A 114111-nucleotide genomic window follows, 5' to 3' on the forward strand; every position below is an offset into this window, starting at 1 on the left:
TGCCGAACGACAGCTTCCTTGACCGTGCCGGCCGGCCATGGGATTTGGTACTCGGGGAAGCTCGAGGAGTCGAGACATCATCGAGGTCGAGGCCACCAGCCCGAAAAGCACTGACCCACACAGCAATACCGCCAGATCGGCAGCGTAGTCACCGCCGACGGCAACCGAGCCGACCTGTTCCGCACCTGTGAGCGTGACGCCACGGCGTGGCTGGTTGATTCTCGGCCCGACGACCTCGCGACGCTGCGAGATTGCCGGGCCGAAGTCGAGGATCGCGCCCTTGCATCGAGGGCCGGGTTATCGATGATCAGTATGCGGAGTTGACGTTGTCCATGGAGCCGTAGCGTGCGGCGGCGTAGTTGCAGGCGGCGGTGATGTTGGCTACGGGATCGTAGATGTCCCAGGAGGTTCCGGCGACATGGTAGGCCTGGAAGGTGGGGTCGATGACCTGGAGCAGGCCTTTGGACGGGGTGCCGTTGGCTGCGTTGGAGTCGTAGAGGTTGATTGCCCCGGGGTCTCCGCCGGATTCGCGCATGATGTTGCGGTGGATCGCGTCATAGCTGCCCGGAATGCCTTGTGCGGCCATAATATCCAGTGCCTGACGAATCCAACCATCGAGATTGGAACTGACGGCGGAGTCCGCCAAGACCTTTGTGCCGGTAGTGCTCATGGCTGCTGGAGTGGTCCGTGCCGGCGATTCGGGGACGAGTGCCGAGGCCTCGGCGGTTGCTGCGATCGACAATGATGCGGCTGCCAGGGCATAAACGGCGAGACGGCGGGCGGTCCGGGGACGGCGTCCGGTGGCCATTGAGTTCCTCCTCAGGAATTTCGTTGCCGAGCACATGTCGCTTCGTTGCGACCTGCGGGGCGAAAGCGAGCCCTGGCGGCGTTTCGGGTGAATCGGCGCGTCGGCAGTGAAGACAGCATCGGTTGCGGGTCTGCTTCGGCACGACGGCCGATCTCCCGGAGATATACCTATTTCCGGTACCCACCCTTTTCCGGCTCTTGCCTCGATCGGCGGGGCCGCAGAGCGCGGTCACGGCCGGTCGCGAGCATTTTTCGTGATGGTCCGACCACTCGCGCAGGGATATTCTGGCTGGTGTCCGCTGCTGGCGATTTACGAGTTACCGATGGCTGAAAATGTTCCATTCGAAACGCAGCGTGATGCCGGTCCCGACGTCGTCACGGAGTTGAGCGCTGCCGGGTTCGATGATGCCCACGAGATCGGGCGGGGCGGTCTCGGGGCTGTCTACAGGTGTACGCAGGTTGCCGCTGACCGCACCGTGGCGGTGAAGGTCCTGACCGGTGAACTGGAGGAGGACCGGGAGCGGTTCTTTCGCGAGCAGCGGGCGATGGGTCGCCTGACCGGGCATCCGAATATCGTCAGCATGTTCGAGGTCGGGCAAACGGGCAGCGGTCGGCCCTATCTGGTCATGTCGTACTTTCCCCGGGGCTCGCTGGCTGAACGCATCCGGGACGCCGGTCCGCTGTCTCTCGCGGAGGCGCTTCATATCGGAGTGCGGATCGCGGGGGCGCTGGAATCCGCCCATCGAGCGGGAGTTCTGCACCGCGATATCAGGCCGGCGAACATTCTGCTCACCGATTACGACGAGCCGGCGTTGACCGACTTCGGTCTCGCCCACGTCTCCGACGAGTTCGAGGCGGATGCCGACATCATCACCAGCTCGCCGGCCCTCACCGCGCCCGAGGTGCTCGGTGGACAGGCACCCAGCCGTGGTTCGGACGTCTACGGGCTGGGAGCCACATTGCTCGGTGCTCTCACCGGCGGCCACGTCGGGTTCGAACGCCGCCGCGGTGAGCCGGCGGCGACCCAGTTCGTGCGGATCTCCGCCCCCTCGAATCCCGACCGCTGTGAAATTGGTATCCCCTGGGACGTACGCGCAGTGATCGAGGCGGCGATGTCACGCGACCCGCACGACCGGCCTACCGCAGCGCAATTGGGCGAGCAACTGCGCCGAGTACAGCGAGAGCACGGTTTCGCGGTCGACGAGATGGCGGTTCGCGACGAACCGGGCTCCGAATCCGAATCGATGGTGAGTCCGGAACCGTCAGGGCCGCAAGGAGTTCCGCGTATCCGCAGCGACGGATTGCACGAGGGGACGGGAAATCTGCCGCTCGAGCTGACCAGCTTCGTCGATCGGCGGACCCAGTTGTCCGAGATCGGCAATCTGCTGCCCGGGTCGCGCCTGGTGACCCTGACCGGGATCGGCGGGGTCGGAAAGTCAAGGCTCGCACAGCGAGTCGCTCACAAGGTCCGGCAGAAGTTCGCGAACGGGGCGTGGCTGGTCGAGTTGGCGGAGCTGCGCGATGACGCTCTGCTGCCCGATGCGGCGGCCGCTGTCTTCGGAATACGAAGCCAGGGCGTCATATCCGTGCTCGACACGCTGGTGGAGGCGCTGGAACCGTATGACTTGCTGCTGGTGCTGGACAACTGTGAGCACGTGGTCGACGCGGCCGCGAAGCTGTCGGAGGCGCTGCTGCGGGCGTGCCCGAATGTGCGAATCCTGGCCACCAGCCGGGAGGCGCTGGGGATCGGCGGGGAAACCGTGTATCCGGTGCAGCCGCTCGGGATTCCCGAGTCGACCAGTGAGCGGGCGCTGGCGCACTCCCACGCGGTGGCGCTGTTCGTCGAACGCGCCGCCGCGGCGGTGCCGGGATTCGAGATGACCGAAGCGAATCAGCGTGCCATTGCCCAGATCTGCACCAGGCTGGACGGATTGCCGTTGGCGATCGAGCTGGCCGCGGCGCGCCTGCGCACGATGTCGGTCGAGCAGATCCAGACCCGGCTGACGGACCGATACGCCCTGTTGACCCGGGGTGGCCGGGGAACGCCGAAGCGGCAGCAGACGCTGTGGTACTGCGTCAATTGGAGCTATGACCTGTGTATACCCGATGAGAAGCGGCTGTGGGCTTGCCTGTCGGTGTTCACCGGCGGCTTCGAACTCGACGCCGTCGAGCAGGTGTGCGCCGATGACATGACCGACTCCCAGGTGCTCGATACCTTGTCCGCGCTGGTGGACAAATCGATCCTGGTCCGGCAGGAAGCCGATGGGGCGGTGCGCTTCCGGATGCTCGAGACGGTGCAGGAATTCGGCCGGGAGAAGGCCGAGGAGTCCGGTCGGTTCCCGGACCTGCACCGGCGGCATCGGGACTGGTGTGAACGACTGGTACGCGAGGCGGACGCCAATTTCATCGGCCCGCATCAACTGGATTGGGTTGCCCGGCTCGAGCGGGAACTGCCGAATCTTCGAGAGGCATTGGAGTTCAGCCTGTCCGAGTCCGACGAAGGCGGGCTCGGAATGATCACGAACCTGTACCTGTTCTGGGGCTCGCGCGGCCGGCTCCATGAGGGTCGTCGCTGGTACGAGCGCGTGCTCGGCCATTCGCTCGACGGCCGGACCGCGGATCGTGCCAGGGCACTCTTCGCCGCCGGCACGATCGCGGGTTTGAACGGTGACCTGCAGACCGCGAACGACCGTTTCACGGAGCTGCGCGTACTCGCCGAGCAGACGGTGGAACCGCTGGTCGGAGCCTTGGTCAACCACGCCGAGGCAAATCAGGCGCTCGCCCGCGGCAATGTCGGTGAGTCCGACGCGGTTGCCCTGCTGACCGATGTGGTCCGCGGTTACGAGGCGTGTGGTGAGCTTGGCATGCAGTTGGACGCTCAACTCTCTCTCGGCTGGGCCTACGCCCTGGGCGGTGATGCTGCCCGGGCCGTCGCCTGCCACGAGAAGACGCTCGCCATGACAGCAGCCTGCGGCGAAACGATCTATCGCTCATGGGCGTTGTTCGCGGCGGGCTTCGCCGTCTGGCGCCGCGGTGACGTCGAACGCGCCAAGCGACTGCTGGAGGAAGGCGTTCGGCTGTCCGCGCTGACTTCCGATCCGCTCGTCGCCGCGGGTTGTCTGGAGACGCTGGCCTGGATTGCGGCCGATCGGAACGAACCTCGCCGTGCGGCGGTCCTGATGGGCGCGGCGGACAAGTTGGGCGGCCTTGCCGGCACCGATACGCTCATGGTCCGTGATCTGCTCGAGTACCGTGCCGAGTGCATGCGGAACAGCCGCCGAGCGCTCGGCGTACGAGCCTTCGACCGGGCCCGCCAGGAAGGTTCCGCGATGAGTCTCGACACGGCGGTACGGCTCGCGCTCGGCGAACCGTCCCCGGCGCCGGAGAGTTCGCCGCAGCAGTTGACGAAACGTGAACGGCAGGTCGCCGACCTCGTCGCGGAAGGTCTGACGAACAGAGCGATCGCGTCACGTCTGGTGATCTCGCAACGCACCGCACAGGGGCACGTCGAACACATCCTGGCCAAATTGGGATTCACCTCGCGCGCGCAGATAGCGGCGTGGGCTGCGGAAAATTCCGGCGGCAGTCCAGGATGACCGGTCGGCGTCTCGCTGTGGTGTCGGCCGCGCCGAATTGCTCCCCGTGCCGGTGCGGCAACGCATAATTCGGCTGTGACACAAGGCGGTGAGGCTCATCCGGACGACGCGCATATCCTCGAACGGGTAATGGGCGCGGGTCGCCCACAGAGCGTCGGTAGCTTTCGCTTCTTTTTCGGTGACCAGCGGTGGGAGTGGTCCGATGAGGTGGCGGTGATGCACGGCTACCGGCCGGGCACGGTGTCGCCGACCACTGATCTGCTGCTCTCGCACAAGCATCCCGAGGATCGTGCCCAGGTCGCGAGCATGATCGCGCGTTCGGTGAACGATGCGCTGCCGTTCTCGAGCCGCCACCGCATCATCGACACCGGCGGGAACGTGCACGACGTGATCGTGGTGGGTGATCAGATGGTCGACGGCCAGGATCGGGTTGTCGGATCGGCCGGCTTCTACATCGACGTGACCGATGCGCTCGCTGAGCACCGTCAGGAGGCTCTCGACGACAGCCTGCCCGAGCTGTATGCCGCGCGTGCGGTGATCGAGCAGGCCAAGGGCGCGATCATGCTGGTCTACGGTGTCAGCGCCGAGGCGGCGTTCCGGGTGCTCGCCTGGCGATCGCAGGAGACCAACACCAAGCTGCGTGCCCTGGCCGCGCAATTGATGGAGGACCTGCAAGCTCTGACGGACGCGGCGAAGCCGGTTCGCACCCACTTCGACCATCTGCTGTTGACCGCCCACGAGCGAGTACCCGAGCAATGACCCCTGGCGGTTTCCGGGCCACATCCCGCGGTACGCGAACAATCGGTTGCAGCACCGGCGAGCACGGGTTTACCGTCAGAGGGTTCGGTGTGCGTCGATTGGCGGATCGTGGCATCAACAACGCAGCAGCGCAGGCCCTTTCGCTCGTTGCCGAAGCCCCTGGCGCTGACCCGGCAGGAATCGCTGCACATGGTGGCGATGGCCGGGGTGATCGTCGGCCTGCATGTGCTGGGCTGGTTCACGCTGGTCGCGCTCGTCGCCCCGCAGCATCTCAGCGTCGATGACCGCACTCTCGGCATCGGAGTCGGCCTGACCGCTTACACCCTGGGTATGCGGCACGCGTTCGACGCCGACCACATCGCCGCCATCGACAACACCACCCGCAAGCTCATGCACGACGGGCAACGTCCGCTGTCGGTGGGATTCTTCTTCTCTCTCGGACATTCCACGGTCGTCTTCGTGCTGGCGCTGCTGCTCTCGCTGGGCGTGCGGGTCGTCGCCGGGCCGATCGAGAACGACTCCTCGGCCCTGCGCCACTACACCGGACTGATCGGCACGACGGTATCCGGGACGTTCCTCTACCTCATCGCGATCCTGAATCTCGTTGTGCTGGTGGGTATTCTGCGGGTCTTCGGGCGCATGCGCGGCGGCGGCCACGACGAGGCCGAGCTGGAGCGGCAGCTGGCCCAGCGCGGCCTGGTGAATCGGCTGCTCGGGCCGGTGACGAGGTCGGTGATCAAGCCCTGGCAGATGTATCCGATCGGGCTGCTGTTCGGTCTCGGTTTCGACACCGCCACCGAGGTCGCGCTGCTGGTATTGGCCGGCACCAGCGCGGCGGTGGGCCTGCCGTGGTACGCGATTCTGTGTCTGCCGATTCTGTTCGCCGCCGGCATGAGCCTGCTCGACACCATCGACGGCGGCTTCATGAACTTCGCCTACGGGTGGGCCTTCGCCAAACCGGTGCGCAGGGTCTACTACAACATCACCGTCACGGCGCTGTCCGTCGCGGTCGCCCTGATCATCGGCACCATCGAGCTGCTCGGCCTGCTCGCCGGCCAATTGGGCTGGACCGGCGGAATCTGGGATTGGGTCGGCGGACTCGACCTCAACGTGGTCGGTTTCCTCGTGGCCGGCCTGTTCGTCCTCACCTGGGCCATTGCCCTGCTGACCTGGCACTACGGTGGCCTCGAGGAAAAGTGGACCACCGCGCGGCCACCTGGCGCCGGGGAATGACCGGCAGGGGTGAGGTGGTGTGCGGGGAACGGCTCGGGAGTAGCTTGAGAGGGGTCCTTCTCGGTAGGGGTTCTTCTCGACGAGACGAGTCGTTGTGCACGAGATGGCGATTACCCAGAGTGTTATCGATGCCGTCGGCGAACACGCGGCCGGCCGCACCGTCCATAGCGTGACGCTCGAGATCGGCGCACTCTGTGCCGTCGTCCCCGACGCTCTGCGATTCTGCTTCGATCTGGCCGCCGAGGGAACCGTGGCGGCCGGCGCACGTCTGGACATCCATCTCATTCCCGGCATGGCCCGGTGCCGGGCCTGCGGCCGGGACTTCGTCCTGCCCGACCCTGTGCTGCTGTGCCGTTGCGGCAGTGCGGATGTCGAGGTGACCGCCGGGCGGGAGCTGCGAATTCGATCCATGGAGGTGAGCGACCCATGTGTGCTACCTGCGGATGCGGTGGCGAGACGGGCGGACTGATCACGGTCCCCCACCCGCACGACCCGGGCGAAGACCATGACCATCACGGCCACGTCCATGACGACCACGCCCATCACGACCATGGACACCCGGGGCGTGACCATGCCGGCCACAAACACGGCGGTGACCACGTGCACCTGCCGATCACCGAGACCGTGACGCTGGAACAGCAGGTCCTGGCCAAGAACGACCGGCTGGCACAGGAGAACCGCGCCTGGCTCGCCGAACGCGACATTCTCGCGCTCAATATGACGAGCTCTCCGGGCGCGGGAAAGACCACGCTGCTGGTGCGCACCATTCGTGAACTCGGTGGAGCACCCATTGCGGTCATCGAGGGGGATCAGGAGACCCTACTCGACGCCGAGCGGATCATGGCCACGGGATGCAAGGTGGCACAGATCAATACCGGTGCCGGCTGTCATCTGGACGCGGCCATGACCCGGCGCGCCCTCGATATGCTCGCGCCGGAGTCCGGCAGCCTGCTGTTCATCGAGAACGTCGGAAACCTGGTGTGCCCGGCGCTGTTCGACCTGGGCGAGAGCGGCAAGGTCGTGGTGATCTCGGTGACCGAGGGCACCGACAAGCCGCTGAAGTATCCGCATATGTTCTCGGTGGCGACCCTGGTGCTGATCAACAAGATCGACCTGTTGCCCTACGTCGACTTCGACCCGGACCGCTTCGGCGAGCTTGCGCGATCGGTGAATCCCGGAGTCCGAATCCTGGAGATCTCGGCGACCACCGGGGCTGGTCTGGCGCAGTGGTACCAGTGGCTGTCCGCACAGCGCGTGCCGGCTTAGCGACCCTTGAGGCGGTCTCGGGCCGCGCCTAAACTTACGTGATCAGGCTCACATACCGGCCGGTCGTTTTCGAGAAAACGGCGACGCCCGACCCCTGGCATTTCGCTTCGAAGGGTGGCACTTTTCATGCCGACTAAAGAAGCAGTCAATGCGGAGCAGACGCTGATCCACGTTCTCTGGATCAACGCGGGACTCAGTTGTGATGGCGACTCGGTGGCCCTGACTGCCGCCACCCAGCCCAGTGTCGAGGAGATAGCTCTCGGATCCCTGCCTGGCCTGCCCAAGATCGCCGTACATTGGCCACTCATCGATTACGAATGTGGCCCGACCGGGGGAGCCGACGACTTCCTCGAGTGGTTCTTCAAGGCCGATCGTGGCGAGCTCGAACCCTTCGTCCTGGTCGTCGAGGGGTCGATCCCGAATGAGCGTTTGCACGTCGAGGGCTACTGGTGCGGGTTCGGCAACAATCCCGAGACCAACCAGCCCATGACCACCAGCGAATGGGTCGATCGGCTGGCCCCGAAGGCGACCGCGGTGGTCGCGGCCGGCACCTGCGCGACCTACGGCGGCATCCACGCCATGGCCGGCAATCCGACCGGCGCCATGGGTGTCCCCGACTACCTGGGCTGGGAGTGGAAGAGCAAGGCCGGCATCCCCATCGTGTGCGTGCCGGGTTGCCCGATCCAGCCCGACAATCTCTCCGAGACCCTGACCTACCTGCTCTACATGGCCACCGGCCAGGCCCCGATGATCCCGCTCGACGAGGCATTGCGCCCCAAATGGCTTTTCGGTGCGACGGTGCACGAGGGGTGCGATCGCGCGGGCTATTACGAGCAAGGGGATTTCGCCACCGAATACGGCTCGCCGAAATGCATCGTGAAATTGGGGTGCTGGGGCCCGGTCGTGAAATGCAATGTGCCCAAACGCGGTTGGATAAACGGCGTCGGCGGTTGCCCGAATGTCGGTGGTATCTGTATCGGTTGCACCATGCCCGGATTCCCGGACAAGTTCATGCCCTTCATGGACCCGCCGCCGGGCGGCAAATTCTCCTCCACCGCGTCGGGTTTGTACGGCTCGGTGATTCGCAGTCTGCGGCACATCACCGGCCGCACCGTGGACAAGGAGCCGAGCTGGCGGCACAAGGGAGACAAACTGGATTCCGGCGCGGTCCGGACCTGGTAGGGAAGGCAATCCGATGACCGAGATCATTCCCGAGCCCTCGCACCGCACGATCCAACCGGATGCCCTCGTCGAGATGGCCTGGGATCCGATCACCCGCATCGTCGGAAGTCTGGGCATCTACACCAAGATCGATTTCGAGAATCGGGAGGTGGTCGAGTGCCACAGCACCTCCTCGATCTTTCGCGGTTACTCGATCTTCATGCGCGGCAAGGATCCGCGTGACGCGCACTTCATCACCAGCCGCATCTGCGGCATCTGCGGCGACAACCACGCCACCTGTTCGTGCTACTGCCAGAACATGGCCTACGGGGTGAAGCCGCCGAATCTGGGCGAGTGGATCGTCAATCTGGGTGAGGCCGCCGAGTACATGTTCGACCACAACATCTTCCAGGAGAACCTGGTCGGCGTGGACTTCTGCGAGAAGATGGTCTCCGAGACCAACCCGGGCGTGCTGGCCCTGGCCGAGAAGACCGAGGCGCCGCACGCGCAGGCGCACGGCTACCGCACCGTCGCCGACATCATGCGGGCGCTCAACCCCTTCACCGGCGAGTTCTATCGCGAGGCGCTGCAGGTCAGCCGCTACACCCGAGAGATGTTCTGCCTCATGGAGGGTCGGCACGTGCACCCGTCGACGCTGTACCCCGGCGGGGTCGGCACGGTCGCCACCATCCAGTTGATGACCGACTACATGACCCGGCTCATGCGCTACGTCGAGTTCATGAAGAAGGTCGTCCCCATGCACGACGACCTGTTCGACTTCTTCTACGCGGCGCTGCCGGGATACAACCGGGTCGGCCTGCGGCGCACGCTGCTGGGCTGCTGGGGCTCGTTCCAGGATCCGGAGGTGTGCAACTTCGCCTACAAGGACATGGAGAACTGGGGCAACGCGATGTTCGTGACCCCCGGCGTCGTGGTGGACGGGAAACTGATCACCCACTCACTGCTGGACATCAATCTCGGTCTCCGAATCCTCTTGGGCAGTTCGTATTACGAGGACTGGACCGACCAGGAGATGTTCGTCAAGAACGATCCGCTGGGCAATCCGGTGGACCGCCGCCACCCCTGGAATCAGCACACCAATCCCAGCCCGCAGAAGCGCGACCTGGAGGACAAGTACAGCTGGGTGATGTCGCCACGCTGGTTCGACGGCAAGGATCATCTCGCGCTCGACACCGGCGGCGGACCGCTGGCGCGACTGTGGTCCACCGCCCTGGCGGGGCTGGTCGACATCGGCTATGTGAAGTCCACCGGCCACAGCGTGCAGATCAATCTGCCCAAGACGGCGCTGAAGGGTCCGGTCGAATTGGAGTGGACGATACCGGCTTTCGGCAGCAATACCATCGAGCGCAACCGCGCCCGCACCTACTTCCAGGCCTACGCCGCGGCGTGCGCGCTGCACTTCGCGGAGAAGGCGCTCGAAGAGATCCGGGCCGGGCGGACCAAGACCTGGGAGCATTTCGAGGTGCCGGACGAGAGCATCGGCTGCGGTTTCACCGAGGCCGTGCGCGGTGTGCTGTCGCACCACATGGTGATCCGGGACGGCAAGATCGCCAACTACCATCCGTATCCGCCCACACCCTGGAACGCCAGCCCGCGCGACAGTTTCGGAACTCCGGGACCGTACGAGGACGCGGTGCAGGGACAGCCGATCTTCGAGGAGAACGATCGGGAGCACTTCAAGGGCATCGACATCATGCGCACCGTCCGCAGTTTCGATCCCTGCCTGCCCTGCGGTGTGCACATGTACCTGGGTGGCGGCAAGTCCTTGGACCTGCTCCACTCACCCACCCAGGCGCTGACCGCTGAGTAGCGGTCGAGCCGGTACCGGGAGGCGAGCGCGGTGAACGACCGATCCGAGGACCACCGCGCTCAGGCCGCGGACACCGATCGCTGGCGCGAGGCCGGCGAGCGGATCGACACCCTGCTGGGTGCCATTTCCGCCGCCGGGCCCGTGGCGCGGGAGCGCGCCGAGGAACTGGTCGGTGAGATCGTCGGCCTGTACGGTGCGGGACTCGAGCGGACCATCCGGCTGCTCGATCCCGAGACCGTCGAACGGCTGGTGGCCGACGACCTGATCGCCAGCCTGCTGCTGGTACACGGACTGCACCCGCACGACACGCTGACCCGCGTGCGTGCGGCGTTGGACGACGTGCGCCCGTACCTGGGCTCGCACGGTGGCGACGTGGCGGTGGTGGCGGTGACCGACGGCGTGCTGCGGCTGGCCTTCACCGGCAGCTGCCGCAGTTGCCCGTCCTCCGGGGTGACCCTGGAGCTGGCGGTGGAGGACGCGGTGCGTGCCGCCGCGCCGGAGATCGAGACCATCGAAGTGGTTGCGTCCGAACCGGATTCGAATGCCGGGGTGATCCCGGCGGAGTCGCTGCTGGCCCGCGTTCACGCCGACGGTGAGCACGGCGGAACCTGGATCGGGGTGCCCGAGCTGGCACAGCTCGGCGCGGGTGAGGTGGGTGGCTTCGCGCTGGCCGGCGCGGCCGTGGTGGCCTGCCGGGTCGGCGACGAGCTGTTCGTCTACCGCGATCACTGTCCGTCGTGCGGGAATTCGATGGCGGGAGCGGCGCTGCATCGCCGGGCCGGGTTCGGGGCCGGTGCGGCCGTGCTGCGCTGCCCGGTCTGCCGGGCCCATTTCGACGTCGTACACGCGGGCGCGCGCCTGGACGGCGACGGTCATCTGGAACCGCTGCCGGTCCTGATCCGTTCGGGCACACCGCAGGTGGCGGTACCGATGGAGGCGGCCGGATGAATCCCGCCTTCGGCGTGCTGCGCAGGCTTGCGACGTCCCGGCCCGCCCCGGCGCCGGCCGGGGAGCGGTGTGAGATGTGCGGTGAAGCCATCGCCGACACGCACAGCCATGTCGTGAATATCGAAGGCAGACAACTCATGTGCGTCTGCCGGGCCTGCTATCTGCTGTTCACCGACCGCACCGCGAACCTGCGGTATCGCGCGGTCCCGGATCGCTGCCTCGCCTTCCCCGGGGTCAGCATCGGCCCGGGGGAGTGGGATACCCTCCAAATTCCGGTCGGCCTGGCCTTCTTCTTCCGCAACTCCACGCTCGGCCGGACGGTGGCGTTCTATCCCGGTCCGGCCGGTGCCACCGAATCCGAACTGCCGATGGACCAGTGGAGCGCGATCCTGGACCGGCATCCCGAGCTCGCACAGGCCGACGACGATGTCGAGGCGGTACTGATCCACCTGCCCGAGCGCGGCGGCACCCCGACCTGCCTGCTGCTGCCGATCGACGCCTGCTACGAATTCGTCGGGCGCATGCGGTTGCTGTGGCGCGGATTCGACGGCGGGCAGGAAGCCCGCCGCTACATCGAGGAATTCCTCGCCGCCATGACCGCGCGGGCCCGCGTGGTGGGAGGCACGCCGTGAGCCCGGCCTACTCGATCACCTTCGCGGTCCTGGGCATCCGGCCCGAACCGTATGCCGTGACGCCGACCCTGTCGGCGCGGATCGGCATCGCGGCGCTGTCCGAGGAGCCCGTGCACGCCATCGCCCTGCGCGCACAGGTGCGTATCGACCCGAACCGCCGCTCCTACACCGACGAGGAGGCCGCGGGCCTGACCGATCTGTTCGGTCCCCGGGAGCGCTGGTCGGACACCCAACGCTCCTTCCTGTGGATGCATTGCGCGACAATGGTTCCCGGCTTCGCCAGCGGTGGCACCGAGGTGGATCTGCCGATGCTGTGCACCTACGACCTCGAGGTCGCGGGCTCGAAGTACCTGCACGCGCTGCGCGACGGCACGGTACCGCTGTCGTTCCTGTTCAGTGGCACCGTGTTCATCAGGGGCGAAACCGGTTTCGCGGTGCAGCAGGTGCCGTGGGACCGCGACGACCGGTTCAACATGCCGGTGTCGGTGTGGCGGGATCTGATGGCCGCGCACTTCCCGGACACGGGCTGGGTGCGGTTGTCGCGCGAGACACTGGATGAGCTGTCCGCCTTCAAATCCGGTCGCGGCCTGCTCGGCTACGACCAGGCGGTGCGCGAGTTGCTCGCCGCGGGGGGTGCGTGATGAGCGCCGATGTCGCGGCCCGGGCGGCGGCGCGCGCGGTGGCCGACGCGGTGCTCTACGAGGGGTATCTGCTGTACCCGTACCGGGCGAGCGCCCGGAAGAACGTGTGCCGCTGGCAGTTCGGCGTGCTCGGACCCGAGCGGGCGGCCGCCGACGGGCTGGGCGAGGATTCCGAGCTCGCGACGCAGTTCCCGGTCACGGCCGGCGAGCCGGCGCGGATCAGCGTCGCGGTGCGGTTCCTGCACCGGCAGCGGCGCACGGTCCGGAGCCCGGACGGCACCGCCGTCGCGGAACTCCATGCGGCCGGTCGGTCGTGGCTGAGCTGGGACGAGGCCGTCGAGTGCGAGCACGACATCGGCCCGATACCGTTGGCGCACGGCGTTTTTCCGTTCACGGTCCCCGGCGCCGAGGAGAGTGCGGCGATCACTGACGACACCGGCGGCGTGGTCGGCACATTGCTGCGCACCCGGGAACCGCTGCGCGGCGAGCTCGAACTGTCGGTGGACGACGCTGGCGGATACCGCCGAGTGAGCATCGTCCTGCGCAACACCGGCGCGCCCGCCACCGACCCCGATGACGCGCTGGCCCGCTCGCTGCTGGGCGCGCACCTGATCGTCGAGCTCGACGGCGGGCGGTTCCATTCGCTCACCGATCCGCCCCCCGACGCCGAGGATGTCGTCGAAAGCTATTGCCACCACCGCTGTTTCCCGGTGCTGGCGGGCCCGCCCGGCCAGGACGAGCTGCTGCTGGTCTCCCCGATCATCCTCTACGACCATCCCGAGATCGCCCCGCAGAGCCAGGGCCCGCTGTTCGACTCCACCGAGATCGACGAGATCCTGGCGCTGCGCGTGCTGACCATGACCGACGAGGAGAAGCGTGAGGCGCGCGCCACCGATCCGCTCGCCGCCGAGATCATCGATCGCTGCGAGCGCCTCGACGCCGAGCGACAGGAATCCCTGCACGGAGTGCTGCGGGAGGACCCGTCCCCACGGGTGCTGCCCACGCTGGCCGACGGTGTCGACTGGTGGGATCCGTTGGCCGACAGTGCCGTTGCGCCCGACACCGACGCGGTGGCGGTGGCCGGGGTGCTGGTGCGCAAGGGCAGCCGGGTGCGGCTGCATCCCGGGCGCCGCGCCGACGCGCAGGACCTGTTCTACGCCGGCCGCACCGCCAGGGTGGTCACGGTGCACGAGGACGTGGACGGCGGGGTGCACGTCGGCGTGGTCGCCGAGGACGACCCCGCGGCCGAATTGCACGAATGGTACGGGCGCTACCTGTATTTCGCCCCCGATGAGATCGAGCCGCTGGACGGCTCGCCCGAGTGAAAGGAAGGGCCGGAGATGGCAACGGTAGGAGTGGTCGCGATAGTGATCGTCGCCCTGGCCGCGTTGTTCGCGCTCGTTGTGGGCCTTGTGTCCATCCCCGATATCCGCAGGTACTTCCGGATACGGCACATGTGAGCGGGTGATCGCACGACACGGGTACTGGTCGCCGGGATCGGCAATATGTTCCTCGGCGACGACGGATTCGGATCCGAGGTGGTCCGGCGGCTGCCGCCGGACCACGACGCCGGCGTGCGCGTCACCGACTACGGCATCCGGGGCCTGCACCTGGCCTACGACCTGCTCGACGGATGGGACGCGCTGGTGCTGGTGGACGCGATCCCCGATCGCGGCGAACCGGGACGCGTGGAGGTCTTCCGTGCCGAATCCGGCGGCGGTGCTGCCGGATTCGATGGGCACGCCATGCACCCGGAGGCCGTCTTCGAGACCGTTCGCGCACTCGGCGGCGCGGTGCCGCCGACGGTCGTGGTGGGCTGCCAGGTGTGCTCGGTCGACGAGCGTATGGGACTGACCGACGTGGTCGCCGCCGCCGTGCCCGCTGCGGTCGCGGCGGTCCGCGACGTGCTGGCCGAACTACTCGCCCGGCAGGAGGTATGAGCCGTGTGCCTCGGAATTCCTGGCCTGGTCGTGGAGATTCTCGACGGCTATCATGACCAGATCGCGCTCGTCGACGTTTCCGGTGAGCAGCGGAAGGTGAATGTCGGCCTGCTGGACCAGGATCCGGTCCGGCCCGGTGACTGGGTGATCATTCACATGGGTCTGGCGGTGGAGAAGACCGATGCGGCCGGTGCGGCCGCGGCCCTGGACGGGCTGCGGCTGCTGCGCCAGGGAGATGCGCCATGAGCGCCGGGCGCGGCCGCCGCCGCGTGGTGGTGCGCGGCGTGGTTCAGGGCGTCGGCTTCCGGCCGTTCGTGTACACCACCGCCGCCGAACTCTCGCTGGCCGGATCGGTGTCCAACGACAGCTGCGGCGTGATCATCGAAATCGAGGGCGCGACAGCAGATCTGGCGGAGTTCGTGCGGCGGATGCGGTTGGATGCGCCGCCGCTGGCGGTCGTCGAATCCGTCGAGTGCCTCGAGATTCCGGTGCGCGGCGGCACCGGCTTCCATATCGCCGCGACCAGCCGGGACGGGACCGGGCGCACACTGGCCTCACCCGATGTGGCGATCTGCGCCGAGTGTGTCGCCGATCTGTGCGATCCGGGCAACCGGCGCTACCGGCACCCCTTCGTGAACTGCACCAACTGCGGTCCCCGGTTCACCATCATCGCGAGCCTGCCCTACGACCGCGATCGCACCAGCATGGCCGGCTTCCCGATGTGCGCGCGGTGCGCCGGCGAGTACGCCGATCCCGCCGACCGGCGCTTCCACGCACAGCCCATCGCCTGCCCCGACTGTGGTCCCCGGTTGTCCTACACCGGCCCGGGCGCCGGTGAACCGGTCGCCGCCGCGCGAGAGCTGTTGCGCGACGGCGGAATTCTCGCCGTCAAGGGCATCGGCGGGTATCACCTGGCCTGCGACGCCGGGAACGAGACGGCAGTGGCCGAGCTGCGCCGGCGGAAACGCCGCGGGGACAAGCCGTTCGCCGTCATGACGGCGGATCTGGATACGGCGCGGCATATCACCGAGATCGACGAGACGGCCGCCCGACTGCTGACCGGGCCCGCCCGGCCCATCGTGCTGCTGCCACGCGCGAGCCGCGCCGCTGGTACCGAAACCGGCGGGCGCGCTCCGGAATTCGCCATCGCGCCGTCGGTCGCCCCGCGCAACCCCGACCTCGGTGTGATGCTCGCCTACACGCCGCTGCATCTGCTGCTCTTCGGCCTGCCCGGCGACCCGCCCGGCCCCCGGGTGCTCGTGATGACCTCGGCGAACCTCGGCGGTGAACCCATCTGCTACGACGACACCGACGCCCGGACCCGGCTGGCGGGTCTGGCGGACGCCTGGCTCGCGCACGACCGTCCCATCCTGGTGCCCTGCGACGATTCGGTACTGCGGGTGGTCGACGGCATGGAACTGCCGTTGCGTCGTTCCCGCGGCTTCGCCCCGCTGCCCCTGGCCCTGCCGCTGCCGGTCCAGCCCACGCTCGCGGTGGGTGCGGATCTCAAGAACACCTGTGCCGTCGGCGACGGGCGCTATGCCTGGCTCAGCCAGCACATCGGCGATATGGACGATCTGGCGACGCTGCGCGCCTTCACCGACGCCGAACACCATCTCGAGGAACTGACCGGCGTGCGACCGGTCGTCCTGGCCGCCGACGCTCATCCGCGCTACCGCTCGACCGCATGGGCCCGGGAACAGGCGGGCGAGCGGCCGGTGCGCACCGTGCAGCACCATCACGCGCACATCGCGGCGGTCATGGGTGAACACGGACTCGATCCGGCGGCCGCCGTCCTCGGAATCGCCTTCGACGGCACCGGGTTCGGGCCCGACGGCGCGATCTGGGGCGGCGAGGTGCTGGCGGCCGGATACAAGGGCTACCGGCGGCTGGCGCACCTGCGCTACGTACCGCTGGCCGGTGGCGACGTGAGCGTGCGCCGCCCCTACCGCATGGCGCTGGCGCACCTGCGGGCCGCCGGAATCGCATGGGCCGAGGATCTTCCCGCGGTGGCTGCGTGCCCGCCCGCCGAGCGGGCTGTGCTCGCCCACCAGTTGGACACCGGATTGGGCTGCGCGCCGACGTCGAGTATGGGCCGGCTGTTCGACGCCGTCGCGGCACTGGCCGGGGTCCGGTTCGAGGTCGATTACGAAGCGCAGGCCGCGATCGAACTGGAATGGCATGCGCGCGGGGTGGACCCGGAGTCCGGGAATTACCGGTTCGCGAGGCCGGATCGGGCCGGAGACGGGGACGGTCCGTCGGTGTTCGACGCCGCCCCGGTGATCGGCGCCGTGATCGGCGATGTGCGGGCGGGCGTCCCGGTGGGGATCATCGCGGCGCGTTTCCACGACGCGGTCGCGCGGCTGGTCCTCGGCCTCGCGGCCGACTACGCCACCCCGGCCACCCCGGTCGTCCTGACCGGCGGCGTGTTCCAGAACGCGCTGCTGCTGTCGGCCGCGCGTGAACTGCTGGTGGACAACGGTTTTCGAGTCTTGACCGCTCATCGGTTGCCGCCCAACGACGGCGGCCTGGCATTCGGGCAACTACTCGCCGCCGAGGCGGGTTGAGCGAAGGGAGCAGCAAATGTGCCTGGCAGTCCCGGGAAGGGTTCTCAGCCTGCAAGAACGCAATGGCACCCTGATGTCGATCGTGGACTTCGGCGGCGTGCAGAAGGACGTATGCCTGCAATACATCCCCGACGCCGCGGTCGGCGACTACGTCGTGGTCCACGTCGGTTTCGCCATTCAGCGCCTCGACGAGGAATCCGCCCTGCGGACACTCGCCGAGTTCGAGCATCTGGGTGTTCTGAAGGAGGAGTTCGGGAACGGATTCGAGATCGCGGCCGCGCAGGCGGGCCTGGCGAATCCCGAAGCAGCGCAGGAGTCGACAGGACAGGAGTCGGATGAACCGGAGGTGGGGTCGTGAAGTACCTCGATGAATTCAGCAACCCGCAGCTCGCCGGGGTTCTCCTCGAGCGCATCCGGGAAGGCGCAACGCGCCGCTGGGCGATCATGGAAGTGTGTGGCGGGCAGACGCATTCGATCATCCGCCACGGCATCGACCAACTGCTGCCCGAGACGATCGAAATGATCCACGGGCCCGGCTGCCCGGTGTGCGTGACCCCGCTCGGCATGATCGACAAGGCTCTCGACATCGCCGCGCAGCCCGGCGTGATCTTCTGCTCGTTCGGCGACATGCTGCGGGTACCGGGCAGCTCCAAGGACCTGTTCCGGGTCAAGAGCGAAGGCGGGGATGTCCGGGTGGTGTACTCGCCGCTCGACGCGCTCGAGCTGGCGCAGGCCAACCCCGATCGGCAGGTGGTGTTCTTCGGCATCGGCTTCGAGACCACCGCGCCCGCCAACGCGATGACCGTCTATCAGGCGAAACGGCTTGGCATACGGAACTTCTCGCTGCTCGTCTCGCACGTGCTGGTGCCGCCCGCCATCGCCGCGATCATGGAGTCACCGTCGTGCCGGGTGCAGGCGTTCCTGGCCGCCGGGCATGTCTGCACGGTGATGGGTACCCGCGAATACCCGCCGCTCGCCGAGAACTACCGGGTGCCGATCGTGGTCACCGGGTTCGAGCCGCTCGACATCCTCGAAGGCATCCGGCGCACCGTCATCCAGCTCGAATCCGGACGCCACGAGGTGGAGAACGCCTACCCGCGAGCCGTCGCCGAGGCGGGCAACCCGGTCGCGAAGGCGATGCTCGAAGACGTCTTCGAGGTCACCGACCGAGCCTGGCGCGGGATCGGCGTGATACCGCGCAGTGGATGGCGGCTCTCGGACCGGTATCGCGAGTTCGACGCCGAACAGCGGTTCGCCGTCGGCGACCTGCACACCGCCGAGTCCTCGATCTGCCGTTCCGGTGAAGTGCTGCAAGGGCTGATCAAGCCGCACGAGTGCGCGGCGTTCGGCAAGCAGTGCACGCCACGCAACCCCCTCGGAGCCACGATGGTCTCCTCCGAGGGCGCGTGCGCCGCCTACTACCTGTACCGGCGCCTGGACCTGCCCGCGGAGGTGGCACATGCGTGAGGAGATCTCGGCGCCCGTCGACCTGGCGAACTGGGTGTGTCCCATGCCATTACGGGATTCACCCACCATCGTCATGGGGCATGGTGGTGGCGGCGCGATGTCGGGGGAACTGGTCGAGCATCTGTTCCTGCCCGCCTTCGGCGCGGCCGCCGAGGCCGGGATGGGGGACTCGGCGGTGCTCACCGTCGGGGAGTCCAGGCTCGCCTTCAGCACCGACTCGTTCGTGGTCAAACCGATGGTGTTCCCGGGCGGATCGATCGGCGAGCTCGCTGTCAACGGCACGGTCAACGACCTGGCCATGGCCGGTGCGCGACCGCTGGCGCTGTCGACGGCGTTCATCCTCGAAGAGGGCACCCCGCTGGCCGAGATCGCGCAGATCGCCGGGGCGATGGGTACCGCCGCGCTCGGCGCGGGCGTCACCCTGGTCACCGGCGACACCAAGGTGGTCGACGCCGGGCACGGCGACCGGGTGTACATCAACACCACGGGTATCGGCGTGATCGACGAGGGCGTGGACATCCGTCCTCAGCGCGCGAGTGTCGGGGACGTGGTGATAGTCAGCGGCGATATCGGCCTGCACGGCGTCGCGGTGCTGAGCTGTCGCGAGGGACTGGAGTTCGGTACCACGGTGTGCAGCGATACCGCACCACTGCACGGCCTGGTGGCTGCCATGCTCGCCACCGGCGCCGACGTGCACGTGCTGCGCGACCCCACGCGCGGCGGTCTGGCCGCATCGCTCAACGAGATCGCCCATACCGCGAAAGTCGGTGTGGCACTGGAGGAGAACAACATTCCCATCCCGGCCGAGATCCGCGACGCCTGCGGACTGCTCGGTCTCGACCCGATGTACGTGGCCAATGAGGGCAAGCTGGTCGCCTTCGTCGCGGCCGAGGACGCGGATCGGGTGCTGGCCGCCATGCACGCCCATCCGCTCGGGACACGGGCCGCCGCGATCGGCGTCTGTGTGTCCGAGCATCCGGGCATGGTGGTGGCCAGGACCGCCCTCGGCGGTACCCGGGTGGTGGATCTGCCGGCTGGTGAACAGTTACCCAGAATCTGCTGAGGCGGAAGGGAATTCGCCCATGGACCCGGTCCACGTCGACGGGACCGAGATGTTCGCGCGCTACGCCTACGCGCCGAACGCGCTCGGCTACTGCGGGCCGCCCGACTCCGCCGGGCTGCGTGGCGGGTCGAGCGCGGCGGTGCGGGCGACCGCACCGCTGTTCTCCGGAGCGTGGCCGTATCTGTGCGTGATGTCCGCGCTCACCGGGATCGAGGATCCCCTCGACGCCCGGCTCGTCGAATCCTATTGGCTCGGTGGCGGAGTCGGCGCCGCGCTGGATCCGGCCGAGTTCGGCGCGGCCCTGCTCGCGCGCATCGGGCCGGTCGCCGGACAGTATTGGGCGCACCTGAGTGCCCGCCTGGCCGTGGAGGCCGCGCCCAACCACAGCTTCCACGTGCTCGGCGTCTACCCCTGGTCCCGGCTGCTCGATGCGGCGGGTGAAGGCCCGGCCCTGCGGATTCTCGACGACTGCCGGATCACCTGGGCGCGAGTGATCGATCGGAGCGACTCGCAGGTTCTGGTCCGCTCCCGCCGGTTGAGCTGGAATGGCCACAGTCTGGGCCTGTCCCGGCCCGAGGACCGGAGCCTGGACGTCTGGCACGACGGGTACGCCGCCGTGCCGGACGTCGAGGTCGGCGACATCCTCGCGGTGCACTGGAATCACCTGTGCGGGCGGCTGTCACCCGCGCAGGCTGCCGCGCTCGCTACCACGACCGTGCGCCAGATCAGGGTGACCAACGAGCGGCTGGCGTTCGACCGAAATTCGATGAGTGCCAGCGCATCCGGGACCTGATCAGGACCGGCCGAGGCGCTCCGCCAGGATCGTGGCCCGGGCCAGTTGGACCTTGCGGGCCTGGCCGGAGGCGAAGGCCATCAGTCCGAGCGGGGTGCGCAGCCGGAGTTCGTCCTCGATGCGCGTGCCTTCCGGGCCGTCGGCGAACTCGAAGCGGTAGGCCATGCGAACGCCGCCGGGGCTCTTGACCTCACCCCATACCGCCTTACCGGGTGTCCCCTCGAGTGATACCCGGATGCGGTTGTCGTATTTCAGCCCGAGGAGCCGGAACCGTTCGACGGCAACGTACGAGCCCTCCTGGACATCCTCGACCGCCACGACGAGCGGCGACAAGCCGATGTAGTTCTCGGGCCGGGTCAGATGCTCGTAGGCCGCTTCCATCGGAGCAGGGACGGTGAACGTGTTACGGAGAATCTTTTCCGGCATTCCCGAACTCTAGCGGTCACGCTGGTATCGGCTCTGCACGACGGGTGACCCATCATCTGGTGTTCCGGAAACCGGCGTAGCACTCCGACCCGATCAGGCCGGCGTGTGGATTTCGGTGACGATGGTGTACAGCTCGATGATGGTGCCGTCCTGGGTGCGGGCGATGTCCATGCCGACGACCTGAAGACCTGCTACCTCGGTGCATCAGCGCCGGGGGTGTGCTGGAACTTCAGGCCATCGGGGACGAGTCCGAGGACTGTTCGGGGTTCTACCTGGAATTTCTCGAGTTCAACGAGGGTGTCGGCGAGTGCGAGTTATCGCTGGAAAGGTCAGACATGCGTTACAAGCCAACGTGTTTGGGCTACCTTCGGACTGACGTGTCCGGGGTGGCGCAGCTGTGGGACCAGAGCCAAATCCGCAAGCTCGCAACACGTCTGGGCTACGACTTCGCCGACACGGTGATCTATGACCCGAAGTTCGGGAGGCCCCCGTTCGCTCGCCTGAAGGCGCAAGCGATCCGTTTGGATGCCGAAGCGGTCATTGTGCTAGCCCTGAGCACACCGAGAATGTCCGACATCAGGAACGCTCGTCCGCGATGGACCCGCATCGGAATGAGCTTCGCGATTGGGGCCGCAGCCCTGGTTATGCTGCCCTGACGGTAGGGCTGCCGGGGAGGGCGGTGTTGGTCTCGAACGCAGGCTACGATTGACCAAGCAATTGCTTGGTAGAGGGAGAAGTAGTGAGCGATGACTTCCGGGGACGTGATGGTGCCGCACTGGTCGTCGGTGGCACTGGAGGGATAGGTGCCGCGGTGGTCCGCCTGCTGGCGCAGCGGGGCAGCGATATCGGACTCACCTATCGCGCGAATCGAGACGCGGCCGAACTGCTGACGAAGGACGTCGAGCGGGTCGGACGCTCATGCCGCGCCTGGGCGCTGGATCTCACCGATCCGAGTGCGGTCGCGGATGTCGTCGGGCAGTTCGAACAGCGATTCGGCGGTCTGCACACCGTGGTCTACGCCGCCGGGCCCCACGTCCCGATGGTTCATCTGAGCAGCGTGTCGCCGGAGCAGTACCGGGAGCAGTTGACTGCCGACGCCGCGGCGTTCTTCAACCTGATGCACGCCACCCTGCCGCTACTGCGCCGGTCGCAAGGCACAGTTGTCGCGGTGACCACCGCGGCAACCCGACGCTATCCGGTCCGGGATGGCCTTTCCGCCGGGACCAAGGGTGCCGTGGAAGCCGTCGCCCGAGGCCTGGCGGCCGAAGAGGGTCGCTATGGCATTCGCGTCAACTGCGTCGGTCCGGGTATGCTGACCGACGGCATGGCCGAACGCCTGATCAATTCCGGAGATCTCGATCGAACCGCGCTCGAGGTCGCCCGCCGCAATATCCCGCTGCGCCGCTTCGGGAACGCGGACGACATCGCGGAAGCCGTCGCATTCCTCGCATCGGACCGAGCGGACTTCATCTCCGGCCAAACACTGGACGTCGACGGCGGATACACGGTTTGACGGGCCTCACCGACCGACCGCTGGTTCGCTGACTGTGACGACTATCGGCCCGATTGCAGTCGACCCGGCTGTGCGTTCATTCACCCGTTGGGATGCGACCATCCGTTGGGATGCCGAGGCGGGCGAGTTCGGTCCGGACGGTGGCGATGACGTCGGGGAGTGCGGCGGCGACCGGGGTGGAGAGGCCGACGCCGAGGTCGAGGCGGAGAGCTTCGACGGCGATGACGACAAGTTCGGCGGGGACGCGGCCGAGGGCGCGGCCCAGGGGGAGGGCGTCGGGAATGCCCATGGCGTGGGAGCTGGCGGCGTGGGTGAGGCCGCGCAGGGCATCGACGGTGGTGCGCCAGACCCGGCCCGGGGTGGAAGGTTCACAGAGGACGGCATCGACCACGATCGCCAGCTCCGCGTCGGCCCAGAGATCCAGCAGACCCGTCGGCTCGCCGTCGCTCAGTGCCACGAGAACGCCGGGCAGGCCCAGCCTTTCGAGTTCCGTGGCCACGGCGGGGCCGATGCCGTCGTCGTGCCGGTACTCGTTGCCGACGCCGATGACGACGGCTCGTGGACCGCTCATCGGCGCACCACGTCGAGCTCGAGGAAGTGGGCCGAGCATGAGATGCACGGATCGTAGTTGCGGATGGTGCGTTCGCACAGGGTGGTCAGCGCCGCATCGTCCAGGTCGAGATGCTCGGACACCACCTGGCGAAGATCGTCCTCGATGGCAGCCTGGTTCTGGGAGGTCGGCGGAATGATGGTGGCCGCCCGGATGGAACCCGCGTCGTCGATTTCGTAACGGTGATAGAGCAATCCGCGTGGGGCCTCGCTGATGCCGTGGCCGACGCCCGGCCGTGGCGCGCAGGGCGCCGCGGGGTGCGCGGGCGGCTCGTAGCCGGCAATGAGGCGTAGCGCTTCATCGATGGCGTACACCACCTCGACGGCGCGAACAACGATGCTGCGGAACGGATTACGGCACTGCGGGCCGAGCCCGGCCGCGGCGGCTACCTCGCGGGCGACTGGGGAGAGACGCCGGGAGTTGAGGCTGTATCGGGCCAGGGGACCGGTCAGATAGCTTCGCCCGTCCAATCGCGCGTGGAGCGCGGTGGAATGCGGAACCTGTTCCTCGACCACATGCTCGCCGAATTCACTTGCGGGGAAGTCGAGTCCGGTGCTGGTCGACACGGTGCCGTCCTCGATGGCGTAGCGGTCCGGCGCGGTGGCCGCGAGGAGATCGTGGTCGAGCTCCAGATCCGGGAATTCGAATTGTGCCACCCGGCTGGCGGTTTCGATCGCGTAGTCCTGGGCCCGGCGCAGCTGTTCGGCGACCGGCGCCAGATCGGCGCGCCCGGGCACCGAGTAGAAACCGCCGACCCGGACATTGACCGGGTGGATGGCACGGCCACCGAGCAGTTCGAGCAGCGTATTGCCCGCCTTCTTGACGGCCAGCCCGTGCTCGACCAGTTCGCGATGGTCGGCGGCCAGGGCGATGGCGTCCGGGTAGCCGAGGAAGTCGGGCAGGTGCAGCAGGTGAATGTGCAGGGTATGACTCGAGATCCACTCGCCGCAGTAGAGCAGCCGGCGCAGCGCGGTCAGCGGCGGATCCAGTGTGACGCCGCATACCTGTTCGAGCGCGTTGCAGGCGCTGGTCTGATAAGCCACCGGGCAGATGCCGCAGATCCGGGCGGTGATATCGGGTGGCTCGGTGTACGCCCGGCCGCGCAGGAAGGCCTCGAAGAAGCGCGGCGGTTCGTAGATATTGAGCTCTGCCCGCTCCACCCGGCCGTCCTCGACGACAACCCGCAGCGCGCCCTCGCCCTCCACACGCGCCAGCGAGCTGACCCGCAATTGCCTACTGCGATGGCTCATCCCGGTTCCTCTCGGCGAAGTCCGGCGCGGCCACCGCGACCGTGCTGAACACTCGGTCGATATCGACGGTATCCATGCCGTTGATCCGCAGGATCGGCAGCAGCGCACCGATATTGGGCCGTTCCATCGGGCCGAAGCAGCCGTAGCAGCCGCGATGATAGGACGGGCACAGGGCGCCGCATCCCGCCTGGGTGACCGGGCCGAGACAGGGAATGCCGTCGGCGACCATTACACAGGTATTGCCGCGGCGCTTGCATTCGGTGCAGACGCTGGTGTTCGGCAGGTCGGGTTCGCGCCCGGCCAGCAGCGCGCACAGGGTTTCCAGCAGTTGGCGGCGGTCGATCGGGCAGCCGCGCAGCTCGTAGTCGACCGGCACATGCGCTGCGATCGGCGTCGCGGTGTCCAGCGTCGAAATATATTGCGGGCTGGCGTATACCACCGACGCGAATTCGGTGATGTCGGCGAAGTTGCGCAGCGCCTGGATGCCGCCGTGACTGGCGCAGGCGCCGATCGTCACGAGAATCCGTGACTGCGCGCGGATCTCGAGGATGCGGCGCTGCTCGTCGGGCGTGCTGACCGAACCCTCGACCAGCGACACGTCATAGGGCCCGGGCTCGACCGCGCTGCTCGCCTCGATGAAATGAGCGATGCGGACCCGGCCCGCCAGCGCGAGCAGTTCGTCCTCGCAATCCAGCAGAGTGAGCTGGCAGCCGTCGCAGGAAGTGAACTTCCAGACCGCGAGAGTGGGTGTCGTCATCAGAGCTCCCGTACCGAAAGCAGGGGTTCGGCCACCGCGTAGTCCACGACCGGGCCGTCGCGGCACAGCAGCAGCGGACCGAGCTGGCAATGGCCACAGCGGGCGACACCGCATTGCATATTGCGTTCCAGGGTGACCCGGATATCGGTGGGCGGGACGCCCTTGCGCAGCAGGGCGTTCGCGCAGAACCGCATCATCGGTTCGGGACCGCAGAGGAATGCCGTGGTGTTGCCCGGATCGACGACCAGTTTCGCGAGCGGTTCGGTGACGAAGCCGATCGGTCCCGTCCAGGCGGGACCCGGATGGTCGACGGTCTGATGCAGTTCGAGCAGGCCGTCGCCGGCCCAGACCTGCTGGTCGTCCCGGAAGAGGATGTCATCGGGTGTGCGAGCACCGGTGATCAGGACGATCCTCCGAAACTCGGTGCGCCGCGCCAGCGCCTCCAGCACGACCGGCCGCAGCGGCGCCAGCCCGACTCCGCCGCCGACGATCACCAGATCGCGCCCGGCGGCGGAGCCGAGATCCCAACCGGTCCCGAACGGTCCGCGCACTCCGATCATCGCGCCGACCGGAGCGTCATGCAGGGCCGCGCTCACCGCCCCGACCGAGCGGATGGTGTGCTCCAGGAAATCGACTGCGACACAGGGATTTCCACTGACCGAGATGGCGACCTCACCCACGCCGAAACGGTAGAGCATCATGAACTGCCCGGCCCGGAACCGTTGCGCGGCAGCGTCGACCGGGGCGAGAACCAGGGTTGCGGTATCGCTGGTCTGCAGGATACGGCGTGCCACCCGATACGGGAGCATGGTGTCCGCGGACGCGCCGGCGCGGGCCTCGGCGATCATCGGCCGTCACCTGACGTGCCCAGGCGTATCGGTGTGGCGGTACAGGTTTCGGTGGGATTGCGGTAGAGATCCAGCAACCGGGCGCGGGTGGCCTGCAATCGTTCGAGGAGCGCCTCGAACAGCAGCAGCGTCAGCGCATGGCCGAAACTCGGGTCGGCGCCGGCGAATTCGGTCAGCCGAGTCGAATCGAATTCGATCGCTCGCACGGGTTCGGCGGTGATCGCGCCGAAATGCCATCGGTACGGCGGAACCAGCCACGACCAGCCGAGGAGATCGCCCGGACCGAGTGTCTGCACCACGACATCGCCACGCCCCGGCACCCCGGCGTCCAGCACCACCCGTCCTTCGCTGATGAGCCAGCAGCGGTCGGCCCGTTGGCCTTCCACGATCAGGCGCTGCCCGGCCGGATAGTGCACCGCATGCCCGGCTCGGGCCAGCGTTTCCAGCTTCGCGCGGTCGAGTGCTGCCAGCGAGGCGAACGCGGACAGGTCCTCAGCGGTGACCATCGTCGGCCTCCTCGCGCAGTTCGACGAGCCGGCCCATCTCAGCGGTCAGATCGATACCGGCCGGGCACCATGCGATGCAGCGTCCGCAGCCCACACAGCCGGAGCTGCCGAACTGGTCGTACCACGTGCCGAGTTTGTGGCTGAGCCACTGCCGATACCGGCTCTCGCCCGACTGCCGGACGCTGCCGCCGTGCACATGGGAGAAATCCAATTCGAAGCACGACGCCCAACGCTCCCAGCGTTCGGCATGGTCGCCGGTGAGATCGGTGACGTCCTCGGTAGTGGTGCAGAAGCAGGTGGGGCACACCATGGTGCAGTTGCCGCAGGTCAGGCAGCGGCTCGCGACGTCCTCCCACTGCGGTGATTCGCGGGATTCGCGAATCACCGCGCGCAGGTCCGCATCCGGCATGCTGCGGCCCATGCGACCCGCTGCGGCCGCCACCTCGGCGCGGGCGTCCGCGATCTCGGCCTGGGTCGCCGGGTGTGAGCGGAGCTCGGCGAGTATGCGCTCGCCCGCCGCACTGCCCACCTCGACCAGGAACCGATGCCCGCTCTCGTCGATGCGTTCGGTGAGCGCGAGATCGTATCCGGCCGAGACGCCCGGCCCGGTGCCCATCGACGCGCAGAAACACACCCCGCCCGGCTCGGTGCAGTTCACGCCGACGATGAACAGACCGGCGCAGCGGGCCGCGAAAGCCGAGTCCGGGTACGCATCTCCACCGAGCACCCGCGCCAGAATGCGGATGGCGGCCATATCGCAGCCGCGCACACCGAGGAATGCGGCGGGGCGATCCGGTTGCGGTGGCTGCGACGGCGGCTCGGTCGCCGGTGTCGGCGTCGGACCGTCTCCGGCCGCTACGAGATTCAGGTCGGCGTCCAGGCGTGCGATCAGGCGGTGCGGTGGATGCAGGAACTGCTTCCACGATCCCGGCCCGGCCGAATGCGCGAAGACCGCCTGGTCGGTGCGGCGATACACGCGATACCGGCCCGGCTCGGTGTGCACGCCCCACCCGGCGGGCAGTGCGGCCGGCGTGTCGAGTTCGTCGAGGATGATCGCGTTGTCGCGCATCGTCGGGCCGATGACCCGATATCCGTTCTCCTGTAACACCACGACGAGCCGGTCCAGCCCGTCGCGGTCGATGGTCACGGTGTCGCCGATGGTCACGGAAGCCTCCGTTCTGCGCGTCGTTCGATTCCAGTCTGGTCGGCGCGGCGCGGCGCGAACAGCGTCGAAGGTCCTCGGTATGGCGCCGGAGTGCCCAGGTCGGAAAGGCAGTGGCGAGATCGGTCAGCCCCGGCTGTCCGCATCGGAGTGAGGAGCGGGTACATGCTGCATCGACGAGTACCGTGCCGCTGCGATCTCCTCCTGGGCGCGCAGTTCCGCGCTGGTCCGCACATACGCGTCGGGGCCTGGAAAGGTCAAGGCCCGATGCCCGGTGTCGGTCCAGTGCACGAGGTACGGCGGTGCGCCGTCCGTACCGTGCACCTCTTCGATGAGACCGCGACGGACCACGCCCCCGACCGCGCGTCCTTCGACGATCAGCCAGTCGCCTGGTTGTGCTCGCATCGAGCGACCTCCTTACCCGTCGGCCGGAAACTGGTGTTGTCTCGAATCTCTATCGTGGTAAGGCCGTGCGATCCCGGGGTAGGGCCGGAAGTCCCCGCGCAGGACCTGGCCGCCCGCATGATGAACCACGCGACCAGGAATAGGCCGGTAGCGCACCCGTGCTCATCCGAACCTATACCCGGCCTCCGGGGCTCACGCCGCCCCCTCCGGCTCGGCTGTCGTAGTGGGCAACCGGGTGACGAACCAGTGCCGCGCGAGCTCGGCGGCCTTACGCAAGGTGCCGGGTTCCTCGAACAGATGGGTCGCGCCGGGCACCTCGGCCAGCACGGTCTCACATTGCCATGGCCGCCTGGCGATTCAGATCCATGACCAGGTAGTCGCGACCGCCCAGCAGCGGCGGATCCGCGACCGGCCCTGGTTGTGGCCGCGGATCCGGGGCGGCAGCGCGAGCCGACGGACGGCCCGCCTCGGCGCGATCCTCGAAGCCCATCGAAACCTCCTCGAGGCAGGTACTTCCAGCCTCACAGCCACCGGCCGCCACCGGGAGATCCGGTTGTCGCCGGTCGGGAGAGCCGTTGGTCCCACAACGACATCCGAGACATTGGATTGCTGATAACGGGGTCGGTTCCGGCACACCGTCCGTGCCGCCGTGCTGCGACTCTCCGGAGCACCCGACGCGCCGACTACGCCAACCCAAGGCATGGCGTCAGCCCTCGGTATCGGTGACTTTCGGCCGTCACCAACGGCCACCCATCGCGACATGCTGAACAGTACGAAGCTGCGAATCCCGAGGAAGGAATGGCGATGTCGAGTACGCATCCCGATACCGACACCATCCGCGCGGCACTGGCCCTGGCCGTGCGCGCCCCGTCTGTGCACAACACGCAACCCTGGCAGTGGCGTATCGGGGAGAGCACCCTGCATCTGTACGCCGACGACACCCGCTGGCTGAAGCACACCGACCCCGACCGCCGCGAACTGGTGCTCAGCTGCGGCGCGGCTCTGCATCACCTGCGAGTGGCGATCGGCGCGGTCGGGTGGGAGACGATCGTGCATCGGCTCCCGAATCGCGCGGATCCGCGACATCTGGCCGCGATCGAATTTCGGTCCGGGGCCACCGATCCCACGACGGTGCAGTTGGCGCAGGCCATCGCTCGACGTCGCAGCGACCGGCGGCATTTCACCTCCTGGGAGGTGCCCGCCGTGCACGCGGACAAGGTCATCGACGCCGCTCGTGTCGTGGGGGTGGAAATTCGCGACGTCGACGCCCTGGAGGCGCGTGGGGCACTGGCGCAGGCCTTCGAACAAGCATCGGCGAGCCACGCCCAAGACCCGGACTACATCGCGGAATTGCATGCCTGGAGCGGCCACCATGCCGACGCATCCGGTGTCCCCGCCCGCAACGCGGTCGTCCCCACGGACCCGACGGTCCGTCCGTTCTCCGACCCTCGGCTCCCCGAAGCGGTGGTCCGCGACACCGACGAATTCTCGCGAATGCTGTTGCTCAGCACCGGGTCCGACGATCCCCTGGCGTGGCTGCGCGCCGGCGAATCCACCAGCGCCGCCCTGCTGACCGCGACCGTCCGCGGCCTGGCCACCTGCGCTCTCACCGAACCTCTGGAACTGCCGGCCATCCGGGAACAAATCCGCACGAACATCCTCGGCGGCTTCGGCCACCCGCAAGTGATCATCCGGATGGGCTGGGCGGCAACCAGCGCAGACCCGGTCCCGCCCAGCCCCCGCCTCGCGCTGGACGACGTGGTACACCCGCTGCAACCGGCCGACTCGGCTCGCCAATCGCACTGACCACGCCGGGATGGCTGCCACCAGCCGCATTACCGCGAAGGTGTGCCGGAGGTCGTGCAACCCGCACGCCGCGGCGACGTGGCAGCACGCCGACTTCGACTGTGGCCGTTTCTCATTCACCGAGCAATGCCGGGCACGATGCCGGCCGTGGCCGACTTGCTCTCCCGCAACCCGCCCACAGATTCGGCCGCCAGCGCCCAGTACACCGTGGCCGACGCGTAGTCCGTCGTCGCACCGGGCCGCGACCCCTCCGATGCCCGCCAGACGCGTTTCGCGAGTACCGATTTCGTGTCCGCGCCCGGGACTATCCTGCCCTTCGACCGAGTTCCGCCACCGACCGGCCGCAACCCCAAGGGGGTCACCGAGTACGCCGAAGATGCCGGATTCACCATCACCGGAGTCGGGAAACTGGGACCGCACTACGCCACCACACTGCAGAACTGGGCCACCGCGCTGCACGAGCACCGCGACCGGGCGATCGAACTCGCCGGGCGCGACACCTACAACGCCTACATCAGCCATATGACCGGGTTCGCCGACTACTTCCGTCACGGCCACCTCGATGTCATGCAGTTCACCTGCATCAAGAACGGGTTGTGAGGGCGAGTAACGGCCCGCCGTGCCGCCGAGGACTGGTTCTTCGAAACCGAACCCGGGCAACATGTTCGCCTCTGCAGCCCCGGCAATCAAACCCGCACAGTGACCGATTGAATCGAAGGAGCCGATCGATACCGGCCTCCGGAATTTGATCCCCCACGCCGGCGATTTCCGGTTTCGAGTCGCCGCGCAGGCTGGAAGCGAACGGCACTCGCCGCATCGACCACGCTGCGCAGGCATTGCCGCCTCCGACGGCGACCCCGCCCGGTCCGCCAGTCGACTGCGTGATTGTCGGTCCGCATGATGTCGCCAACTCGGCTGTCCGCCGAGCGGTGACGCAACCCCGCCATGGTCAGTGTGGGATCGACGAGGTCGAATCCTGTGTCCGTGTGGCCGTCAGGGATGAATCGGAATGATGTGCGGTGCGTGCAGATTCAGACCCTGCGCGATGGAATCCGAAAAGGTGCTGATGGCGGTCCAATCCCGCAGGTCGCCGTAGCGACCGCCGCCGAGTAGGCGGTAGAGGACGCGTGCGCCGAGGGACACGCCGACGCGCTCGTAGTGCCCCGCGAAAGCCTGGTATCCGCGCGGACTGATCGAGTCACGCACGGCAGCAATGCGTTTCGGCACCATGCGGCCGATCCGATGTCCGATCGGTCCGCGCAGCGCCGGTCCGATGCCGACACTGAAGAGCCAGACCGGTCGAGCGCTGAGCTCGTTGCGGTGGGATGCCACGTACTCCGCGACGGTGGGCAGCAGGGCCATATCGTGCACCGCGCTGCCGATGACCACGGCGTCGAAACGCGACAGGTCCGGTGCATGCTCGGCGTCGGCGACCTCGACGGTCGCACCCCGGGCGGCGAGATCGTTGCCGATGTACTCGGCGATCTCCCGGGTCGACCCCTGAGCCGAAGCAAAAACGATGCTGACTGCAGGTTTGCGATTCTCCATGTGCCGAGCGTGCGCCCCTCGTGACGGTCCAGAAGAGAGGACTCGTGCCCGGCCGGAGGGGACGATGGTCACCGGCCGGCGGCCGGACGCGGAAGTCCCGCTTCGTCTGGACCTTGGAAGCCCTCATCGGACGGTCGAAGCAGGCATTCGTTCCTGCCGGTACGGGACAGGGCACAAGGTCCCATGGCCGATGCCGGGGTCGCAGCCGAGAATGGGGGAGCCATTCCATCGCTGGTCGGAGGTAAGGACCATGGGTGTTATCGAGGCGCACGCAGTCACCAAACGCTACCAATCCACGCTCGCACTCGATCGTCTCGAACTCGACATCGAGGCGGGGGAGATCTACGGTTTCCTCGGCCCCAACGGCGCAGGCAAGACGACGACGATCCGGCTCCTGCTGGGCCTGCATCGTCCGACCTCGGGCACGGTGCGCATTGCGGGCCGGGACGCGTGGGGCGATCCGGTCGCCGCGCACCGGCATTGTGCGTACGTCGCCTCGGAGGCGTTGCTGTGGCCGTCACTGACCGGAGCGGAAACCTTCGAATACCTGGAGAATCTGCGCGGCGGCTGTGATCGCGTATACCGCGACCGGCTGATCGAGCGCTTCGATTTCGATCCTGACAAGAAGATTCGCGCGCTGTCGAAGGGCAACCGGCAGAAAGTGCAGTTAGTGGCGGCGTTCGCGACCCGCGCCGAGATTCTTGTACTCGACGAACCCACCTCCGGGTTGGATCCCTTGATGGAGGCCGCTTTTCGCGAGACCGTCGGTGAAGCCCGTGACCGCGGGCAGACGGTATTCCTGTCCTCGCACGTGCTCAGCGAGGTGGAGGCCTTGTGCGACCGGATCGGCATTCTGCGGGCGGGCCGGCTCATCGATGAGGGCACCCTGGCGCAGCTGCGGCACCTGTCGGCGCGGACGGTGGAGGTGAGCTTCGCGCGGGACGGCGTCGATATCGCTCCGCTGCGCGCGGTCGCCGGGGTCGAGGTGGTCGATGCGATGGATCACCATGTGGCATTGGAGGTCCGCGGTGAGATGGGACCGCTGCTGGCAGCACTCACCGGGTTGCCGGTGACGACGATCGACAGCCGGGAACCGAGCTTGGAGGAGATCTTCCTGGTCCATTATCACGATGGCGCGGGCGGCCCTACCCGGACCGGCCGGGCCGGGAGCGCAGCGGAGGCACGTCGATGAACCTCGAGGCGGTGCACGGCTTCGTCGTCATGGTGCGAGCACGATTGCGCGCCAACCGGATATCGCTGGCCGTGATAACTGTTCTGATGGCGGTGTTCTGCACGGCCGCGCTGCAAACCTATGTGGTGGTGTTTCCGAATCAGGCAACCCGGACCACGATGCTCGCACCGCTGACGAACAATGGCGCGCTGCGCGCGCTGTACGGCTACCCCTACGACATCGCTTCGCCCGCCGGCTGGGTGGCGTGGCGCAGCATGACCAGCGTCGGGATCATCATGGCCATGTGGGCGGCGATCATCACGACCGGTGCGTTGCGCGGGGAGGAAGACGCGGGCCGAGGCGATCTGGTGCTCAGCGGCGGACAGTCCCGGCGGCGCTGGTTCGCGGCGGCGCTCACGTCCACGGCCGTCGAGACTCTCGTGATCACGGCGGTGACCGTGTCCGTGCTCGCCGCGGTCGGGGTGCCGCAGCATCTGCTCAGTGCCGCCAACGCGTGCGAACTCGGGCTGCAGCTCGCATTGCCCGCGCTGCTGTTCGCCGGAGTGGGCGCCCTGACCGCGCAGCTGGCCGCCACCGTGCGTGGCGCGCGGTTGTCCGCAGCGGGAATTCTGGTGGTGGCCTTGATAATCCGCATGCCCGCCGACGTCGGCGCGGGCATTCCGTGGCTGCGATGGCTCACACCTCTGGGCTGGTTCGAGGAACTGCGCCCACCGGCCGCGCCGCCGCTGCTCACGCTGGCGGCGATCGCCGCCGGAACGGCTGTGCCAGTGGTGATTTCCGCGTATCTGCTGCGGATCCGAGATATCGGCCGGGGCGTGCTCGGGGCCCGGGACAGCCGACCGCCACGGCGACTCCTGCTCGGCTCGGCGTGGCAGGCCGCCCTGCGCGATGAGATTCCGCAGCTGAGTTTCTGGTTCGGCGGGACCCTCGCCTACACCCTGCTGATGGGCGGCCTGGTCAAGACCATTCTCGACTTCATGCAGCGCACCCCGATCTATAGGCAGTTCTTCGGTCGCCAGATCGCCGTCGACGGCTTTGTCGCTACGCTCTTTTCGCTGGTCCAGTTGCTGGCCGCGCTCTTGGCGGTGACATTGGTCGTGGCGGCCCGCAGCGAGGAATCGTCAGGCCGGCTGGAAGTCGTGCTGGCCATGCCGCACTCCCGGCTCCGATGGCTGTCCGGCCGCGCCGTGCTGGCGGTGTCCTTGGCGGCCGGTTTGACTCTGGTCGCATCGGTGGGCATGTGGACCGGCGCGGCGCTCACCGGCGAGCACCTTCGATTCGGCTCCCTCCTGGCGGCCGCGGCGAACAGCCTCCCGCTCATCGTGACCACCGTGGGCGTCGCGACCGCGGTGCTGGCGCTCGCACCCCGAGCCGTCTCCTTCGTGCACGCCCTGGTCGCCACGGCATTCCTCTGGGACTCCGTGGGCACGGCACTCAAAGCCCCGGCCTGGTCGCTGGAAGTCTCGCCATTCCACGCTCTCGCCCGCATGCCCATGCAGCATTTCGCCGTCTCGCCCGCCCTCGTGCTCACCATGCTCGGCCTGGGGCTGTTCGCGCTGGCGCTGCTCAGCTTCCGCCGCCGCGATCTCGCGCTCGCCTGACGACCAGGTCGGCGACCGAGGTCCTCACCGCGATGGACTTTGCGCACTGCCCGTCGCGGGCGCGGCGTCGTTGACTGGGAGCGGGAGGTTTCCATGAAGACCGTCAGCCATGAGAGCCCGCGACAGCACCAGCCGATGCGCTGGGAGCCGATCGACAAGTCCGCGCTCGAGCGCGCCGCGGCCAATGCCACCAACTATGAGCTGTTTTACCGGGAATTCACCTGGGAAGTGGCGCGACCGAGTCTTGCGGGATTGCCCGGCGGCGGGCTGAACATCGCGTACGAGGCCGTGGATCGGCATCTGGGCACGCCGCGGGAGAACGCGCCCGCCCTGCGATGGCTGGCCGCCACGGGGGGTGACACCACCCTTACCTACGCCGAGCTCGCCACGCTCAGCAATCGGTTCGCCAATGTGCTGCGCGGGCTGGGAGTACGACGCGGGGACCGGGTGTGTCTGCTGCTCGGCCGGACCCCTGAGCTCTACATCGCGGCGCTGGGCGCGTGGAAGGCCGGATGCGTCGTGTCCCCGCTGTTCTCGGCCTTCGGCCCGGAACCGGTACGGCAGCGCCTCGAACTGTCCGGCGCGACCACCCTGATCACCAGCTCGGACCTGTACCGCCGCCGAGTCGCGTCGAATCGCTCCGCGCTGCCGGCCCTGCGGCACGTGGTGCTCACCGACGAGGGCATCGACGACGACCCGATCGACGATACCGTCGGGCTCACCCTCGCCATGGCCGTCGCCGGCGACGAATTCCCGATCGTGCGAACCGGTCCCGAGGATCCCGCCCTGTTGCACTTCACCAGCGGCACCACCGGCCGGCCCAAGGGCGCGGTGCACGTGCACGGCGCGGTGCTCGCGCACCGGATCACCGCCCACTACGCCCTCGACCTGCGACCCGGGGACGTCTTCTGGTGCACGGCCGATCCCGGCTGGGTCACCGGCATGTCCTACGGGGTCATCGCCCCGCTGTGCCTGGGTGTCACGGTGATCAGCGACGAGGCCGAATTCGACGCCCAACGCTGGTACGACATCCTGACCGCAGAGCGGGTCTCGGTCTGGTACACCGCACCCACAGCGTTGCGCATGCTCATGCGCCGCGGCGATGAACTGCCCGCCGGCACCGACCTGTCGAGCCTGCGCTTCGTCGCCAGCGTCGGTGAACCGCTCAATCCCGAAGCGGTGGTGTGGGGCGAGCGGGTGCTGGGCCATCCGGTCCACGACAACTGGTGGCAGACCGAGACCGGCGCGATCATGATCGCCAATCTGGCGGCCGCACAGATCCGCCCGGGCTCGATGGGCCGGCCATTGCCCGGTATCGAGGCCGCCATTCTGCGCCGCGGGCCGGACGGGCGTCCGGTCATCACCGATGGCGATGTCGAGCATGCGGGCGTCGATGAGGTCGGCGAGCTGGCGGTGCGGGTGGGCTGGCCGTCGATGTTCCGCGGCTACTGGCACGAACCCGAAAGGTACGCACGAGCTTTCGCGGCGGGCTGGTATCTCAGCGGCGACCTGGCCCGCCGCGACCGGGACGGCTACTACTGGTTCGTCGGACGCGCCGACGATGTCATCAAGTCCGCCGGCCACTTGATCGGACCCTTCGAGGTCGAGAGCGCGCTGATGGCGCACCCGGCCGTCGCCGAGGCCGGCGTCATCGGTGCGCCGGATCCGGTCGCGGGTGAGCGGGTGAAGGCATTCGTGTTGCTGCGCCCGGGATTCGAACCGTCGGAGGAACTGCACGACGATCTGATCGCCTTCGGCCGGCGGCAGCTGGGCGTGGTCGCGCCGAAGGAGATCGTCTTCGCCGACAGCCTGCCGCACACCCGCAGCGGCAAGGTGATGCGCAGGCTGCTCAAGGCTCGCGACCTGGGGCTGCCCGAGGGTGACGTGTCAACCCTGGAAGGTGTGTCATGACGGGCGGCCGTCGGTCGGTGCGGCCGAAGAGTGCAGCCCAGACCACCCCGACGCCGGGGAACGGAGCCCGGCCGCGGCCGGCGCGCACGAGCACCGAGGGCAAACGTACGACCAAGCTGCCGCCAGACGAGCGAATGTCGTTGCTGCGGGATATGATTCGGATCCGGCGCTTCGAGGAGCGCTGCGTGCAGCTCTACAGCGCCGAGGCCATTCGCGGCTTCCTGCACCTGTACATCGGCGAGGAGGCGGTGGCCACGGGCCTGCTCGGCGTTCTCGAGCCCGGAGACGCGGTGGTATCCACCTATCGCGAGCACGGTCACGCACTGGCGCGCGGCGTGCCGATGAACGCTATCATGGCCGAAATGTACGGCCGGACAACCGGATGCAGTCACGGCCGGGGCGGATCCATGCATCTGTTCGACGCCGAGCGCCGTTTCTACGGCGGCAATGCCATCGTGGGAGGTGGCCTGCCCCTGGCGGTCGGGCTGGCCCTCGCGGACGCACTGAGCAAACGGAATGTGGTGACGGTGTGCCTGTTCGGTGACGGCGCGGTCGCCGAGGGCGAGTTCCACGAATGCCTGAATCTCGCGGCGCTGTGGCAGCTGCCCTTGCTGTTCGCCTGCGAGAACAACCAGTATGCGATGGGCACCGCGCTGAAACGTGAGCACGCCGTCACCGATCTGGCCCTGCGCGCCGCGGGATACGGGCTGGCGTCGTGGCCGGTGGACGGCATGGACGCGGTCGCGGTGCGCCAGGCCGCCCGGCGTGCCGTGGAGTCCATCCGCGGCGGCGGGGGACCGTGCTTCCTGGAATTGCGCACGTACCGCTTCCGGGCGCATTCCCTCTACGATGCCGATCGCTATCGGGACAAGGCCGAGATCGAATCCTGGAAGGCACGCGACCCGATTCCACGGCTGTTCGACGAGCTGTGCGCGGCCGGGGGCGCGAAGCCCGAGGACCGGGCGCGCCTCGAGTCGGCGGTCGATGCGGAGATCGACGCGGCCATCGCCGCCGCCGAGGCCGCACCTCTCGAACCGGTCGCCGACCTGACCCGGTACGTCTACGGAGGCTCGGCATGACGACCTATCGCGACGCGATGCGGGAAGCCCTGCGCGACGCCCTGATTCGCGACGACCGGGTGTTCCTCATGGGCGAGGACGTCGGGGCCTACGGTGGCTGCTTCGGCGTGAGCCGCGGGCTGCTCGAGGAATTCGGGCCCGTGCGGATCCGGGACACGCCGCTGAGCGAATCCGCGTTCGTCGGCGCGGGTATCGGTGCGGCACTGGGCGGCCTGCGCCCGGTCGTGGAGATCATGACCGTCAACTTCAGCCTGCTCGCCCTGGACCAGATTCTGAACAACGCGGCCACGCTGCGCCACATGTCCGGCGGGCAGCTCGGCGTCCCGCTGGTGATCCGCATGGCCACCGGCGCGGGCAGGCAACTGGCAGCACAACATTCACACAGTCTCGAGGCGTTCTACGCACACATCCCGGGTCTGCGGGTGATCTCCCCGGCAACGGTGGCCGACGCCCGCGGCATGCTCTGGACCGCACTGCAGGACCCGGATCCCGTGCTCATCTTCGAACCGATCGCGCTCTACAACAGCGAGGGCGACCTGCCGCCCGACCCCGGCCCGGTCGATATCGACCGGGCGATCATCCGGCGCGCCGGAACCGACGTCACACTGGTCGCCTATGGCGGAACGCTGCGGGTGGCGGAGGCCGCCGCGGACGAACTGGCGGGCGACGGCGTCGCCGCCGAAGTCATCGACCTGCGCAGCCTGCGCCCGCTCGACGAGACGACCGTGCTGGAATCCATCGCCCGGACACACCGGCTTGTCATCGTGGACGAGGGCTGGCGCAGCGTCGGCATCGCCGCCGAAATCGCCGCCCGCGCAGCCGAACACGCCTACTACGACCTCGACGCGCCCATCGCGCGGGTATGCACCGCCGAGGTGCCGATTCCCTACGCCCGCCAGCTCGAGGAGGCCGCACTGCCGCAACCGGGCACGGTCGCCGACGCGGTGCGCAAGGCGGTGGGCTGAATGGGCGAGTTCCGGATGCCGTCGCTCGGCGCGGATATGACCGAGGGCACCCTGCTGGTCTGGATGGTGCATCCGGGCGACACCGTGCATACCGGCGACGTGGTGGCCGAAGTGGATACGACGAAAGCCGCGATCGAAGTCGAATGCTTCGAGGACGGAGTCATCGGCGAGATCCTGGTCGACGAGGGCGTCACCGTTCCGGTCGGCACGCCGCTGGCGACGATCGAACCTGCCCGGACCCTGCCGCCGAGGCCGGAAGACGTGGCTGCTCAGCGTGTCTCGCCGGGGAACGGATCGGGGCCGAAACTGGTCGTCGAATCGCCGAAGCCCGCCGCGGCCGCACCCGAGACGCCGAGAGCGCCGGTCGCGCACGACCACACGCCGCAGACCGGTATTCGGGCGACACCGCTCGTTCGCAAGCTGGCCGCGGAGGCGGGGATCGATCTGGGCGAAGTGCACGGCTCCGCACCCGGTGGGCGGATCGTGCGTGCCGACGTGGAACACGCTGTCGAGCGACAGCAGACGGAAACCTCCGCCACCGCAATGGCTGCGCCCCGGCCCTCGCCCCGAGCCGGGCGGGCCGGCCGCGCATCGGGGTATGCGCGCCGGCTGGCCCGTGAGCTCGGTGTGGACGTGTCCGCCGTCGTGGGCAGCGGTCCGGGTGGTGCTGTGCGTGCGTCGGATGTGCGAGCCGCCGCCTCGCCGGCCGCCGCATCGCCGGCCGCCGCATCGGAAACCGTCACTGCCGCTCCCGAATCCGTGCGGAAGCCTGCGGACCTGGCCGGTGCCGGTCCGGTCGCCGAAGTGCCGCACCATGATCCGGTACAGGTGCGCAAGCTGATCGCGGCGGCGATGGAGAGATCCAAACGCACCGTGCCCCATTACTACCTGTCGAGCACCATCGATATGGACGCGGCGCTGCGCTGGCTGCGGGAGTTCAACCGTGGGGCTCGGGTAACCGCCCGGATCCTGCCCGCGGCACTGCTTCTGGTCGCGACGGCGCGGGCGGCCAAGGCGGTACCCGACCTGAACGGGCACTGGATCGACGACGAATTCCGGCCCGCCGCCGATGTCCATCTGGGCGTGGTGGTGTCGATGCGGGGCGGCGGCATCATCGTGCCGACGATCCCGGACGCCGACCGGCTGGTTCCGGCGGACATGATGGCGGCCCTGCGCGGGGTCGCCGAACGCGCCCGGGCGGTCCGGCTGCGCGCCGCCGACGCCACTCCCGCCACCATCACCGTCACCAATCTCGGTGACCTGGGCGTGGACTCGGTCTACGGCGTGATCGCCGCACCCCAGGTCGCCATTGCCGGTTTCGGCGCGGTGACCGAACGGCCCTGTGCGATAGACGGATTGCTCGGGGTCCGCGCTCAGGTCACCGCCACCCTGTCCGCCGACCACCGCGCCACCGACGGCGCGATCGGCGCGCGGTTCCTGCACGCACTGTCCGACCTGCTCCAGCATCCAGAGGAGTTGTGAAACCATGGCCACCACCCTGACCCGAGATGTCGCGGACGGCATCGTGCGCGGCGCCCTGCACGGGTTCGACAGCCCGGCGAACCTCGCGGCGCTGGGCGAGGACGAACCGCTGCGCGCCGCGCTGAACCTGGACTCGCTCGACTTCCTGACCTTCGTCGAACGGCTGTCCGCCGAGTGTGACCGCCGGATCGATGAGGACGACTATCCACGTTTGACCACGGTCCGCGCGTGCGTGGAGTATCTCGTTGAAACCCATTGACGGCAAAGTGGTTTCGCGTGGCGCGGCCACTGCCGACGGTGGCGGGCGGAAGCTTCGGAAGTCCGGGCTGCCCAGCTGGCTGACACCGAACGTCCGGGTTCTGTGCGCGGTGAGCTTTGCCGCAGATACCGCTAGTGAGCTGCTGTACCCGATCCTGCCGATCTTTCTCACGGCCACTCTCGGCGCGCCCGCGGCGGTGGTAGGGGCGGTAGAGGGCGCTGCCGAAGCTGCGGCCGCGGTCACGAAGGTCGCGGCGGGGCGGCTCGGTGACACACATCGCAAACGTCCCTATATCGCGTTCGGGTACGCGCTCGCCGCGGTCGGCAAGGTACTGCTCGCCGCTGCCACGGTGTGGCCGCTCGTGCTGGCCGGGCGGTGCGTGGACCGGCTCGGCAAAGGGATACGGGGCGCGCCGCGGGATGCCTTGCTCATGGCCGGCGCGGACCAGGCCTTCCGTGGGCGGATCTTCGGACTGCACCGGGCCGCCGACACCGCCGGCGCGGTCGCCGGGCCCGCACTCGGCCTGCTGCTGTACGAGCTGCTCGACCACCGCATCCGGCCCCTGCTGATGATCGCGGTCGTGCCTGCGATCGCGGCTGTCGTCCTGGTCGGCCTGGTTCGCGAAACTCCTTCCATACCAGCGCCTTCCGGAACCCGATCGGAGGATGCGGCGCCTGCATGGCGTGAGCGGCTCCCGGCTCGCCTCGGGGCGCTCATCACCGTGCTCACCGTCTTCGCGCTGGTGAACTTTCCGGACTCACTGCTGCTGTTGCGGGCACACCAGCTCGGTCTGTCCGTAGTCGGAGTGATCAGCGGGTACATCCTCTACAACCTCTCCTACGCGCTGCTGTCGTATCCCGCCGGTGCGCTGTCGGACAGAGTGCCGCGCCGGCTCATCTTCGTCGCCGGACTCCTGTGCTTCGCGATCGGATACCTCGGACTCGGCGTAGTCGACACGCCCGCCTGGGTTTTCGTCATCCTCCCGGTCTACGGAGGATTCACCGCCGCCACCGACGGAGTCGGCAAGGCCTGGGTGGCAGATCTCGCACCGGCGACGCGGCAGTCGTCCGCTCAAGGCCTGTATCAAGGGCTCTCCGGAGCCGGCATGCTCATCGCCGGACTCTGGGCCGGAATCGCCTGGCACGGGGATGGCCGCGGCCCGCTGCTCGTTTCCGGATCCGCCGCCTTGGCAGTGGCGTTGGCGCTGACCGTGTTCGGCCGGTCGCTGGACCAACCCGGGACAGCACGCTGACGGTGTCCTCGCGGCGCCGGGGGCGAAAGTCAACGGACGGCGGACCGAAAGACCGCATCGCGACCGTGCCGATCAGCGGATCGTGAGAGTCATCGGAGAGGAGATTCGAATCATGAACACAGCCGTCGCGGTAGCCGTGCTGGGTGCGGTAGCGCTGCTCGTCATCGGAGCGCTGTCGATCCGGGTGGTCTTCCAGTACCAGAAGGGCGTGCTCTTCCGTCTCGGGCGGGTCGTCGCGGTCCGCGAACCCGGCCTGAACTTCATCATCCCGATCATCGACGAGATGAAACGCGTGTCGATGCGCATCGTCACCATGCCGATTCAGTCGCAGGGCATCATCACCCGTGACAATGTCAGCGTCGACATCTCCGCCGTCGCCTACTTCCGGGTCGTCGACGCCCAGAAGTCGGTGGTCGCGATCGAAAACGTCTATGCGGCAATCGATCAGATCGCCCAGACTACGCTGCGCAAGGTGGTCGGCCAGCACACGCTCGACCAGGCGCTCGCCGAGACCGACGCCATCAATGCCGACATCCGTAAGATCCTCGACACCACCACCCTGGAATGGGGTGTCGAGGTGACACTGGTCGAATTGAAGGACATCCAGCTGCCCGACAGCATGAAACGGGCAATGGCCCGCCAGGCCGAGGCCGAACGCGAGAAGCGCGCGAAGATCATTGCCGCCGAAGGTGAATCGCTGGCCGCCACAGCGTTGGGCGATGCCTCGGACACCATGATGGCCCACCCGCTCGCCCTGCAGCTGCGCAACCTGCAGACCCTGGTGGAACTGGGCGTGGACAAGAACACGACTGTCGTCTTCCCGGCTCCGCTGATGAGCGCGATCGGCGACATCGGGGCCTTCTTCGCCCGCGAGACCGCCGCGGTCGGACAACCGGCCCCCGCGACCCGGCCACCGATGATTCCGGACCCGGCTGCCGACGGCTCATCCGCGGACCAGCGAGATGCCCACGTCTCGGATCGGCTCTGTCGGCCCGAGCGATGATGATCAGTGACGAGCTCAGGACAGGACGAGGTCCTACCGCTGGTGTCTTTTCTGGCTGTTCGTTGTCCATGCTCGTTCCGCCACCGCAGGTCGTGCGGTGGTGGCGTCAGGGCCGCTAACCGGTTCGCGGATCACGTTGGTGATGAGTTCGCCGAAGGTGTTCGGGTCGTGCATGAGCCAGGTATGCCCGCCGGGCACGGTGATGGTGCGCGGGTCACCGAGTGCGGTCTGCAGCGACATCGAAGTGGATTCGGGGATGACCGTGTCCAGCTTGCTCCACACCACGAAGATCGGGAGCCGGCGTTCGGCGAGCGCAGCCAGCTCGGCGGCCAGGTTGGCGGTGCGGGCGAGGTGAGCGACTTCCCACACCGCGCGCGGGTTGCGCACTATGTTCGGCACCGCATCACGCAGGATCACCGGTAGGACCCGGGTCAGTTGGCGACCAGGGAACAGGTCGGCCTGCAGGTGCAGCCCCCAGTCCCACAACGGGCGCTCCCGCAGCGCACGCACCACTCCGCGGTCGTCGGTCCACGCCGAACCGCCGATGGAGTTCACCAATACCAGCCGCTCGGCGAGGTCGGGCAGGTCGTGGGCGGCTTTGATCGCGACGCCGCCGCCGAAGGAATGCCCGACCACGGTCACCGGTCGGGGCAGGCCGATCGTGTCGGCGAAGTCGCCGATCCACCGGGCGTATCCGGCCAGGGTCCGAGGCTCGACCGGCAAGCTGGCGGTACCGCCGAACCCGGGCATCGCGGGGACGTACACGCGCACTCCCATTCGGATGAGTTGTTGCAACGGGCGGGCATAGGCTTGTCCGCCGAGTCCCCAGCCATGCAGGAAGAGCACGCCAGGACCGGCTCCGCCGGCCGCGTAGCGGGCGGTTCGGCCTTCGACCAGGATCGACCTCCACCGCAGTCGAGAAGGGCGGCTCAGTGGTGCCCGTTTCGTGTTCATACTTCCACCACACGGCGATCGGACCACGGTGAAAAGGGTCCCCGGGCCTCGATCAGCGAGAACAACGGCACCAGTTCGGCGGCGGCTGTGGCGATTCGATCAGCAGACATGCCTGCGCTCGCCCGTGTTCAGGTGCGCCGAGCAGGCCGCACACTCGATCGTCCCCCTGGGCCCAACGTCACTGGTACTGGTTACTTGTGCATCTCACCCACGAGTAGTGATCTGCGCGAGAATTCTCCCCACAGCAGTGGCAGTTTCAGCCGGGGGCGGCAGCCGCGGCCGCCGCTGGGGAGCAGGTGCGCGATGACGGAACTGGGCCCGCTGGACACGGGTTTCATGGAAATGGAAGACACCGACCGCCACATCAGCTTCGGCATCGGGACGGTGGTGATCGTCGACGGATCTACGCCGACACGGAATGAGCTGCGCGCCTGGCTGGATCGCGGGCTGGAGCGGCACGGGCGGCTACGGCAGCGGGTTCGTCGTGCACCGCTGGACCTGAAAGCACCGGTATGGGAGAACGACCCGAATTTCGATCTCGGGCATCACATCCGGTGGGCCGCGCTACCGGACCCGGGTGGTGAGATCGAGCTGCAAGAGCTGATCGCGACCGAGTTGACCCAGCGGCTCGATCGGGATCACCCACTGTGGGAGGTGGTCGTCGTCGACCGCTTGGCACAGGACCGCTGGGCGATGATCGTCAAAGCTCACCACACCATGGTCGACGGAATCTCGGAAATCATGCTGCTCGAGAGCTTCTGCGACCCGGTCGGTGCGGACGAGCGCTCTACCGCAGCCGGAAGGCGCTCGCACACAAGCCTTCTGAAGCTGATGAAAAGCACGATCCAGGCGCCCGTAACCATGCCGCGCTTCGCCGTCGGCACCGTGCGTATCTTGGCACCGGTGCTGTACGCGGCGATCGCGCCGGCGGGTGAGTCCTCGCTGAACGGCCCCATCGGGCGGCAGCGCCGCTACACCGTGGCGCGAACCATGCTTCCACAGGTGCGGGAGATAGCGGCGGCATTCGGTGTGACGGTCAACGATGTCGCGGTCGCCGCCATCGCCGCCGCCTACCGCCGGTTGCTGCTGAGCCGCGGCGAACAGCCCATCCCAACCACCCTACGCATCGTCGTACCGGTCTCGACCCGGACGATCGAGGCGAAATACGTTCTGGACAACCGGGTTTCGGCGGTGATCTCGCATTTGCCGATAGAGATCGACGACCCGGTGCAGCGCCTGCTCGCCGTCCACCAGCGGATCCAACGGCATCGGTCCCGAGGCGAAGCCGACGCCGAGCAGTCTCTGCTCTCGCTGGCACGGCGGTTGCCGTTCGGGATCATCGCAGAGATCTTCCGGCTGGCATCGTCGTTCCCGCAGCGTGGCGTGGGAGCCCTGGCCACCAATATCCCCGGACCGGGGCGCCGGTTGACACTCGGCGGCCGGGAAGTAGTCGAATTGTGGCCGTGTATTCCGATCGCGCTGCGGGTGCGCACGACGATCGCGATCCTCAGCTATCTGGACAGGTTGACCTTCGGTATCACCGGCGACTATGACACCACCCCCGACATCGACACGATTGCTTCGGGTATCGCGACCGAGATCGCGGCGCTGCTGGCCCACGCCCGCGGCCAACAGACACCGCACCAACTGCAGCCGGCCACCGGCCACGGTGACGGTTCCCCCTCCACTCGGCGACGGCACGCACCCTGAGTTCAGCGCCACGTTGTTCGTTTCAGGTTGAATCGCCCTCGAAACGGCGGGAGACCATGGACCTTCGAGTCGGACCACCGGATCTGATTACGGCACGAGTACTGGCGTTGCCGCAGCTCTGCGAGCCGCGGCCGATCCGCGGGTCGCGATTGCCGCGGTCGTCTCCTGCGCCGGCAGGCCCGATCCTCGCCGATGCCGACCTGTCCGCGGTACAGGTGCCGATACTGCTGATCGTCGGCGATCACGACCCGGTCGTGCTCGAACTCAATCGCTGTACACAGCGAGAGTTGTTGTGCGAGAACCGCCTTGCGGTCGTCGCCAGAGCCACCCAGCTGTGCGCCGAACCCGGTGCCCTGGAGCGGGTCGCCGAATTGGCGTGCGACTGGTTCCTGACACACCTGACACCCGCGGTCATCGGCGGCCACAGCGATACTGGAAAGGACAGCGCCCGATCATGAGCACACTGCGCCTCATCGCCGGAAGCGCCAACCCCGAACTAGCGGGCACCGTTGCGAACTACCTCGGCGCGGAACCGGCCGACACCCTCCTCGAGCGATTCCCCGACGGAGAACTGCTCCCTACCGTCGAAAACGTCGGCGGCAGCGACGTTTACGTCGTGCAGCCTACCCCGCCGCCGGTCAACGACCACCTCGCTGAACTCCTGCTGCTGCTCGACGCCTGCCGCCGCGCCCACGCCGCCAGAATCACCGCCGTGGTGCCGTATCTCGGCTACGCCCGCCAGGACCGCCGTACCCGAGCCGGGCAGGCCGTCGGCGTCGCGGTGTTCACCAAGGCGATCGCGGCCGCGGGTGCGCACCGGCTGGTCGTCGTCGACCCGCACACCCCCGCCCTGGAGGCGATCAGCCCCATCCCCGCCGAGACGCTCACCGCCGTGCCCACCCTCGCTCAGGAGATCGCCCTGTCCGAGCGCGTGGTCGTCGCGCCCGACGAGGGCGCGGTGAAACTGGCCGAACGGTACACGGAAGTATCACCGAATCCCCTTGCGGTGGTTCGTAAACGCCGCGAGAGCGGCAGAGAGGTCACCGCGCTCGAGCTGATCGGCGACGTGCGAGGCCGACTGCCCGTGATCGTCGACGACATGATCACCACCGGCGCCACCATCGAGACCGCACTCGGGCTGCTGAAGCTGCACGAGGCTGCACCTGATGTGACCGTCGCGGCCACCCACGGCGTGTTCGTGCACGGCGCTGTCGGGCGGCTGCACCGGCTGGGCCTGCGGCACGTGCTGATCACCGACACCATCGCCCACCGCAGCCTGCACCCGGAGTTCCAGGTGTGCTCGATCGCGCCGGTACTGGCCGAAGCCATCGCCGCCATGCACAACGACGAAGCATCGCCCGCACCGGCGAGCACGGCATGGAACCTCGCATGAGGACCTCCGGATGCCCGTCGCCACGATCATGTCGCAGACGCGAAATTCCCTCGCGCGCAATATGATCAGCTAACGCGTGGATGACATCGGACCCTGTCATGGGCCGCCGGCGATTCGCCGCCGGCTTCGAGCTCGAACTACCCGGCATGCAGGCACCCGGCAACGAGCTGCCCTTCCACTCATGGTGCCCGATAGGCGGCTCAGGTGGCGGGCGTGATCAGCCCGTAATGGCCGTCGTAGCGGTGGTAGAGCACGCAACCACGGTTGCGGTTCTCGTCACGGAAGAACACGAACGGCCACCCGGTCAGCTCCAGCCGCTCGATTGCTCCCTTCACGGTCGTCATCGGCGCCGGCGCCGGGCTGACCGTGACGGGCACGCTGCCCTGAGTGACGGCCTCGGGCCGCGGATCGAGCTGCGCGAGCCGGTAATCGTCACCGCTGCGGTAGATCACGCTGTCGACGCGGCTGCCGGATTCGGTGAACAGATGAAAGTCGTAGTCCATCAACTCCATATCGAACGCGGCCTCGTCGCAGGTTTCGTCGTCCAGCGCGAACGACTTGTGCCGCACCACTTCCCGCTGCTCGACAGCCCGTGGGAAGTACGGCAGCGGGCTGCGTGGCGCAGCGTCGTGCCGCCACTCGTGTGGACCGGGCGCCGGGTGACGACCGCGGATGCCTTCCCAGTGCCGGGCGATTCGCTCGAAGCGTTCCTTCAACCGGGCCTCGAGCAGGTCGACGGCCTCCCGAGTGGTCGCGGCGGCCACCTGCACCCGTATCCCCCGACCGTTGAGGTTCACATTCGCCTGGGCGACTATCGGGTTCACGGCGGCGGGATCGCGATGCCCGGTCAGGCGCACGCGTGCCGATAGCGCCGGTTCCGGAGCGAAGGTGAGGGCATGGCCTATCTTCTCGCGGGCGTAGTCCGCTCCGCCGGCAGAGACATGATGACCTACCGATATCTGGAGAACGGGGTCTGTTTTCGTTGGCTGCGACCGCATCACTACCTCCTCTCGTCGTTGACTGTGCCACCGCATCACTCGCGCTGATGAGAGGACAATGTCACTGCACCCGAGCCCGTTCGGCCACAATCCGCGAACCGATCACATCGTCGCCGATGCGCCGCCCGGTACGGCGGACACGATGGATCCGATCAAGGTCATGAGCCTTGATCGGCCCCGCCAGCGCCTCGCGCAGGCCAAAAGGCGTCCCCGGCAAGCCCAGGACGCGTTAGTACCCTTTTCGAACCGCATGGCGTTTACACGTGGCCGGTGTTTCGTGCGGTCCGTCGCCGGGCTTGCTGCTGGACCTCGGCGGTGAGCAACCGCAACTGCGGCGTGATCTCAGCAACGGGCGCGACGGGAACCGACAGATCGCGCGCTGCGCCGGGCAGTTGCGCGAGGTCGGCTTCGAAGCGGCCACGGCACATCGCGACACCCTCCGCAACAGCGATGCGTCGTCCGGCGCGCATCACCGGTTCCAACAGCGGATGTGCCGCCGCCGGTGTCGGCTCGTCACGGCGCGCGATCACATCCCGCAGACCGGAACCACGAAACACTTGTTTCGGGCCGGGCATGGTGGCCTTGCCGGTCGACAGCTTGGTGACCGGCTGGCCGTCGTATTCGACGAGTTTGTAGGCGCTGTCGAGATAGGGCGCGTCGGCGGAGACGCCCATACGGGTTCCGACCCCGACCGCGTCGATCGGTACCTGAAGGGATACGAACGCGGCCAGGTCGTGCTCGTCGAGGCCGCCGGAGGCGAAGATCCGCACATCGGGCAGACCAGCACGGTCGAGCATCCGGCGGGCCTCGACCGCTAGTCGAGCGAGATCGCCGCTGTCGAGGCGGACACTCGCTCGGTGTCGCAATCCCAGGCGGTCGATGACCTCGATGGCGTTGGCGACGCCGCCGAGGGTGTCGTAGGTGTCGACCAGGAGTGTGACCGGCCCGGAATGGTCGGCGGCGAAGGCGTAGAAGGCGTCGAGTTCGGTCGGGAAGGCCTCGACAAAGGAGTGGGCCATGGTCCCCGCCGGGCGCAGCCCGTAACGGCGCGCCGCCGCCACGTTGCTGGTCGCGGTGAACCCGACCATGGCCGAGAGCCGAGCCACGGCCATACCGGCTTCGATACCCTGGGTGCGCCGGCAAGCGAAGTCCACCAACTCGATTCGATCCGAAGACGCGATACGGCAGCGGGCCGCCTTGGTAGCGAGTGTGGTCTGGAAGTTCACCTGGTTGAGCAGGTAGGTTTCCACGAGCTGAGCCTCGGCGATCGGCGCGGTCACTTCCAGAATAGGCTCGCCCGCGAACACCATTCGCCCCTCGGCAACGGCCCATACATCGCCGGTGAAACGCAAGGCGGCGAGGGAATCGACGGTGTTGTCGTCGAAGCCGATGCGCCGCAAGTACTCTCGATCGTCCGGGTCGAAACCGAACTGTTCCAGCCAATCCAGGCAATCCGGCACGCCAGCCGCGACAAGAAACCCCCGGTTGACGGGCAGATTGCGAACGAAGAGGCTGAAGGTAGCCGGCGCGACCATCTCCCGGCGCAGATAACTCGCCGCCATGTTCAGTTCGTACATGTCTGTCAGCAGCCCACCGGACATACATCGAGCCTGCTCGGCTCACGACCCACACCCGCAGAGGCAAAGGGCCCCTCTGCCGGTGTCGTCGGTCAGTGGCCGCGCTCCTCTCGCACCGACGGCCGCGCCATGACGATCGACACTGGCGTTGATCGCCCGACGCATCACCCAACCGGACAGCAACAACTTTCGCACCTTTGAACAAGCGCTTTCGGCCTGTGGGTGAACGTCGGTGCAGCCTGCGATCCAAGGACTTCTGGCATTGGTTCAGCGACCGATCGTCTCTATTCCCGGGTTCCGCCGGCGAGGAAGAGTGGGCAGTCGAGAGCGGACATGAGCGGGGAGCAGCAGGAGACGACGATGAGTAGACGGGCCAGCCCGCCGCCGTCAGGCGACCGGCCGACACCTACACCTACACCGAATCGTCCGACATGGCGGCTGTGGCTGCTGCTGTTTGGCGTAATGATCATGGCACTGGTTGTGTCGATATGGGTGCCCGGACTCAGGACATCGAAGCCGACCTCACTCAGCCTCACCTATAGCGAGTTCCTGTCCGATGTCGACTCGCATCAGATCAAGACCATCACGATCCAATCGTCCGGCCAAGCTTCGGGCACCTTGAGCAACGGGCACGACTACACCACCACGATCCCCGCGCAGGCCGGTTCCGGACTGTTGGACCGGATGGAGAAGGCCGGTGTGTCGGTGACGGCGTCGACGTCGGCGAGTACCACGTCGGTGTGGTCGTAGGTATTGACCTGGGCGTTGATCATCGGGCCGTTTGTGCTCGTCTTCTGGTGGCTGCAGCGCGTCGGACGCGGAGCCGCGAGCCAACTGGGCGGTGCGATGGGGGTCGGCAAGTCCAAGGCGAAAGTGTTCGATACCGAGCGTCCCCAGACCACATTCGACGATGTCGCCGGCTACACCGGGGCCAAAGCCGAGATCAGCGAGGTCGTAGACTTCCTGCGCGCACCGGAGCGGTATCGCCGCGCGGGTGCGGTCGCTCCCCGCGGGGTGCTGATGATCGGGCCGCCCGGCACCGGCAAGACTCTGTTGGCGCGCGCGGTCGCAGGCGAAGCCGATGTCCCGTTCCTGTCGGTGGCCGGCTCCAGTTTCGTGGAAATGTTCGTCGGCGTCGGCGCTGCCCGCGTACGGGACCTGTTCGCCGAAGCCCGCAAACGGGCCCCGGCGATCGTGTTCGTCGACGAGATCGACGCGATCGGATCGCGCCGCGGCAGCTCGTCACAGATGGTATCCAATGACGAACGCGAACAGACCCTCAACCAATTGCTCTCGGAGATGGACGGATTCGACCCCGCCGTGGGCATCGTCGTGCTGGCGGCCACCAACAGGCCCGAGGTACTCGACCCGGCTCTGCTGCGTCCGGGACGGTTCGACCGGCAGGTCACCATCCCGCTGCCGACTCTCTCCGAACGTGTGTCGATTCTGGCGGTCCACTGCCGCGGCAAGCACCTCGCACCGGATGTCGACATGCAGATCGTCGCCCGTGGCACCCCCGGTTTCTCCGGAGCGGATCTGGCCAACCTCGCCAACGAGGCCGCGATCTGCGCCGTCCGCGACGACCGGAGCGTGATCACAGCCGCGGACTTCGACGCCGCCCGCGACCGAATCCTGCTCGGCCGCCGCGAAGGCTCGAACGTCTTGCTCCCCGAGGAGAAATACGCGGTGGCCGTCCACGAGAGCGGCCATGCCCTGGTCGCCGCGCTGTCCGCGCATGCCGATCCGGTCGCCAAGGTCACCATCCTGCCCGCCGGGCAGACACTCGGCACCACCGAACAACTGCCGCTGGTCGAGCACCACCTCTACAGCGAGGACTACCTCACCGATACCCTGACCGTGCACCTCGGCGGCCGGGCGGCCGAACTGGTCGTATTCGGCCAAGGCTCGACCGGCGCGGCCAACGACCTGGCCCAGGCCACCGAACTAGCCACCAAGATGGTCCGAATATTCGGCCTTTCCGCCGCCCTCGGTCCGGTCGGCTACCCGCAAGGCGGATCGGTATTCCTCGGCGGGGGCGGGTCGGAGCTGTCCAGCCGCCCCTTCGCCGAAGCCACCCAGGCGGCCATCGACACCGACGTGTCCCGCCTGCTACGCGAAGCCGAGCACCGCGCCATCGACCTGGTTGAATCCCACCGAGACGCACTACAGCAACTGGTCACATTGCTGATGGAACACGAAACCGTTGACGGTGCCGACGTTTACGCGCTGGCGGGTGCCGCTGTTCCAGACGGTCGCTCCGGCACTGTTCCGGCCGCCACCGTCGCGCCCCACCGCAATGCCCACACCACGCCAACCCACGCAGTGAACGCTCTGCCTGGTGAGTCCACGCAATCCGCACCGCGAACGTGACAACCGCCGCGAACTATTCGTGGCGCGGTGCCGATCGGTGTGGTGCATTCGCCCACGGTTCGATCCGCATCATCGGTTGGTTCGGGCTCTGGCCCACGGCCAGGTCATCAAGGCCCAGACAGCGATCAGGAGGACTGCGACGGTGGCCAGATACCAGGGCCAGGGGCCGAGTACGTCGAGCAGTGATCGGGTCGCGGGTTTGGCGTTGACGAATCCGTAGTCGGTTCCGGCGATGGTGTTGAAGGTGAAGGCGACCGCCGCCCACGCCATGGTGACTGCGACGGCGATTCGGTAGCTGCGCCAGGTCGGGTGTAGGCCTATGCCCCAGGTCAGGTAGATCGCGGCCCAGACCACGATCAGGTGAATCGCCCAGAAGGCCAGGAACTCGGGGTTCGGGAAGTCCGGGCTCTGCAGCGCTGGGGATACGAGCGCCTGGGTGCTCAGGGTGAGGCACCAGTAATAGGTCAACGCGTAAGCCCAGTGCCGGTGCGACCACAGCGCGTACGCGGCGACCATGGTCGCGAGATCGGTCAGGCGCAGCGGAATGGCGTGGCCGATGGTTGGCGGCACCAGCGCGGCGAGATAGATCATCAGGTACAACGTGAGTGTCGATATGCCGAAGATCCGGCTGAAACGTCGTGCGGCGTCTGTATTCCGGTGAGTACGTCCGATCCGGACGACCGACCCCGCCCCCACCACGAATACGGCCAGCACTATCCAGTGCGACAGTCCGTATGCGGTGAACTCGCGTTGCGCCGACAGTGTGTCCACGGTTGCCAGTGTCAGCCACCTACTGGTCTCATTCAGCGTGAAAAATTCCGTTTCGGCGGTGGCAGGTGAGTGCAGCGTGTCACCTGGTGTAATGACTTTCGTCCCATCGCAAGCTGAGATACTGATCAGCCTTTGACGACACCGAGGGGCACGAGTCGGGCCACTGTCCGACACAGCCCCGCACCTTCGCTGGCGGCGGCGACCGCCGCAATGTCTTTGTATGCCGGTGGGGCTTCCTCGGCGAGGCCCTTCCAGGACGTGCCGCGCACCGCGATCCCCTGCCGCTCGAGGTCGGCTCGTAACATCTTGCCGCTGATGTTGCGCGCCGCGGCGTGTCGGCTCCAGATCCGGCCCGCGCCATGACATGTCGAGTGAAACGCCTGGCCCTGCCGTACTCCGGTGCATACGAACGACGCGGTCCCCATGGTGCCGGGTATCAGTGTGGGCTGACCGGCTTCGGTCAGATCCACAGGAAGATCCGGATGTCCGGGCGGTAGCGCTCTGGTCGCGCCCTTGCGGTGTACGCACAGTTGCCGAGGCCGGCCATCGATATCGTGGGTTTCGATGGTGGCCAGGTTGTGTGAAACGTCGTACACCAGGTCCAGACCAGCGCCGGTTCGGGCGCGGATGATCCGGCGGACGGCATCGGCGAGCAGCTGCCGGTTGGCGCGGGCGTAATTCGTCGCTGCCGCCATCGTGGCCAGATAGTCCTGGCCCTCCGGAGAGTTCACAGGGACACAGGCAAGCTGGCGATCCGGGACCTCGATTCCGTAGCGTCGCATCGCCGATTCCATCAGCCGCAGATGGTCGCCGCAGATCTGATGTCCGAGTCCCCTTGAGCCGCAATGGATCATAACGCACACCTGATCGGCGTGCAGTCCGAAAGCGGTCGCGACCGGTTCGTCGTAGATCTCGGCCACGGCCTGCACCTCGAGGAAATGGTTACCCGACCCGAGACTGCCTACTTGGCCCAGGCCGCGGGCCACCGCGCGGTCACTGACGAGGTCCGGATCGGCTCCTTCGACGCTTCCGTTGTCTTCGCATCTTCGCAGGTCACGGGGCATACCGTGGCCTCGCTCGATAGCGTATACCGCTCCTCGGGTCAAGATTTCGCCGAGCTCGCCGCGGGATACCTGCCACAAGCCGCCGCGTCGGAAGCCGCGTGGGATTGCGGCGTCGAGATCGTCCATGATCGCAGTGAGGTTCGGTATCAAGGCGCTGCGGTCGAGGTCGGCGGCGAGCAGCCGCACACCGCAGGAGATGTCGAATCCGACACCGCCCGGTGACACGACGCCATCGGCGGCGATATCGGTCGCGGCGACGCCGCCGATCGGGAATCCGTAGCCCCAGTGCACATCTGGCATGGCGTAGGAGGCGAGCGCGATTCCCGGGAGGGTGGCCACGTTCACGACCTGTTCGAGGGCTTTATCTGCGGCGATGTCGGGCAGCAGCGCCTGTGACGCGAAAATGATTCCGGGAACCCGCATCTCGCTGTGCCGTTCGATGCGGAACCGGAACGGTGTCTCCTCGATGAGTTCCATGGGCGCTGCCTCAGACATCGATCGTCACCGCGCAACGCCAGCCGTGCGAGTCGGCCCGGAACCGTAACCGGTGCAGCGACACCGCTTTCGGTACCGCACCGCACGGTGTGGCGGCCGCCAGGTCGGCCATCTGGAATCGCATCCGCAATCCGCCGCGTGTCGCGGCCACCTCGGTCGCGATCGGGACCAGGCCTGCCACCTCGGATTGGTAGATCACCTCCTCGAGGACACCGACGAGCATGTTCTCATCGCTGTCGACGGGCACGGTAGTTTCGACGGCCGTCGAGGGGAGGGGCTGTGGGCGATCCACAAAGCTATCCACCAGCGCGGCCACAGCCTCGGCCAGACACTGCTCCCGAGTCGACGCCCACGCCTCGATACGCAGGTCGGCGGTGTGCGGGCTCAATCGATGCCCAGCTGCGGGTTCGTTCATCGCGCGACACCGGTCATGGGATGGCCCACGCGATGCTCGGCGGCGGGTGCAACGCGCCGTTATTGTGCATGGCCGCAATGGTTTCGGCCAGCATCGGGGCGATCGAGCACACCCGGAACTCTGATGGCAGCTGCCGGTGCGCAAGGGCGTCGGTGATCAGCACATGCCGCAGACCGAGTCTGTGCAGGCGGCCGACCGCGCCGTGCGTGGCCGCCACGGTCACATCGGGGGCGGGTCGTGTACGCGCTGTCGTCGCGACCTCGTACGCGACTGGGACACCACCCTGGGGCAGGCCGACGACGACAAGGTCTTCACCACGCAACGGTTGCAGCCGCACCGCGAGTCGTCGGCCGGCATCACCGCGATCGGAAAACCGCATCCGTACCTCCCAGCAGACCTATCAAGCCTGGCTACCAGCCGCGACGTGACGGCAGGTCCCAATGTCGCCAGACCGAGTGTCATTGGTCCCTTACCGATTCGCACGGCACCCGTCCGCAACGGATGGCAACGGCCGGTGTGGGACCAAGGACTCTGCTGACCGGCGACAACTGGATCTGCCCGTGAGTGCGGATCGGCTGAGAGGCTGGGAAGAACCGGTCTTCCAGGAGGTTCCGATGTTCTTCGAGGATCGCAGGGAAGCGGGCCGGCGGCTCGCGGAACGCCTGCCGATGCTGCGTGGAGCGGATGTCGTGGTCTTGGGGCTGCCCCGGGGTGGTGTCCCGGTTGCGTTCGAGGTGGCCCGGTGGCTGCAAGCTCCGATGGATGTCATTGTGGTGCGCAAACTCGGTGTGCCCTATCAGCCGGAGCTCGCCTTCGGCGCCATCGGTGAGGGTGGGATCCGGGTGATCAACGGGGGTGTCGTGGAACAAGCGGCGCTCACCGGCGACGAGATGCGATACGTGGAGCGGCGTGAGCGCGCGGAGCTGGAACGCCGCGCGTCCCTTTTCCGGGCTGGTTGCCCGCGTATGCCGTTGGCGGGCCGGACCGCGGTGATCGTCGACGACGGCGCCGCGACCGGCGCCACGGCCCGCGCTGCCTGCCAGGTTGCCCGAGCACAGGGCGCCGAACGGGTCGTGCTGGCCGTGCCGGTCGCGTCCCAGCAGGCGCTGCATGTCCTGCTTCGGGAGGCCGACGAGGTCATCTGCCTCGAACAGCCGAGTTTCTTCTACGCGATAGGCCAGTGGTATCACCACTTCGATCAGACCACCGACGACGAGGTCGTCGAGCTGCTGCACCGCGCCGCCACCGGTGCGCCGCAGCCGCAACCGGCCGCGGGCGCGGATCCACCGTTGCGCGATGAGGATGTTCGGGTGAAGGCGGGGAAGGCCGACCTCGCAGGCCATCTCACGATTCCCGAGAATCCGATCGGAATTGTCGTGTTCGCGCACGGCAGCGGCAGTAGCCGCCACAGTCCCCGCAATCGTTTTGTCGCAGAGGTACTCCAACGGGTCGGGTTGGGCACGTTGCTGTTCGATCTGCTCACCACGGCCGAGGAATCCGATCGCGCCAATGTGTTCGATATCGACTTGCTCGCGGGGCGGCTTGTCGACGTCACCGAGTGGGTGAGTCGGCAGGAGCATGCCGTGGGTTTGCCGATCGGGTATTTCGGGGCCAGTACCGGCGCTGCCGCGGCCCTGCGCGCAGCCGCCGATCCGCGCGTGCACGTCGCCGCGGTGGTGTCGCGCGGTGGCCGGCCGGACCTGGCTCGCGGCGCCCTGGTCGGCGTGCGGGCGCCGACCCTGTTGATCGTCGGGGATCTCGATTATTTGGTGCTGGATTTGAATTATCAGGCAGCGAAGGCGATGTCGTGCGAGGTTGTGGTGTCCGAGGTACCCGGTGCGACGCATCTGTTCGAGGAGCCGGGCACTCTGCGCCGGGCCTCCGAACTCGCACGAGACTGGTTCACCACCCGGCTGCGCGCCGCCCCGGCATCCGCGCCGGCGGGCTCGGCATGAACCGGACAGCTGCACAGGTGACGTGCCCGTCGCCGAACCTGCACTCGTAGAGGCGTTTCCGGCCGACGCTCATGGGCCTTCTGTCTGTTGCGCGGTATGGCTCAGGTCTTCCGAGCTGAGCACGTAGGCATCGGGCCCGGGATAGATCAGCACCCGATGTCCGGTGTCGGTCCAATGCACCAGATACGGCGGTTCCCCGGCCTCTCCGTGCACCTCCTCGATGAGGCCGCGTCGGGCGGTTCCGCTGATGGTGTGGTGTTCGGCGATCAGCCAGTCGCCTGGTTTGGCATACATGATCCGAACCTTCCTGTATTGCTCGACGATCGACTTCATCGTGACCGGAGCCGCCCATGCGCGAGTAGGGCCGGAGGTCCTGCGATGCGTGGCAAGCTGTCGTCACGTCGAGGCGTGGTTGTGCTGGTCGTGATGGGGCGGAAGCGGACTGTTGTGACGGCATGGCCCCGATCACCACGCTGTCGCCGGCCTACCGGCACCACACCGGTGGCGCGATGTGCCGACCCGTCATCCACTGCTGGCCGACCTCGACTGTCGGCATGTTTTCTTGGCCAGAAATCGGCGCAGGCGGTGCAGCGGCCAGGTGTTGATGACCTCGCCGGGTTCCACCCAGCCGCGCTGTGCCGTGGCTATGCCGTAACGCATGTGGTCGAGGTGGGGGACGGCGTGGGCGTCGGTGTCGATGGCGAAGACGACACCGTGCGTGCGGGCCCTGGCGATCAGCTCGTCGCCGAGGTCGAGGCGATCCGGAAAGGCGTTTATCTCCAACGCGGTTCCGGTTCTGGCGGCGGCGGCGAAGACGGCGTCGGCGTCGAATTCGACGGGCGCGCGGCGGCCGATGATGCGGGTGCTGGGGTGGCCGATGATATTGACCAGCGGATGTTCGATCGCGCTGATGAGGCGGCGAGTCATCGCAGCGGCGGACTGGTCGAAATGCGAGTGCACCGACGCGATGAGAATGTCGAAGCCGGACAGGAATTCGTCGTCCCAATCCAGGCCGCCGTCGGCGGCGATATTCAGCTCGGAGCCGTGCAGCACCTCGATGCCGCAGCGTGGGGCGAGTTCACGCAGTTCGCGGCGCTGCGCGAGGGCTTTGTCACGGGTCATGCGCTGCATGGCCAGCAGCGGGGCGTGATCGGTGATGGCGCAGTAGCGGTAGCCGTGCGCGGCGGCCGCGGCGACCATGTCCGCGGCGTCGGCGAGGCCGTCGGTGAGGTCGGTGTGGATGTGCAGATCGCCTGCCAGGTCCGCGATTTCGATCAACCGTGGCAGCCGGCCCGCCGCCGCGGCCTCGATCTCACCGCGGTCCTCGCGCAGAGTGGGCGGAATCCAGTCCAGCCCGAGGGCTCGATAGATTTCTTGCTCTGTGGCCGCCGGCTGCGGCCGATCGTTCCCGGGAGCGAACAGCCCGTATTCGCTGAGCTTCAGTCCGGCCCGGACCGCGAGCTGCCGGACGTGCACATTGTGGGCCTTGGATCCGGTGAAGTACAGCAGCGCCGCGCCCCACGCCGAGGTGGGTACGACGCGCAGATCGACCTGAAGTCCCTGGGTCGTCAGAATCGAGGACTTGGTGGGGCCGTGCGCGAGCACACGATCCACCAGCGGTAGCGTGCAGAAGTGCGCCATGACCGAGTCCGGGTCGTCGTCGGCCGCGGCCAGCAGGTCGATATCGCCCACGGTGTCGCGCATCCGGCGTAGTGACCCGGCATGGTCGGCCCGGCTCACCTGCGGCAACTGCCGGAGTTGGCCGAGCAGGTCCTCGGCGATGCCCAGCGCGACCGCGAGCGGAATGCGTCCGGCGGCTTCCTGCATGCGCCGAATCGATTGCGCGAGATTGTGTTCACTGATTTCGCCCCAGCCCCTGAGCGCGCGCAGGCGCTGCTCGTGCAGCGCGGTCATGAGCTCCGGCAGTGAGGAGATACCCAGTTCCTCGTAAACCTGATGCGCCCGGCGCGGCCCGAGTCCGGGAATGCCGAGCAGGGCGCGCAGTCCCGCGGGCAGTTGGGCATGCAGATCCTCGAGCGCCGCGATGCGGCCGGTGCGGCGCAGTTCCAGCACCCGGTCGGCGGTGTGCGCGCCTACGGCGGGAATCGCCATCAGCCCCTTGCGATCCAAGGTATCGATGTCGAGGTGGTAGCCGCCGATGGAGCGGGCCGCCTTCTCGTAGGCGCGCACCCGGTACGAATCATCCCCGGAGATGGCGATCAGATCGGCCATCTCCTGTAATGCCTGGGCCGCGACCTCGTTGGACCGCATCGCCGTTCATCCCCTCCAGCCGGCAGGAGCACTCGTGTGCCGAGTGTGCGCCGAGCAGCGTCCGCCTCGGCAGGGGCCGAAGTCGGGCGCCGGCGAGGACTTTCGGCCCGCAGGGCGCGCTCCGCTCAGGTGTCGTGACCAGGACCAAAGGCCGCATCGCCCACTGATCGACCAGCGGATCGTGGACTCGTCAGGGCAATCCGATATCAGGTCGGGGCATGGTGCGGGCGTAGCGGCCGCTGTCGCGCCCACCCCGTCACGGCGATGGCCGGGAGGGAGGCTCCCAGGTGGTTGATTCGTTCTCCGAGCGCGGCTCCGGACGGCCGGAATCGGCTTCCGGGCCGATGGCGAGTGACGAGCGTGCCACCCTTGTTCTCTCGTTGGTCCGCGAGCTGGTGGCCGAGGTTCGTCCCCATGGGTTTCGGGTGGCCGTCACGCTCGACAGCCGGTTCGACGATCTGGGCATCGGCAGTCTGGAACTGGCCGAGCTGCTACAACGTGTGCAGGCCGCGGTGCGGGTGGTGGTGCCCTCTCACATCTTGACCAGTGCCGAGACTCCGCGAGATCTGTTGCGTGCTCTCGAACGCGGCCGCAGTCCGGTGGGCGAGGAGGGGCACGCCGTCTCGCCGCCCGCCACTGCCGCGGGCGGCGCGGCGCCGGTGGAGGCGTCGACGGTGGTCGAAGCCCTCGCCCTCCATGCGCACGCGACGCCGGATCGATTGCACATTCGAATTCTCGACGAGTCGGGCAGGCCCGAGGATCTGACCTACGGGGCTCTCTACCGCGAGGCCGCGGCGGTCGCGGCCGGTTTACTGGCGCGCGACATCGCACCCGGCGATCGAGTTGCTCTCATGCTGCCGACCAGCCGGGCGTACTTCGTCACCTTCGCCGGCGTAATGCTCGCCGCGGCCGTGCCGGTGCCGCTGTATCCACCGTCCCGCCCTTCCCAGCTGGCGGATCATCTGAGGCGTCACATCGGCATCCTGTCCAACGCCGGGGCCACGCTCCTGGTCACCGTGCCCGAGGCCATTGCCCTCGGCCAGTTGCTGCGCTCGAGCGTCGACGGCCTGCGCGAGGTCGTCGTCCCGGATGACCTCGACGCGTCCTCCACCGGTGATCTTCCGCGGCCCCGGTCCCTGGATCTCGCTCTGGTCCAATACACCTCGGGTAGTACCGGCGAGCCCAAAGGCGTCGCACTGACCCATGAGAACCTAGTGGCCGACATCAGGGCGATGGGGCGGGCCGCGGGAGTGTCGGCGGCGGACACGTTCGTCAGTTGGCTGCCGCTGTACCACGACATGGGTCTGATCGGGGCATGGCTCTCACCCTTGTATTTCGGCATCCCGCTGGTGGTTATGGGCCCTCAGGTGTTCTTGGCCCGACCGGCGCGGTGGCTGAGGGCGATCCACACCAACCGGGGCACGATTTCCGCCGGTCCGAACTTCGCCTACGAGCTTTGCCTCACCAGGATCGATGACTCCGAGCTCGAGGGCATCGACCTCGGTTCGTGGCGGTTGGCCTACAACGGCTCCGAGCCCGTGAGTCCCGCGACCATTCAGCGATTCGGCCTCCGCTTCACCCGGTTCGGACTGCGGCCGACCGCTATGACACCGGTGTACGGGCTCGCCGAAACCTCGGTCGGGCTGACCTTCCCGCCGCTGGAACGCACGCCCCTCATCGACCGCATCGACCGTGAGGAGTTTCTCCGTTCCGGACGAGCTGTCCCCGCCGAACCCGATGCCCCACAGGCCCTGTCCTTCGTCGCCTGTGGCAGACCACTGCCAGGACACGAGGTGCGGATCGTGGACCGTGCGGGTATCGAGTTGGCCGACCGCTGTGAGGGGCGTATCGAGTTCCGAGGCCCGTCGGCGACAGCCGGCTACTTCAACAACCCGGACGCGACCCGCTCGCTGTTCCGCGGCGACTGGCTCGACAGTGGCGACCTGGGCTATCTGGCCGGGGGCGACCTCTACGTCACCGGCCGTGTCAAGGATGTGATCATCCGCGCCGGGCGCAATCTGCACCCCGCCGAACTCGAAGAGGCCGTCGGCGATCTCGAGGGCGTCCGCAAGGGCTGTGTAGCCGTGTTCTCCGCTCCGGACCGTCATGGCGGTTCCGAGCGGCTGGTGGTGATGGCCGAAGTCCGAACTCCCGGTGATCAGGCCACAGCATCCCTACGCAGCCAGATCATCTCGAAGACGGTGGACCTGCTCGGTGCGGCCCCCGACGACGTGGTGCTCGCGCCACCGCACACGGTGCCCAAGACTTCGAGCGGCAAGATCCGGCGGGCCGCCAGCCGAGAGAAATACGAGCAAGGGAAGATTCATGCGCCGTCGCGGCCGGTGTGGTGGGAGCTGACGCGGCTGTGGCTGCGTGCGGCAGGACCGTCCGTGCGCCGCTCCTGGCAGAGCGCGGTCACCGTCCTCTTCGCCGCCTACGCATGGATGCTGTTGCTGCTGCTGGCGGCACCGGTGGTCATCATGCTGGCACTGCTGCCGAGTGTGCCCCCGCGCTGGGCGACGATCCGTGTGGCGGCCCGGATCCTCGCCCGCCTCACCGGAACCGACGTCGCCGTGCACGGCCTCGAACACTTGCCGGAGGGACCGTTGATCGTCGTGCCGAACCATCAAAGCTGGCTCGACGGACTCGCACTGGCCGCAATGCTGCCGCGCACCTGGTGTTTCATCGCGGGCGAGCTGTTCCGCGATCGGCCGCTCAGTGGATTCGTGCTCAGGCGCCTCGGGGCGGAGTTCGTTGAACGACATGAACGCGGGCAGGGCGTTGCCGACACCGGCCATCTCGTCGGCCGCGTCCGAGCCGGGCAGTCGCTGGTGATCTTCCCGGAGGGCGCGGCGTCTCGCACTGCCGGAGTGCGGCCTTTTCATATGGGCGCGTTCGTTGTCGCGGCCCAGACCGGCGCGGTCGTCGTTCCGATCGGTATCCGCGGCACCCGGACGATTCTGCGTCCCGGACACCGTTTTCCGCGGCGAGGCTCGATCGACATCGCGGTGGGCCGGGCGAACCGCGCGATGGGCATCGACTGGGCGGCGGCAGTTCTATTGCAGGGCACCACACGTGACGCTGTCCTGCGCCTCTCGGGCGAACCCGACGTCGAGTGACACGCACCGACTGGGTCCAGTGATCATCCCACGTCGGAGGGACGGTTCCCCGGTTACCGGCTCTCGCACGACTCGGCGTCGGTGCAGCGCAGCACCTGGCCGGGGCGGGTGCCGGAACGGTAGACGGTGATGCCCTTCGCGCCGGCCTGCCAGGCGCGCTGGAAGACCCGGCGTACGTCGTCGGGGGTTGCGGATTCGGGGAGGTTGACCGTCTTCGAGACCGCGGCGTCGGTGTGGCGTTGGACGGCGGCCTGCATCCGGATGTGCCAGATCGGCTCGATTTCGTATGCGGTGACAAATGTACGGCGGAGCTCATCCGGCAGTCCGGTCGCATCGGAAGCTGTTCCGGTAGAGCGGATTTCGTCTTCCAAGACGGTGGACCACGCCCCTGCGGCCGTGGCGCGTGCCCGGAACAGGGGATCGATATGCGGGAAGTCGCGTCCGAGGATATGCCGGGTGTAGGCAAGGCCGTAGAGGGGTTCGATGCCCGCGGAGGTGCCTGCGATCAGCGAGATGGTGCCGGTGGGTGCGATCGAGGTGACCTGTGCGTGGCGCATGGGGGCCCCGGTGGCCCACCGGCTGTGGGGGAACAGCGGGAACGGGCCGCGCTCGGCGGCCAGCTGCCGGGAGGCGGCGTGCGCCCAGCGGGCGATGCGCGCCATGAGCCCGCCGGTGAAGTGGACGGCGTCGGTGCTGTCGTACGGGAGGCCCAGGGCGGCAAGCATTTCCGCGAGACCCATGACCCCGAGGCCGATCTTGCGGGTGGCACGCGCGGCGGCGGCCAGTTCGGGCACGGGATACTCGGACACGTCGAGCACGTCGTCGAGGAAGCGGACCGCGATCGCGACAACCTGTGCGAGCCGCTGTTCGTCGAGGCCCTCGCCGGTGACGAAGCGGGCGAGATTCACCGATCCGAGCGTGCAGGACTCGTACGGGGCCAGCGGTACCTCGCCGCACGGGTTGGTGGTCCGCAACGCGCCCAGATCCGGGACCGGGTTGGCGCGGTTGACCGCGTCGAGGAACAGCAGTCCCGGTTCGCCTCCGCGCCAGGCAAATTCGGCGATCCGATCGAACAACTCGCGAGCCCGGACCTCCCGGACGAGGCGGCCGGAATGCGGATCGATGAGCCGATGCGCGCGATCCTGGTCCGCGGCGTGCAGAAACTCGTCGGTGACCGCCACCGACAGGTTGAACGTGGGCAGGGCCTCCCGGTCGGATTTGGCCGCGACGAACTCCTCGATGTCGGGGTGATGCGCGTCGAGCACCGCCATATTGGCCGCCCGGCGGCGCCCGCCCAGCCGGACCACCTGTGCCGCCGCGTTGTAGAGGCCGATGAACGACACCGGTCCGCTGGCGGTGCCGCCACTCGCGGTGCGTGCGCCGCGCGGGCGTAGCTCGGAGAACGAGTATCCGGCACCCGCCCCGCTCCGGTGCAGCAATGCGGCGGTACGCAAGGTGGAGAAGATGGACTCCAGCGAATCGGCGATCGGGAGAACGAAGCAGCCCGAGAGCACGCCGAGCGAGGTCCCGGCGTTCATGAGAGTCGGTGAGTTGGGCAGGAATTCGCGGGCACGCAGCACCGCGGAGAAGCGCTCGGACCAGAGGGCCGATTCTCCTGGTCGATATTCGTCCTCGGCGCGGGCGACATGGGCCGCCACGCGATCCATCATGCCGCCGGGGGTTTCGCGGACGATGCCGGCGTCGTCGCGAAGCAGGTAGCGCCCGGCGAGCACGGCCTGAGCCGCCGGATCGAGCCCGAGATCGTCGATCACGGCGTGCGGGTTCCCGGCTCGGAGATCGCTCATCGCGTGACGACCCGGGGGAAAGTCGTTGCCGTATCGCGGGATACGATCTCGGTTCCGGGCGGGTCCGGGACCACCAGCACCGGGCAGGGCGCGTGGCGGACGAGATCCTGGGTGATGCTGCCCAGACGCGCCGTATGAGCGGACTCGGGATCATGCCCGATCACGACCAGTTGCGCAGTGGCGCCGAGGCGTTCGACCACGGTCGCGGCATCGCCGACCACCGTGACGGGCCGCACCTCCACATCGGGGAAGTCGCGGCGATACTGCCGCAGCTGGGCGTCGGGGACGACCGAGGTCGCCGCATGGTGATCGGGCGGAAGCCCCGACCACATCGCGTCATCGGGTGGTGACGCCCACTGCCGCCCCTGCCATACCCGCGCCACGGTGACATCCGTGCCGCGGTCCCGTGCCGCACGGAACCCGGCGAGCAGGGCCGCACGGGCTGTGTACCAGGTGCCGACCACGACCAGGATCGAACCGTGCTCGGCTGCGGGCCGTCCGACCAGCGCGACCGGGCAGCTCGCCTCACGGGTCACCGCCAGCGCGGTGGATCCCAGCACCATGTGGGAGAGAAACCCGACATCCCGGGCGCCCAGTGCGATGACCATCGCGGACCGCGAGAGCTCGACGAGCACACGATCGGCCTGCCCTCGTAGCACGGCGGTGCTGATCTCGAGCGGGTCCGCACCCTCACCAGCGGGGTGCCGCGTGAGTATCGCGGAGCGCGTGTCCTCGAGTGCCGCGTGGGCCTCCCGGTGCCGTTGCCCGCCCGGCCGGAATGCGGGTTTGTCGATCGCGGGCACGACCGAGACCAATCGCAGTGGCGTATGCCGGGCGATGGCCTCGGCCGCGGCCCACTCGGCGGCGCGCACGGCCACCCGCGAGCCGTCGATGCCGGCGACGACCGGACCGGGTTCAGCGGTCACCGCGGCGGGGATGTTCGTCTCCATGAAGCCAGGGTTCGCCGCGTCGCTCCCGTCGGCTAGAGACCGCGCACCCGCGATCGCGGGACCAAAGTCACCGGCGAAGGGACCACCGTCCCCGGCAGCGACGACTCGATGCCCTATAGAACCTGTGGTCCGGAGCGTGAAATCTAGTGTGTCAGAACAGTTTACCTCTCGAAGGAGGGATCATGAGCCTGCTGTCCGTACATCGTCAGCCCGGTTCGCTGCTGCCCGACCTCGCCGAGTTGTGGAACGCCGTGGCGCCGCCCGCCATCCCGATGCTCGGTACCCACCTGATGCGCGTCGAGGACACCCTCGAGGAGGGGCGTTACCTGGTGCGCGCCGAGATTCCCGGTGTGGACCCGGCCAAGGACATCGAGGTGTCCGTGCATCAGGGGGAGCTGACCATCAAGGCCGAGCGGACCGAGAAACACGAGGCGAAGGGACATTCGGAGTTCACCTACGGCTCCTTCCTCCGCACTGTCGTCCTGCCGCCGGGGGCTCAGGAGGAAGGCATCGACGCGAGTTACGCCAAGGGCATCCTCACTGTCAGTGTTCCCATCGGTGAACCCGAATCCCCCGTCAAGACAGTCGAAGTCAAGTCCGCTGAGTGACATCCCGGCCCCGCGAACCGGACGGGCCCACACCCGAGAGAAGGCGGCCGATGCCGATCGTGACCTTGACCATGAATCCCGCGATCGACATCGCCGCCGGTGCGGACCACATCCGGCCGACCTCCAAGACCCGCTGCACGCCACCGCGATTCGATCCCGGCGGTGGCGGAATCAACGCTGCACGCACCATCGCGGCTCTCGGCGAGCCGGTGACCGCGATCTTCCCGGCGGGCGGCCCGTCGGGGCGGCAGCTCGAGGACCTGGTCCGTGACGCCGGAGTCCCGATGCGATCGATCCCGATCGCCGGCCATACCCGCGAGAACCTCGCGGTCACCGACAACGGAACCGGCGACCAGTTCCGATTCGTGTTTCCGGGACCCCGGGTGACCGCGCCGGAACTGCATCTCTGCTTGAGCGAAATCGAACGCGCGGCAGTCGGTTCCCACTATGTGGTCGCGAGCGGCAGTCTGCCGCCGGGCGTCCCAGACGACCTCTATCAGACTCTCGCGGACCTACTGCGCGACCTGGGCGTCCGTCTGATCCTGGATACGTCGGGTGCAGCGCTGCGCGCGGTGCGGCGTGGGGTCCATCTCCTGAAACCGAGTGTGCGTGAGCTCGCCGAGCTCGTCGGTCATCCGCTGCCCGACCGCAAGTCGCAACTCGCGGCCGCGCGGGAGCTCATCCTGGCGGGAGTCTGCGAGATCGTGGTCGTGTCGCTGGGGGCGAGCGGCGCGCTGGCGGTGACGCGCCACGACGACGAGTGGTTCCCGTCGCTCGAGGTGACCGTCCGCAGCGGTATCGGGGCCGGCGACGCCATGGTGGGCGCCATGACGGTCGGCCTGTCACGCGGCAACCCCGTCGACGACGCGGTGCGGCTGGGCATCGCCGCCGCCACCGCCGCCCTGATCACGCCGGGCACCCGGCCCGGCCATCCCGCCCGCATCGCCGAGCTGTACCAGCAAGAACCTGAGACCCGGCCGAGCTGCTTCTCACCGGCCGGCACGGGCCGCCCCGAAACGCCTGTTCCACAGAGGAGGACGTGATGACACACGAGGACTACGACGATCCGCACCAATTGGCCTCGGCCGGTGTCGTGGTCGGAGTGGACGGATCGCTCGGATCGGAGCTCGCCCTGCGCTGGGCCGCGAGCTATGCCGCCCAGCGCCGCCGGGAGCTGCAGATCGTGCACGCCCTCGATCTGGGCGGAGTCAGCAGTTCCGGAAGTCCCTCCGGGGTGGTGCCGCCGTCGGTGGTCGACGCGGCGCGGGCACGGGGGCAGCAGCTCGTTCGCGAGGCCGAGGAGATGGCGCTGCGGATCGAACCCGGATTGCGGACCGCGACACGGCTTTCGGCGACCAATGCGAGCAGACTGCTGGTGGAGCTGAGCGCGGCCGCCTACGCGGTGGTGCTCGGAGCGACCGGAAACGCCGGGACGTTCATCCATCTGGGATCCACGCTGTTCGCCGTCACCTCCCATGCCCACAGTCCTGTGATCGTGGTGCGCCCGGATCCGGATGCGCACGACACCCTCCGCGAGTCCGGACCGGTCGTCGTCGGCGTCGACGGCAGCCCGGTCAGCGAGGCCGCCATCGCCACGGCCTTCGCCGAAGCCGCCGAACGCCACACCGACCTGGTCGCCGTACATGTCTGGAGCGATTGGAATTTCGGCGAATACCTCGGCGACCGAGCCACCGCTGACCTCGGCGAGGTGGACGGACTCGAGGAAGCTCTGCTGACCGAACGACTGGCGGGCTTCCAGGAGAAATATCCGGACGTGCAGGTGACCCGCCGCATCTATGTGTCCGCCCCGGCCGACACGCTGCGAGGGTGGTCGAAACACGCGCAACTGGTCGTGGTCGGCAGCCGCGGCCGTGGTGGTTTCGCCAGCATGCTCCTGGGTTCCACGGCGCACACGCTGGTCCAGCACGCCCATTGCCCGATCATGGTTGTCCGTCCCGCGGAATGAGCCGAGCAGCCGCCGAATCAGGAGACGTCATGGAAGAGAATGCTGTTCCCGCAACGAGTTTCGAGCATTCGGATCACGATGATCTGGGGATCGTCGTCGGCACGGACGGATCCGAGATCTCCTATCAGGCGGTGATGTGGGCCGCCGTCGAAGCCGACATGCAGGGCTGCCCGCTGCATATCGTCACCTCGTACGCGAACCCGATCGTGGCGGGGGCGACGGAACAGAACCCCCACGACAGGCGTGACCTGCGGCAGCGGGGACAGCAGGTGCTCGCCGACGCCGCACGTATCGCCGCCCACGCCGTGCCGGGGGAGAGCCTGCACATCAGGACCGAATTGATCTTCGACATGATCATCGGCGCGCTGATCGAGCGCTCGCGACGGGCGCGGCTGCTGGTGGTCGGCAATCGGGGGCTCGGCGCGATCGGGCGGGCGGTGCTGGGGTCGGTGAGTACCGCGCTGGCCCGGCAGGCGCACTGTCCGGTCGCGGTGGTGCACGGTGTTTCGGAGACGGACCTGGCGTCGGCGTCGAAGCCGGTGGTGGTCGGGGTGGACGGATCGGCGAACAGCGTGCCGGCCATCGAGCTCGCCTTCGGGGAGGCGTCTCGGCGCAAGGCCGACCTGATCGCGGTGCAGGCGTGGAGTGATACGGGTGGCTTCGACCTGCCCGTGATGGGGTGGGAAGCGATCCGCAAGACCCAGGATGTGCTGCTGGAAGCGGCCCTCGCCGGCTACGCCGCGCGCTGTCCGGAGGTCACCGTGCACCGGGTCGTGTCCTCCGATACCCCGGTGCGCGCACTGCTGGAGGAGGCCGAGAACGCGCAGCTCGTGGTGGTCGGCAGCCACGGACGGGGCGGATTCGCCGGGATGGGGCTGGGCTCGGTGAGCACCGCGCTGCTGCATCTGGCACAGTGCCCGGTCCTGGTCGTCCGTCGGCCATCGCAAACCCGGGCCGAAGAACCCGCCGGGCAGTGACTTTCGGCCGTCACCGGCGGCCTGTCGCACGGGCCATGCTGAGTGAGGGCACGAGATTTCCGAGGAAGGACAGGCGATGTCGACTCTCCCCGATCACGACACCATCCGCGCCGCCGTGGCGCTGGCGGTGCGGGCGCCGTCGGTGCACAACACCCAGCCGTGGCTGTGGCGGGTCGGCGACACCACGGTGCACCTCTACGCCGACGACAGCCGCCGGCTGCCCTACACCGATCCGGACAGCCGGGAGCTGGTGGTGAGTTGTGGTGCGGCGCTGCATCATCTGCGCGTGGCATTGCGCGCGGTCGGCTGGGATACGGTCGTGCACCGGTTCCCGAACCCCGCCGAGCCGAGACACCTCGCCGCCCTGGAACTCCACCACGCCGAGCCCGACGCGACCGCTACGCGTCTGGCGCGCGCCATTGCCAGGCGGCGCAGCGACCGTCGCCGGTTCACCTCGTGGGAGGTGCCGCCCGCGCAGGTAGCCGCGGTCGTCGCCGCGGGCGCGGACGTACCGGGAGTGCAGGTCCGGGAGGTCGACACGAACGGGGAGCACGCGCGACTGCTGCGCGCTTTCGTCGACGCCGCGACCGCGCACCGCGGTGACGCCGGCTACAACGCCGAGCTGGCGGAATGGAGCGGTCACCACGCCAGCGCGCAGGGCGTACCCGCGCGCAACGCGGTGGTTCCGCCGGATGCGACGGTCCGGCCGTTCGGCGACCCCCGCCTGCCCGAAGCGGTGGTGAGTGACACCGAGGAGGCCGCGCGAATGCTGTTGGTGTGCACCGCCTCGGATGATCTGCGGGGCTGGCTGCGCGCCGGCGAGGTGGCGAGCGCGGTATTGCTCGAGGCCACCGCGCGGGGTCTGGCCACCTGCTCGCTGAGCGAACCCCTCGAAGTCACCAGTGTGCGTACTCGGATCCGCCGGGATCTGCTGGGCGACTTCGGTTATCCGCAGCTGATCATCCGGATGGGCTGGGCGGTGACCAGCGCCGCACCGGTGCCCGCCACACCCCGGCTCCCGCTCGAGGACGTCGTTCGTCCGCTCGAATCCCTGAGCCTGTCGGGTGAGCAATAGCGAAGACACGAGAGTCAGGAGCGCACAAATGACTGAAGACCTTGCCCCGCAGGCGGATCCGAATCCACCGATCGTCGTCGGCGTGGACGGCTCGGCCGTCTCCTACCAGGCGGTGGCCTGGGGGGCGCTGGATGCCGCGCGGCACGGAGCCCCCTTGCACATCGTCACATCGATCTGCGCGCCGACCGGGCTGCCGCCGACCGCCGTGCTCGATGCCCCCGCTATCGCGTCGCTCGAACTGGACGGCGAACGCGTCGTGGGTGAGGCGACCCGCATCGCGTCCGAGACGCTGCCCGGCGAAGGGGTCGAGATGTCCTCGGAAGTCACCGAGGAGCCGATCATCTCGCGCTTGATGGACCTGTCGCGGGACGCCCGGATGGTTGTGCTCGGCAGTCGCGGACTCGGTGCGCTCCGGCGTGGGCTGCTGGGGTCGGTCGCCATGGCGGTGACCCACCACGCGCACTGCCCGGTCGCCGTCATCCACACGACCGCGGCCGCGGATCCGGTATCGGCGCGGCAGCCGGTGCTGGTCGGCGTCGACGGCACCCCGAACAGCGTTGCGGCGCTGGAACTCGCGTTCGAGGAGGCATCGCTGCGCAAGACCGGCCTGACCGCTCTGCACGCCTGGAGCGACGTCAGCGGACCCTACCTGCCGATGTCGGGGTGGGAGACCATCGAGGAGCAGGAGCGGGCGACCTTCGGCGAGGAGATGGCCGGATACGCCGAACGTTATCCCGATGTCGCGGTGCGGCGAATCCTGGTGAAGGATCGCCCGGTTCGGTCGATGCTGGACGAATCCGAACACGCGCAGCTGGTGGTCGTCGGCAGCCACGGGCGCGGTGGCTTCGCCGGCATGCTCCTGGGCTCCACCAGCAACGCCCTGCTGCACAGCGTCGACTGCCCGATTGTCATCGTGCGCGGCAAGTGACCGGATCACTCGGCGGCGGCCGGTTCACCCCAGCGGTACCGCCCAGTGCAGCAAGGTTCCCTTTCCCTCGGGGTTGCGGCCGAAGGAGAAGGTTCCGCCCATCTCCTCGGCCCGGCGCTGCAGGTTGTGCAGCCCGCTCGGGGTGATGTTCTCGGGGATCCCGCAGCCGTCGTCGGCGATCAGCACGGTCAGATCGTCGGAGACGTCGATGGTCACCGAGACGGTCGCGGCCCCGGCGTGTCGCACCGCATTGGAAACCGCTTCGCGCACCACGGCTTCGGCATGGTCGGCGAGTTCGGCCGCCACCACCGACAGCGGCCCGGTGATGCGCAACGACGTGCGCAGGCCGGTATCGGCGGTGTGCGTGCGGATCACCTCCTCGATCCGCTGCCGCAGCCGGGTGCTGCTCGCCGCGCCGCCGTGCAGGTCGAAGATCGAGGTGCGGATCTCCTGGACCACGTCCTGCAATTCGTTGATGACGTCCGAGATCCGGTCGCGCACTTCGGCCGAACGGGCGCGGGCGACGGTGCCCTGCAGGCTCAGACCGGCCGCGAAGAGCCGCTGGATGACATGGTCGTGCAGGTCGCGGGCGATGCGGTCGCGATCGGTCAGCACGTCGAGTTCGCGCATGCGCTGCTGGGCCTCGGCCAGCTGGATCGCCAGCGCGGCCTGATCGGTGAAAGCGCCTGCCAGTTCCTGTAATTCGTCCGCGAACGGGGGAGCGCCGGCCGGGCGGACCATGACCAGCACGCCGAAGGTCGACTCCTGGGTGTTGAGCGGCAGGATCAGCGCGGGTCCGGCGTCGAGCGCGATGTCGAGACCGAGATCGTCGCTGTTGTCGAGGCGCAGGGCCAGACCCTGGCGGAACGCTCGTCCGATCGCCGTCCCGGACGTCTGGACCATTCCGGTGTGACGGTGATCGTCCGGACCGGCGCACTTGCTGATCCGTAGCCCCTCGGCGTCGGCGTGGTTGCTGTCGGTTTCCTCGTCGACGGCGAGGAACGCCCATTTCGATTCGGTGAGGGTGCGCGTGTGCGTGACGAGGTGCGTGAGCACTTGCTCAGGATCGGTTCCGGCCAGGAATTCGGTGGCGATGTCGCGGGTGGCTTCGATCCAGGCTTGGCGGGTGCGGGTGGACTGATAGAGCCTGGCGTTGTCGATCGCGATTCCGGCGGCCGCGGCGAGGGCCTGCACGATGACCTCGTCGTCCTCGGTGAAGGGTTGGCCGCTGGACTTCTCGGTCAGATACAGGTTGCCGAAGATCTCGTCGCGGATCCGGACGGGCACGCCCAGGAAGGTCCGCATCGGTGGGTGGTGGTCCGGAAAGCCGACCGACGAGGGATGATCGGCGATGTTGTCCAGGCGGATCGGCTTGGGCTGGCTGATCAGCAGACCCAGCACGCCGCGGCCCTCCGGGAGATCGCCGATCCGGGCTCGCATCTCCTCGTCGATGCCCTCGTAGATGAACTGTTCGAGCTGATCGTCCGCGCGCACGCCGAGCGCGCCGTAGCGGGCGTCGACGAGGCTGATAGCGGTGTGCACGATGGTGCGCAGGGTTTGGTCCAGATCGAGCCCCGAGGTCACCGAGAGCATCGCCTCGACCAGACCATCCATGCGGTCGCGAGCGTCGATGATCTGTTCGACGCGGTCCTTGACCTCGGTCAGCAATTCCCGCAGCCGCAGCTGGGAAAGGGTGTCGCGTACCGAGTAGGAGCCGTCGGTAGGCTCAACGGTCATTTCCTGGCTTCCCTGCACTCGTGTCGGGCGCGCGCAACTGGTTCCGTTACGGCTGTTCCAGTTTAGGCACGCGCGCGACGACGATGGTGCAGGTGAGTGACTCGCGGCGTTACCGCCGGTCCGGCTGGGCCAGCGCGCGATCCAGGAGCACGCGCCGTTCGGCGGCTGCGACGGCGCGCCGGGTGCGCTGGACCGCATCGGGCGAGACGGACACCGACGTGATGCCCGCACGTACCAGATGCTCCACGAATTCCGGACGGGTGGACGGCGCCTGGCCGCACAGCGACGAGGTGATGCCGAGCCGGCGGGCGGTGGTGACGATCTGCTCGATGGCGTCCAGCACCGCCGCATCGGATTCGTCGAACAGTTCGGCACACTCCTCGGAATCGCGGTCCACGCCCAGCATGAGCTGGGTCAGATCGTTGCTGCCGATGGAGATTCCGTCGATCCCCAGTTCCACGTACTCCGGTAGCCGGTACATCACCGACGGCACCTCGGCCATGACCCAGCGGTGCAGGCCGCGCTGGCGTCCGAGCGGGCTCGCGTCGACGAGCTCGAGGCACTGCTCGAGTTCCCAGCGGGTGCGGACGAACGGGATCATCAGGTGCACGTTCGGGGTCTGTTCGCGCACGCGTGCGAGCGCGGCCAGTTCGAGGCGGAACATCTCCGGCTGGCGGACGTAGCGGTAGCAGCCCCGGAACCCGATCATCGGGTTGTGCTCCTGGGGCTCGTAGCGGTCGCCGCCCTCGAGTGCCCGGAACTCGTTGCTGCGCATATCACTTGCCCGATAGACGACCGGGCGCGGCGCGAAGGCGGAGCTGATCCGGTGGATGGAGGCCGTCATGCTCTGGATGAACTTCTCGTCCTCGCCGCGGGCGATGAGATCGCGGGGATGGCGGCCGCCGAGCGCCTGGGTCAGCAGCACCTCGGCACGCAGCAGGCCGACTCCGTCGGCGTCGGTGGCCGCGGCGCGTTCGGCGGCTTCGGGCAGCGCCAGATTCACGTAGACGCGGGTCGCGGTGGTCTCGGGTGCGGTGGCCTCGGGGACCGGGCGCGGCACCGCGGTGGTCGTGGCCGGAAGCAGGCTTCCGGCGTACACCTGGCCTGCGGACCCGTCGACGGTGACCTCCTGGCCGGTGGTCAGCTGGGTGGTGGCGGTGCGCGCTCCGACAATGCACGGGATACCGAGTTCGCGGGCCACGATGGCCGCGTGGCAGGTCATGCCGCCGCTGTCGGTCACCACCGCGGCGGCCCGCGAGAGGGTGGGCAGCCAGTCCGGGTTCGTCATGGGCGCGACCAGGATCTCGCCGTCGCCCAGCGCGGATCCCTCTGCGGGTGAGCGCAATACGCGCACCGGACCGGCGGCGCGGCCGGGCGCCGCGGCCAGGCCGCGTACCAGCACCCGATCTTCGGCGGTGTGCGCCACCGGAGATTTCACCGCGGTGTCGCCGGGCAGGATGGTGATGGGCCGCGCCTGCACCAGCCAGAGGTGCTCGTCGTCGAAGACCCATTCGACGTCCTGGGGGCGGCCGGAGTGGTGCGCCTGCACCTCGAGCGCGAGCCGGGCCACGGCGACGGCCTGGTCGTCGGTGAGCGCCGGCGCCGCAGCTTCGGATTCGGAGAGCTGGATTCGCCGATCGCCGTCGGAACCGGCCACGATGGCGAAGCTCTGACTGCCGACCTCGGTGGTCAGCAGTGTCGGTCCGGCCGCGTCGAGGACGTAGGTGTCGGGTGTGACGGCGCCGGACACCACCACCTCGCCCTGGCCGCGCGCGGCGTCGATGACGATGCGATCGAGCGAACCGGTGGCAGGGTCGGCGGTGAAGGCCACGCCGGCCGTGCGGGCGGCCACCATCCGCTGCACCACCACGGCCATCTCGGGCCGATTGTGCATGCCGCGCCGCGCCCGATAGGTCAGCACGCGCGGGGAGAACAGCGATGCCCAGCAGTCGGTCAGCGCGGTGATCAATTCCTCGTCGCCGTGAATATTGGTGTGGGACACGTTCATCCCCGCGAACGATGCGGTCGCGCTGTCCTCGCCGACAGCCGAGGACCGCACGGCCACGGTAACCGCGTCGCCGAGCCGGTGATAGGCAGACAGCACGGCATCACGGACGGCCGGCGACATCGAGGTGTCGCGCACGAATTCCCGCATGCGGCGGCACAGCTCGTCGAGCTGCTGCGCCTCGTCGCGGGTCGCGCCCACCGCTGCCGCGAGCCCTCGGGTGTGTAGTTCGTCGAGTTCCGGGCCGTGCGTTCCCGCGCAGATCACCTCTTCGTAGGCGGATTTGAGCACGACGAACCCCGGCGGCACGGGCAGCCGCGCCGCGACCAGTTCGCCGAGATTGGCTCCCTTGCCGCCGGCGCGGTCGGCATCGGTCAATCGCAATTCATCGAAGGTGGCGACATAGTCACCCATGACGGCTCCAGTTCTTTTTCGATCCGGGCAGCACGAGCAGCAACAGGATCGGGACGGCGAGGATGAACAAGGCGGAGAGCATCGCCAGCGGCGAGGCGCCGCTGAGTTCGAGGCCGGTGACCACGAAGGGAAGCGCGATGACGAACAGAGGGGCGTGCCGGATCGTCATCGCTGCGCCTCCGGAGTCTCGAAAATGCCTGCGGAGGTGAGGATGTCGCCGAAATCGGCACCGAGTAGCACGCGCCGCAGGGGTACGGGTAGCTGTGCCAGCACGTGGTCGAGCTGGCCGGGGGAGAACAGCTGGGCCAGCGCATCGGTGACCGCCGCGGATATCCGCCTCGCTTCCTCCGTCGACATGTCCGCCGTCCGGGCGAACTGTTCCAGGAACGACTGCGGATCATGGCGCACCGGAACACTTCCCGGCGTCCAGCCCTCGTAGTAGACACCGCGCAGGAGTGTGGGCAGCTGGGCGCTCAGGTGTGCGGCCGCGCCGATGTCGAGGCGGTCGCGCACGGTGTGCAGCCAGGCGCGCAGGGCCCGGTGCGCCTCCATCCGGTCGTCGGTGCCGAGCCGGTCGGCGACGGTGCGCAGCCAGATGCGGCCGGTATGGATCGCTGGGGCGAATGGATCGGTGTGATGGCTCATCGGCATGGCCTTTCGCGGAAACGGTACGACCGGGGGTGCGCGGGTCAGGGGTGGGTCGGAGTGGCCTGGGCCTGGGGCAGGTGCAGGGCCTGCGCGATGGTGTCGGTCCAGGTCGTGATGTCGGACCAGTCGCGCAGGTCCCCGTAGCGGGCACCGCCGAGCACGCGATACAGGGCCCGCGCGGGCAACGAGACCCCGATGCGCTCGTAGTGGCCGGCGAACGCGTGGAAATCACGCGGTTTGATCGAATCACGCAGGGCGGCAATCTTTCTCGGGACGATATTGCCGATGCGGCGCCCGGTCGGACCGACCAGGGCCGGCCCCAGCCCGACGCTGAACAGCCACACCGGGTATGCCTGCAGTTCGTGGCGATGCGAGCGGACGAATTCTGTCATCTCCGGCAGCAGGGCCAGATCGTGCACGGCGCTGCCCAGCACGATGGCATCGAAGAGCGTGAGTTCGGGAGCGTGTTCGACGTCGGCGACCTCGACGGTCGCGCCGCGAGCCGTGAGGTAGGCGCCGATGTAATCGGCGATCTCCCGGGTGGATCCCTGAGCGGTGGCGTAGATGACGGCGACGCGGGGAGCGGTGGTTTCCATGCATCGAGCCTGCTCGCGTCGCCGGATTTCGGTGAGAGGACTCCTACCCGTGGTGACCGGGACCATGGTCCTCGACCGCCTCAGCCGGCCGCTGCGGCGGGATGGGACAGGTCGGCCAGTGCGGCGGCGAGCATTCGACGGGCCGCTTCGGCCGGTCCGGCGAGCTCGGGCCTGGCCAGGACCTCGGCGAGCTGCGTGGGATCAGTGGCCTCCACGAGCACGCCGGTCCGGTCGGCCCGCACGACAACGGTGCAGGGCAACAGCAATCCCGCCTCCCGGTCGACGGCGAGGGCGCGCCCGGCGAGCTGCGGGTTGCAGGCTCCGAGGATCAGGTACTCCTCGATGTGCTCACCGGTCCCCTCCCGGAGTGCGGCCTGGACATCGAATTCGGTCACGACGCCGAATCCATGCTCCCGCAACGCGGTCCGGGTGCGGTCCACGGCGTCGGGGAACGTCGCGTCGAGGTGGACGGCGATGGCCGCGACGGGGGCCACCGGAATGCGGATCTCGGTGATCAGCAGACGAGGATCGCTCACCTCGTCGGGGCCGATGAGATACGCCTCCGTCGGCGGTCCGATGGGTCGATAGCCGTTGCCCTGCAGCCACTCTCGCAATGCGCGGTATCCGGCGTCGATGTCGCGATAGCTGCCGCGATGACAGGTGCGGGCCACCAGCGACGGCGACTGGATGGTCAGCTCCGCACCCGAACTCGGGCCTAGGGCGGGCGCGGCCTCGATCGGGAGCCCGAAATCGACGACGATGGCGTCCTCGGCGGGCAGTTCCCGATGGAAGGTGATCATCGGCGCGCCGTTCGCGACGAGCCCGGCCTGCTCGGCCACCTCCGATAGCCGGTTCATGCCGCCGACAATGCCGTCGCTCAACAGGTCCGGGCGGATCTCCAGTGGTATGCGCAGCACCGCCTGCGGCGGCGTCTCGCACACGTTCACCCGGTACTCCATGACGCGCCTCCTTCGGTAGTTCGTGCGTTCAGCCTGCGTCCGGCCGGGCGGGCGGCACAGAGGACAAGGTCACGGTGGTGGGGGAACAAACGCACGGCCGTGCGGGGCGATCGGCCAGCGGGCCGGGCCATGATCGCCGGCGGGCCAGGTCATGATCGCCGGCGGGCCAGGTCATGATCGCCGGCGGGCCAGGTCATGATCGCCGGCGGGCCGGGTCATGATCACAGCCGTTCGTCGGCGGCGAGGGCGAAATAGTTCTCCTCCTCCTGCACGAAGTGCAGGCGCAGCACGGCATGCAGGCCGTAGAGACAGGCCAGCAGGTCGTCGATCTGATCCGGGTCGAATCCGCCACGCGCGCGGGCCAGTTCGAGATGGGTGCCGATGCGGGTGGCCAGCCGCTGGATCTCGGCGTGTGCGCGGCTCATGGTGGCCGTGGCCTCGGTGCCGCCGAGCGGCCCGGCGAGCGCGGGGTACAGCTGGGTTTCCTCGGCCAGCTCATGGGGCAGCAGGTCGTCGAGCAGGAAACGGTGCACGTCGTCGAGTGCCTCGAGTGCCTCGTCATCCGGGCGCTCCGCGACCCGGTCGGCCACCGCGCGGAGCTTCGTGAGGGCGTCCTGCAGGACATCGTGCTCGGCGGCGAAGCGGTGGAGCAGCTCTTCGGTATCGGCCGGCAGATCCAGATGGGCGGCCGGATTGCCGCGCAGTGCTCGTAGTGCGTTCAGGATGACGGCGACGTCGATGGCCTCCTGAAGCAGTGCGCCCGCCGCGGGCGGCAGCCAGCCGACGGCCGCGACGACCATGGCCGCGAGCGACAGGGTCATGCCGACGGTCGCGCTCTGGACCGCGATGCGCCGCGACCAGCGGGCGATGTCCATGGCGTCCGCGAGCCGGTCCAGCCGATCGGTGGTGAGCACGATGTCGGCGGCCTCGGACGAGGCGGTCGAACCCCGCGCTCCCATGGCCACTCCCACCGTGGCGGCGGCGAGGGCGGGAGCGTCGTTGATCCCATCGCCCACCATGATGGTCACCTGCTGCCGGCTCTCCCGGCGCACCGCCTCGACCTTGTCGGCCGGGCTCTGGCCCGCGTAGACCTCGTCGAGGCCCAGCACCGTCGCGACCTCACCCGCGGGCTCGGGACGATCACCGGTGAGCATGACGAGGCGGTTCAGTCCGGCCTCACGCAGCCGGCGCAGGGTGCGGGGCGCCTGCCGCCGCAAGGGATCCCGCAGCAACACGACACCTCGGGGGTCGTCGTCGACGACGATCCAGGCGACGGCGGCGGAGTCCAGCCGCGCCCGATTCATCACCGGCCGAGCCCATTCCGGGGTGATCATCGACTCCGGCAACTTCCCCACCTGCACGCGATGACCGTCGACCGTTCCGGTGACGCCGCGACCCGCCTGTTCGGAAACCGCTGTGGCAATGGCGAGCTGGAGCTTGCGGGCCAGTGCCTCGGTCACGATCGCCTCGGCCAGCACGTGCGGCGACATCTGATCCACCGACGCGGCCAGCTGCAACAGCCGCGCTCCATCCGCGCCCGGAGCGGCGGCGACCTCCGTGACCACGGGCCGCCCGGCCGTGACGGTACCGGTCTTGTCCATGACCAGAGTTGTTGCGCGACCGAGATTTTCCAACGCCCCGCCGTCGCGCACCACCACGCCGACCCGCGAAGCGCGTGACAGCCCCGACACGATGGCAACGGGCGCGGCCAGCAACAACGGGCACGGTGTCGCGACCACGAGCACCGCCACCGCGCGCACCAGCGATCCGCTGAACCAGTAGGCGGCACCCGCGACGACCAGGGTCAGCGGGAGAAACCACACGGCATAGCGGTCCGCCAACCGGACCGTGGGCGCGGTGGTGGCTCCCGCCTCTCGTGCCAGCCGTACGATGCCGGCGTAGGTGCTGTTGTCGGCGGTCGCGGTGGCCCGCATCTCGAACACTCCGCCGGCATTGAGCACGCCGCTGCGCACCGGCTCCCCGGGGGCGCGCTCGACCTGGAGCGGTTCACCCGTCAGTGCCGATTCATCCAGCGCCGCAACGGTATCCATGATCCTGCCGTCGGTGGGAACCACCTCGCCGGCGGCGATCACCAGGATGTCACCCGGGACGACCTCGTCGAGATCCACGACACGCACCACGTCCCCCTGCCGTCGCCGCGCCGAGCGCGGCGCGCGCTCGAGCAGTGCTCGCAGATCCCGGGCCGCACGCCGCTCGGCGGCGGTATCCAGCGCATGCCCGCTAGCGAGCATGACCGCGATCAGTGCGCCTGCGAGGTACTCGTGCACCCAGAGCGTGCCGGCCAGCGACAACACCGCGATGAGGTCCACTCCGGCGCGCCCGCGGCGCAGCGCCGCGACAACCCACCACACCGCCGGGACCAAGGCCACCACCGTGCCCGCGGCCCAGCACCAGTCGGCCACTGCTGTCGCCCCGGCGGCCCAGGCGACGCCACCGGCGACCAGCGGTGCGATCGTTCCGGCCAGCAGCGCGGTTCCGAGGACGCCGCCGGCTCGATCCAGCCAAGCGTGGAAACGTGAATCGGCCGTCATGTTCTCGTCCCTTCGCCGGGTGTGCACTGACCAGTGCATCGCGGATGTCCGAGGGAGCGGCAGGGCCACAGTCCCCGAACGCCACCGCCCTTCGTCCCTTTCGTGGCCGGGCCCGCGGCTCCGGGCTCATCGTGCGATGTCGGGTGTGGGCTGTGCCGTGTCCGAAGGACGTCCGAAACAGGACCTTCGGCCCTGTGGGGGCGCCGTTGCGGCTGTTGACATGGATCGAGGGGTTTGCAGTGCCGGGAATCAGGTGAGAAAGGGTCGTCAGTTGAAACGTGGGTACCAGTTCGCTCCGCGCGCCACCGAGAGTCTGGGGCGCGCGGAGGCACTGCGGCTGCTGGCCAGTGTTCCGTTCGGGAGGGTCATCTTCACTCGCGACGCGCTGCCCGCTGTCCGGCCGGTGAACCATCTGGTCGACGAGGGCGAGATCATCGTCGTGCGAACCCGCCTCACGTCTCGGCTGACATCGACCGTGCGTGCGGATTCGAATGTGGTGGTGGCGTACGAGGCCGACGACATCGACCCCGTCGCGGGGCTGGGATGGTCGGTGGTGGTGACGGGGATCGCCCGCACCGTGACGGATCCGGAACGGGTCACACGGTACGAGAGCCTGCTGCAGCCGTGGGTCGACGGGTCGATGGACACCGTCGTCGCCATCGAGCCGACCCTGGTGACCGGGGTGCGGCTCGTGGCGAAGCAGGCGGGTTAGCCTGATTCAGGGTGCCCAAGTGCGACGCCAGGCGTCGAGATGGCAGGTCGGCCTGCCGCTGCTTATCGTCGGCCTGGGCGGCCCCGATGAAAATGAGCATGCTGCCGACTGTCGGGAATCGATTTTTTGAATACAGTTTCAATCACCGATCATCGTGGTTTGTCGGCCCAGAGGATGACATTGGTGCCGAGGAACTTCTTGCTCCATCCGATGTTCTGAAAACCCATTTCGCACAGAACATTCGCGACATGTTGAGGTGAGGTGAAGGCGAGGGTGCTGGATTCGAGGTATGCGTACGACGACCGATCGCGAGCAATCGTCTGCCCCAGCAGCGGAATGATCGTGCTCATTCCCCACTCGAGGATCGGCCTCAACGGGCCGCTGGGAGGGCAGGTTTCGAGGATGACGATCCGGCCGCCGGGCGCGAGGACGCGGTGCTGTTCGCGAAGCGCTCCGGGGAGGTCTTCGACGTTGCGGAGCAGATAGCCTTCGGTGACCGCGTCGAAGGACTCGTCGTCGAACGGCAGCCGGGTCGCGTCGGCCTGCTGCCATCGAACCGCGCCCGCCCCGGATTTGATCCGTGCGCGAGCCAGCATCGCCTCGGAGAAGTCGGCACCGGTTACGGCGACAGTGGGATACATCTTTGCCGCCGCCAGAGCGATCACACCTGTCCCGGTGGCCAGGTCCAATAGTCGTCCGCCCGCGGGCGGCGCGGCGTGGGCGGCCACTTCACGGCACCAGCGCGCATGGCGGCCGAGCGTCATGACGAGGTTCATGCGGTCGTAGTATCCGGCGATCTTCTCGAAGATCGTGTGTACCGCAACACCTTTGCCGTGTGAGGTCGCGGCGACGGTGTTCGCCTGCCACTCGCGGCCGATGGCGCGCATCAGCGCCGGATACACACCGAGATACCGAAAAGGCTTGATACCGGCCATGTAGAGGGCGCCCAACAGGCCGTTCGGCTTCACCAGGACAGCCATCTGACCGCGGTAGCCGCCGGTTCCGTCCGCAACCCAGCCGAGGTGCATGACCGCGTGGACGGTCGTGTTGCCCATTTCGGCCGCCCATTCGTTCTCCAGTTGGTACACGGACCTGAACGGCGATGTGCCGAGGTCCGGGCCCCGGGAGTCCGAGCGGAGGTCGGCGGGCAGGCGGTCGTACAGGGAGGGCAGCCGACCGCCGGTGCCGGTATCGGGCCGGTCCCAGCCGAGCAGTGCTCCGAGCTTCCAGCGAATGGTGAACAGCGCCCGGGAGATCACGGTATCGCCGGTCACCCCACCGCTGACTCGTTCGGCGAATTGGCGTACCAGCCAAGGGAAGTCGTCGGGACCGCCCGGCGTCGGCAACGCCCATACGTCCTCCACGGTGAAGTCGTCGGCGATGTCGTGGATCCGCCACGGGCGGTTGGTGTGAGCGGTGGGAGGAAGTCTCACGAGCTCGGCTCCGATCTATACGGTGGCGTATAGATCGAACATAAACCCATCTATACGCCGCCGTATACTCCTTGCCGACGTGAGGAGGCGCACCATGGCCGTGGCTTGCACACCGCGAGGCAGATGGATCGAGGAAGGCTTGCGGGCGCTCGTCGCGGGCGGCCCCGAAGTGGTACGGATCGAGGCGCTGGCACAGGCGCTCGGTGTCAGCAAGGGCGGCTTCTACGGATACTTCCGCCACCGGGACGCACTGCTCACCGAGATGCTCGACACCTGGGAGTACGAGGTCGCCGAAGGCGTGGTCGAACAGATCGAGCGCGATGGCGGGGACGCCAGAACCAGGCTGGAGCGGCTTTTCACCATCGTCGCCGACACGGCGGACGGCCGGTGCGGGGCATCATCGCCGATATCGCGATCCGCGATTGGGGCCGCCGCGACGAGGCGGTGGCCGAACGGCTCCGCCGCGTCGACAACCGCCGCATGGACTATCTGCGGTCCCTGTACTCCTCGTTCTGCCCCGACGAGGACGAGGTCGAGATCCGCTGCCTGATCACCGTTTCGGTGCGCATCGGCAACCACTTCCAGGCCGCCCACAACGGCCCGCGCAATCGCACCGAAATGATGGAACTGATCAAGTCCCGGCTGCTGGCCTAGGAGCCCACGGTCGCCGCCCGAGGCGTTCCGGTGGCGAAACGCGCAGCGCGACGGCGCATTCGATGATCGGGCCGGCGGTCGCGGGCGGCCGGGACGGCGGGGGTTGTCCGGAAGAACCAGTGCTTCGCGGTTTCCGCCAGCGCCAGGTACACGACGATCATGGCGAGCAGCGCGACGAAGAAGGCGCCGGGCAGCGGCTGGAAGCCGAGCGTGGCGGCCAGCGGCGTCACCGGCAGCAGTGCGCCGATTCCCACCGCGGCCAGCGCGGCGGTGAGCAGGGCAACGCTCGGGTGGCTGCGGAAGAAGGGCGTTCTGCGGGTGCGGATCACGAACAGCACCAGGGTCTGGGTGGCCAGCGATTCGACGAACCAGGCGGTGTGGAAGAGGGCTTCGCCCGCGTGGAAGACCCACAGCATGATGCCGAAGGTCGCGAAGTCGAACACCGAGCTGATGGGACCGAACACCAGCATGAATCGCCGGATCAGCCCGATGTCCCAGCGCGCGGGCCGGGCCAGCTGCTCCTCGTCGACGGTGTCGGTGGGGATGGCGAGCTGGCTGGAGTCGTAGAGCAGATTGTTGAGCAGGATCTGCGAGGGCAGCATGGGCAGGAACGGCAGGAACGCGGAAGCGCCGGCCGCGCTGAACATATTGCCAAAATTGCTGGATGTGCCCATCAGGACGTACTTCATGGTGTTGGCGAACACGCGCCGGCCCTGGGTGACGCCGTCCGCCAGGACCTGCAGGTCCTTCTCGAGCAGCACGACATCGGCGGCGTCCTTGGCGACGTCGGTGGCGGCGTCCACGGAGATTCCGACATCGGCGGCGTGCAGGGCGAGCGCGTCGTTGACGCCGTCGCCGAGGAACGCGACATCGACGCCGAGCGACCGCTGCGCGCGAACGATCCGTGCCTTCTGTTCGGGATCGATGCGGGCGAAAACGGTTGTGGTGGACAGCTTCCCGGTGAGATCGTCGTCGGTGAGCCGGTCGAGGTCGGCGCCCGACAGGGTGTCGCCCGCCGGTAGGCCCAGCTGCTCGCAGACCCGCGCGGCCACTGTCGGATGATCGCCGGTGATGACCTTGACCGCGACGCCGAGCGCGGCCAGGCGGCTGATCGCCTCGCGCGCAGAGGCTTTCGGCGGGTCGAGGAACACGAGGAACCCGGCCAGCCGCAGACCGGTCTCGTCGGCGGCCGTCAGCGACGTCCGCCCGGGCGCCGGACGGGTCGCGACGGCGACCACGCGGTGCCCGGCCGCGAACTCGGCGCCGAGCGCCGCGGTGGCTGCATCCGGCACGTTCTCGCAGCAGGCGAGGACGGCTTCGGGTGCTCCCTTCGTAATGATCGTGGCCCCGGTGCCCGGTGCGTCGACCAGGACCGAGACCATGCGCCGCCGATGATCGAAAGGCAGTGTGGCGAGCCGGGTGTGCCGCTCGGCGCCGTCCCGCGGTGCGAGCGGCGCGGCCCACAGTGCCGTATCCAGCGCGTCACCGCCTGCGAGGCGGCCGTTCTGGATCACGCCGTCGGTGCAGGCCATGCCGAGCTCGATGACATCGTCGCCGGCGTCCGGTTCGGCGGCGACCGCGCGCATGAATTCGATCCGTCCCTCGGTCAATGTGCCGGTCTTGTCGGTGAACAACACCTCGATGTCGCCGAGATCCTCGATACAGACCAGTCGCTTCACCAGCACCTTGCGCTGTGCCAGGATTCGTGACCCGGCCGCCAGGCTGGTCGACACCACCGCTGGCAGCAGTTGCGGGGAAATGCCGACAGCGATCGCCAGCGAGAACATCAGCGCGTCCAGTAGCGGCCGGTGCAGCACCAGGTTCACCCCGAAGATGCCGATCGTCAGAACGGCGGCGACGCGGACCAGCAGCATGGAGAACCGGCGCAGCCCGGCCTGGAACTCGGTCTCGGGCTCCCGGCGCGCCAAACCGACGGCGATACGCCCGAATTCGGTGTCGCCGCCCGTCGCTGTCACGACGCCACGTCCGGTCCCGGCGGCGACCACCGTGCCCATGAGTGCACAGCAGGCCAGCTCGGACACCGGGCTCCCCGCCGCTACCGGGTCGGTCGATTTGATCACCGATTCCGACTCGCCGGTCAGCACCGATTCATCGCACTGCAGTCCGGTCACGGACAACAGCCGCAAATCCGCGGGCACCAGCTCGCCCGGCCGCAGCTGGACGATGTCGCCCGGTACCAGCTCCGCGAGGTCGACCGATCGTGCCTGTCCGGCACGCGTCACGACGACTCGATGCCGGATGCGCTCGTGCAGTGCGGCCGCCGCCTGCTCGGCGCGGAATTCGTTGACGGTGCCCAGCCCGACGGACATCGCCACGATCACCCCGATGACCACCGCGTCGCTACGCTCGCCGAGGAAGAACGACACCAGAGCGGTCGCAGCGAGCAGCAGCAGGAGCGGCGAGCGCAATTGCCGCGCGATGACCGGCCCGATGCGCGCGCGATGCGCCTGAATGGCGTTCGGCCCGAAAAGGCGTGCCCGTCCGGCATATTCGGATTCGGTCAGCCCTTCGTCTCCGGTGGCCAGTACGGTCAGAATCCGGTCGGCGGGCTGCGCCGCCGCCTCCGTGGCGGGTACGGCCCGAACCATGTGCGGCAGCGCGCGATTCGTGGCCGAGGCCAGCGCGTGGACGTGCATACAGTCGAGGATTCCGCTGTTCGGGCCGGGCCGATAGGGCCTGCTCGCATCCAGAGAGGGGACCAAAGACCTTGTAGCCGAGGACTTGCCGCCGCTATTGGCGAGCCCGGGCCTCGGGGGTCGGCTGTCGGGTCGGTGTGGCCGGAGGCGGGAACGCGCGATCGCCGCGCCTTCGGCCGAAGACGCGGCGGGGGAGCACGGTTCGCTCTACTGCGGACGCGGATGGTCGCCACGCAGCTTGGACGCGTAGACCGCGGCCTGGGTGCGGCGCTCCATGCCGAGCTTGGCGAGCAGCCGGGAGACGTAGTTCTTGACCGTCTTCTCCGCGAGGAACATTCGTTCGGCGATCTGCCGGTTGGTCAGCCCGTCGCCGAGCAGGTCGAGAAGTTTGCGCTCCTGGTCGGTGAGCCCGGCCAGCGGGCCGTCGGACTGGGTGCTGCGCCGCAGCCGATCCATCAGGGCCGCGGCGGCGCGGTTGTCCAGCAGCGAGCGGCCGGCGCCGACCTCCTTGATGGCCTTCGCCAACTCCATGCCCTTGATGTCCTTGACCACGTAACCGCTGGCTCCGGCGAGGATCGCGTCCATCATGGCCTGCTCGTCGGTGAACGAGGTGAGGATGAGGCAGCGCAGCGTATCGAGGCGCGAGAGCAGATCACGGCAGAGTTCGATGCCGTTCCCATCCGGCAGCCGGACATCGAGGACCGCGACATCCGGTTTCAGCGCCGGGATTCTGGCCAGGGCCTGGGCCACATCGGAGGCTTCACCGATGACGGTGAGTTCCGGGTCGCTGTCGAGCAGGTCGACGAGTCCCCGGCGAACGATCTCGTGATCGTCAACGAGAAAAACCTTGATCATGGCCGGTTCCCAATCTGTAGGTCGTCGTGGTCGAACATAGCTCTCCGGGACGGATTATCGGGTATGGCCGGACGGAGCTGGGCCGCCGGGGGCGGCGGGAGCGGTGACCTCCAGGATCTGTTCGAGGGGCAGCCGTGGGGTATGGGTCGGCTGCCGGTCGGAGGCGGGAACCGTGCCGACCCGCACCAGCACCTGGGGCTGCTCCACGCGGCCGGTGAGCTCGCGGATGACCGCTCGGCTCTGCGGCACTTCGGTGACGTGGGTGATCGGGCAGGTCGCATAGCCCGCGACCGTGCATTCGAGCAGGATGGTGGACAGCGCCTCACCGCAGCGCAGCAGGTCCGCGGAGGTGTTGCCGCTCGACACGACGAGAACCACGGACCGATCGTCCTCGATCTCGGTCCGGCGCGGCTCCTCGTCGACGGCCGGGAGTACACGGCTCAGATCGACCCGCTCGCGCTCCTCGGCGGATACCCGGGCCGTCGGCGGGATACCCTCCGCGGGGAATGAATGTCCTGTCCACCACTGCAATTCGGCTTGATAGCCGGAATCGTAGCGACGTATCGCCGCGGTCAGCCGTGAAGCGCGGGCGAGCTCGGTGCGGGCCTCGGGCGGCAGCACGGTGATCACTGCGTCGGAGGGGTCGACGATGACCGGCAGTACCGGTTCGAATTCGCTCCAGTCCGCCGGTGCGGAGAAGGGGAGTCGGTCGGTGTAGCGAACCGTGATGGCGGCGGCCCGATCCCGGTCGGCGTCGGTCACGATCCGCGACGGCTCGAAGGTCACCGTCGCCGGCTGATCATGCCGGTTGGGGTTGGGGAAGTACGCGACCTGCGTCTGCCACCCGGCCGCGGCCAGCGCGGCGCGCAGATGCCCCAGCACGAGACCACAGCTGATCAGCATCTGCCGACCGGAGTGGTCGGTGGCCGGGAGCATGCGCGATGGCACCGAGAACAGGTGCAGGGCATCGCCGTCGAAGACCCACCGCCACGGCTGGCTGTTGTGCAGGGAGGGCGCGCGACCGGCCAGCCGGACTGCCTGCTCGATCGTGTCGCCGCTGGGTAGTTGGCTCATGGACTCACGCTAGGACGGGTGGCGTGCGCGCTACAGGGGCCGTTGGTCCTCGTTACGGTGCTACAGGACCCTTGGCCCGGCGCCCGGACGCACGCACGCTGAAGCCGTGGACGACAACATGCGGCCCGCGCCACTGATCGACGCGCGGCGCCATGACGCGGTGATATTCGATATGGACGGCGTGGTGACCGATAGCGCCCGCGTCCACGCGGCGGCCTGGAAGGAGATGTTCGACGACTTCCTCGCACATCGGGCGCCGGCCCCGGGCGAGATCCTCTCACCCTTCACCGACGACGATTACCTGCGGTGGGTGGACGGTGAACCGCGCTACCGGGGTGTGTCCGATTTCCTTGCCGCACGCGGTATTTCGCTACCAGAAGGCGATCCCGCCGACGCCGAGGACGCGGGAACGGTGTGCGCACTCGGCAACCGGAAGGACCGGTTGTTCCTCGAACGGCTCGCCCGCGACGGCGTCCCCGCGTTCGACTCTACGGTGGCCCTGGTGCGGCGCCTGCAGACTGCGGGTATCGGTGTCGCGGTGTTCTCCGCCAGCCGCAACTGCGCCGACGTGCTGCGGGCCGCCGGCATCGGAGACCTGTTCGCGGTGCGGGTGGACGGCATCGTGGCGGCGGAGCTGGGGCTGGCGGGCAAGCCCGACCCGGCGATGTTGCTCGAGGCCGCGCGTCGGCTGGACGCGGAGCCGGAACGGACCGTCGTCGTCGAGGATGCGGAGGCCGGTGTCGCGGCGGGCCGGGCCGGCGGATTCGGTCTGGTGATCGGCGTCGATCGGGGCGGGCACGGCGATCGGCTGGCCGAGCGCGGGGCCGATGTGGTGGTGCCCGACCTCGATCGGGTGCGGCTACGCAACGGCTTCCGGCGGATGTCGGAGGTGCCGGATGCGGTCGCGCGGCGGCTCGGTGACCTGCTCGACACCGAAAAGGCCTCCGTCCTGCTCGATTTCGACGGCACGCTGTCGGCCATCGTCCCCGATCCGGCGGCCGCGACCCTGGTGGAGGGCGGTGCGCCGGCCCTGGCTCGGCTCGCGGAGCAGTGCCCGGTCGCCATTGTCAGCGGGCGCGAGCTGGCGGATCTTCGCGACCGGGTCGGTGTCGACGGACTCTGGTACGCCGGGTGTCACGGCTTCGAATTGCAGGCCCCGGACGGCACGACGTATGTGCACGATGCCGCTCCGGGCGCGGAACGCGCGCTGGCGGCGGCAGCGGAGGAGCTGACCCGGTCGTTGAGCGCGATCGAGGGGATCCTGGTGGAGCACAAGCGGTTCGCGGTCGCCGTGCACTATCGGCGGGTCGCCCCGGAACACGTCGGCGCGGTGACGGCCGCCGTGCACGCGCAGGCGCACCAGCGCGGCCTGCGCGTGACGGGCGGACGCAAGGTGGTCGAATTGCGGCCGGACATGGACTGGGACAAAGGCACTGCGCTCCAGTGGATCCTCGGCCACCTCGTCACGCCGACGCTGCCGATCTACGTCGGCGACGACCTCACCGACGAGGATGCCTTCGACGCCGTGGAGGCCGAGGGCATTTCGATCGTGGTCCGGCACGACGAGAACGGCGACCGGCGGACCGCCGCCCACTTCGCGCTGCCCGGGCCCGAGGGCGTGCGCTCTTTCCTCGACGAACTGGCCGTTCTACTGGCGGCCGAATCCGCTGGGGCGGTGTCGGATTCGTGGGTGTTCGCCTTCGACGGGTACGACCCGGCGCACGAGCGGCTGCGGGAGGCGCTGTGCACCGTCGGAAACGGATATCTCGCCACCCGCGGGGCCGCGCCGGAGTGCGCGGCGGGGGAGCACCACTACCCGGGTACCTATGTCGCCGGTATCTACAACCGGCTCTTCGATCAGATCGCAGGGCGCACCGTCGACAACGAGAGTCTGGTGAACCTGCCGAACTGGCTGCCGGTCACGTTCCGGATCGGCGACGGCGACTGGCTCGACATCGATGCCGTCGAATTGCTGTCCTATCGCCAGGAATTCGATCTGCGCCGGGCAGTCCTGCTGCGGCACTTTCGCTTCCGGGACAGCACCGGTCGCATCACCGCGGTGCGACAACGGCGGTTCGCGGCCATGCACGCGCCACACCTGTGCGCGCTCGAGACCGCGGTGACCGCCGAGAATTGGTCGGGCACGGTGGTCTTCCGCTCGACGGTGGACGGCGCGGTGAACAACAGTCTGGTGGCGCGGTATCGGGACCTGTCGGGGGATCACCTCGAGCGGGTCTCGGCGCGGGAGCTGTCACCTGAATCGGTGCTGGTGGTGGTGCGCACGGGGCAATCCCGGATTCCGGTTGCGACCGCGGCGCGCGGCACGCTGCACCGAGAGGAGGTGAAGCTGTGTCCCGCTACGGAGCTCGTCGAGGGCGACGGGTCGATCGGGCACGACCACGGCGTCGCGATGGCCGAGGGCGACACCGTCGTGCTGGAGAAGATCGCGGCCGTGGTCACCGGCCGCGACCACGCGGTCTCGGCCCCGGACGACGAGGCCGCGCGCGCACTGCGCAGTGCCGGCCGGTTCGCTGACCTGCTCGAATCGCACACGGCCGCCTGGGAACACCTCTGGGATCGGCTCCGCATCGATCTGGGCGGCGGTGAGCACGCGACCCGGGTGATCCGGTTGCACCTGCTGCATCTGGTGCAGACCCTCTCGCCGCACACCGCCGATCTGGACGTAGGGGTCCCCGCGCGGGGTCTGCACGGGGAGGCCTATCGGGGGCACGTCTTCTGGGACGAGCTGTTCGTGCATCCGGTTCTGAGTCCTCGCTTCCCACGACTCGCACGCGGCCTGCTGCGGTACCGATACCGGCGCTTGCCGGAGGCGCGGCGCGCGGCGGCCGCCGCCGGGTTGTCCGGGGCGATGTTCCCGTGGCAGTCCGCTTCCGACGGCCGTGAGGAAAGCCAGCTCATGCATCTGAATCCGTTGTCGGGGCACTGGAATCCGGACCCGAGCCCACGCGCCCACCATATCGGCAGTGCCATCGCCTACAACGTGTGGCAATACTTCCAGTCGACGGGCGACCTCGAATTCCTCACCGACTACGGCGCCGAGCTCATGGTGGAGATCGCCCGGTACTGGGCGAGCCTGGCCGACTACGACCCGCGCCACGACCGGTATCACCTGCGCGGGGTCATCGGGCCCGACGAATTCCACACCGGTTCGCCGAGCGCACCGGGATCCGGCGTGGACGACAATGCCTACACGAATGTGATGGCGGTGTGGACGTTGCTGCGGGCGCGCGACGCGCTGGCACGGCTGACGCCCCGCGCACGGGCGGAACTGCTCGAATCGCTGCGCGTCTCACCGGTGGAACTGACGCGGTGGGAGCATGTCGGGCGGCGGATGTACGTGCCCTTCCACGACGAGGTCATCAGCCAGTTCGACGGTTACGAGCAACTGGCCGAACTCGATTGGGACGGCTACCGGCAGCGCTACGGCGAGATCCAGCGGCTCGATCGCATCCTCGAGGCCGAGGGCGACGACGTCAACCGCTACCGGGCCGGCAAACAGGCCGATGTCCTGATGCTGTTCTATCTGTTCTCCGCCGACGAATTGCGGGAAGTGTTCGAGTATCTCGGCTATGACCTTCCCGGGGAGATGATTCCGCGGACGATCGACTACTACCTGGCCCGTACGTCGCATGGTTCGACACTGAGCGCGCTGGTCCACGCCTGGGTGCTGGCCCGCGCGCATCGGGCGAGGGCGATGGAATTCTTCGACCGGGTCCTGGACTCCGATACCGCCGATATCCAGGGCGGGACCACGCAGGAGGGAATCCACCTCGGCGCCATGGCCGGAACCATCGACCTGGTCCAGCGGTGCTTCACCGGAATGGAGATCCGGGCCGATCGCCTCATCTTCAACCCCTGCTGGCCCGACGAGCTGGGGGAGCTGCGCTTCTCGATCGTCTACCGCGGGCACCGGCTCGCGATCAGGGTCAGCGCCTCCGATCTGGAGGTCGCCGCCGATCCGGGCGTGGCGGACCCGGTGGAGATCCATTACGACGGGTTCACCGAGCTGCTGGCGGCGGGGGCGACGGTTCGAATGCCGGTGAGCCGCAAGGTATCAGATCCGGATCCGCTCACGATCGCAGCTGATTGACACCCCATCGGGCCAGCCCGATCGCGACGGCCAGGTATTCGACGAGCGCGAGATACACCAGCACCGCGCCGTACAGCCGAGCCCAGAGCGAGATGTAGTCGGTAGCGGCGGGAACCGCGACCACCATCGCCGCGCCGAGGACCAGGGCCACGGTCGCCACGGCATGCGGAGTTGCGGGAGGGTTCATGGCAGCAAGTTTTGTCGCTGCTCGCGCGGATCAGCAGGGCCGATGTTCCCGACACCGGTGGGACCAACGGCCGAAGTCCCAGGTCGCTCAGCCCGGTCGCCGCGCAGAGGTCTTTGGTCCTCACTCCGAGGACGATCGCCTGCAGAGGGCGGTCAGGTCCCATTTCTACCGTGAGAGTACGAGCCCCTCCCCGGGCGCCGACGATTTCACCTCACCCCGGAGGTCAGGATGACACACCAGGAACTCGACGATCCGCATCGGCTGGCCTCGGCGCCCGTCGTGGTGGGCGTGGACAATTCGGAAGGTTCGGCGCGGGCGGTGCACTGGGCCGCGAACTACGCCGCACAGCGGCAGCGGCGACTGCACATCGTCCACGGCCTGGATCTGGTGGCGGTCAGCCGTGGCGTCGGCCCCTACTCGGTGGCGGCGCCGTCGCTGGCCGAGGCGGTCAAGGCCGCCGGTGCGGCGGCCATCGCCCGGGCCCGGCTGGCCGCCGGCGACTACGAGCCGGAGCTGACGATCTCGTCCGCGGTGTCGACCGACAGTCCCGCCCAGGTGCTGATCGATCTCAGTGAGTCCGCCTACGCGGTGGTGATCGGGGCGACCGGGACGGCCGGCACACTCTCGCATCTGGGATCCACCCTGTTCTCGGTGACCAGTCACGCCCGGGGCGCGGTGGTCGTGGTGCGGCCGGATCCCGACGCGGCCAACGCCGTTCGCGGCTCGGGTCCGGTCGTGGTCGGCGTGGACGGCAGCCGCGTGAGCGAGGCCGCGATCGGCGCGGCGTTCGCCGAAGCCTCCGAACGGGGGGTGGGATTGGTCGCCGTCCACGTCTTCAGCGATTGGGACACCGGGCAATTCGCCGACGAGGTGATCCCGCTCGTGACCGCCGAGCTGGCCGGCGTCGAGGAAGCAGTCCTGGCGGAGCGGTTGTCCGGCTGGCAGGAGAAGTATCCGGATGTCGAGGTGACCCGCGAGGTGTTCGCCTCCGGACCCGCCGAGCGGCTGGGGGAGCTGTCGAAGACCGCGCAGCTGGTCGTGGTCGGCAACCGTGGTCGCGGCGGATTCATGGGAATGCTGCTCGGATCCACCACCCATTCCCTGGTGCAGCACGCGCACTGCCCGGTGATGGTCGTGCACGCCGATGACGAGGAGACGAAGCGATGACGCTGACCATGCCCGGCGCCGGAACCGGAATCCGGGACGACCTGATCGATCTGGACGCGTGGTGGCGGGCCGCCAACTATCTGGCCGCCGGGCAGATCTACCTCATGGACAACCCGCTGCTCACCGAGAAGCTGCGGCCCGAGCACATCAAGCAGCGGCTGATCGGCCACTGGGGAACCGTGCCCGGGGTGACGCTGACCTACGCCCACCTCAATCGGGTCATCATGCGGACCGGGCAGCAGATGCTGTTCGTGCTGGGCCCCGGCCACGGTGCCGCCGCGCTCACCGCCGCGACCTGGCTCGAGGGCACCTATTCGCTGCGGCACCCGGAGGTCGGCCAGAACCTGGCCGGGATGCGAGAACTGTTCCGGCAGTTCTCCTTCCCGGGCGGTGTTCCCAGCCATGCCTCACCGCATCTGCCGGGTTCCATCCACGAGGGTGGCGAACTGGGCTATTCGCTCGCCCATGCCACCGGCGCGGCGCTGGACAATCCGAATCTGGTGGTGGCGTGCATGATCGGTGACGGCGAGGCCGAAACCGGGGCTCTGGCCACCAGCTGGCACGGGTCGCTGTTCCTGGACCGCGTCAGCGACGGCACTGTACTGCCGATCCTGCACCTCAACGGCTACAAGATCGCGAATCCGACGCTGCTGGCACGCATGTCGCGCCACGAACTCGACGCCATGCTCAGCGCGCAGGGCTGGGAGCCGATGTATGTCGACGGCGACACGCCGGCCGAGGTCCACGACCGGTATGCGACCGTGCTCGACGAGGCGATGGAGCGGATCCGGGAGATACGCGAGTTCGCCGAACACGGCCTGGGTCCGCGCGATCCCTGCCGTCCGATGATCGTGCTGTCGACTCCGAAGGGGTGGACCGGTCCGATGATGGTGGACGGCGTGCGAGTCGAAGGCACCTTCCGGTCGCATCAGGTGCCGTTGCCGGGCGTGCGCGAGAATCCGGAACACCTTGCGCAACTGGAGGACTGGTTGCGGTCCTATCGGCCCGAGGAGCTCTTCGACGACGAGGGCCGTCCGGTGGACCGGATTGCGCGGCTACATCCCGAGCACCTGCGGATGAGCGCCAATCGCGCCGCGCACGGTCACGACAGCGTCGACCTGCAACTGCCCGACCCGACCGACTACGCCCTCGAATTCCCTGCTCCCGGAACCGAATCGGCGGAGGCGACGCGGGTGCTGGGCGGGTATCTGCGTGACGCGCTGGTCGAGAATCCGCACAATCTGCTGTTCTTCTCGCCGGACGAGCACACGTCCAATCGCCTGGACGCGATCCTCGAGGTCACCGGTCGGCGCTGGCGCGCCAGGCGGATCGCGGACGATGATCGGCTGTCCCCGGACGGCCGCGTCTTCGAGGTGCTGTCGGAGCATCTGTGCCAGGGCTGGCTGGAGGGCTATCTGCTGACCGGCAGGCACGGTGTGTTCTCCACCTACGAGGCCTTCGCGCACATCATCGACTCGATGGTGGTGCAGCACGCCAAATGGCTGCACATGGCGGCGGAATTCCTCTGGCGTGAGCCGATTCCCAGCCTGAACTACCTGATCACCTCGCACGTGTGGCGGCAGGATCACAACGGGGCGTCCCATCAGGATCCCGGCTTCATCGACCATGTGCTGAGCAAGCGGCCCGAGGTCAGCCGGGTGTACCTGCCGCCGGACGCCAACTGCCTGCTGCATGTTTTCGACCACTGCCTGCGCAGCCGTGGCCGGGTGAATGTCGTGGTCGCCGGGAAGCAGCCCGCGCTGCAATACCTCGACGACGACGCGGCGCGGCTGCACTGCGAGCAGGGGCTGGGTGTGTGGCATTGGGCGAGTTCGGATTCCGATCGTCCCGCCGAGGTCGTGCTGGCCTGTGCCGGGGACGTCCCCACCCAGGAAGCCCTGGCCGCCGCGGCGCTGCTGCGAGAGCTGGCGCCGGACTTGGCTGTCCGCCTTGTCAACGTGGTGGACCTGGCCCGTCTGTTCCCGCCGGATCGCCATCCGCACGGGATCTCCGACGAGGAATACCGTTCCGTCTTCACCGACTCGCCGGTCATCTTCGCCTTCCACGGCTACCCCTGGCTCATCCACCGCATCGCCTACCGCCGCCCCGGCCACGACGTCATGCACGTCCACGGATTCACCGACAACGGCACCACCACAACACCTTTCAGCATGTGCGCCATGAACGGCGTCGACCGCTTCACCCTGGCGGCCGCCGCCCTCGCCGAGGTGCCGCGCCTGTCCGAACAGCTCGCCCCGCTCACCGAAGAGCTCACGGCACGCCGTGAGGCCGCCGACGCCTACGCCCGCCGCTACGGCATCGACCCACCGGAGATCGCCGACTGGCGCTGGTCCGCTCAGCTGTAACAGCAAGATAGGTGTGGGCGAACTCCCGGTGTAGCGATGACTTCAGCAACCACTGCTTCACCAGGAGTTCACTCAAATCTCGAGTGTTGCGAACCGTGGCGGATGATGCCGCACAACGGTTTTGCCAACCAGCTATCGATCCCTGCCGGAAGGCTACGGCTGCTTTCCGGCCAGGCTCCCCCGCATTCTTTCCACCGCCGCAGTCGGTTGGTAGCCATCGGGAACGCCGTCGACCATTATGATGTCGCCGTCGATGTGGCGTGAGCGCAGTGGCGCGATGTCCCGGTATGCGGGCGATTCCCACCATGCTCTCGCGTCCGCGATCCCGGGAAAGCCGATCATGACAACGTGTCCGGGCCAGCTGCCCTCCTTCACCTCGTGCTGTGTCATGTGCACGAGGTAGCGGCCACCGTATGGTGCGAAAGTGCCGGGAAGACGCTCGATGTACTCGGCGATCTCCGGATGTGGGGCAGCATCCTGCAGGTGGGCAATCACATACGCGGGCACGACGATGTCCTTTCGGTCTACCGGTTTCGCCTGATCCCGATCTTGACACGCCGGAGGAAACCGCGTCGATTACCCCAGAGGTAAGCGGAGCAAGGTGCCCAAAGCCGCCCGGATCAGCGAACCAGCGAAGGAGAACATCGACACAGAATCCGCAGCCTGAATGGTCTCATTCGATTTTCCTGCCCCGCCGCGTCGAGTGCCTGCGGATGCTGACGAGGTGCTCCGTGTGCCACAGCGGATTTCGAGCTGACTCGCCCTGGAGATGCCCTCGACGAGACCATGCCGTTGGCGGCATCGGTTTTCGGCGGCAGGACCGTGTTTGCGGCACCGGTGGGATTCGTTCCTGGCACGCTGGGTTACTGATCAGTTGCCCAGTCTGTTTTTGCTGCTTTGACTGGGCGGTTGGTCTTGTGATCCCCCGGATCGGCATCGTTCGGTGACTTCTGTGAATGCGCTGATCAGGCATGTTAACTGAAGTAACACATATCACCCCCTAATCGGCGGCTGGTCTGGTGGATATCGGCAGCGCGCTCGATAGAGTTTCCAATCAGCTACTACAGCAGCAGTTTTCGATCCCGAGTCGTGTCACGCGGAGAGGATCGAGGAGACGTGAGCCGCTCACCCCCTTCGCAGCGGCTCACGGTTGTCCCGCGGATTGCCTGCAACGATCCCCGGTGACGACATCAAGGTCGACGCCCGGGTGCGGTCGGTTTGCCGCCTGCCCCGGGCGTCGGCCCCGACCGCCGCCGGCGGAGCTCCTGGAGGTCAGCGGTTTCGCCGATGCGGCGGTGCGGGGGCGGCCTGGTCGGCGAGCGTGAGGATGTCCGCTACCGGGCGGCGAGGGGTGGGGGGAGGTAGGCGCGTGTCGTCGATCGGTAGGGTGCCGATGCGGATTACCGCCTGCGGAATGCCGGGGCTGGAGATCATGCCGGTGAGCAGGTCGCGCCCGTCGGGTAGCTCGGTGATGTTGGTCAGGGTGCAAGTGGCGAGCCCGGCGGCCGTGCACTCCAGCAGCACCGCGGACAATGCCTCGCCGACACGAACCCATTGCGGTACCGAGTCCCGCACGGCGCTGAGCACGACGAGCTGGGCACGATCGGCGAAGTGATCGCGGCGGGCGGTGCGCGGACCCGGGGGAAACACCCGGCCGACGCCGACCTGCGCGAACTCCGCCTCCGATGCCAGCGCGGTGCGCGGAATGCCTTCCCAACCATCGGAATGTCCTGCCCACCAGTGAAGTTCGGTGTCGTAGAACATGTCGTGGCCGCGCAGTGTCGCGAATTTCCGGGAGAGGGCCGCGAGCTGTGGCCGGACGGATTCGTCGAGCACGTCGAGCCGCACATACTGTGCCGCTGTCAGCGCGCGCAGCCTGGGCAGGAGCTCGGCCCACCCCTGCGGCTCGTGGAGGGCGAGCCGGTCGGTGCGGCGGTGTTCGACGGCACGGGCCAGGGTGTGGACGCTCGCCGGGGGATTGCTCCACGGCCGGAACTCGATGGCGGCCAGTCGGTCCGGGTGGCGTTCATCGGGAACGTGCAGGATGTCGGTGTGCCAGCCGTGGTCGGCGAACACGGTTCTGATGTGGTGCAGCATCGCGCCACAACTGATCACCAGCTGGCGGCCGAGCGGGTCGGTCGAGGTCAGCTGCCGTTCGGCGTCGGCATACAGGTAGAGGCGTCTGCCATCGAAGCGCCAGCGCCACGGCTGGGTGTTGTGCAGCGACGGCGCTCGCGCCGCCACCTCGACCATCGCCGTGATTGTCGCCGGATCGGGCACGGGCCCACCGCGCACACCTTCGTCGCCGCTCATACCGAAAGTCTGCGGTTTTCCGGCAGCTCGGACATACGGCCGTTGCTCCTGCGCCGCAGGGTATTTGGTCCCTGTTGTGCGCGGTACGGTTGTTCGGCAACGCAGGCGGCAGGGTGCTCATCGAGGCCCGATACCTAGGGGCAATAGTCATCTCGAGTACGAGCTGTCGACTCTGCCGACCCCGAAGGTGGCTGCGCCAGGCTCGGGAATGCCGACCGGAGAGGACCGATCCCATGACCACCGCCCGTGCCTTCATCACCGCCGCAGTCTTCCTCTGGCTGGGCATGGTGCTGGCCATCTCGTTCATCGAGGCGCCGCTGAAGTTCCGCGCCCCGAATGTCACCCTCGCCATCGGACTCGGCATCGGACGCCTGGTCTTCCGTGCCCTCAACGGCGTCGAATCCCTGCTCGCCATCCTCGTTCTCGCCGCCGTCTGGGCCGATCCCCCCGGTGTTGCGACGACCGGTGCCCTCGCGGTCGCGATCGGCGCATTGGTCCTGCAGCTCGTTTTCGTGCGGCCCCGGCTGACCCGGCGCAGCGACGCGGTGCTGGCGGGCCACGAAGGGCCGCGATCGCGCAGCCACTATGCCTACGTCGCCCTCGAAGCCGTGAAGGCGATCGCCCTGCTCAGTGCCGGTGTGTTCGTGCTGAACAGCGCGATGGGATGACTTCGCGCGCTACGGTGCTGTGATGGGTGACGCCACAGGGCGGTGGCTGCCCGGGACGCGACAGTTCCGGGGTTATCGGCGTGGCTGGCTGCGGACCGACGCCGCGGCCGGAGTCACTGTGGCGGCCTATCTGGTTCCGCAGGTGATGGCGTATGCGACGGTGGCCGGTCTGGCGCCGATCGCGGGCCTGTGGGCGGTGCTCGGCCCGCTGGCCGTCTATGTGGTGCTGGGGACCTCACGGGTGCTGTCGGTCGGGCCGGAATCGACGACCGCGCTCATGACGGCGGTGGCGCTGGCGCCGCTGGCCGCGGGTGACTCCGCCCGATACGCGGCATTGGCCGCGGCCCTCGCGCTGCTGGTCGGAGCGTGCTGTGTGGCCGGCGCGGTGACCCGGCTGGGGATGCTGGCCGATCTGCTGTCGAAGCCGGTACTGGTCGGCTATCTGGCCGGGACGGCGGCAATCATGATCGTGGGCCAGCTCGGCCGGGTCAGCCGAGTGACTGTGACGGGAGAGTCCATCCCGGATCAACTGCGGTCCTTCGCCGCGCATGTCGGCGAATTGCATTGGCCTACTGTGTTTCTGGCCGGCGGTACGCTGGCCGTGCTGGTGGTGGCGGCGTGGTGGGCGCCGCGGCTGCCGGGGCCGCTGGTGGCGGTGCTGGGCGCGGCAGCGGTGGTGGCGGTGTTCTCGTTGCGGGAACGCGGGATTCGCGTGGTGGGTGAGATCCCGTCCGGGCTAGCGGTGCCGGGTGTACCGCACGTCGCGGCCGCGGACCTGGCGAGACTGCTGCTGCCTGCGGTCGGGATCGCCCTGGTCGGATTCTCCGACACCGTCTTGATTGCCCGGGCGTTCGCGGCCCGGCACGGCGTGGCCGTCGACGCGAATCGCGAATTGCTCGCCATGGGCGCCACCAATCTGAGCGCCGGTGTCTCGCAGGGATTTCCGGTCAGCTGCAGTGGCAGCCGCACGAGTCTCGCCGCCGCCGCGGGTGCACGTACTCAGTTGTACGCGGTAGTGGCGCTGCTGACGGTGCTCGCCGTCTTGTTCTGGGGGCGGGCCGTGCTCGCCGCGTTCCCGGTCGCCGCGCTGGGCGCGCTGGTCATCTACGCCGCGCTGCGGCTGATCGACCTGCCGGAGTTCCGGCGCCTGGCGCGATTCCGTCGCAGCGAGCTGGTGCTCGCGCTCAGCACGGCCCTCGCGGTGCTGGCGGTCGGCGTTCTGTACGGGATCCTCATCGCCGTCGGCCTGTCGATCCTGGACCTGCTGCGCCGGGTGGCCCGCGCCCATGACGCGATCCAGGGCTTCGTCACCGGTCTGGCCGGCATGCACGACATCGACGACTACCCGGAGGCGACGACCGTGCCAGGACTGGTGGTCTACCGATATGACGCCCCCCTGTGCTTCGCCAACGCCGAGGACTTCCGCCGCCGCGCGCTGGCGGCCGTCGATACCGCTGCCGCGGCGGTCCTGGTTCGCTGGTTCGTCCTCAACGCCGAGGCCAATGTCGAGGTCGATCTGACCGCACTGGACGCCGTCGACCAGCTTCGTGCCGAATTGGCGTCCCGCGGCGTGGTTTTCGCGATGGCGAGGGTCAAGAAGGATCTGCGCGCGGCGCTGGATGCGGCCGGGCTCACCGCCCGCATCGGCGCTGATCGCATGTTTCCGACGCTGCCGACGGCGCTGGCGGCCTACCGGCACCAGACCGGCGACCTCGGACCGGCGGATCAGTGACTTTCGGCCGTCACCGAGCGGCCCTGGACGCGAGATGCTGAACGGGCAGACAAGAAACTCCAGGGACGAGGAGCCGGGCCATGTCACACAATTGCTCACTGCCGTGGCGGGTGTGGCGGATGCGGCCGTGGAACACGAATCCGCTCATGCGGGCATCCGACCGCTGGGAGTCGGTGCTGCGCATACTGGTGGTCGTCCTGCTACTGCTGACCGTGCCGGTCGCCGCCGCGGTCGGCACCGAGACGTACACCCGCAGCGCCGCCCACATCAGTGTCGCGAACGCTTCCAAGACCACGGTCCACGCGACGGTTCTGACCGCGCCGAAGGAAGTCCAGCCGGCCGGTCCCGCGCAGCCGGCGCGTTTCGAGTCGCAGGTGCAGTGGCAGCGCGACGGGAACCTCGCGACCGGAACGATCGAGATCCGGCGCGATACGAAGGCCGGTGACACGGTGCAGATCTGGCTCGGGCCCGACGGCCTGGTCACCGACGCGCCGCGGCAACCCGAGATGGCGATGTGGGACGGCGTCGGCACCGGTGTCGCGCTGCTCGTGGGAGCTGGATTCGGAGCACTCGCGCTGCTCTGGTGCGTCACGCAGGGGCTGGAACGCCTGCACGCCGCGCGCTGGGAGGCGGAGCTGCGCGGGCTCGGCCGTCCCATCGGCACCTAGACACCACAGACCATCGGGAGGATACCGATCATGAGCGACGAACCCAGTTCTGTTGCCGGGCAACCAATATCGCGCATCATTATCGCCGCCGTCGACGGCTCTGCGACCTCGTACCAGGCGGCGGTGTGGGCCGCGGCGGCCGCGGATCTGCACGGCTGCGGACTGCACTTGGTCACCTCCATCTCGCTGCCCGTCGGCGAGATCCCCGGAGAGTTGCTCGGAGACACCGACCTGGAGCTGCTGGACCGGGGCGGTCAGCGAATCGTCGGCGAAGCCGGCCGCATGGTGCGCGCCGCGGCGACGGGTGCGGCCGTGCCGATCACGACCGAGGTAATTCGTGAACCCATCATCGGCTATCTCCTCGGTCAGTCCAGGCGCGCGCGTGCGATCGCCGTGGGCAGCCGCGGACTGGGCGCGATCCGGCGCGGACTGCTCGGCTCGGTCGCCGACGCGGTCACTCGGCACGCGCACTGCCCGGTGGCGGTGATCCACGCGACCGCGGCGGCCGATCCGCTGTCGGCGGAGAAGCCGGTGCTGGTCGGCATCGACGGCTCACCCCACAGCGTGCCCGCAGTGGAATTCGCGTTCCAGGAGGCCTCGGTACGCAAGGTCGGGGTGACCGCGCTGCACGCGTGGACTGACGTTCTCGGCTCCTACGTGCCGCTGATCGGCTGGGAGCCGCTGCGTGCGCAGGAGAACGAACTGCTCTCCGAGCGGCTCGCCGGGTTCGGCGAACGCTATCCCGACGTGCCGGTCCGTCGCATGCTGGTGACGGAACGCCCGGCCCAGGCTCTGCTCCAGGAATCCGAGCACGCGCAATTGGTCGTGATCGGCAGCCGCGGCCGCGGCGGCTTCACGGGCATGCTGCTCGGTTCCACCAGTTCCACCGTGTTGCACAACGTCGAGACCCCGACGGTCGTCGTGCGCGCGTAATCGAGGATCAGGTGTCGGTCATGACCGAATTACAGCCGCTGGACGCGGGATTCATCGAACTGGAGGACTCCGACCGGCATGTCAGCCTCGGTATCGCCGCCGTGGCGATCCTGGCCGGTGCGCCTCCCGGTCGTGCGGAATTCGCGGCGATGCTGGCCGAGCGGGCCTCGGCCAACGACCGCCTGCGGCAGCGTGTCCGGCGTGCTCCACTGGACTTGACCGTACCGGTATGGGAGGAAGATCCGAATTTCGATCTCGCCCACCATATTCGGTGGAGCGCGCTGCCCGAACCTGCCGACGAGCCCGCCTTGCGTGAATTCGTCGCCGGTGAGCTGGTGGAGCGCCTGGACCGCGATCATCCGATGTGGGAGTGCGTCGTCATCGACCACTTCGCGGGCGGGCGCTGGGTCGTGATCGTGAAGGCGCATCACAGTCTGGTCGATGGTGTCTCCGGCGTGAACCTGTTCGAAAGCTTCTGTGATGAAACGGAAGTGGAGAGCCGGGAGAAGCCGACGCCGGACACCGATGCCGCGGGAGGCGGGAACTGGTTCGACTGGGCGGTCACCGGGCTCCGATTGCCAGTGGAGGTGCCACGCTACGCGTTGGGTCTGGTCCGCAGCCTGGTCCCGGTGGCGGCCGCTCTCGTCTCCACGCCCGCGGCCTCCTCACTCAACGGTCCGATCGGCAGGCAACGGCGCTATGCGATCGCGCGAGCCTCGCTCAGCGAGATCAGGGAGATCGGCCACGGCTTCGACGCGACGGTCAACGACGTCGTGCTGGCCGCGGTGACATCGGCGTACCGAGCCGTCCTGCTCGAGCGCGGGGAAGAACCCACCGGCAACAGCGTGCGGATCCTCGTCCCGGTGTCGATGCGCGCCGCGGATGCGAAAACGTTTCTCGACAACCGTGTCTCGGCGGTCCTGTCCCTGCTGCCCCTGCATCTCGACGACCCGGTCGAACGGCTCACCACCATCCACCGGCGGATGGCCCGGCACAAGTCGGGTGGGGCGGCGCAAGCCGAGAAGTCGCTGCTCGCCCTCGCCGGCCGGCTTCCGTTCGCGCCGGTCGCCTGGGGCATGCGGCTGTGGTCGCATCTGCCGCAGCGCGGCGTGACAGCCGTGGCGACCAATGTCCCGGGCCCGCGGCGCACCCTCACCATGCTGGGGCGCGAGGTCCTGGAGCTGATACCGGCCATTCCCATCGCCATGCGCCTGCGCACCGGCATCGCCATCCTGAGCTACCGCGATCAGCTCACCTTCGGCATCACCGGCGACTACGACTCCACTCCGGACCTCGAGGTGCTCGCCGACGGAATCCACAGCGCCATAGCCGAACTGCTCACCGCGGTGCGAGCACTGCCGCAGCGTCCGGCCGGGTAGGCCAGCGGTGTTCGGGGGCCACCGTCGGACAACCAGAGGTCCCGCTGCCCGCGGGACCAAGGTCCCGCCCACTGTGCCGCCGGCGGCGGACCGGCGGCGGCGAAAGGCCGTCGGGCGTGGGACTTCGGCTTCTGTCTCGGGTGCCCGGTCGCGGCGGACGATCGGATCGGCGAGCGGATCGACAGGCTCGCGGACGGAGGACACAGTGGTTACGAAGTACGGGAGCCACGGCATCGGGCCGGCGGTCGTGCGGCTGCCGAACAAGCTGCGACATGCGTTGGGGGAGCACAGGACACCGCCTTCGGGCCCGGTGATCGATCCGGCGGCGCCCGCGCCGGCGGTTCCGGCCGCGCGCGAGGTGCACGGACGGTGGTTCGCCATGGTGACGGCCGGAGAATTCCTGGGTTTCCTCGCGCCGGCACTCGGGGGCACGCTCATCGCACACGCGAGTGGGGCGGTGGTTGCCGCCGTCTTGCTGACAGCGGGAGCCGTCGAAGGTGCTGTTCTCGGGTACTTCCAGGCTCGGGTGTTGCGAACACTGCTGTCCTGCTTGCGAATTCGCGAATGGATGGCGGTCACCTCGGTCGGCGCGGTGGTGGCGTGGTCGATCGGTGTGCTGCCCATGCTCTACGGCGAGCGATTCGGTGCGTGGCCCGCGTGGGCACAGGTCCCGGTGGCCGTGGCGGGCTCGCTGACCGTGGTGTCCTCGATCGGCGTCGCGCAGTGGACGGTATTGCGCCGCTTCAGTGATCGGTCCGCACTGTGGATCCTGGCCAACGCGGTGGCATGGATCGGTGGTCTCATCGCCTTCACGGTGGTGGCGCCGCCGCTGTGGCAGCCGGGCCAGCCGCCGCTTCTCACCGCCGCCATCGGCGCGCTGGGCGGTGCGGCCATGGCCGCCGCCATGGCTTGGGTGACCGGCGCCTTCCTGACCCAGGTACTGGCCGACGGGCATCGCCGGACACCGCCTGCGGAGCGCCGATCCTGAAGCCCGGCAACGGATTCCACCTAGAGAACGTGCTCGACCCTTTGTTCCGAACAGGAGACAGACATGAACCCTGAACCCTCCAGCGTCCGCTCCGTCCGACTGCGCGGCGATCTGGACGAACCGCTCTCCCGCTGGATGTGGCTGGTGAAATGGATCCTCGCGATACCCCACTACATCGTGCTGCTGTTCCTGTGGATCGCCTTCTGGGTGGTCACGGTGGTGGCGTGGTTCGCGATCCTGTTCACCGGGCGCTACCCGCGCTCGCTGTTCGACTTCACCGTGGGTGTGATGCGCTGGTCCTGGCGAGTGCAGTTCTACACCTACACGGCACTGGGCACAGACAGGTATCCGCCGTTCGCCCTGCGGCAGACCGACTACCCGGCAGATCTGGAGATCGATTACCCCGAACAGCTCTCGCGCGGGCTCGCTCTCGTGAAATGGTGGCTGCTCGCCATCCCGCACTATTTGATTCTGGCTGCCATGTTCGGCGGCGGTGTGATGCTCGGCGACACGCGCGACAGCAACGCCGGCAACACGATTCCGCTGATCGGTGTGCTGGTACTGATCGCCGCGGTCGCCGTGCTGTTCACCGGCCGCTACCCGCGCGGACTGTTCGGATTCGTCCTCGGCGTGAACCGGTGGTTCTACCGAGTCCTGGCGTATTCGGCGCTGCTGACCGACGACTATCCACCCTTCCGGCTCGACCAGGGCCCGCGGGAACCAGCCGAGGATGTCGTGCCATGACAACGAGATTCCCCCGGGTGCCGGAACGCTGGGCAATCATTGCCGTGCTGCTCGCGGTCGCGGTGGTCCTGGTCGCCGCGGCGCTGGTGGCGATCCTCTGCGATCGCAATGACCAGTCCGCGCCGGCGCCGCGGGCCAACAGTGTCTCATCGGCCTCGGCCGGGCCAGGTGCGAGCACGGGCGGGTGCGGCGGCCCCCTCCACCTCGCCGACCGGTGCCGATGAGCGTATCCGGTGCCTCCGCACCGGTCGCGAGCAGCCGGTCGGCCAGGTGGGACCATCGCGGCCGGCGGCAACGGATCCCCGTGGACGGCCACGTGGCCGATATCGAGCGCTTCGGTGCCACTGGCGCTCACCGCTGAGCGACTGCCCGCAGCGGTGCGAGCACGATCTCAGAGCCCGGTGGGGTAGGTCTCCGGGGTCGTGCCCGCGCTCCGTGTGCTGTCCGGCACCAGTGGTTCGAGGGCGGTGGTGCGGTCGATGTGGATGATGGCGTCGTAGCGTTCGGCCGTCCGGGTATGGAAGTAATGGCTCTGCCGTTCGGTGCTGGGCTGGTAGATGACGCCGATGGCGCGCTCCAGCCGGGGCATGCGGAGGATCTCGGCGGCATCGCCGGGCCGGTCGGTCCGTAGATACAGCGCGGGTATCCCGATGTCGTGCAACAGCTCCTCGACGCTGCTCGGCAGCGGCTCGCGAACCGACTTGCGTTCGGCCGCACCGTCCCAGCGGCTCGCCGCGGTGACCGTGCCCGTCGCGGTGGTGAACCCGATGGTGCGGCAGTGCTCCGCGTGCCGCTCACGCACCAGCTGACCGAGCGAGAGCTGACCCTCCGCGGCCATCTCCGTGGCGCGGGCATCACCGACGTGGGAATTATGCGCCCACACCACGATTCGCGCCGGCCACCCGGGCCGGGACAGATGCTCCGCCAGGGCGTCCAGGGTGTCTGCCATGTGCCGGTCACGCAAATTCCACGAATCAACCCGGGAACCGAACATGGCCCGGTAGTACGCTTCGGCGTCGCGGACGGTCCCGGCATTGCGCAGCGCGTCGAAATGCGCCTCGCCGTCCCCGGTTTCGATCAGGTCGGCCGCACTGCGTTGCAGCTCCACCAGCTGCCGGACCACCTCGGCCTGGCAGGATTCGCCGGGCCGAACGCCGCGGCGAAACCGTAGGCCTGGCCGTCCTCTTCGGAGACGCGATCGAAACACGCGTAGCGTCGAGCGGCGCGTCGTGCGGCAGCGGGATCCACGCGCTCGAGGTAGTCGATCACTCGCTGCATCGAGCGGTGCATGGAATACAGGTCGAGGCCGTAGAACCCGGCGCACTCCTGCCCGCTGCGGCGGCGCTGGTCATTGTGCAGCCGTAGCCATTCCACGAACTCACGTACCTGCGTATTGCGCCACATCCAGGCAGGGAAACGCTCGAATCCACTGAGCGCGTGGGTGGGCGAATTGTCGGTGCCGAGACCGCGGACATATCGGTCGACGCGGTAGGCGTCGGGCCAGTCGGCTTCGCACGCCACGCCGTTGAAGCCGTGCTCGCTGATGAGCCAGCCGGTGATAGCGGCCCGGGCGGCGTAGAACTCGGCGGTGCCGTGCGAACTCTCGCCGATGAGCACGAACCGCGCATCTCCGACGAGGTCGATCAGCGCGTGTTCGGGCGGGACGCCCGCCGGCGCCTCGAGCGCGGCGGCGCGGGGGTCTGCGGCCCGTCGCGAGTGGACGAACGTCCTCAGCACATCGCCGACGTCCCCGACCGAACAAGGCGCTGGTCGGTCGGGGCGGCGCAACCGCACAGCACGACGGGACAAGGGGAGTGATGCAACAGATCCCGGCTCGTGGAGCCGAACAATGCGGCGGTCGCGGAGTTGCGGGCGCGGGTGCCGACCACCAGTAGCTGGGAGTCGCGTCCCGCCTCCGCCAGAACGGTGGCGGGTACGCCGGAAACGGTCACCGCGGTGACCTCCACGTCCGGGTGAGCCAGGCGATGCGGGGCCAGCGCACTCGTCAGGACCGCATCGTCGGCGGCCGTGTGGTCGGCTGTCGGTCCGAGCGGCGCGATCCGGTTCCCCGGCCGGCAGTGCACGGCGGTCAGCGGCACCGAGAGTGCCTCGGCGAGTTCGAATCCCAGCGCGAGGGCCGCGGTGCCGAGCGGGGTGCCGTCCACACCCACCGTGACCGGTTTCCGCCGCGGAATGCGACGGCCCGCCCTACCGCGCCATACCGCGATCGGGCACCGCGCGTGGCGCGCGACCTCCATGGTCGTCGGGCCGACCAGCCGCCCATCCCAGGCGGTCTGGGCCCCGACAACCAGGATCCGGGCGTGCGTGCTGCGCGCGATGAGGGCGGGAGCGGCCGCCTCGGGGGTGACCTCGGTGGTGACGGGCAACTCCGGTGCGCAGGAACGGACCAGTGCGACAGCGTGTTCGGCAGTCTGCGCGGCGAACTCGTGCCAGCGCACCACCCGGCCATTCAGGGGAGCGTGCCCCGGCTCGCCGTCGCCGCGGGGAAATCTCGGAGCGCAGGCGATGACGAGCGGTTCATGGATGGCGGTGGCGAGATACGCGGCCCAGCGGACGGCATTGAGTGAAACCGTCGAGCCGTCCACCCCGGCCACCACGCCGTTGCGATCATGGTGCGCGTCCATCGTTCCCTGCCTCCTACGCGGCGGTGATGACGACCTTGAGCGCTCCGGTCTCGCCGACGCGTGCGAAGGTGTCGTACGCGGAGGGGAATTCGTCCATCGTGAAGCGGTGGGTGATCATCGCGGCGGGGTCGAGCCGCCCGCTGGCCACCAGGTCGATGAGCCGGGGTGTGGAGTAGGTGTCGACCAGGCCGGTGGTGATGGTCCGGTCCCGGATCCAGATCTTCTCGAGGTGCAGGGTGGCGGGTTTGCCGTGCACGCCGATATTGGCGACGTGACCGCCCGGGCGGACGAGGTCGACTGCGGTTTCGAAGGTTTCGGCGATGCCGACCGCCTCGATGGTGACGTCCGCGCCGAGGCCGCCGGTCAGCCGTGCGATCACGTCGGCCGGATTGTCGCGGCCGCTGTCGACGATGACGTCCGCGCCCAGTTTCGCGGCGGCGTCGAGTCGGCTGCCCACGGCTTCGTGACCGAGAATCCGGCCGGGCGCGAACTCGGGGACGTCACCCCCGAGAATGTGCAGATCGGTGCCGCAGATCGTCACCGCCTCGACGCGGACGATCGCATCGGTCGGTTGGGTGATGATCGGGTCGGGAACCTCATCCCAGGATTTCTGCCCGGGTCCATGAAAAACCATTGCTCGCATGGGAATACCTCCTGTGCGCGGACATCTCGATCGGCCTAACCCTCCGGCGCTGCCGCAGTGCGTGATCGGCGGCCGTGCGTGTCGGTCGCGGCGTCGAGGGAATCGGCGAAGTCGATGAGCTGGTGGACCTGTTCGCCGTGCCGGCGCAGGAAGTCCTCGCGGGCGCGGCCGCGGCGGAACGTGAGGAAGGAGCGGCCGGTCTCGAGCTGCCAGGTGTACCAGAACAGGTAGGGGACGGTGAGGACGAAATTGGCTATGCCCCAGACGATCCAGACATCATTGTTGAACCACCCGTCCGACGGCATCACCTTCGGGAAGATGTTGTAGATCGCGATCACCAGCATGAGTACGGGCAACGTGTAGATGCGCGCCATGATGTAGAGTTCCGGGCGGCGCTTGACGAGCGGATAGATCTCCGCGACCGCGAGAATGCAGATGCTGGCGGCGAAATGCTCTTCCTGCGGGGGATATCCGCCGAAGGTGAAGCACAGATTCCAGGTGGTGTAGAGGAAGTTCCACGCCATCGTCGTGTAGGCGACGAGCTCGGCGTTGCGGCCGGGCAGCACCTCCCAGAAGCGCGGGCAGTAGGGGATCGTGAGGCACAGTCCGAGCCCGACCGCGGCGTTCCAGTAGTTGCCGATCTGGGCGTCGCGCAGGGTGGCCTCCGCGATGTTGAGGAAGAGAATCGCGTACGGGAACCATAGGAATCGCGGGTTGCGCAAGATCTCCCACACCCGTCCGGGGCGTTGCTCGGCCACGGAGATCCGCATCGCGCCGACCAGGGTGAGCGGGATCAGCACCGACAGGATCTTGGCCCAGGAGAACCAGTTGATCAGCCCGATATCGCGCCCGGGCCCCCAGATCCAGAGCGGGAACGTCAGCAGCGACAGTCCCCACACCCACATCGCGGGTCGTGGATGGGTGCGCATGTAGTCGACGATGAGCCACAGCACGCCGCAGAACACCAGCATCGAAACCGCCGTCACCCAGGTGAAGGGGGCCGGATTCCCGGACACCGCCTGCGACGCCGCACTGATCATGGTGGATACCGCCTTTCGCTGACTTCGGAGGAGTGCGATCGGGCAACCGACGAGCAGGCTGATACCGCCTATCGTGAGCCGACCGCGTGGGCAGTCGCCGGCGGGGCGTCGTGCGGCCGGGGAGCGGCGGCGCGCCCGCCTCCGTCAGCCCTGTTCGATCGTGAGGATGTCGGCCAGCGGGCGACGGGGAGTCGGCGGCAGCGGCGGTTCCCCGTCCGGTACGGTGCCGATCCGCACGACGATCTGCGGTGTGCCGGGATGCCGCAGCAGGTTGGTGAGAATGTTTCGGCCCGTGGGTAATTCGGTGATGTGGGTGAGCGCGCAGGTCGCCAGCCCCGCCACCGTGCATTCGAGCAGCAGCGCTGAGAGGGCCTCGCCCGTCGCCAGCCACTCGGGTAGGGAATCGCCCTCCGAGCTGAGCATGACCATGCCGGCGTGGTCCTCGGTCTCCGCACGCCGCATGGAGTGCGCCGCGGATGGGAAGACCCGGCCCACCCGGACCCGGGCGAATTCCGCGTCCGAGACCAGCGCCGCCGCCGGAACACCCTCGGGATCCCCGGAATGCCCTGCCCACCAGCCGATCTCGGCCTGGTACATCATGTCGTGCCGGCGCAGCGCCGCGGTCTGCTCGGACACCGCGGCCAGCCTGGCCTGTACCGCGTCGTCGAGCGTGTCCAGCTCCAGGTAGTGCGGCGAGACCAGCATGCGCAGCCGCCGCTGGAGGTCTTCCCAGTCCGCGGGCGCGCCCATCGGCAGCCGGTCGGTGTGGCGCTGCTCGATGGCGCCCGCGCGGGCCACCAAACCCGATGGAGGATCGGGCCAGGGCCGGAAGCTGATCTCGGCCAGGCGGCCGGGATCCAGTGGGTCCGGGACCCGGGTGGTGTCGGTGTGCCAGCCCTGCGCGCCGAACGCGGTCCGGACGTGGTGCAGCATGGCGCCGCAGCTGATCACCTGCTGCCGGCCGTGCGGGTCCGAGGCGATGAGCAGCCGGTCGGGATCGGTGCGCAGGTGCAGCCGTGTGCCGTCGAAGCGCCAATGCCAGGGCTGGGTGTTGTGCACGGAGGGCGCGCGCGAAGCCAGCAGCATCGCGGCCCGCAGCGTGCGGTGGTCGGGTACGGCGAGCGGGGTGGCGTTCATTGCGGTCATACTTCGAGTGTTCGCGTCGGCCAGTTTGGAACATACGGGCTTTCCGCCTGCTGACCAGGGACGTTGGTCACCAGGGCGAGCGCCGGCACGGTGCGTTCGGCCCGCTCCTTGATGCCCCGCAGCATCTTGGCCTCCATGATGAGGCTGCCGGGCTCCATGATCAGCATGTAGAAGAGCCGTTGCAGCAGACCGGCATCCGGTAGCGCGATGCGGTTGCGGCTGATCAACCGGGTGCCCTCGGCGGTCGGGTAGAGGCCGAACGCCCACACCCAGTGGTGGTCGGTCGAGGCCAGCACGAAGGCGCGTGGACGGTCCAGCACAGCCACCCGCATCGCGGGACCGGATTTGCCCATCGGCAGCACATCGTCCACCGCGAGCTGCTGATACTGCGGCAGGATCTGGTCGGCGCTGTGCATGTCCAGCCCGAGCAGGTTCTCGATCCAGTCGTAGGTGTAGGCGCCGGCCCGGCCCGGTCCCATCTGCACCAGCCACGGCCAGATCTGCTCCGGCGTGGCGGCGATGGTGATCGCACGGGTGGTGACGGTGCCGGCTTCGGCCAGCAGTCCGTCGCCGGGCATCGCTCGCCCGACTTCCTCGGCGGTCGAGCCCCAGGTCACGCACTTGGTGCGCGCGAAGAGCCGGTATCCGGCCGCCAGCCCGGTGAGGGCCGAGGCCACGCCGATCACGGTCGCCAATGGTGTCTTCACGGTTTTTCCTCTCGGTGGGACGTCGATGTCGATCCTCGGACGTCCCGCGGGATTTCCGCAGGGACCGATGGCCCGACATCCGCCCTCGGAACCGGTGACTTTCGGCCGTCTCGCCGCAGCTCGTACCCGCGGGATGCTGTGAACGAACAGCGGATTCGCACGGATCGGAGGACAGGCCATGACGGAGTTCGCGGACAGGAGCGCGCTCGTCACCGGCGGTGCGCGCGGAATCGGCGCGGCGGTGGTCGCGGAACTGGTGAAGGCGGGCTTCGGCGTCGTCGTCGCGGACCTGCGCATCGACGCCGGGACCAAGCTCGCCGAAATCCATGGGCCGCAAGCACGATTCCATCATCTCGACGTCACCGACGACGAGGAGTGGCAGCGGGTGCTGGAGAAGACCGAGCGAGAATTCGGCCCGCTGGGCGCACTGGTGAACACCGCCGAGATCCTCGACCTCGGGACCGTCGAGTCCGAGTCGCCCGCCCTGTTCCGGCATGTGCTGGACGTCAACCTCTACGGGCCCTGGCTCGGGATGCGGCTGGCCACGCCGCGCCTGCGTGCCGCGGGCGGCGGCACGATCGTCAATATCTCCTCGACCGCCGGCCTGGTGGGCTACCCGGGTATCAGCGGATACGTCGCCAGCAAGTGGGGACTGCGCGGATTGACCAAAGCCGCGGCGCTGGAACTGGGTTCGTCCGGCATTCGCGTGTGCTCGGTGCACCCCGGGCTGATCCATACGGCGATGACCATGGGCCTGGCCGAGTCGATCGCCGCCACCCAGCCGCTGCCGCGATTCGGCGACCCCGACGAGGTCGCGGCCATGGTGCGGTTCCTCGTCACGGAGGCGACCTTCTCGACCGGGTCGGAATTCGTGGTCGACGGCGGCGCGACCGCCGGTCAGGCCGGGCTGATCGAAACGTCTGGTGCAGACCAGCGGTAATGGCGACACGAAAGAACTGGAGGCATCGCCATGATGTATTGGTACGGCCACGACATGAGTGGCTGGGGCTACGCCTGGATGGGTGTGGGCATGCTGGTCTTCTGGGCCCTGCTGATCGTCGGGATCGCGTTCGCGGTCCGGTTCGCGGTATCCGATCCGGGCCGCTCGGGACGCTATGAATCCCCGTCGCCGCAGGAACTGCTGGCCCAGCGTTTCGCGCGCGGCGAGATCGACGAGACCGAATACGCCAATCGCCTTGCCGCATTGCGGGCCTCGGGCGCGGGGCTGTAGACGACAGGAGCGAGAGCATGTCGAAGATCTCCGAAACCCCTGGCGGCCAATTGAATCCGCCGGTCGTCGTGGCAACCGACGGATCGGCCGTCTCGTACCTCGCCGTGGCCTGGGCGGCCGTGGATGCGGGACTACACGGCTCGCCGCTCGAGATCATCACCTCGATGGCGGTCCCCGGCGGATGGGGACCCGGTGCGATGCTGACCAATACCGACACCGACTGGCTCCGCCTCGAGGGCGAGCGGGTGGTCACCGAAGCGAGTCGCGTGGCGCGCACCGCGGCCGTCGGCGATGGCCTGTCCATCCGCACCGATATCACCTTCGACACGGCGATTCCGTTCCTGATCGAACGGTCGCGGCACGCGCGCCTGCTGGTGGTGGGCAGCCGCGGGCGCGGCGCGATCCGGCGCGGCCTGCTCGGATCGGTGAGTACCGCGGTGACGCGGCATGCGCATTGCCCGATCGCGATCGTGCATTCGACAGCGGCGATCGACCCGGTCTCCGCGGAGCAGCCGGTACTCGTCGGCGTCGACGGCACACCCAACAGCGTGCCTGCCCTGAGGCTGGCTTTCGAGGAGGCATCCCGCCGCAAAGTCGGGCTCGATGCGCTGCACGCCTGGAGCGACACCAACCAGGCCGGGCTGCCGCTGCCGGGATGGGACGCCGTCCGCGAACGCGAAACCGAACTGCTCGCCGAACGGCTCGCCGGATTCGGTGAACACTACCCGGATGTCCAGGTCCGTCGGATCCTGGTCCGCGACCGCCCGATCCGGTCCCTGCTGGAAGCCGCGGAGAACGCCCAGCTGCTGGTGGTCGGCAGTCACGGCCGCGGCGGTTTCGCCGGCATGCTGCTCGGCTCGACCAGCAACGCGCTGCTGCACAGCGTGGAATGCCCGATGATCGTGGTGCCGACCCGCTGACCGATATGGTCCCCGCGCAGTGGTAGCTGTAGTGCCGCCCCCCGACAAGGGGGGTGCGCGCTCCAGCTGATTGCACGTTTTCTAAACTAATAACCCAGTTTATTGGTGAAGGAGAATGCTGCTGTGGACGATCAGACCACTGCGGAGGGGCCGACAGCGGTGCGGGAGCACCCGGCAACGTTGAAATCGGCTCTGGTGCAAGAACTGTGAGCGTGCGGGCACTGCTGCCGGTCTGGTCCGACTGGCGTGCGGGCGTGCGTGCCCCGGGTGCGGATCTGCTGTCCGGGCTGATCGTCGCCCTGGTCGCGCTGCCGTTGGCGCTTGGCTTCGGGATCTCCTCGGGCCTCGGCGCGGCCGCCGGCCTGGCGACCGCGGTGATCGCGGGCGCGGTTGCGGCGGTCTTCGGCGGATCGCGGTTCCAGGTGTCGGGGCCCACGGGTGCGATGACCGTGGTGTTGGTGCCGATCTTCCATCAGCACGGTGCGAGCGGGGTGCTGGCCGTGGGGCTGCTGGCCGGGCTCGTGCTGGTGGTGCTCGCGGTCGCCGGGGTCGGGCGTGCGGTGCGCTACATGCCCGCCCCGGTGATCGAGGGTTTCACCGCCGGAATCGCGGTGGTCATTGCGCTGCAACAGGTCCCGGCCGCGCTCGGTATCGCGCACGCGCACGGGGACAAGGTGTGGCAGGCTGCCGCTGACGCGGTGCGCCAGTACCTGGGGCATCTCGATCCGCTGCCGATCGTCACTGCCCTGCTGGTGGCAGCGCTCATGCTGGTCGGTGGCTGGTATCTGCCCCGCTGGCCGTTCGCGCTGCTGGCGGTGGCGCTGGCGACCGCGGCGGTGACGGTGTTCGATCTGCCGTTGGCCCGGATCGGGACCATCCCGTCGGGATTGCAGGCCCCCGACCTCGGTTTCCTTCATATCGATCAGCTGGGTTCGCTGCTGGCGCCGGCGTTGGCGGTGGCCGCGCTGGCGGCATTGGAGTCGCTGCTGTCGGCCACGGCCGCCGACGCGATGGCCGTGGGTACCCGCCACAACTCCGACCGCGAGCTGTTCGGCCAGGGCCTGGCCAATATCGCCGCACCGCTGTTCGGAGGTGTCCCGGCAACCGGCGCGATCGCGCGCACCGCGGTGAACGTCCGCTCGGGCGGTCGCACCCGGCTGGCCGCGCTCACCCACGCAATCGTGCTCGCGGGCATCGTCTTCCTGGCAGCCCCGCTGGTCGGGCAGATTCCCCTCGCCGCGCTGGCGGGGGTGCTGCTGGCGACCACGGTGCGGATGGTCGAGACGGCGTCGCTGGCGGCGATCGCCCGCGCTTCGAAGGGAGACGCGGCGATCATGGGCGTCACGTTCCTGGTCACCGTCGCCGCCGATCTGGTGACCGCGGTCGCGGTGGGCGTCGGGATCGCGGTGGTGCTCGCCTTGCGCTCGGTCGCGAAAGAGGCTCGCCTACAACAGATTCCGCTGGACGAGGGTGATCATCTGGCCGAGGAGCACGAGCTGCTCGACGAACACATCGTCGCTTACCGGCTCGACGGGCCGCTGTTCTTCGCAGGCGCGCACCGCTTCCTGCTGGAGCTGGCCGAGGTATCGGATGTGCACGTGGTGATCCTGCGCATGTCGCATGTCACCGCGCTGGACACCACCGGTGCGCTGGTGCTCAAGGACGCGATCGGCAAACTCGAACATCGCCACATCGTCGTGCTCATGTCCGGGCTTCGCCCCGATCACCAGCGCCGTCTCACCGCGATCGGGGCCCTGCCCGCGGGCGGCGCCGACCACCTTTTCACCCACACGCCCGATGCCATCACCTGTGCGCGGCAGCTCGCGCCCGCGGTGGCCGGCGACGGTCATCGAGCGGGCGCCTGACATCCTGCGCCCGCGCTGTTCAGCGCGTGTTGGTGGAGGGGCGGGCCGGAAGCCCCAGGGCGGAGCGGTTGCAGGCCAGGGCGAGGTCGGTAGCGGTCACCAGTCCGGTGAGGCGGCCGCTGTGGTCGGTGACGGCGACGGCATCGAGGTTGGGGCGCAGGACGATTCGGGAGATGACGTCGGCGAGCAGATCGTCGGAGTGAGCGATCGCGGCCGGGGGGAGCGGTCGGGCGAGGTCTGCGACCCGGAGGCCGGCGTGCGGACGCGCGCTGGTGCGCAGGAGATCGGCCCAGGCGAGGACGGCGCACGGGTGGCCGTTCTGATCGACGACCGGGAAGAGGTGGTGGTGGGTGTAGACGAGGTCGGATCGGAGGAACTGGTCCAGGGTCCATGTCGCGTCGGCCATCCGCGGCGCGGGGGTCATGACATTGCCGATGGTGGTGGCGCCCAGACGATGTCGCAGGCCCGCCATGGTCAGCTCGCTGTTGGCGGCGCTGTAGAGGAACAAGCCGAGCAGTATCAGCCACAGGCCGCTGAAGTCGCGGAACGCGATGATCTCGGCACTGCCGAGGCCGCCCAGGGTCATGCCCAGGACCTGGCCGGTGCGGGCGGCCGCGGTCGCGGCGCGCAGGCGGTCGCCGCTGCGCCACCAGATCACCGCCCGGACGACGCGTCCACCGTC

The 114111-nt window shown here is 68.3% G+C and carries 105 protein-coding genes and 2 pseudogenes (2 of these 107 running past the window's edge); 63 read left to right on the forward strand and 44 right to left on the reverse strand.

Annotated features, from left to right (window positions below; genetic code table 11):
• A protein-coding gene (locus tag AB0L60_RS25740; RefSeq protein WP_364618346.1) for a protein kinase crosses the window boundary here: on the forward strand, positions 1-22 show its end. The gene continues 3257 nt to the left of window position 1, outside the view; 22 of the gene's 3279 nt are visible here — the last part of the coding sequence; the start codon falls outside the window, past its left edge; the stop codon is at positions 20-22.
• Positions 23-307: 285 nt separating this feature from the next.
• Here the strand turns inward: AB0L60_RS25740 and AB0L60_RS25745 are convergent, their stop codons facing one another.
• Positions 308-808: a transglycosylase SLT domain-containing protein gene (locus AB0L60_RS25745; RefSeq protein WP_364618344.1), complete on the reverse strand. Its 501-nt coding sequence runs from the start codon at positions 806-808 to the stop codon at positions 308-310.
• A gap of 322 nt (positions 809-1130) precedes the next feature.
• Here AB0L60_RS25745 and AB0L60_RS25750 point away from each other — a divergent pair, with 322 nt between their 5' ends.
• The 18 genes from AB0L60_RS25750 to AB0L60_RS25835 all read left to right on the forward strand — a co-directional run bounded on the left by AB0L60_RS25750 (position 1131) and on the right by AB0L60_RS25835 (position 20704).
• The gene (locus AB0L60_RS25750) at positions 1131-4403 is read left to right on the forward strand and encodes a protein kinase (protein ID WP_364618350.1); all 3273 of its coding nucleotides are present in this window, start codon (positions 1131-1133) and stop codon (positions 4401-4403) included.
• Positions 4404-4532: 129 nt separating this feature from the next.
• On the forward strand, positions 4533-5162 hold the full coding sequence (locus tag AB0L60_RS25755; RefSeq protein ID WP_364618651.1) for a PAS and ANTAR domain-containing protein: 630 nt from the start codon (positions 4533-4535) through the stop codon (positions 5160-5162).
• A 159-nt stretch (positions 5163-5321) separates the two neighbouring features.
• The gene (locus AB0L60_RS25760) at positions 5322-6395 is read left to right on the forward strand and encodes a HoxN/HupN/NixA family nickel/cobalt transporter (RefSeq protein WP_364618654.1); all 1074 of its coding nucleotides are present in this window, start codon (positions 5322-5324) and stop codon (positions 6393-6395) included.
• A gap of 94 nt (positions 6396-6489) precedes the next feature.
• Complete coding sequence (gene hypA, locus AB0L60_RS25765) at positions 6490-6864, forward strand: hydrogenase maturation nickel metallochaperone HypA (protein WP_364618352.1); 375 nt, start codon at positions 6490-6492, stop codon at positions 6862-6864.
• On the forward strand, positions 6822-7661 hold the full coding sequence (gene hypB, locus AB0L60_RS25770; protein ID WP_364618354.1) for a hydrogenase nickel incorporation protein HypB: 840 nt from the start codon (positions 6822-6824) through the stop codon (positions 7659-7661). The genes hypA and hypB overlap by 43 nt, the downstream gene beginning before the upstream one ends.
• 126 nt (positions 7662-7787) lie before the next feature.
• Positions 7788-8843 (forward strand): hydrogenase expression protein HypE, encoded by a 1056-nt coding sequence (locus tag AB0L60_RS25775; protein WP_354844168.1) that lies wholly within the window; start codon positions 7788-7790, stop codon positions 8841-8843.
• Positions 8844-8856: 13 nt separating this feature from the next.
• The gene (locus AB0L60_RS25780) at positions 8857-10653 is read left to right on the forward strand and encodes a nickel-dependent hydrogenase large subunit (RefSeq protein ID WP_364618358.1); all 1797 of its coding nucleotides are present in this window, start codon (positions 8857-8859) and stop codon (positions 10651-10653) included.
• A 30-nt stretch (positions 10654-10683) separates the two neighbouring features.
• Positions 10684-11601: a NifU family protein gene (locus AB0L60_RS25785; RefSeq protein WP_364618361.1), complete on the forward strand. Its 918-nt coding sequence runs from the start codon at positions 10684-10686 to the stop codon at positions 11599-11601.
• Entirely contained in the window at positions 11598-12233 is a 636-nt protein-coding gene (locus AB0L60_RS25790; protein WP_364618363.1) for a DUF5947 family protein, read from the forward strand. Before AB0L60_RS25785 ends, AB0L60_RS25790 begins: the two co-directional genes overlap by 4 nt.
• Positions 12230-12874: a DUF6084 family protein gene (locus tag AB0L60_RS25795; RefSeq protein WP_364618367.1), complete on the forward strand. Its 645-nt coding sequence runs from the start codon at positions 12230-12232 to the stop codon at positions 12872-12874. Before AB0L60_RS25790 ends, AB0L60_RS25795 begins: the two co-directional genes overlap by 4 nt.
• Entirely contained in the window at positions 12874-14199 is a 1326-nt protein-coding gene (locus tag AB0L60_RS25800) for a hypothetical protein (RefSeq protein ID WP_364618370.1), read from the forward strand. Before AB0L60_RS25795 ends, AB0L60_RS25800 begins: the two co-directional genes overlap by 1 nt.
• Positions 14200-14358: 159 nt before the next feature.
• Complete coding sequence (locus tag AB0L60_RS25805; RefSeq protein ID WP_364618657.1) at positions 14359-14814, forward strand: hydrogenase maturation protease; 456 nt, start codon at positions 14359-14361, stop codon at positions 14812-14814.
• A gap of 3 nt (positions 14815-14817) precedes the next feature.
• The gene (locus tag AB0L60_RS25810; protein WP_354844185.1) at positions 14818-15060 is read left to right on the forward strand and encodes a HypC/HybG/HupF family hydrogenase formation chaperone; all 243 of its coding nucleotides are present in this window, start codon (positions 14818-14820) and stop codon (positions 15058-15060) included.
• Positions 15057-17381: a carbamoyltransferase HypF gene (hypF, locus tag AB0L60_RS25815; protein ID WP_364618374.1), complete on the forward strand. Its 2325-nt coding sequence runs from the start codon at positions 15057-15059 to the stop codon at positions 17379-17381. Before AB0L60_RS25810 ends, hypF begins: the two co-directional genes overlap by 4 nt.
• A gap of 16 nt (positions 17382-17397) precedes the next feature.
• On the forward strand, positions 17398-17739 hold the full coding sequence (locus AB0L60_RS25820; RefSeq protein ID WP_364618377.1) for a HypC/HybG/HupF family hydrogenase formation chaperone: 342 nt from the start codon (positions 17398-17400) through the stop codon (positions 17737-17739).
• Complete coding sequence (gene hypD, locus AB0L60_RS25825; RefSeq protein ID WP_364618380.1) at positions 17736-18848, forward strand: hydrogenase formation protein HypD; 1113 nt, start codon at positions 17736-17738, stop codon at positions 18846-18848. The genes AB0L60_RS25820 and hypD overlap by 4 nt, the downstream gene beginning before the upstream one ends.
• A complete protein-coding gene (gene hypE, locus AB0L60_RS25830; protein ID WP_364618383.1) occupies positions 18841-19911 on the forward strand; it encodes a hydrogenase expression/formation protein HypE in 1071 nt (356 codons plus the stop codon). The genes hypD and hypE overlap by 8 nt, the downstream gene beginning before the upstream one ends.
• 19 nt (positions 19912-19930) lie before the next feature.
• Positions 19931-20704 (forward strand): DUF6390 family protein, encoded by a 774-nt coding sequence (locus AB0L60_RS25835; protein WP_364618386.1) that lies wholly within the window; start codon positions 19931-19933, stop codon positions 20702-20704.
• On the opposite strand, the gene AB0L60_RS25840 is transcribed toward AB0L60_RS25835, so the two are convergent.
• Positions 20705-21130 carry an SRPBCC family protein gene (locus AB0L60_RS25840; RefSeq protein ID WP_364618389.1) on the reverse strand — a complete coding sequence of 142 codons (426 nt, stop codon included), beginning with the start codon at positions 21128-21130 and terminating at the stop codon, positions 20705-20707.
• 218 nt (positions 21131-21348) lie between these two features.
• Between AB0L60_RS25840 and AB0L60_RS25845 the strand changes: the two genes are divergently transcribed.
• The gene (locus AB0L60_RS25845) at positions 21349-21786 is read left to right on the forward strand and encodes a hypothetical protein (RefSeq protein WP_364618392.1); all 438 of its coding nucleotides are present in this window, start codon (positions 21349-21351) and stop codon (positions 21784-21786) included.
• Between the two features lie 83 nt (positions 21787-21869).
• Positions 21870-22643, forward strand: a complete 774-nt coding sequence (locus AB0L60_RS25850) for an SDR family oxidoreductase (protein ID WP_364618395.1) — start codon at positions 21870-21872, stop codon at positions 22641-22643.
• 76 nt (positions 22644-22719) lie between these two features.
• On the opposite strand, the gene AB0L60_RS25855 is transcribed toward AB0L60_RS25850, so the two are convergent.
• The 9 genes from AB0L60_RS25855 to AB0L60_RS25895 all read right to left on the reverse strand — a co-directional run bounded on the left by AB0L60_RS25855 (position 22720) and on the right by AB0L60_RS25895 (position 28671).
• Positions 22720-23214, reverse strand: a complete 495-nt coding sequence (locus AB0L60_RS25855; RefSeq protein ID WP_364618398.1) for a hydrogenase maturation protease — start codon at positions 23212-23214, stop codon at positions 22720-22722.
• The gene (locus AB0L60_RS25860) at positions 23211-24503 is read right to left on the reverse strand and encodes a nickel-dependent hydrogenase large subunit (RefSeq protein ID WP_364618401.1); all 1293 of its coding nucleotides are present in this window, start codon (positions 24501-24503) and stop codon (positions 23211-23213) included. Before AB0L60_RS25860 ends, AB0L60_RS25855 begins: the two co-directional genes overlap by 4 nt.
• Positions 24487-25260, reverse strand: coding sequence for an oxidoreductase (locus AB0L60_RS25865; protein WP_364618404.1), 774 nt, complete (start codon positions 25258-25260; stop codon positions 24487-24489). The genes AB0L60_RS25860 and AB0L60_RS25865 overlap by 17 nt, the downstream gene beginning before the upstream one ends.
• Positions 25260-26108 carry an FAD/NAD(P)-binding protein gene (locus AB0L60_RS25870; protein ID WP_364618407.1) on the reverse strand — a complete coding sequence of 283 codons (849 nt, stop codon included), beginning with the start codon at positions 26106-26108 and terminating at the stop codon, positions 25260-25262. Before AB0L60_RS25870 ends, AB0L60_RS25865 begins: the two co-directional genes overlap by 1 nt.
• Positions 26105-26614: a cyclic nucleotide-binding domain-containing protein gene (locus AB0L60_RS25875; RefSeq protein WP_364618410.1), complete on the reverse strand. Its 510-nt coding sequence runs from the start codon at positions 26612-26614 to the stop codon at positions 26105-26107. Before AB0L60_RS25875 ends, AB0L60_RS25870 begins: the two co-directional genes overlap by 4 nt.
• Positions 26601-27779 (reverse strand): 4Fe-4S dicluster domain-containing protein, encoded by a 1179-nt coding sequence (locus AB0L60_RS25880; protein WP_364618412.1) that lies wholly within the window; start codon positions 27777-27779, stop codon positions 26601-26603. The genes AB0L60_RS25875 and AB0L60_RS25880 overlap by 14 nt, the downstream gene beginning before the upstream one ends.
• A 123-nt stretch (positions 27780-27902) precedes the next feature.
• Positions 27903-28181 carry a DUF1918 domain-containing protein gene (locus AB0L60_RS25885; RefSeq protein ID WP_364618414.1) on the reverse strand — a complete coding sequence of 93 codons (279 nt, stop codon included), beginning with the start codon at positions 28179-28181 and terminating at the stop codon, positions 27903-27905.
• A 192-nt stretch (positions 28182-28373) separates the two neighbouring features.
• Positions 28374-28508 carry a hypothetical protein gene (locus AB0L60_RS25890; RefSeq protein ID WP_364618417.1) on the reverse strand — a complete coding sequence of 45 codons (135 nt, stop codon included), beginning with the start codon at positions 28506-28508 and terminating at the stop codon, positions 28374-28376.
• 4 nt (positions 28509-28512) lie between these two features.
• Positions 28513-28671 carry a hypothetical protein gene (locus AB0L60_RS25895; protein WP_364618420.1) on the reverse strand — a complete coding sequence of 53 codons (159 nt, stop codon included), beginning with the start codon at positions 28669-28671 and terminating at the stop codon, positions 28513-28515.
• A 314-nt stretch (positions 28672-28985) separates the two neighbouring features.
• On the opposite strand from AB0L60_RS25895, the gene AB0L60_RS25900 reads away from it, so the two are divergent.
• Together AB0L60_RS25900 and AB0L60_RS25905 are read left to right on the forward strand one after the other, a co-directional pair.
• Complete coding sequence (locus AB0L60_RS25900) at positions 28986-29987, forward strand: NAD(P)H nitroreductase (protein WP_364618423.1); 1002 nt, start codon at positions 28986-28988, stop codon at positions 29985-29987.
• Between the two features lie 288 nt (positions 29988-30275).
• Positions 30276-30587: a class I SAM-dependent methyltransferase gene (locus tag AB0L60_RS25905; RefSeq protein WP_364618426.1), complete on the forward strand. Its 312-nt coding sequence runs from the start codon at positions 30276-30278 to the stop codon at positions 30585-30587.
• Positions 30588-30980: 393 nt separating this feature from the next.
• Here AB0L60_RS25905 and AB0L60_RS25910 read toward each other — a convergent pair whose 3' ends face one another.
• Positions 30981-31535, reverse strand: coding sequence for a flavodoxin domain-containing protein (locus AB0L60_RS25910; protein WP_364618429.1), 555 nt, complete (start codon positions 31533-31535; stop codon positions 30981-30983).
• A gap of 250 nt (positions 31536-31785) precedes the next feature.
• On the opposite strand from AB0L60_RS25910, the gene AB0L60_RS25915 reads away from it, so the two are divergent.
• The 9 genes from AB0L60_RS25915 to AB0L60_RS25955 all read left to right on the forward strand — a co-directional run bounded on the left by AB0L60_RS25915 (position 31786) and on the right by AB0L60_RS25955 (position 42279).
• A complete protein-coding gene (locus AB0L60_RS25915) occupies positions 31786-32727 on the forward strand; it encodes an ABC transporter ATP-binding protein (protein WP_364618660.1) in 942 nt (313 codons plus the stop codon).
• The gene (locus AB0L60_RS25920) at positions 32724-34328 is read left to right on the forward strand and encodes a hypothetical protein (protein ID WP_364618432.1); all 1605 of its coding nucleotides are present in this window, start codon (positions 32724-32726) and stop codon (positions 34326-34328) included. Before AB0L60_RS25915 ends, AB0L60_RS25920 begins: the two co-directional genes overlap by 4 nt.
• A gap of 93 nt (positions 34329-34421) precedes the next feature.
• Positions 34422-36239, forward strand: coding sequence for an acetate--CoA ligase (gene acsA / locus AB0L60_RS25925; RefSeq protein WP_364618435.1), 1818 nt, complete (start codon positions 34422-34424; stop codon positions 36237-36239).
• 134 nt (positions 36240-36373) lie between these two features.
• On the forward strand, positions 36374-37318 hold the full coding sequence (gene pdhA, locus AB0L60_RS25930; protein WP_364618438.1) for a pyruvate dehydrogenase (acetyl-transferring) E1 component subunit alpha: 945 nt from the start codon (positions 36374-36376) through the stop codon (positions 37316-37318).
• Positions 37315-38283, forward strand: coding sequence for a pyruvate dehydrogenase complex E1 component subunit beta (locus AB0L60_RS25935; RefSeq protein ID WP_364618441.1), 969 nt, complete (start codon positions 37315-37317; stop codon positions 38281-38283). Before pdhA ends, AB0L60_RS25935 begins: the two co-directional genes overlap by 4 nt.
• On the forward strand, positions 38284-39765 hold the full coding sequence (locus AB0L60_RS25940; RefSeq protein WP_364618444.1) for a 2-oxo acid dehydrogenase subunit E2: 1482 nt from the start codon (positions 38284-38286) through the stop codon (positions 39763-39765).
• A 4-nt stretch (positions 39766-39769) separates the two neighbouring features.
• A complete protein-coding gene (locus tag AB0L60_RS25945; protein ID WP_364618447.1) occupies positions 39770-40024 on the forward strand; it encodes a phosphopantetheine-binding protein in 255 nt (84 codons plus the stop codon).
• 67 nt (positions 40025-40091) lie between these two features.
• Positions 40092-41276 (forward strand): MFS transporter, encoded by a 1185-nt coding sequence (locus AB0L60_RS25950; RefSeq protein ID WP_364618663.1) that lies wholly within the window; start codon positions 40092-40094, stop codon positions 41274-41276.
• A gap of 112 nt (positions 41277-41388) precedes the next feature.
• Positions 41389-42279, forward strand: a complete 891-nt coding sequence (locus AB0L60_RS25955) for a slipin family protein (RefSeq protein WP_364618450.1) — start codon at positions 41389-41391, stop codon at positions 42277-42279.
• Between the two features lie 33 nt (positions 42280-42312).
• Here the strand turns inward: AB0L60_RS25955 and AB0L60_RS25960 are convergent, their stop codons facing one another.
• Complete coding sequence (locus tag AB0L60_RS25960) at positions 42313-43125, reverse strand: alpha/beta hydrolase (RefSeq protein WP_364618452.1); 813 nt, start codon at positions 43123-43125, stop codon at positions 42313-42315.
• A gap of 411 nt (positions 43126-43536) precedes the next feature.
• Here AB0L60_RS25960 and AB0L60_RS25965 point away from each other — a divergent pair, with 411 nt between their 5' ends.
• Genes AB0L60_RS25965 through AB0L60_RS25975 form a run of 3 tightly spaced genes read left to right on the forward strand, consistent with a single transcriptional unit; the run spans position 43537 to position 46336 of the window.
• The gene (locus AB0L60_RS25965) at positions 43537-44943 is read left to right on the forward strand and encodes a wax ester/triacylglycerol synthase family O-acyltransferase (RefSeq protein WP_364618455.1); all 1407 of its coding nucleotides are present in this window, start codon (positions 43537-43539) and stop codon (positions 44941-44943) included.
• A gap of 56 nt (positions 44944-44999) precedes the next feature.
• Positions 45000-45401, forward strand: a complete 402-nt coding sequence (locus AB0L60_RS25970) for a hypothetical protein (RefSeq protein WP_364618458.1) — start codon at positions 45000-45002, stop codon at positions 45399-45401.
• On the forward strand, positions 45398-46336 hold the full coding sequence (locus AB0L60_RS25975; RefSeq protein WP_364618461.1) for a ribose-phosphate pyrophosphokinase: 939 nt from the start codon (positions 45398-45400) through the stop codon (positions 46334-46336). Before AB0L60_RS25970 ends, AB0L60_RS25975 begins: the two co-directional genes overlap by 4 nt.
• 200 nt (positions 46337-46536) lie before the next feature.
• Here AB0L60_RS25975 and AB0L60_RS25980 read toward each other — a convergent pair whose 3' ends face one another.
• Together AB0L60_RS25980 and AB0L60_RS25985 are read right to left on the reverse strand one after the other, a co-directional pair.
• Entirely contained in the window at positions 46537-47100 is a 564-nt protein-coding gene (locus AB0L60_RS25980; RefSeq protein WP_364618464.1) for a sigma 54 modulation/S30EA ribosomal C-terminal domain-containing protein, read from the reverse strand.
• Between the two features lie 491 nt (positions 47101-47591).
• Positions 47592-48935 (reverse strand): nicotinate phosphoribosyltransferase, encoded by a 1344-nt coding sequence (locus tag AB0L60_RS25985; protein ID WP_364618467.1) that lies wholly within the window; start codon positions 48933-48935, stop codon positions 47592-47594.
• Between the two features lie 444 nt (positions 48936-49379).
• Here AB0L60_RS25985 and AB0L60_RS25990 point away from each other — a divergent pair, with 444 nt between their 5' ends.
• Both AB0L60_RS25990 and ftsH read left to right on the forward strand, forming a co-directional pair.
• The gene (locus tag AB0L60_RS25990; RefSeq protein ID WP_364618666.1) at positions 49380-49661 is read left to right on the forward strand and encodes an ATP-dependent metallopeptidase FtsH/Yme1/Tma family protein; all 282 of its coding nucleotides are present in this window, start codon (positions 49380-49382) and stop codon (positions 49659-49661) included.
• Between the two features lie 3 nt (positions 49662-49664).
• Positions 49665-51281, forward strand: coding sequence for an ATP-dependent zinc metalloprotease FtsH (gene ftsH / locus AB0L60_RS25995; protein ID WP_364618469.1), 1617 nt, complete (start codon positions 49665-49667; stop codon positions 51279-51281).
• Between the two features lie 69 nt (positions 51282-51350).
• On the opposite strand, the gene AB0L60_RS26000 is transcribed toward ftsH, so the two are convergent.
• From AB0L60_RS26000 to AB0L60_RS26015, 4 genes are all read right to left on the reverse strand, one after another.
• The gene (locus tag AB0L60_RS26000; RefSeq protein ID WP_364618669.1) at positions 51351-52043 is read right to left on the reverse strand and encodes a TIGR02206 family membrane protein; all 693 of its coding nucleotides are present in this window, start codon (positions 52041-52043) and stop codon (positions 51351-51353) included.
• 134 nt (positions 52044-52177) lie between these two features.
• Positions 52178-53611: an RtcB family protein gene (locus AB0L60_RS26005; protein ID WP_364618472.1), complete on the reverse strand. Its 1434-nt coding sequence runs from the start codon at positions 53609-53611 to the stop codon at positions 52178-52180.
• Complete coding sequence (locus tag AB0L60_RS26010; protein ID WP_364618475.1) at positions 53604-54026, reverse strand: archease; 423 nt, start codon at positions 54024-54026, stop codon at positions 53604-53606. Before AB0L60_RS26010 ends, AB0L60_RS26005 begins: the two co-directional genes overlap by 8 nt.
• Positions 54027-54039: 13 nt before the next feature.
• Positions 54040-54405 carry a hypothetical protein gene (locus AB0L60_RS26015; RefSeq protein WP_364618479.1) on the reverse strand — a complete coding sequence of 122 codons (366 nt, stop codon included), beginning with the start codon at positions 54403-54405 and terminating at the stop codon, positions 54040-54042.
• A gap of 235 nt (positions 54406-54640) precedes the next feature.
• On the opposite strand from AB0L60_RS26015, the gene AB0L60_RS26020 reads away from it, so the two are divergent.
• Positions 54641-55981 (forward strand): phosphoribosyltransferase, encoded by a 1341-nt coding sequence (locus AB0L60_RS26020; protein ID WP_364618481.1) that lies wholly within the window; start codon positions 54641-54643, stop codon positions 55979-55981.
• 69 nt (positions 55982-56050) lie between these two features.
• Here the strand turns inward: AB0L60_RS26020 and AB0L60_RS26025 are convergent, their stop codons facing one another.
• Both AB0L60_RS26025 and polX read right to left on the reverse strand, forming a co-directional pair.
• A complete protein-coding gene (locus AB0L60_RS26025) occupies positions 56051-56314 on the reverse strand; it encodes a DUF1918 domain-containing protein (protein ID WP_364618483.1) in 264 nt (87 codons plus the stop codon).
• A gap of 189 nt (positions 56315-56503) precedes the next feature.
• Positions 56504-58252, reverse strand: a complete 1749-nt coding sequence (polX, locus tag AB0L60_RS26030) for a DNA polymerase/3'-5' exonuclease PolX (RefSeq protein ID WP_364618486.1) — start codon at positions 58250-58252, stop codon at positions 56504-56506.
• Between the two features lie 287 nt (positions 58253-58539).
• Here polX and AB0L60_RS26035 point away from each other — a divergent pair, with 287 nt between their 5' ends.
• Entirely contained in the window at positions 58540-61371 is a 2832-nt protein-coding gene (locus tag AB0L60_RS26035) for an AMP-binding protein (RefSeq protein ID WP_364618488.1), read from the forward strand.
• A 53-nt stretch (positions 61372-61424) separates the two neighbouring features.
• On the opposite strand, the gene AB0L60_RS26040 is transcribed toward AB0L60_RS26035, so the two are convergent.
• Entirely contained in the window at positions 61425-63176 is a 1752-nt protein-coding gene (locus AB0L60_RS26040; protein WP_364618491.1) for an adenosylcobalamin-dependent ribonucleoside-diphosphate reductase, read from the reverse strand.
• The gene (locus tag AB0L60_RS26045; RefSeq protein ID WP_364618494.1) at positions 63173-64126 is read right to left on the reverse strand and encodes a universal stress protein; all 954 of its coding nucleotides are present in this window, start codon (positions 64124-64126) and stop codon (positions 63173-63175) included. The genes AB0L60_RS26040 and AB0L60_RS26045 overlap by 4 nt, the downstream gene beginning before the upstream one ends.
• 182 nt (positions 64127-64308) lie before the next feature.
• Between AB0L60_RS26045 and AB0L60_RS26050 the strand changes: the two genes are divergently transcribed.
• From AB0L60_RS26050 to AB0L60_RS26075, 6 genes are all read left to right on the forward strand, one after another.
• Positions 64309-64734 carry an Hsp20/alpha crystallin family protein gene (locus AB0L60_RS26050; protein ID WP_364618496.1) on the forward strand — a complete coding sequence of 142 codons (426 nt, stop codon included), beginning with the start codon at positions 64309-64311 and terminating at the stop codon, positions 64732-64734.
• 50 nt (positions 64735-64784) lie between these two features.
• Positions 64785-65777 carry a 1-phosphofructokinase family hexose kinase gene (locus tag AB0L60_RS26055; RefSeq protein ID WP_364618498.1) on the forward strand — a complete coding sequence of 331 codons (993 nt, stop codon included), beginning with the start codon at positions 64785-64787 and terminating at the stop codon, positions 65775-65777.
• Entirely contained in the window at positions 65777-66700 is a 924-nt protein-coding gene (locus AB0L60_RS26060) for a universal stress protein (RefSeq protein ID WP_364618501.1), read from the forward strand. The genes AB0L60_RS26055 and AB0L60_RS26060 overlap by 1 nt, the downstream gene beginning before the upstream one ends.
• A gap of 29 nt (positions 66701-66729) precedes the next feature.
• Positions 66730-67677, forward strand: a complete 948-nt coding sequence (locus AB0L60_RS26065) for a universal stress protein (RefSeq protein WP_364618504.1) — start codon at positions 66730-66732, stop codon at positions 67675-67677.
• A gap of 76 nt (positions 67678-67753) precedes the next feature.
• Positions 67754-68752: an NAD(P)H nitroreductase gene (locus AB0L60_RS26070; protein ID WP_364618507.1), complete on the forward strand. Its 999-nt coding sequence runs from the start codon at positions 67754-67756 to the stop codon at positions 68750-68752.
• 28 nt (positions 68753-68780) lie between these two features.
• On the forward strand, positions 68781-69680 hold the full coding sequence (locus AB0L60_RS26075; RefSeq protein ID WP_364618510.1) for a universal stress protein: 900 nt from the start codon (positions 68781-68783) through the stop codon (positions 69678-69680).
• 24 nt (positions 69681-69704) lie between these two features.
• On the opposite strand, the gene AB0L60_RS26080 is transcribed toward AB0L60_RS26075, so the two are convergent.
• The 7 genes from AB0L60_RS26080 to AB0L60_RS26110 form a co-directional block, all read right to left on the reverse strand.
• Positions 69705-71417: a GAF domain-containing sensor histidine kinase gene (locus AB0L60_RS26080; protein ID WP_364618513.1), complete on the reverse strand. Its 1713-nt coding sequence runs from the start codon at positions 71415-71417 to the stop codon at positions 69705-69707.
• A 109-nt stretch (positions 71418-71526) separates the two neighbouring features.
• On the reverse strand, positions 71527-73836 hold the full coding sequence (gene ppsA, locus AB0L60_RS26085; RefSeq protein ID WP_364618516.1) for a phosphoenolpyruvate synthase: 2310 nt from the start codon (positions 73834-73836) through the stop codon (positions 71527-71529).
• A complete protein-coding gene (locus tag AB0L60_RS26090) occupies positions 73829-74005 on the reverse strand; it encodes a hypothetical protein (protein WP_364618518.1) in 177 nt (58 codons plus the stop codon). The genes ppsA and AB0L60_RS26090 overlap by 8 nt, the downstream gene beginning before the upstream one ends.
• On the reverse strand, positions 74002-74481 hold the full coding sequence (locus AB0L60_RS26095) for a DUF2267 domain-containing protein (RefSeq protein WP_364618521.1): 480 nt from the start codon (positions 74479-74481) through the stop codon (positions 74002-74004). Before AB0L60_RS26095 ends, AB0L60_RS26090 begins: the two co-directional genes overlap by 4 nt.
• Before the next feature lie 44 nt (positions 74482-74525).
• Complete coding sequence (locus AB0L60_RS26100; protein WP_364618523.1) at positions 74526-75080, reverse strand: flavodoxin domain-containing protein; 555 nt, start codon at positions 75078-75080, stop codon at positions 74526-74528.
• An 80-nt stretch (positions 75081-75160) separates the two neighbouring features.
• Positions 75161-76039, reverse strand: a complete 879-nt coding sequence (locus AB0L60_RS26105) for a DUF302 domain-containing protein (protein WP_364618526.1) — start codon at positions 76037-76039, stop codon at positions 75161-75163.
• Positions 76040-76260: 221 nt separating this feature from the next.
• The gene (locus tag AB0L60_RS26110) at positions 76261-78591 is read right to left on the reverse strand and encodes a heavy metal translocating P-type ATPase (RefSeq protein WP_364618529.1); all 2331 of its coding nucleotides are present in this window, start codon (positions 78589-78591) and stop codon (positions 76261-76263) included.
• 271 nt (positions 78592-78862) lie between these two features.
• Between AB0L60_RS26110 and AB0L60_RS26115 the strand changes: the two genes are divergently transcribed.
• A complete protein-coding gene (locus AB0L60_RS26115) occupies positions 78863-79303 on the forward strand; it encodes a pyridoxamine 5'-phosphate oxidase family protein (RefSeq protein WP_364618531.1) in 441 nt (146 codons plus the stop codon).
• A gap of 149 nt (positions 79304-79452) precedes the next feature.
• On the opposite strand, the gene AB0L60_RS26120 is transcribed toward AB0L60_RS26115, so the two are convergent.
• Positions 79453-80736: a ubiquinone/menaquinone biosynthesis methyltransferase gene (locus AB0L60_RS26120; protein WP_364618534.1), complete on the reverse strand. Its 1284-nt coding sequence runs from the start codon at positions 80734-80736 to the stop codon at positions 79453-79455.
• 94 nt (positions 80737-80830) lie between these two features.
• Here AB0L60_RS26120 and AB0L60_RS26125 point away from each other — a divergent pair.
• Both AB0L60_RS26125 and AB0L60_RS26130 read left to right on the forward strand, forming a co-directional pair.
• Positions 80831-80941 (forward strand): annotated as a pseudogene (locus AB0L60_RS26125) (TetR/AcrR family transcriptional regulator); the annotation flags it as partial.
• A gap of 182 nt (positions 80942-81123) precedes the next feature.
• Positions 81124-81390: a hypothetical protein gene (locus AB0L60_RS26130; RefSeq protein ID WP_364618687.1), complete on the forward strand. Its 267-nt coding sequence runs from the start codon at positions 81124-81126 to the stop codon at positions 81388-81390.
• Here AB0L60_RS26130 and mgtA read toward each other — a convergent pair.
• The 3 genes from mgtA to AB0L60_RS26145 all read right to left on the reverse strand — a co-directional run bounded on the left by mgtA (position 81387) and on the right by AB0L60_RS26145 (position 85976).
• Positions 81387-83999, reverse strand: a complete 2613-nt coding sequence (mgtA, locus tag AB0L60_RS26135; protein ID WP_364618672.1) for a magnesium-translocating P-type ATPase — start codon at positions 83997-83999, stop codon at positions 81387-81389. The two genes, AB0L60_RS26130 and mgtA, sit on opposite strands and share 4 nt — an antisense overlap.
• Before the next feature lie 255 nt (positions 84000-84254).
• A complete protein-coding gene (locus AB0L60_RS26140) occupies positions 84255-84902 on the reverse strand; it encodes a response regulator transcription factor (protein ID WP_364618536.1) in 648 nt (215 codons plus the stop codon).
• A 54-nt stretch (positions 84903-84956) separates the two neighbouring features.
• Positions 84957-85976: an NAD(P)H nitroreductase gene (locus AB0L60_RS26145; RefSeq protein ID WP_364618538.1), complete on the reverse strand. Its 1020-nt coding sequence runs from the start codon at positions 85974-85976 to the stop codon at positions 84957-84959.
• A gap of 118 nt (positions 85977-86094) precedes the next feature.
• Here AB0L60_RS26145 and otsB point away from each other — a divergent pair, with 118 nt between their 5' ends.
• Complete coding sequence (otsB, locus tag AB0L60_RS26150) at positions 86095-90087, forward strand: trehalose-phosphatase (protein WP_364618675.1); 3993 nt, start codon at positions 86095-86097, stop codon at positions 90085-90087.
• On the opposite strand, the gene AB0L60_RS26155 is transcribed toward otsB, so the two are convergent.
• Entirely contained in the window at positions 90068-90274 is a 207-nt protein-coding gene (locus AB0L60_RS26155) for a hypothetical protein (protein ID WP_364618540.1), read from the reverse strand. The genes otsB and AB0L60_RS26155 overlap by 20 nt on opposite strands.
• A gap of 228 nt (positions 90275-90502) precedes the next feature.
• On the opposite strand from AB0L60_RS26155, the gene AB0L60_RS26160 reads away from it, so the two are divergent.
• Positions 90503-91441 (forward strand): universal stress protein, encoded by a 939-nt coding sequence (locus AB0L60_RS26160; protein WP_364618542.1) that lies wholly within the window; start codon positions 90503-90505, stop codon positions 91439-91441.
• Complete coding sequence (locus AB0L60_RS26165) at positions 91438-93807, forward strand: phosphoketolase family protein (RefSeq protein ID WP_364618544.1); 2370 nt, start codon at positions 91438-91440, stop codon at positions 93805-93807. Before AB0L60_RS26160 ends, AB0L60_RS26165 begins: the two co-directional genes overlap by 4 nt.
• 153 nt (positions 93808-93960) lie before the next feature.
• Here AB0L60_RS26165 and AB0L60_RS26170 read toward each other — a convergent pair whose 3' ends face one another.
• Positions 93961-94314, reverse strand: a complete 354-nt coding sequence (locus tag AB0L60_RS26170) for a DUF1330 domain-containing protein (protein ID WP_364618547.1) — start codon at positions 94312-94314, stop codon at positions 93961-93963.
• A 765-nt stretch (positions 94315-95079) separates the two neighbouring features.
• Positions 95080-96120 carry a hypothetical protein gene (locus tag AB0L60_RS26175; RefSeq protein ID WP_364618550.1) on the reverse strand — a complete coding sequence of 347 codons (1041 nt, stop codon included), beginning with the start codon at positions 96118-96120 and terminating at the stop codon, positions 95080-95082.
• Between the two features lie 233 nt (positions 96121-96353).
• Between AB0L60_RS26175 and AB0L60_RS26180 the strand changes: the two genes are divergently transcribed.
• The 8 genes from AB0L60_RS26180 (at position 96354) to AB0L60_RS26215 (ending at position 103456) form a co-directional block, all read left to right on the forward strand.
• Positions 96354-96788, forward strand: a complete 435-nt coding sequence (locus tag AB0L60_RS26180) for a hypothetical protein (RefSeq protein WP_364618553.1) — start codon at positions 96354-96356, stop codon at positions 96786-96788.
• A 22-nt stretch (positions 96789-96810) separates the two neighbouring features.
• Positions 96811-98520 (forward strand): SulP family inorganic anion transporter, encoded by a 1710-nt coding sequence (locus AB0L60_RS26185; protein ID WP_364618556.1) that lies wholly within the window; start codon positions 96811-96813, stop codon positions 98518-98520.
• Between the two features lie 80 nt (positions 98521-98600).
• Positions 98601-99188 carry a hypothetical protein gene (locus tag AB0L60_RS26190; RefSeq protein WP_364618559.1) on the forward strand — a complete coding sequence of 196 codons (588 nt, stop codon included), beginning with the start codon at positions 98601-98603 and terminating at the stop codon, positions 99186-99188.
• Positions 99189-99218: 30 nt separating this feature from the next.
• Complete coding sequence (locus tag AB0L60_RS26195; protein ID WP_364618562.1) at positions 99219-100121, forward strand: universal stress protein; 903 nt, start codon at positions 99219-99221, stop codon at positions 100119-100121.
• Positions 100122-100141: 20 nt separating this feature from the next.
• Positions 100142-101500, forward strand: coding sequence for a wax ester/triacylglycerol synthase family O-acyltransferase (locus tag AB0L60_RS26200; RefSeq protein WP_364618565.1), 1359 nt, complete (start codon positions 100142-100144; stop codon positions 101498-101500).
• 205 nt (positions 101501-101705) lie between these two features.
• Positions 101706-102488 (forward strand): hypothetical protein, encoded by a 783-nt coding sequence (locus AB0L60_RS26205; protein WP_364618568.1) that lies wholly within the window; start codon positions 101706-101708, stop codon positions 102486-102488.
• Between the two features lie 63 nt (positions 102489-102551).
• On the forward strand, positions 102552-103232 hold the full coding sequence (locus AB0L60_RS26210; protein ID WP_364618571.1) for a DUF4389 domain-containing protein: 681 nt from the start codon (positions 102552-102554) through the stop codon (positions 103230-103232).
• A complete protein-coding gene (locus tag AB0L60_RS26215) occupies positions 103229-103456 on the forward strand; it encodes a hypothetical protein (protein WP_364618574.1) in 228 nt (75 codons plus the stop codon). The genes AB0L60_RS26210 and AB0L60_RS26215 overlap by 4 nt, the downstream gene beginning before the upstream one ends.
• A gap of 167 nt (positions 103457-103623) precedes the next feature.
• Here AB0L60_RS26215 and AB0L60_RS26220 read toward each other — a convergent pair.
• From AB0L60_RS26220 to AB0L60_RS26245, 6 genes and pseudogenes are all read right to left on the reverse strand, one after another.
• Positions 103624-104915 (reverse strand): annotated as a pseudogene (locus AB0L60_RS26220) (erythromycin esterase family protein); the annotation flags it as partial.
• Positions 104916-104962: 47 nt separating this feature from the next.
• On the reverse strand, positions 104963-105877 hold the full coding sequence (locus AB0L60_RS26225) for a universal stress protein (RefSeq protein ID WP_364618578.1): 915 nt from the start codon (positions 105875-105877) through the stop codon (positions 104963-104965).
• 13 nt (positions 105878-105890) lie between these two features.
• On the reverse strand, positions 105891-106520 hold the full coding sequence (locus AB0L60_RS26230; RefSeq protein ID WP_364618580.1) for a zinc-binding dehydrogenase: 630 nt from the start codon (positions 106518-106520) through the stop codon (positions 105891-105893).
• Positions 106521-106555: 35 nt separating this feature from the next.
• Positions 106556-107560 (reverse strand): hypothetical protein, encoded by a 1005-nt coding sequence (locus AB0L60_RS26235; protein ID WP_364618583.1) that lies wholly within the window; start codon positions 107558-107560, stop codon positions 106556-106558.
• 144 nt (positions 107561-107704) lie between these two features.
• Entirely contained in the window at positions 107705-108706 is a 1002-nt protein-coding gene (locus tag AB0L60_RS26240) for a hypothetical protein (RefSeq protein ID WP_364618586.1), read from the reverse strand.
• Complete coding sequence (locus AB0L60_RS26245) at positions 108703-109413, reverse strand: SRPBCC family protein (RefSeq protein WP_364618589.1); 711 nt, start codon at positions 109411-109413, stop codon at positions 108703-108705. The genes AB0L60_RS26240 and AB0L60_RS26245 overlap by 4 nt, the downstream gene beginning before the upstream one ends.
• 178 nt (positions 109414-109591) lie before the next feature.
• On the opposite strand from AB0L60_RS26245, the gene AB0L60_RS26250 reads away from it, so the two are divergent.
• The 4 genes from AB0L60_RS26250 to AB0L60_RS26265 all read left to right on the forward strand — a co-directional run bounded on the left by AB0L60_RS26250 (position 109592) and on the right by AB0L60_RS26265 (position 113429).
• A complete protein-coding gene (locus AB0L60_RS26250; RefSeq protein WP_364618593.1) occupies positions 109592-110353 on the forward strand; it encodes an SDR family oxidoreductase in 762 nt (253 codons plus the stop codon).
• Between the two features lie 30 nt (positions 110354-110383).
• Complete coding sequence (locus AB0L60_RS26255; RefSeq protein WP_364618596.1) at positions 110384-110644, forward strand: SHOCT domain-containing protein; 261 nt, start codon at positions 110384-110386, stop codon at positions 110642-110644.
• Between the two features lie 17 nt (positions 110645-110661).
• Positions 110662-111564 carry a universal stress protein gene (locus tag AB0L60_RS26260; protein ID WP_364618599.1) on the forward strand — a complete coding sequence of 301 codons (903 nt, stop codon included), beginning with the start codon at positions 110662-110664 and terminating at the stop codon, positions 111562-111564.
• Positions 111565-111749: 185 nt separating this feature from the next.
• On the forward strand, positions 111750-113429 hold the full coding sequence (locus AB0L60_RS26265; protein ID WP_364618678.1) for a SulP family inorganic anion transporter: 1680 nt from the start codon (positions 111750-111752) through the stop codon (positions 113427-113429).
• A 19-nt stretch (positions 113430-113448) separates the two neighbouring features.
• Here AB0L60_RS26265 and AB0L60_RS26270 read toward each other — a convergent pair whose 3' ends face one another.
• Positions 113449-114111: the 3' portion of a site-2 protease family protein gene (locus tag AB0L60_RS26270; protein WP_364618602.1), read on the reverse strand. 489 nt of this gene lie beyond the right edge of the window; the window shows 663 of its 1152 coding nt (coding positions 490-1152); its start codon lies beyond the right edge, outside the window — the gene reads right to left on this strand; the stop codon is at positions 113449-113451.

This window comes from Nocardia sp. NPDC051981 (genome assembly GCF_040680715.1).
In the GTDB taxonomy this organism is placed as follows: Bacteria; Actinomycetota; Actinomycetes; order Mycobacteriales; family Mycobacteriaceae; genus Nocardia.

Excerpts from the sequence above, each read along its gene's own strand:
- AB0L60_RS25900 (WP_364618423.1), top strand. The coding sequence starts at position 28,986 with ATGTCGAGTACGCATCCCGATACCGACACCATCCGCGCGGCACTGGCC.
- AB0L60_RS25860 (WP_364618401.1), bottom strand. The coding sequence starts at position 24,503 with ATGAGCCATCGCAGTAGGCAATTGCGGGTCAGCTCGCTGGCGCGTGTG.
- AB0L60_RS26165 (WP_364618544.1), top strand. The coding sequence starts at position 91,438 with ATGACGCTGACCATGCCCGGCGCCGGAACCGGAATCCGGGACGACCTG.
- acsA (WP_364618435.1), top strand. The coding sequence starts at position 34,422 with ATGAAGACCGTCAGCCATGAGAGCCCGCGACAGCACCAGCCGATGCGC.
- AB0L60_RS25775 (WP_354844168.1), top strand. The coding sequence starts at position 7,788 with ATGCCGACTAAAGAAGCAGTCAATGCGGAGCAGACGCTGATCCACGTT.
- AB0L60_RS26155 (WP_364618540.1), bottom strand. The coding sequence starts at position 90,274 with ATGAACCCTCCCGCAACTCCGCATGCCGTGGCGACCGTGGCCCTGGTC.
- AB0L60_RS26050 (WP_364618496.1), top strand. The coding sequence starts at position 64,309 with ATGAGCCTGCTGTCCGTACATCGTCAGCCCGGTTCGCTGCTGCCCGAC.
- AB0L60_RS26090 (WP_364618518.1), bottom strand. The coding sequence starts at position 74,005 with ATGACGATCCGGCACGCCCCTCTGTTCGTCATCGCGCTTCCCTTCGTG.
- AB0L60_RS26100 (WP_364618523.1), bottom strand. The coding sequence starts at position 75,080 with ATGGAAACCACCGCTCCCCGCGTCGCCGTCATCTACGCCACCGCTCAG.
- AB0L60_RS25965 (WP_364618455.1), top strand. The coding sequence starts at position 43,537 with ATGACGGAACTGGGCCCGCTGGACACGGGTTTCATGGAAATGGAAGAC.
- AB0L60_RS26190 (WP_364618559.1), top strand. The coding sequence starts at position 98,601 with ATGTCACACAATTGCTCACTGCCGTGGCGGGTGTGGCGGATGCGGCCG.
- AB0L60_RS25920 (WP_364618432.1), top strand. The coding sequence starts at position 32,724 with ATGAACCTCGAGGCGGTGCACGGCTTCGTCGTCATGGTGCGAGCACGA.
- AB0L60_RS25750 (WP_364618350.1), top strand. The coding sequence starts at position 1,131 with ATGGCTGAAAATGTTCCATTCGAAACGCAGCGTGATGCCGGTCCCGAC.
- AB0L60_RS25975 (WP_364618461.1), top strand. The coding sequence starts at position 45,398 with ATGAGCACACTGCGCCTCATCGCCGGAAGCGCCAACCCCGAACTAGCG.
- AB0L60_RS26250 (WP_364618593.1), top strand. The coding sequence starts at position 109,592 with ATGACGGAGTTCGCGGACAGGAGCGCGCTCGTCACCGGCGGTGCGCGC.
- AB0L60_RS26240 (WP_364618586.1), bottom strand. The coding sequence starts at position 108,706 with ATGACCGCAATGAACGCCACCCCGCTCGCCGTACCCGACCACCGCACG.
- AB0L60_RS26215 (WP_364618574.1), top strand. The coding sequence starts at position 103,229 with ATGACAACGAGATTCCCCCGGGTGCCGGAACGCTGGGCAATCATTGCC.
- AB0L60_RS26145 (WP_364618538.1), bottom strand. The coding sequence starts at position 85,976 with ATGAGCCAACTACCCAGCGGCGACACGATCGAGCAGGCAGTCCGGCTG.
- AB0L60_RS25940 (WP_364618444.1), top strand. The coding sequence starts at position 38,284 with ATGGGCGAGTTCCGGATGCCGTCGCTCGGCGCGGATATGACCGAGGGC.
- AB0L60_RS25945 (WP_364618447.1), top strand. The coding sequence starts at position 39,770 with ATGGCCACCACCCTGACCCGAGATGTCGCGGACGGCATCGTGCGCGGC.
- AB0L60_RS26020 (WP_364618481.1), top strand. The coding sequence starts at position 54,641 with ATGTTCTTCGAGGATCGCAGGGAAGCGGGCCGGCGGCTCGCGGAACGC.
- AB0L60_RS25990 (WP_364618666.1), top strand. The coding sequence starts at position 49,380 with ATGGCACTGGTTGTGTCGATATGGGTGCCCGGACTCAGGACATCGAAG.
- AB0L60_RS25895 (WP_364618420.1), bottom strand. The coding sequence starts at position 28,671 with ATGGGCTTCGAGGATCGCGCCGAGGCGGGCCGTCCGTCGGCTCGCGCT.
- AB0L60_RS26005 (WP_364618472.1), bottom strand. The coding sequence starts at position 53,611 with ATGTCTGAGGCAGCGCCCATGGAACTCATCGAGGAGACACCGTTCCGG.
- AB0L60_RS26055 (WP_364618498.1), top strand. The coding sequence starts at position 64,785 with ATGCCGATCGTGACCTTGACCATGAATCCCGCGATCGACATCGCCGCC.
- otsB (WP_364618675.1), top strand. The coding sequence starts at position 86,095 with ATGCGGCCCGCGCCACTGATCGACGCGCGGCGCCATGACGCGGTGATA.
- AB0L60_RS25985 (WP_364618467.1), bottom strand. The coding sequence starts at position 48,935 with ATGTCCGGTGGGCTGCTGACAGACATGTACGAACTGAACATGGCGGCG.
- AB0L60_RS25885 (WP_364618414.1), bottom strand. The coding sequence starts at position 28,181 with ATGCGAGCACAACCAGGCGACTGGCTGATCGTCGAAGGACGCGCGGTC.
- AB0L60_RS26060 (WP_364618501.1), top strand. The coding sequence starts at position 65,777 with ATGACACACGAGGACTACGACGATCCGCACCAATTGGCCTCGGCCGGT.
- AB0L60_RS25915 (WP_364618660.1), top strand. The coding sequence starts at position 31,786 with ATGGGTGTTATCGAGGCGCACGCAGTCACCAAACGCTACCAATCCACG.
- pdhA (WP_364618438.1), top strand. The coding sequence starts at position 36,374 with ATGTCGTTGCTGCGGGATATGATTCGGATCCGGCGCTTCGAGGAGCGC.
- AB0L60_RS26070 (WP_364618507.1), top strand. The coding sequence starts at position 67,754 with ATGTCGACTCTCCCCGATCACGACACCATCCGCGCCGCCGTGGCGCTG.
- AB0L60_RS25780 (WP_364618358.1), top strand. The coding sequence starts at position 8,857 with ATGACCGAGATCATTCCCGAGCCCTCGCACCGCACGATCCAACCGGAT.
- AB0L60_RS26160 (WP_364618542.1), top strand. The coding sequence starts at position 90,503 with ATGACACACCAGGAACTCGACGATCCGCATCGGCTGGCCTCGGCGCCC.
- AB0L60_RS26210 (WP_364618571.1), top strand. The coding sequence starts at position 102,552 with ATGAACCCTGAACCCTCCAGCGTCCGCTCCGTCCGACTGCGCGGCGAT.
- AB0L60_RS25820 (WP_364618377.1), top strand. The coding sequence starts at position 17,398 with ATGTGCCTGGCAGTCCCGGGAAGGGTTCTCAGCCTGCAAGAACGCAAT.
- AB0L60_RS25745 (WP_364618344.1), bottom strand. The coding sequence starts at position 808 with ATGGCCACCGGACGCCGTCCCCGGACCGCCCGCCGTCTCGCCGTTTAT.
- AB0L60_RS25910 (WP_364618429.1), bottom strand. The coding sequence starts at position 31,535 with ATGGAGAATCGCAAACCTGCAGTCAGCATCGTTTTTGCTTCGGCTCAG.
- hypB (WP_364618354.1), top strand. The coding sequence starts at position 6,822 with ATGTGTGCTACCTGCGGATGCGGTGGCGAGACGGGCGGACTGATCACG.
- AB0L60_RS25870 (WP_364618407.1), bottom strand. The coding sequence starts at position 26,108 with ATGATCGCCGAGGCCCGCGCCGGCGCGTCCGCGGACACCATGCTCCCG.
- AB0L60_RS25970 (WP_364618458.1), top strand. The coding sequence starts at position 45,000 with ATGGACCTTCGAGTCGGACCACCGGATCTGATTACGGCACGAGTACTG.
- AB0L60_RS26235 (WP_364618583.1), bottom strand. The coding sequence starts at position 107,560 with ATGATCAGTGCGGCGTCGCAGGCGGTGTCCGGGAATCCGGCCCCCTTC.
- AB0L60_RS26225 (WP_364618578.1), bottom strand. The coding sequence starts at position 105,877 with ATGGACGCGCACCATGATCGCAACGGCGTGGTGGCCGGGGTGGACGGC.
- AB0L60_RS25835 (WP_364618386.1), top strand. The coding sequence starts at position 19,931 with ATGGACCCGGTCCACGTCGACGGGACCGAGATGTTCGCGCGCTACGCC.
- polX (WP_364618486.1), bottom strand. The coding sequence starts at position 58,252 with ATGCGGTCCAACGAGGTCGCGGCCCAGGCATTACAGGAGATGGCCGAT.
- AB0L60_RS26260 (WP_364618599.1), top strand. The coding sequence starts at position 110,662 with ATGTCGAAGATCTCCGAAACCCCTGGCGGCCAATTGAATCCGCCGGTC.
- AB0L60_RS25955 (WP_364618450.1), top strand. The coding sequence starts at position 41,389 with ATGAACACAGCCGTCGCGGTAGCCGTGCTGGGTGCGGTAGCGCTGCTC.
- AB0L60_RS26075 (WP_364618510.1), top strand. The coding sequence starts at position 68,781 with ATGACTGAAGACCTTGCCCCGCAGGCGGATCCGAATCCACCGATCGTC.
- AB0L60_RS26200 (WP_364618565.1), top strand. The coding sequence starts at position 100,142 with ATGACCGAATTACAGCCGCTGGACGCGGGATTCATCGAACTGGAGGAC.
- AB0L60_RS26110 (WP_364618529.1), bottom strand. The coding sequence starts at position 78,591 with ATGACGGCCGATTCACGTTTCCACGCTTGGCTGGATCGAGCCGGCGGC.
- AB0L60_RS26065 (WP_364618504.1), top strand. The coding sequence starts at position 66,730 with ATGGAAGAGAATGCTGTTCCCGCAACGAGTTTCGAGCATTCGGATCAC.
- AB0L60_RS26025 (WP_364618483.1), bottom strand. The coding sequence starts at position 56,314 with ATGAAGTCGATCGTCGAGCAATACAGGAAGGTTCGGATCATGTATGCC.
- AB0L60_RS25865 (WP_364618404.1), bottom strand. The coding sequence starts at position 25,260 with ATGACGACACCCACTCTCGCGGTCTGGAAGTTCACTTCCTGCGACGGC.
- AB0L60_RS25790 (WP_364618363.1), top strand. The coding sequence starts at position 11,598 with ATGAATCCCGCCTTCGGCGTGCTGCGCAGGCTTGCGACGTCCCGGCCC.
- AB0L60_RS26095 (WP_364618521.1), bottom strand. The coding sequence starts at position 74,481 with ATGAGCCATCACACCGATCCATTCGCCCCAGCGATCCATACCGGCCGC.
- AB0L60_RS25840 (WP_364618389.1), bottom strand. The coding sequence starts at position 21,130 with ATGCCGGAAAAGATTCTCCGTAACACGTTCACCGTCCCTGCTCCGATG.
- AB0L60_RS26080 (WP_364618513.1), bottom strand. The coding sequence starts at position 71,417 with ATGACCGTTGAGCCTACCGACGGCTCCTACTCGGTACGCGACACCCTT.
- AB0L60_RS25935 (WP_364618441.1), top strand. The coding sequence starts at position 37,315 with ATGACGACCTATCGCGACGCGATGCGGGAAGCCCTGCGCGACGCCCTG.
- AB0L60_RS26105 (WP_364618526.1), bottom strand. The coding sequence starts at position 76,039 with ATGGAGTACCGGGTGAACGTGTGCGAGACGCCGCCGCAGGCGGTGCTG.
- AB0L60_RS26230 (WP_364618580.1), bottom strand. The coding sequence starts at position 106,520 with ATGCGAGCAATGGTTTTTCATGGACCCGGGCAGAAATCCTGGGATGAG.
- AB0L60_RS26185 (WP_364618556.1), top strand. The coding sequence starts at position 96,811 with ATGGGTGACGCCACAGGGCGGTGGCTGCCCGGGACGCGACAGTTCCGG.
- AB0L60_RS26175 (WP_364618550.1), bottom strand. The coding sequence starts at position 96,120 with ATGAGCGGCGACGAAGGTGTGCGCGGTGGGCCCGTGCCCGATCCGGCG.
- AB0L60_RS25800 (WP_364618370.1), top strand. The coding sequence starts at position 12,874 with ATGAGCGCCGATGTCGCGGCCCGGGCGGCGGCGCGCGCGGTGGCCGAC.
- AB0L60_RS26015 (WP_364618479.1), bottom strand. The coding sequence starts at position 54,405 with ATGCGGTTTTCCGATCGCGGTGATGCCGGCCGACGACTCGCGGTGCGG.
- hypE (WP_364618383.1), top strand. The coding sequence starts at position 18,841 with ATGCGTGAGGAGATCTCGGCGCCCGTCGACCTGGCGAACTGGGTGTGT.
- AB0L60_RS26195 (WP_364618562.1), top strand. The coding sequence starts at position 99,219 with ATGAGCGACGAACCCAGTTCTGTTGCCGGGCAACCAATATCGCGCATC.
- AB0L60_RS25755 (WP_364618651.1), top strand. The coding sequence starts at position 4,533 with ATGGGCGCGGGTCGCCCACAGAGCGTCGGTAGCTTTCGCTTCTTTTTC.
- AB0L60_RS26255 (WP_364618596.1), top strand. The coding sequence starts at position 110,384 with ATGATGTATTGGTACGGCCACGACATGAGTGGCTGGGGCTACGCCTGG.
- AB0L60_RS26180 (WP_364618553.1), top strand. The coding sequence starts at position 96,354 with ATGACCACCGCCCGTGCCTTCATCACCGCCGCAGTCTTCCTCTGGCTG.
- AB0L60_RS26140 (WP_364618536.1), bottom strand. The coding sequence starts at position 84,902 with ATGATCAAGGTTTTTCTCGTTGACGATCACGAGATCGTTCGCCGGGGA.
- AB0L60_RS26040 (WP_364618491.1), bottom strand. The coding sequence starts at position 63,176 with ATGAGCGATCTCCGAGCCGGGAACCCGCACGCCGTGATCGACGATCTC.
- AB0L60_RS26045 (WP_364618494.1), bottom strand. The coding sequence starts at position 64,126 with ATGGAGACGAACATCCCCGCCGCGGTGACCGCTGAACCCGGTCCGGTC.
- ppsA (WP_364618516.1), bottom strand. The coding sequence starts at position 73,836 with ATGGGTGACTATGTCGCCACCTTCGATGAATTGCGATTGACCGATGCC.
- AB0L60_RS26010 (WP_364618475.1), bottom strand. The coding sequence starts at position 54,026 with ATGAACGAACCCGCAGCTGGGCATCGATTGAGCCCGCACACCGCCGAC.
- mgtA (WP_364618672.1), bottom strand. The coding sequence starts at position 83,999 with ATGGTTCGGGCCGTACCCGCCACGGAGGCGGCGGCGCAGCCCGCCGAC.
- AB0L60_RS25855 (WP_364618398.1), bottom strand. The coding sequence starts at position 23,214 with ATGAGCGGTCCACGAGCCGTCGTCATCGGCGTCGGCAACGAGTACCGG.
- hypF (WP_364618374.1), top strand. The coding sequence starts at position 15,057 with ATGAGCGCCGGGCGCGGCCGCCGCCGCGTGGTGGTGCGCGGCGTGGTT.
- AB0L60_RS25875 (WP_364618410.1), bottom strand. The coding sequence starts at position 26,614 with ATGGTCACCGCTGAGGACCTGTCCGCGTTCGCCTCGCTGGCAGCACTC.